The organism is Isoptericola sp. NPDC056134 (genome assembly GCF_042264825.1).
Classification (GTDB): Bacteria; Actinomycetota; Actinomycetes; order Actinomycetales; family Cellulomonadaceae; genus Isoptericola; species Isoptericola nanjingensis.
The window spans coordinates 167,479-280,652 of sequence record NZ_JBHJVM010000003.1 but is presented as its reverse complement, the minus strand read 5'-3'; the positions used below and the strand labels follow the sequence as shown (position 1 = coordinate 280,652).

At 73.3% G+C, this 113,174-nt stretch carries 99 protein-coding genes, 3 tRNA genes, 1 rRNA gene and 1 pseudogene; 74 read left to right on the top strand and 30 right to left on the bottom strand.

The genetic code is table 11. The annotated features are described in order from the left end of the window. From rrf to ACFCZN_RS05190, 5 genes are all read left to right on the top strand, one after another. A 5S ribosomal RNA gene (gene rrf / locus ACFCZN_RS05210) occupies window positions 1-93 on the top strand; the annotation flags it as partial. A 552-nt stretch (window positions 94-645) separates the two neighbouring features. Further along, a complete protein-coding gene (gene uraD / locus ACFCZN_RS05205) occupies window positions 646-1,149 on the top strand; it encodes a 2-oxo-4-hydroxy-4-carboxy-5-ureidoimidazoline decarboxylase (protein ID WP_429763805.1) in 504 nt (167 codons plus the stop codon). After that, the gene (uraH, locus tag ACFCZN_RS05200) at window positions 1,146-1,484 is read left to right on the top strand and encodes a hydroxyisourate hydrolase (protein WP_430556056.1); all 339 of its coding nucleotides are present in this window, start codon (window positions 1,146-1,148) and stop codon (window positions 1,482-1,484) included. The genes uraD and uraH overlap by 4 nt, the downstream gene beginning before the upstream one ends. Window positions 1,485-1,613: 129 nt before the next feature. Then, on the top strand, window positions 1,614-2,558 hold the full coding sequence (pucL, locus tag ACFCZN_RS05195) for a factor-independent urate hydroxylase (protein WP_430556055.1): 945 nt from the start codon (window positions 1,614-1,616) through the stop codon (window positions 2,556-2,558). Between the two features lie 55 nt (window positions 2,559-2,613). Then, complete coding sequence (locus ACFCZN_RS05190) at window positions 2,614-4,311, top strand: nucleobase:cation symporter-2 family protein (protein ID WP_430556054.1); 1,698 nt, start codon at window positions 2,614-2,616, stop codon at window positions 4,309-4,311. Window positions 4,312-4,391: 80 nt separating this feature from the next. On the opposite strand, the gene ACFCZN_RS05185 is transcribed toward ACFCZN_RS05190, so the two are convergent. Next, entirely contained in the window at window positions 4,392-5,144 is a 753-nt protein-coding gene (locus ACFCZN_RS05185; RefSeq protein WP_429763809.1) for an IclR family transcriptional regulator, read from the bottom strand. A 106-nt stretch (window positions 5,145-5,250) separates the two neighbouring features. Here ACFCZN_RS05185 and ACFCZN_RS05180 point away from each other — a divergent pair, with 106 nt between their 5' ends. From ACFCZN_RS05180 to ACFCZN_RS05120, 13 genes are all read left to right on the top strand, one after another. Further along, entirely contained in the window at window positions 5,251-6,729 is a 1,479-nt protein-coding gene (locus tag ACFCZN_RS05180; RefSeq protein WP_429763810.1) for an NAD-dependent malic enzyme, read from the top strand. Beyond that, window positions 6,726-7,982, top strand: a complete 1,257-nt coding sequence (locus ACFCZN_RS05175; RefSeq protein ID WP_430556053.1) for a DUF6986 family protein — start codon at window positions 6,726-6,728, stop codon at window positions 7,980-7,982. The genes ACFCZN_RS05180 and ACFCZN_RS05175 overlap by 4 nt, the downstream gene beginning before the upstream one ends. Window positions 7,983-8,186: 204 nt before the next feature. Then, the gene (locus ACFCZN_RS05170; protein WP_430556065.1) at window positions 8,187-8,990 is read left to right on the top strand and encodes a hydroxypyruvate isomerase family protein; all 804 of its coding nucleotides are present in this window, start codon (window positions 8,187-8,189) and stop codon (window positions 8,988-8,990) included. Window positions 8,991-9,000: 10 nt separating this feature from the next. Next, the gene (locus ACFCZN_RS05165; protein WP_430556064.1) at window positions 9,001-9,918 is read left to right on the top strand and encodes a 2-hydroxy-3-oxopropionate reductase; all 918 of its coding nucleotides are present in this window, start codon (window positions 9,001-9,003) and stop codon (window positions 9,916-9,918) included. A 45-nt stretch (window positions 9,919-9,963) separates the two neighbouring features. Continuing rightward, complete coding sequence (gene gcl / locus ACFCZN_RS05160) at window positions 9,964-11,751, top strand: glyoxylate carboligase (protein WP_430556052.1); 1,788 nt, start codon at window positions 9,964-9,966, stop codon at window positions 11,749-11,751. A 90-nt stretch (window positions 11,752-11,841) separates the two neighbouring features. Then, window positions 11,842-13,008 (top strand): glycerate kinase, encoded by a 1,167-nt coding sequence (locus ACFCZN_RS05155; RefSeq protein WP_430556051.1) that lies wholly within the window; start codon window positions 11,842-11,844, stop codon window positions 13,006-13,008. Then, window positions 13,005-14,336, top strand: coding sequence for an allantoinase AllB (allB, locus tag ACFCZN_RS05150; RefSeq protein WP_429763814.1), 1,332 nt, complete (start codon window positions 13,005-13,007; stop codon window positions 14,334-14,336). The genes ACFCZN_RS05155 and allB overlap by 4 nt, the downstream gene beginning before the upstream one ends. Before the next feature lie 65 nt (window positions 14,337-14,401). Next, window positions 14,402-14,878, top strand: a complete 477-nt coding sequence (bcp, locus tag ACFCZN_RS05145) for a thioredoxin-dependent thiol peroxidase (protein WP_430556050.1) — start codon at window positions 14,402-14,404, stop codon at window positions 14,876-14,878. Window positions 14,879-14,999: 121 nt separating this feature from the next. Then, the gene (gene aceB, locus ACFCZN_RS05140; RefSeq protein WP_430556049.1) at window positions 15,000-16,586 is read left to right on the top strand and encodes a malate synthase A; all 1,587 of its coding nucleotides are present in this window, start codon (window positions 15,000-15,002) and stop codon (window positions 16,584-16,586) included. A 159-nt stretch (window positions 16,587-16,745) separates the two neighbouring features. Next, window positions 16,746-17,042: an Asp-tRNA(Asn)/Glu-tRNA(Gln) amidotransferase subunit GatC gene (gatC, locus tag ACFCZN_RS05135; RefSeq protein ID WP_429731461.1), complete on the top strand. Its 297-nt coding sequence runs from the start codon at window positions 16,746-16,748 to the stop codon at window positions 17,040-17,042. Window position 17,043: 1 nt separating this feature from the next. After that, window positions 17,044-18,606, top strand: a complete 1,563-nt coding sequence (gene gatA, locus ACFCZN_RS05130; protein ID WP_430556048.1) for an Asp-tRNA(Asn)/Glu-tRNA(Gln) amidotransferase subunit GatA — start codon at window positions 17,044-17,046, stop codon at window positions 18,604-18,606. An 18-nt stretch (window positions 18,607-18,624) separates the two neighbouring features. After that, a complete protein-coding gene (gene gatB / locus ACFCZN_RS05125; protein ID WP_430556047.1) occupies window positions 18,625-20,130 on the top strand; it encodes an Asp-tRNA(Asn)/Glu-tRNA(Gln) amidotransferase subunit GatB in 1,506 nt (501 codons plus the stop codon). After that, complete coding sequence (locus ACFCZN_RS05120) at window positions 20,130-20,714, top strand: GNAT family N-acetyltransferase (protein ID WP_429763818.1); 585 nt, start codon at window positions 20,130-20,132, stop codon at window positions 20,712-20,714. Before gatB ends, ACFCZN_RS05120 begins: the two co-directional genes overlap by 1 nt. On the opposite strand, the pseudogene ACFCZN_RS05115 reads toward ACFCZN_RS05120, so the two are convergent. Next, window positions 20,699-21,436 (bottom strand): annotated as a pseudogene (locus ACFCZN_RS05115) (aspartate/glutamate racemase family protein); the annotation flags it as partial. The gene ACFCZN_RS05120 and the pseudogene ACFCZN_RS05115 sit on opposite strands and share 16 nt — an antisense overlap. Before the next feature lie 17 nt (window positions 21,437-21,453). Next, complete coding sequence (locus tag ACFCZN_RS05110; RefSeq protein WP_430556046.1) at window positions 21,454-22,998, bottom strand: NCS1 family nucleobase:cation symporter-1; 1,545 nt, start codon at window positions 22,996-22,998, stop codon at window positions 21,454-21,456. A 269-nt stretch (window positions 22,999-23,267) separates the two neighbouring features. On the opposite strand from ACFCZN_RS05110, the gene ACFCZN_RS05105 reads away from it, so the two are divergent. Further along, window positions 23,268-24,107 carry a bifunctional allantoicase/(S)-ureidoglycine aminohydrolase gene (locus ACFCZN_RS05105; protein ID WP_429763820.1) on the top strand — a complete coding sequence of 280 codons (840 nt, stop codon included), beginning with the start codon at window positions 23,268-23,270 and terminating at the stop codon, window positions 24,105-24,107. Window positions 24,108-24,122: 15 nt separating this feature from the next. Here ACFCZN_RS05105 and ACFCZN_RS05100 read toward each other — a convergent pair whose 3' ends face one another. Further along, window positions 24,123-25,499 (bottom strand): cryptochrome/photolyase family protein, encoded by a 1,377-nt coding sequence (locus ACFCZN_RS05100; protein WP_430556045.1) that lies wholly within the window; start codon window positions 25,497-25,499, stop codon window positions 24,123-24,125. Window positions 25,500-25,566: 67 nt separating this feature from the next. On the opposite strand from ACFCZN_RS05100, the gene ACFCZN_RS05095 reads away from it, so the two are divergent. Continuing rightward, window positions 25,567-27,087: a peptide MFS transporter gene (locus ACFCZN_RS05095; RefSeq protein ID WP_430556044.1), complete on the top strand. Its 1,521-nt coding sequence runs from the start codon at window positions 25,567-25,569 to the stop codon at window positions 27,085-27,087. Window positions 27,088-27,117: 30 nt separating this feature from the next. Here the strand turns inward: ACFCZN_RS05095 and ACFCZN_RS05090 are convergent, their stop codons facing one another. Beyond that, window positions 27,118-27,693: a DoxX family protein gene (locus ACFCZN_RS05090; RefSeq protein WP_429763823.1), complete on the bottom strand. Its 576-nt coding sequence runs from the start codon at window positions 27,691-27,693 to the stop codon at window positions 27,118-27,120. Window positions 27,694-27,938: 245 nt separating this feature from the next. On the opposite strand from ACFCZN_RS05090, the gene ilvD (ACFCZN_RS05085) reads away from it, so the two are divergent. From ilvD (ACFCZN_RS05085) to ilvC, 13 genes are all read left to right on the top strand, one after another. Beyond that, on the top strand, window positions 27,939-29,801 hold the full coding sequence (gene ilvD / locus ACFCZN_RS05085; RefSeq protein WP_429763824.1) for a dihydroxy-acid dehydratase: 1,863 nt from the start codon (window positions 27,939-27,941) through the stop codon (window positions 29,799-29,801). Between the two features lie 32 nt (window positions 29,802-29,833). Then, window positions 29,834-30,748 (top strand): tryptophan 2,3-dioxygenase, encoded by a 915-nt coding sequence (locus tag ACFCZN_RS05080; protein ID WP_429763825.1) that lies wholly within the window; start codon window positions 29,834-29,836, stop codon window positions 30,746-30,748. Beyond that, entirely contained in the window at window positions 30,745-31,758 is a 1,014-nt protein-coding gene (locus ACFCZN_RS05075; protein WP_430556043.1) for a hypothetical protein, read from the top strand. Before ACFCZN_RS05080 ends, ACFCZN_RS05075 begins: the two co-directional genes overlap by 4 nt. Beyond that, on the top strand, window positions 31,755-33,008 hold the full coding sequence (locus ACFCZN_RS05070) for a kynureninase (protein WP_430556042.1): 1,254 nt from the start codon (window positions 31,755-31,757) through the stop codon (window positions 33,006-33,008). The genes ACFCZN_RS05075 and ACFCZN_RS05070 overlap by 4 nt, the downstream gene beginning before the upstream one ends. Beyond that, window positions 33,005-33,847, top strand: coding sequence for a PaaX family transcriptional regulator (locus ACFCZN_RS05065; protein WP_429763828.1), 843 nt, complete (start codon window positions 33,005-33,007; stop codon window positions 33,845-33,847). The genes ACFCZN_RS05070 and ACFCZN_RS05065 overlap by 4 nt, the downstream gene beginning before the upstream one ends. After that, window positions 33,844-35,556 carry a dihydroxy-acid dehydratase gene (gene ilvD / locus ACFCZN_RS05060; RefSeq protein ID WP_429763829.1) on the top strand — a complete coding sequence of 571 codons (1,713 nt, stop codon included), beginning with the start codon at window positions 33,844-33,846 and terminating at the stop codon, window positions 35,554-35,556. The genes ACFCZN_RS05065 and ilvD (ACFCZN_RS05060) overlap by 4 nt, the downstream gene beginning before the upstream one ends. Before the next feature lie 60 nt (window positions 35,557-35,616). After that, on the top strand, window positions 35,617-35,931 hold the full coding sequence (locus ACFCZN_RS05055; protein ID WP_429763830.1) for a 4a-hydroxytetrahydrobiopterin dehydratase: 315 nt from the start codon (window positions 35,617-35,619) through the stop codon (window positions 35,929-35,931). A gap of 137 nt (window positions 35,932-36,068) precedes the next feature. After that, on the top strand, window positions 36,069-37,397 hold the full coding sequence (locus tag ACFCZN_RS05050) for a VOC family protein (protein ID WP_430556041.1): 1,329 nt from the start codon (window positions 36,069-36,071) through the stop codon (window positions 37,395-37,397). A 132-nt stretch (window positions 37,398-37,529) separates the two neighbouring features. Then, window positions 37,530-38,558, top strand: coding sequence for an ABC transporter ATP-binding protein (locus tag ACFCZN_RS05045; RefSeq protein WP_429763832.1), 1,029 nt, complete (start codon window positions 37,530-37,532; stop codon window positions 38,556-38,558). Next, window positions 38,555-39,643 (top strand): ABC transporter permease subunit, encoded by a 1,089-nt coding sequence (locus tag ACFCZN_RS05040; RefSeq protein ID WP_430556040.1) that lies wholly within the window; start codon window positions 38,555-38,557, stop codon window positions 39,641-39,643. The genes ACFCZN_RS05045 and ACFCZN_RS05040 overlap by 4 nt, the downstream gene beginning before the upstream one ends. Window positions 39,644-39,933: 290 nt before the next feature. Further along, the gene (locus ACFCZN_RS05035) at window positions 39,934-41,772 is read left to right on the top strand and encodes an acetolactate synthase large subunit (protein ID WP_429763834.1); all 1,839 of its coding nucleotides are present in this window, start codon (window positions 39,934-39,936) and stop codon (window positions 41,770-41,772) included. A gap of 5 nt (window positions 41,773-41,777) precedes the next feature. Further along, window positions 41,778-42,299, top strand: coding sequence for an acetolactate synthase small subunit (gene ilvN, locus ACFCZN_RS05030; protein WP_429763835.1), 522 nt, complete (start codon window positions 41,778-41,780; stop codon window positions 42,297-42,299). A gap of 86 nt (window positions 42,300-42,385) precedes the next feature. After that, entirely contained in the window at window positions 42,386-43,414 is a 1,029-nt protein-coding gene (ilvC, locus tag ACFCZN_RS05025) for a ketol-acid reductoisomerase (RefSeq protein WP_429763836.1), read from the top strand. Between the two features lie 152 nt (window positions 43,415-43,566). Here the strand turns inward: ilvC and ACFCZN_RS05020 are convergent, their stop codons facing one another. Beyond that, complete coding sequence (locus tag ACFCZN_RS05020) at window positions 43,567-44,001, bottom strand: NUDIX hydrolase (protein ID WP_430556039.1); 435 nt, start codon at window positions 43,999-44,001, stop codon at window positions 43,567-43,569. 27 nt (window positions 44,002-44,028) lie between these two features. Here ACFCZN_RS05020 and ACFCZN_RS05015 point away from each other — a divergent pair, with 27 nt between their 5' ends. From ACFCZN_RS05015 to ACFCZN_RS05000, 4 genes are all read left to right on the top strand, one after another. Next, entirely contained in the window at window positions 44,029-44,556 is a 528-nt protein-coding gene (locus tag ACFCZN_RS05015; RefSeq protein ID WP_429763838.1) for an ASCH domain-containing protein, read from the top strand. Window positions 44,557-44,657: 101 nt separating this feature from the next. Further along, window positions 44,658-45,701, top strand: a complete 1,044-nt coding sequence (locus ACFCZN_RS05010; RefSeq protein WP_429763839.1) for a 3-isopropylmalate dehydrogenase — start codon at window positions 44,658-44,660, stop codon at window positions 45,699-45,701. Between the two features lie 218 nt (window positions 45,702-45,919). After that, window positions 45,920-47,092 (top strand): branched-chain amino acid aminotransferase, encoded by a 1,173-nt coding sequence (locus ACFCZN_RS05005; RefSeq protein WP_430556038.1) that lies wholly within the window; start codon window positions 45,920-45,922, stop codon window positions 47,090-47,092. Between the two features lie 24 nt (window positions 47,093-47,116). Further along, a complete protein-coding gene (locus ACFCZN_RS05000; protein WP_430556037.1) occupies window positions 47,117-48,295 on the top strand; it encodes a winged helix DNA-binding domain-containing protein in 1,179 nt (392 codons plus the stop codon). Here ACFCZN_RS05000 and ACFCZN_RS04995 read toward each other — a convergent pair. Next, window positions 48,246-48,830 carry a hypothetical protein gene (locus ACFCZN_RS04995; protein WP_430556036.1) on the bottom strand — a complete coding sequence of 195 codons (585 nt, stop codon included), beginning with the start codon at window positions 48,828-48,830 and terminating at the stop codon, window positions 48,246-48,248. The two genes, ACFCZN_RS05000 and ACFCZN_RS04995, sit on opposite strands and share 50 nt — an antisense overlap. Window positions 48,831-49,107: 277 nt before the next feature. On the opposite strand from ACFCZN_RS04995, the gene cimA reads away from it, so the two are divergent. Beyond that, window positions 49,108-50,757 carry a citramalate synthase gene (gene cimA, locus ACFCZN_RS04990; protein ID WP_429763843.1) on the top strand — a complete coding sequence of 550 codons (1,650 nt, stop codon included), beginning with the start codon at window positions 49,108-49,110 and terminating at the stop codon, window positions 50,755-50,757. Between the two features lie 6 nt (window positions 50,758-50,763). On the opposite strand, the gene ACFCZN_RS04985 is transcribed toward cimA, so the two are convergent. After that, window positions 50,764-51,648 (bottom strand): MurR/RpiR family transcriptional regulator, encoded by an 885-nt coding sequence (locus ACFCZN_RS04985; protein ID WP_430556035.1) that lies wholly within the window; start codon window positions 51,646-51,648, stop codon window positions 50,764-50,766. After that, window positions 51,645-52,703 (bottom strand): BadF/BadG/BcrA/BcrD ATPase family protein, encoded by a 1,059-nt coding sequence (locus ACFCZN_RS04980; RefSeq protein ID WP_430556034.1) that lies wholly within the window; start codon window positions 52,701-52,703, stop codon window positions 51,645-51,647. Before ACFCZN_RS04980 ends, ACFCZN_RS04985 begins: the two co-directional genes overlap by 4 nt. Window positions 52,704-52,794: 91 nt before the next feature. Between ACFCZN_RS04980 and ACFCZN_RS04975 the strand changes: the two genes are divergently transcribed. The 7 genes from ACFCZN_RS04975 to ACFCZN_RS04945 all read left to right on the top strand — a co-directional run bounded on the left by ACFCZN_RS04975 (window position 52,795) and on the right by ACFCZN_RS04945 (window position 61,091). Further along, complete coding sequence (locus ACFCZN_RS04975) at window positions 52,795-53,871, top strand: lipoate--protein ligase family protein (protein ID WP_430556033.1); 1,077 nt, start codon at window positions 52,795-52,797, stop codon at window positions 53,869-53,871. Window positions 53,872-54,354: 483 nt separating this feature from the next. Continuing rightward, the gene (locus tag ACFCZN_RS04970; protein WP_430556063.1) at window positions 54,355-55,515 is read left to right on the top strand and encodes a sugar ABC transporter substrate-binding protein; all 1,161 of its coding nucleotides are present in this window, start codon (window positions 54,355-54,357) and stop codon (window positions 55,513-55,515) included. 3 nt (window positions 55,516-55,518) lie between these two features. Next, window positions 55,519-56,490: a carbohydrate ABC transporter permease gene (locus tag ACFCZN_RS04965; RefSeq protein ID WP_429763847.1), complete on the top strand. Its 972-nt coding sequence runs from the start codon at window positions 55,519-55,521 to the stop codon at window positions 56,488-56,490. Next, entirely contained in the window at window positions 56,487-57,314 is an 828-nt protein-coding gene (locus ACFCZN_RS04960; RefSeq protein WP_429763848.1) for a carbohydrate ABC transporter permease, read from the top strand. The genes ACFCZN_RS04965 and ACFCZN_RS04960 overlap by 4 nt, the downstream gene beginning before the upstream one ends. Beyond that, entirely contained in the window at window positions 57,311-58,855 is a 1,545-nt protein-coding gene (locus tag ACFCZN_RS04955) for a glycoside hydrolase family 3 N-terminal domain-containing protein (RefSeq protein WP_430556032.1), read from the top strand. The genes ACFCZN_RS04960 and ACFCZN_RS04955 overlap by 4 nt, the downstream gene beginning before the upstream one ends. Next, complete coding sequence (locus tag ACFCZN_RS04950; RefSeq protein WP_430556031.1) at window positions 58,852-60,120, top strand: anhydro-N-acetylmuramic acid kinase; 1,269 nt, start codon at window positions 58,852-58,854, stop codon at window positions 60,118-60,120. Before ACFCZN_RS04955 ends, ACFCZN_RS04950 begins: the two co-directional genes overlap by 4 nt. Further along, a complete protein-coding gene (locus tag ACFCZN_RS04945; RefSeq protein WP_430556030.1) occupies window positions 60,117-61,091 on the top strand; it encodes an N-acetylmuramic acid 6-phosphate etherase in 975 nt (324 codons plus the stop codon). The genes ACFCZN_RS04950 and ACFCZN_RS04945 overlap by 4 nt, the downstream gene beginning before the upstream one ends. 195 nt (window positions 61,092-61,286) lie before the next feature. Here ACFCZN_RS04945 and ACFCZN_RS04940 read toward each other — a convergent pair whose 3' ends face one another. Continuing rightward, window positions 61,287-62,060, bottom strand: coding sequence for a YggS family pyridoxal phosphate-dependent enzyme (locus ACFCZN_RS04940; protein ID WP_430556029.1), 774 nt, complete (start codon window positions 62,058-62,060; stop codon window positions 61,287-61,289). A gap of 121 nt (window positions 62,061-62,181) precedes the next feature. Here ACFCZN_RS04940 and ACFCZN_RS04935 point away from each other — a divergent pair, with 121 nt between their 5' ends. Further along, entirely contained in the window at window positions 62,182-62,580 is a 399-nt protein-coding gene (locus ACFCZN_RS04935) for a YccF domain-containing protein (protein WP_429763853.1), read from the top strand. Window positions 62,581-62,597: 17 nt separating this feature from the next. On the opposite strand, the gene ybaK is transcribed toward ACFCZN_RS04935, so the two are convergent. Continuing rightward, window positions 62,598-63,098, bottom strand: coding sequence for a Cys-tRNA(Pro) deacylase (ybaK, locus tag ACFCZN_RS04930; protein WP_429763854.1), 501 nt, complete (start codon window positions 63,096-63,098; stop codon window positions 62,598-62,600). Window positions 63,099-63,129: 31 nt separating this feature from the next. On the opposite strand from ybaK, the gene ACFCZN_RS04925 reads away from it, so the two are divergent. Continuing rightward, window positions 63,130-63,885, top strand: a complete 756-nt coding sequence (locus tag ACFCZN_RS04925) for a TSUP family transporter (RefSeq protein WP_430556028.1) — start codon at window positions 63,130-63,132, stop codon at window positions 63,883-63,885. A 12-nt stretch (window positions 63,886-63,897) separates the two neighbouring features. On the opposite strand, the gene ACFCZN_RS04920 is transcribed toward ACFCZN_RS04925, so the two are convergent. The 5 genes from ACFCZN_RS04920 to ACFCZN_RS04900 all read right to left on the bottom strand — a co-directional run bounded on the left by ACFCZN_RS04920 (window position 63,898) and on the right by ACFCZN_RS04900 (window position 69,939). After that, window positions 63,898-64,374, bottom strand: coding sequence for a hypothetical protein (locus tag ACFCZN_RS04920; RefSeq protein WP_430556027.1), 477 nt, complete (start codon window positions 64,372-64,374; stop codon window positions 63,898-63,900). An 88-nt stretch (window positions 64,375-64,462) separates the two neighbouring features. Continuing rightward, a complete protein-coding gene (locus ACFCZN_RS04915; protein WP_430556026.1) occupies window positions 64,463-67,198 on the bottom strand; it encodes a DEAD/DEAH box helicase in 2,736 nt (911 codons plus the stop codon). Between the two features lie 71 nt (window positions 67,199-67,269). Further along, the gene (locus tag ACFCZN_RS04910) at window positions 67,270-68,007 is read right to left on the bottom strand and encodes a lytic polysaccharide monooxygenase (protein WP_430556025.1); all 738 of its coding nucleotides are present in this window, start codon (window positions 68,005-68,007) and stop codon (window positions 67,270-67,272) included. A gap of 144 nt (window positions 68,008-68,151) precedes the next feature. Further along, on the bottom strand, window positions 68,152-68,898 hold the full coding sequence (locus ACFCZN_RS04905; protein ID WP_430556024.1) for a phosphotransferase: 747 nt from the start codon (window positions 68,896-68,898) through the stop codon (window positions 68,152-68,154). Between the two features lie 33 nt (window positions 68,899-68,931). Then, on the bottom strand, window positions 68,932-69,939 hold the full coding sequence (locus ACFCZN_RS04900; RefSeq protein WP_430556023.1) for a DMT family transporter: 1,008 nt from the start codon (window positions 69,937-69,939) through the stop codon (window positions 68,932-68,934). A gap of 60 nt (window positions 69,940-69,999) precedes the next feature. On the opposite strand from ACFCZN_RS04900, the gene ACFCZN_RS04895 reads away from it, so the two are divergent. Together ACFCZN_RS04895 and ACFCZN_RS04890 are read left to right on the top strand one after the other, a co-directional pair. After that, entirely contained in the window at window positions 70,000-70,512 is a 513-nt protein-coding gene (locus ACFCZN_RS04895) for a CGNR zinc finger domain-containing protein (RefSeq protein WP_430556022.1), read from the top strand. 131 nt (window positions 70,513-70,643) lie between these two features. Then, on the top strand, window positions 70,644-71,096 hold the full coding sequence (locus ACFCZN_RS04890; protein ID WP_429763862.1) for a peptidoglycan-binding domain-containing protein: 453 nt from the start codon (window positions 70,644-70,646) through the stop codon (window positions 71,094-71,096). On the opposite strand, the gene ACFCZN_RS04885 is transcribed toward ACFCZN_RS04890, so the two are convergent. Next, the gene (locus ACFCZN_RS04885) at window positions 71,074-72,027 is read right to left on the bottom strand and encodes a 3-methyladenine DNA glycosylase (RefSeq protein WP_430556021.1); all 954 of its coding nucleotides are present in this window, start codon (window positions 72,025-72,027) and stop codon (window positions 71,074-71,076) included. The two genes, ACFCZN_RS04890 and ACFCZN_RS04885, sit on opposite strands and share 23 nt — an antisense overlap. A gap of 55 nt (window positions 72,028-72,082) precedes the next feature. On the opposite strand from ACFCZN_RS04885, the gene ACFCZN_RS04880 reads away from it, so the two are divergent. Further along, window positions 72,083-72,937: a PhzF family phenazine biosynthesis protein gene (locus ACFCZN_RS04880; RefSeq protein ID WP_430556020.1), complete on the top strand. Its 855-nt coding sequence runs from the start codon at window positions 72,083-72,085 to the stop codon at window positions 72,935-72,937. Between the two features lie 19 nt (window positions 72,938-72,956). On the opposite strand, the gene ACFCZN_RS04875 is transcribed toward ACFCZN_RS04880, so the two are convergent. Further along, a complete protein-coding gene (locus tag ACFCZN_RS04875; RefSeq protein ID WP_430556019.1) occupies window positions 72,957-73,835 on the bottom strand; it encodes a fructosamine kinase family protein in 879 nt (292 codons plus the stop codon). Next, the gene (locus ACFCZN_RS04870; RefSeq protein WP_430556018.1) at window positions 73,832-75,055 is read right to left on the bottom strand and encodes a heparan-alpha-glucosaminide N-acetyltransferase domain-containing protein; all 1,224 of its coding nucleotides are present in this window, start codon (window positions 75,053-75,055) and stop codon (window positions 73,832-73,834) included. The genes ACFCZN_RS04875 and ACFCZN_RS04870 overlap by 4 nt, the downstream gene beginning before the upstream one ends. A 91-nt stretch (window positions 75,056-75,146) precedes the next feature. Here ACFCZN_RS04870 and ACFCZN_RS04865 point away from each other — a divergent pair, with 91 nt between their 5' ends. From ACFCZN_RS04865 to ACFCZN_RS04845, 5 genes are read left to right on the top strand one after another with little or no spacing between them, the layout of a single operon-like run. Next, entirely contained in the window at window positions 75,147-76,058 is a 912-nt protein-coding gene (locus tag ACFCZN_RS04865) for a class I SAM-dependent methyltransferase (RefSeq protein WP_430556017.1), read from the top strand. Window positions 76,059-76,105: 47 nt separating this feature from the next. Further along, on the top strand, window positions 76,106-76,888 hold the full coding sequence (locus ACFCZN_RS04860; RefSeq protein WP_429763868.1) for a fumarylacetoacetate hydrolase family protein: 783 nt from the start codon (window positions 76,106-76,108) through the stop codon (window positions 76,886-76,888). Continuing rightward, window positions 76,881-77,429 (top strand): NUDIX hydrolase, encoded by a 549-nt coding sequence (locus ACFCZN_RS04855; protein WP_430556016.1) that lies wholly within the window; start codon window positions 76,881-76,883, stop codon window positions 77,427-77,429. The genes ACFCZN_RS04860 and ACFCZN_RS04855 overlap by 8 nt, the downstream gene beginning before the upstream one ends. 46 nt (window positions 77,430-77,475) lie before the next feature. Beyond that, window positions 77,476-78,897, top strand: coding sequence for a glutamate--tRNA ligase (gene gltX / locus ACFCZN_RS04850; protein WP_430556015.1), 1,422 nt, complete (start codon window positions 77,476-77,478; stop codon window positions 78,895-78,897). Then, complete coding sequence (locus ACFCZN_RS04845; RefSeq protein WP_429763871.1) at window positions 78,894-79,628, top strand: HAD family hydrolase; 735 nt, start codon at window positions 78,894-78,896, stop codon at window positions 79,626-79,628. The genes gltX and ACFCZN_RS04845 overlap by 4 nt, the downstream gene beginning before the upstream one ends. Before the next feature lie 9 nt (window positions 79,629-79,637). Here the strand turns inward: ACFCZN_RS04845 and ACFCZN_RS04840 are convergent, their stop codons facing one another. Then, window positions 79,638-80,807 (bottom strand): YeiH family protein, encoded by a 1,170-nt coding sequence (locus ACFCZN_RS04840; RefSeq protein WP_430556014.1) that lies wholly within the window; start codon window positions 80,805-80,807, stop codon window positions 79,638-79,640. Between the two features lie 69 nt (window positions 80,808-80,876). On the opposite strand from ACFCZN_RS04840, the gene ACFCZN_RS04835 reads away from it, so the two are divergent. After that, window positions 80,877-81,785, top strand: a complete 909-nt coding sequence (locus ACFCZN_RS04835) for a LysR substrate-binding domain-containing protein (RefSeq protein WP_430556013.1) — start codon at window positions 80,877-80,879, stop codon at window positions 81,783-81,785. 7 nt (window positions 81,786-81,792) lie between these two features. Here the strand turns inward: ACFCZN_RS04835 and ACFCZN_RS04830 are convergent, their stop codons facing one another. After that, window positions 81,793-82,602 (bottom strand): class I SAM-dependent methyltransferase, encoded by an 810-nt coding sequence (locus ACFCZN_RS04830; protein WP_430556012.1) that lies wholly within the window; start codon window positions 82,600-82,602, stop codon window positions 81,793-81,795. 152 nt (window positions 82,603-82,754) lie between these two features. On the opposite strand from ACFCZN_RS04830, the gene ACFCZN_RS04825 reads away from it, so the two are divergent. From ACFCZN_RS04825 to ACFCZN_RS04815, 3 genes are all read left to right on the top strand, one after another. Next, window positions 82,755-82,826 (top strand) — tRNA-Gln (locus ACFCZN_RS04825). A gap of 78 nt (window positions 82,827-82,904) precedes the next feature. Next, window positions 82,905-82,977: transfer RNA gene (locus tag ACFCZN_RS04820), tRNA-Glu, on the top strand. A 64-nt stretch (window positions 82,978-83,041) separates the two neighbouring features. Next, window positions 83,042-83,114, top strand: a tRNA-Glu gene (locus ACFCZN_RS04815). Between the two features lie 79 nt (window positions 83,115-83,193). Here ACFCZN_RS04815 and ACFCZN_RS04810 read toward each other — a convergent pair. The 3 genes from ACFCZN_RS04810 to ACFCZN_RS04800 all read right to left on the bottom strand — a co-directional run bounded on the left by ACFCZN_RS04810 (window position 83,194) and on the right by ACFCZN_RS04800 (window position 85,077). Continuing rightward, on the bottom strand, window positions 83,194-84,003 hold the full coding sequence (locus tag ACFCZN_RS04810; RefSeq protein ID WP_429763875.1) for a PH domain-containing protein: 810 nt from the start codon (window positions 84,001-84,003) through the stop codon (window positions 83,194-83,196). Window positions 84,004-84,022: 19 nt separating this feature from the next. Then, window positions 84,023-84,190, bottom strand: coding sequence for a hypothetical protein (locus ACFCZN_RS04805; protein WP_176168850.1), 168 nt, complete (start codon window positions 84,188-84,190; stop codon window positions 84,023-84,025). 167 nt (window positions 84,191-84,357) lie between these two features. Continuing rightward, the gene (locus tag ACFCZN_RS04800) at window positions 84,358-85,077 is read right to left on the bottom strand and encodes an IclR family transcriptional regulator (RefSeq protein ID WP_079574616.1); all 720 of its coding nucleotides are present in this window, start codon (window positions 85,075-85,077) and stop codon (window positions 84,358-84,360) included. Window positions 85,078-85,267: 190 nt separating this feature from the next. Between ACFCZN_RS04800 and leuC the strand changes: the two genes are divergently transcribed. Both leuC and leuD read left to right on the top strand, forming a co-directional pair. Continuing rightward, entirely contained in the window at window positions 85,268-86,743 is a 1,476-nt protein-coding gene (gene leuC / locus ACFCZN_RS04795; protein WP_429763876.1) for a 3-isopropylmalate dehydratase large subunit, read from the top strand. Between the two features lie 26 nt (window positions 86,744-86,769). Then, window positions 86,770-87,408 (top strand): 3-isopropylmalate dehydratase small subunit, encoded by a 639-nt coding sequence (gene leuD / locus ACFCZN_RS04790; RefSeq protein WP_429763877.1) that lies wholly within the window; start codon window positions 86,770-86,772, stop codon window positions 87,406-87,408. Between the two features lie 37 nt (window positions 87,409-87,445). On the opposite strand, the gene ACFCZN_RS04785 is transcribed toward leuD, so the two are convergent. Then, entirely contained in the window at window positions 87,446-88,309 is an 864-nt protein-coding gene (locus ACFCZN_RS04785) for an LLM class flavin-dependent oxidoreductase (protein ID WP_429763878.1), read from the bottom strand. Between the two features lie 123 nt (window positions 88,310-88,432). Between ACFCZN_RS04785 and rnhA the strand changes: the two genes are divergently transcribed. The 4 genes from rnhA (at window position 88,433) to ACFCZN_RS04765 (ending at window position 91,875) form a co-directional block, all read left to right on the top strand. Beyond that, window positions 88,433-88,852: a ribonuclease HI gene (gene rnhA, locus ACFCZN_RS04780; RefSeq protein ID WP_430556062.1), complete on the top strand. Its 420-nt coding sequence runs from the start codon at window positions 88,433-88,435 to the stop codon at window positions 88,850-88,852. A gap of 52 nt (window positions 88,853-88,904) precedes the next feature. After that, the gene (gene lpdA / locus ACFCZN_RS04775; RefSeq protein WP_429763880.1) at window positions 88,905-90,308 is read left to right on the top strand and encodes a dihydrolipoyl dehydrogenase; all 1,404 of its coding nucleotides are present in this window, start codon (window positions 88,905-88,907) and stop codon (window positions 90,306-90,308) included. Between the two features lie 183 nt (window positions 90,309-90,491). Next, a complete protein-coding gene (locus tag ACFCZN_RS04770) occupies window positions 90,492-91,247 on the top strand; it encodes a hypothetical protein (protein WP_430556011.1) in 756 nt (251 codons plus the stop codon). A 220-nt stretch (window positions 91,248-91,467) separates the two neighbouring features. After that, window positions 91,468-91,875, top strand: coding sequence for a hypothetical protein (locus ACFCZN_RS04765; RefSeq protein ID WP_430556010.1), 408 nt, complete (start codon window positions 91,468-91,470; stop codon window positions 91,873-91,875). A 138-nt stretch (window positions 91,876-92,013) separates the two neighbouring features. Here ACFCZN_RS04765 and ACFCZN_RS04760 read toward each other — a convergent pair whose 3' ends face one another. Then, the gene (locus ACFCZN_RS04760) at window positions 92,014-93,696 is read right to left on the bottom strand and encodes a SpoIVB peptidase S55 domain-containing protein (protein WP_430556009.1); all 1,683 of its coding nucleotides are present in this window, start codon (window positions 93,694-93,696) and stop codon (window positions 92,014-92,016) included. A gap of 296 nt (window positions 93,697-93,992) precedes the next feature. On the opposite strand from ACFCZN_RS04760, the gene ACFCZN_RS04755 reads away from it, so the two are divergent. After that, window positions 93,993-94,469, top strand: coding sequence for a hypothetical protein (locus tag ACFCZN_RS04755; RefSeq protein WP_430556008.1), 477 nt, complete (start codon window positions 93,993-93,995; stop codon window positions 94,467-94,469). 38 nt (window positions 94,470-94,507) lie between these two features. On the opposite strand, the gene ACFCZN_RS04750 is transcribed toward ACFCZN_RS04755, so the two are convergent. From ACFCZN_RS04750 to ACFCZN_RS04740, 3 genes are all read right to left on the bottom strand, one after another. Next, entirely contained in the window at window positions 94,508-97,024 is a 2,517-nt protein-coding gene (locus tag ACFCZN_RS04750; RefSeq protein WP_430556007.1) for a DUF4268 domain-containing protein, read from the bottom strand. 150 nt (window positions 97,025-97,174) lie between these two features. Beyond that, window positions 97,175-97,618: a MarR family winged helix-turn-helix transcriptional regulator gene (locus tag ACFCZN_RS04745; RefSeq protein WP_430556006.1), complete on the bottom strand. Its 444-nt coding sequence runs from the start codon at window positions 97,616-97,618 to the stop codon at window positions 97,175-97,177. Beyond that, window positions 97,615-98,559: a serine aminopeptidase domain-containing protein gene (locus ACFCZN_RS04740; RefSeq protein ID WP_430556005.1), complete on the bottom strand. Its 945-nt coding sequence runs from the start codon at window positions 98,557-98,559 to the stop codon at window positions 97,615-97,617. Before ACFCZN_RS04740 ends, ACFCZN_RS04745 begins: the two co-directional genes overlap by 4 nt. A 184-nt stretch (window positions 98,560-98,743) precedes the next feature. On the opposite strand from ACFCZN_RS04740, the gene ACFCZN_RS04735 reads away from it, so the two are divergent. The 5 genes from ACFCZN_RS04735 to ACFCZN_RS04715 all read left to right on the top strand — a co-directional run bounded on the left by ACFCZN_RS04735 (window position 98,744) and on the right by ACFCZN_RS04715 (window position 105,257). Beyond that, on the top strand, window positions 98,744-99,808 hold the full coding sequence (locus ACFCZN_RS04735) for a LacI family DNA-binding transcriptional regulator (protein ID WP_430556004.1): 1,065 nt from the start codon (window positions 98,744-98,746) through the stop codon (window positions 99,806-99,808). Window positions 99,809-99,869: 61 nt separating this feature from the next. Next, window positions 99,870-101,204, top strand: coding sequence for an ABC transporter substrate-binding protein (locus tag ACFCZN_RS04730; protein ID WP_430556003.1), 1,335 nt, complete (start codon window positions 99,870-99,872; stop codon window positions 101,202-101,204). A 9-nt stretch (window positions 101,205-101,213) separates the two neighbouring features. After that, complete coding sequence (locus tag ACFCZN_RS04725) at window positions 101,214-102,167, top strand: carbohydrate ABC transporter permease (RefSeq protein ID WP_430556002.1); 954 nt, start codon at window positions 101,214-101,216, stop codon at window positions 102,165-102,167. Next, on the top strand, window positions 102,164-103,075 hold the full coding sequence (locus ACFCZN_RS04720; RefSeq protein ID WP_430556001.1) for a carbohydrate ABC transporter permease: 912 nt from the start codon (window positions 102,164-102,166) through the stop codon (window positions 103,073-103,075). The genes ACFCZN_RS04725 and ACFCZN_RS04720 overlap by 4 nt, the downstream gene beginning before the upstream one ends. 49 nt (window positions 103,076-103,124) lie before the next feature. Further along, window positions 103,125-105,257: a beta-galactosidase gene (locus ACFCZN_RS04715; RefSeq protein WP_430556000.1), complete on the top strand. Its 2,133-nt coding sequence runs from the start codon at window positions 103,125-103,127 to the stop codon at window positions 105,255-105,257. A 168-nt stretch (window positions 105,258-105,425) separates the two neighbouring features. Here ACFCZN_RS04715 and ACFCZN_RS04710 read toward each other — a convergent pair whose 3' ends face one another. Continuing rightward, the gene (locus ACFCZN_RS04710; protein WP_430555999.1) at window positions 105,426-108,035 is read right to left on the bottom strand and encodes a hypothetical protein; all 2,610 of its coding nucleotides are present in this window, start codon (window positions 108,033-108,035) and stop codon (window positions 105,426-105,428) included. Between the two features lie 253 nt (window positions 108,036-108,288). On the opposite strand from ACFCZN_RS04710, the gene ACFCZN_RS04705 reads away from it, so the two are divergent. The 3 genes from ACFCZN_RS04705 (at window position 108,289) to ACFCZN_RS04695 (ending at window position 113,016) form a co-directional block, all read left to right on the top strand. Continuing rightward, entirely contained in the window at window positions 108,289-109,311 is a 1,023-nt protein-coding gene (locus tag ACFCZN_RS04705) for a LacI family DNA-binding transcriptional regulator (protein ID WP_430555998.1), read from the top strand. Window positions 109,312-109,510: 199 nt separating this feature from the next. Next, on the top strand, window positions 109,511-111,625 hold the full coding sequence (locus ACFCZN_RS04700; RefSeq protein ID WP_430555997.1) for an alpha-galactosidase: 2,115 nt from the start codon (window positions 109,511-109,513) through the stop codon (window positions 111,623-111,625). A gap of 65 nt (window positions 111,626-111,690) precedes the next feature. After that, entirely contained in the window at window positions 111,691-113,016 is a 1,326-nt protein-coding gene (locus ACFCZN_RS04695; protein WP_430555996.1) for an ABC transporter substrate-binding protein, read from the top strand. Window positions 113,017-113,174 lie beyond the last annotated feature (158 nt).

The window sequence follows — 113,174 nt, the reverse complement described above, 5'->3', positions numbered from 1 at the left end:
ACGCCCGGTCCCATTCCGAACCCGGAAGCTTAGCCCTTCAGCGCCGATGGTACTGCCCTCGCGAGGGGGTGGGAGAGTAGGACGCCGCCGGACACCCATTCACGAAAGGCCCACCCCACACCGGGGTGGGCCTTTCGCATACCCGCAACACCCCACCACGCCGTCGTGCCCGCAGGCGTGCTCGGCGGCGAGCCGGCCCGTGGTCGCGCACACGGCATCCCGCGCCGTCCGGGGCGCGCGGCAGTGGCGGGCCCGACGACACGATGACGTGGCGTGCGCGCCGCGACACCGTCCCGTTCCGCTGCGCGCCGGCGCCCGCGTGCTCCGAGCTCCGGGGGAACTCCCGAGGTCGGCGCGCTGGACCTGCGGGCGGGCCGGCGCGCGCTGGCGGGAGGTTCCGCGTCCTCCGACCGGCGCGGAGACTCCTCTGCACTCTTCTCAGGGTCTTCACGAGCGTGTCCGGGCGGCCGTTTCAGGCTGCTGACCTGGGGTGATGATGTGCCGCAGCGAGCGTGCTCGGCTGGTGCCGTGCGGCAGGTCCCTACTGAGCGCGGACTCACTTGACATGGCACCGGGCCGAGAGCGAGACTTCACTGAACGGAAACCCACTTCCGGTGGGTGGAATCGTCCGAAGGGGGTCGCTCGATGACGAGTGCAGGTCTCGAGGCATTCAACGCGGCGGACATCGACGCCGCACGCGCCCGGGTGCTCTCGTGCGCGGCCGTGACCCGGTGGGCTGACGCGGTGGTCGCCGGCCGCCCGTACGCGGACACCGCGGCTGCACTCGCGGCGGCGCGCGTCGTGGCGGACCCGTGGAGCGAGGAGGAGATCGACTCCGCGCTCGCCCGTCATCCGCGCATCGGCGAGCGTGCCTCCGGGGAGGACGCGGACGCGGCGCACTCGCGCCGGGAGCAGGCCGGGCTCGGCGACCTGACCGGTTCGGTGGAGGAGCGCCTGCGCGCGGGCAACCGTGCCTACGAGGAGCGGTTCGGTCACGTCTTCCTCATCCGGGCCGCGGGCCGCACCGCCGACGAGATCCTCGCCGCGCTCGAGGAACGCCTGGGGAACGATCCCGCCACCGAGCGACGCATCGCCGGCCAGCAGCTGCGGGAGATCGCCGTGCTGCGCCTGGAAGGAGAGCTCTCATGACCTCGCACGTCACCACCCACGTGCTCGACGCGGTGTCCGGCCTGCCGGCCGCCGGTGTGGCCGTCTCCCTGTGGAGCGTCGGCGCGGACAGCGCCGCGCGGCTCGCGGACGCCACGACCGACGCCGACGGCCGGGTCAAGGACCTCGGCCCGAAGTCCCTCGAGCCCGGCACCTACCGCGTGACCTTCGCGACCGGCGACTACTTCGCCGCGCAGGAGGTCGCGACGTTCTACCCGTCGATCACCATCGACTTCACCGTCGAGGCCGGGCGCGACCACTACCACGTTCCCTGCCTGCTCAGCCCGTTCGCGTACTCGACGTACCGCGGGAGCTGACGGGCCGCCAGGCCCGCATCACCGGCCGCGGCAGAGACGCCGCGGCCTGCGTCATCGTCATCGGAGACGTATGGGGGCCGCCCTCGGGGCGGTCCCGCGACAACGCAACAACAGATGAAGGAGTCAGCAATGACCGCCACCGCCACCGACGCCCAGGCCGCCACGGGCACGATCGTGCTGGGCGACAACCAGTACGGCAAGGCCGAGGTACGCGTCATGAAGGTCGACCGTGACCAGGCGCGCCACCGGATCACCGAGCTCTCGGTGACCTCGCAGCTCCGCGGTGACTTCTCCGCCGCGCACATCGACGGCGACCAGGGCCGCGTGGTCCCCACGGACACGCAGAAGAACACGGTGTTCGCGCTCGCCAAGGACGGCATCCCCTCGCCGGAGGAGTTCGCCCTCCGCCTGGGTGAGCACTTCGTCTCGAGCTTCGACTGGATCGAGGGCGGCCGCTGGGAGGCCAAGGAGTACACCTGGGAGCACATCCCCTCGTCGCTCACCTCCCACGTGACCGACGGCGAGCACGACCACGCGTTCGTCAAGGGCGGCACCGAGACCCGCACGACCGTCGTCCAGCGCGAGGGCGACGAGGTCTTCGTCGTCTCCGGCCTCGAGGACCTCAAGGTGCTCAAGTCCACGGGCTCCGAGTTCCACGGCTTCCCGAAGGACCGCTACACCACCCTGCAGGAGACCACCGACCGCATCCTCGCGACGTCGGTGACCGCCCGCTGGCGCTACACGTCGCTGGACATCGACTTCAACGCCGTCTACGACGACGTGCGTCGCATCCTGCTCGAGACGTTCGCCGACGTGCACTCGCTCGCGCTGCAGCAGACCCTCTACCAGATGGGCAAGCGGGTGCTCGAGGCGCACCCGGAGATCGGCGAGATCAAGTTCTCGATGCCGAACCTGCACCACTTCGTCGTGGACTTCGAGCCCTTCGGCCTGGAGAACCCGAACGAGGTCTTCTACGTCGCCGACCGCCCGTACGGAAAGATCGAGGCGGAGGTGAAGCGGGAGGGCGCCGACCAGGAGCCGCGCGCGTGGGCCACCGTCACGGGGTTCTGCTGATCCAGGTTCCCCTGATCAGCGAGGCACCGTGCAGTCGGTTCGAAGGAGCATCGAGATGAGCACGACGACCATCGACGCGGCGGGCGTGACCGGCGTGCCGCAGGGCGGTCGACCGGAGGACGAGCGCTACCCGCTCGGCAAGACGTTCCTCTACGGCCTGCAGCACATCATGACGATGTACGGCGGCGTGATCGCGCCGCCGATCATCGTCGGGCAGGCGGCGGGCCTGACCGGGGCGGAGATCGGCGTCCTCGTGTCGGCCGCGCTGCTCGTCAGCGGTCTGGCCACCGCGCTCCAGACGCTCGGCATCCGCTTCTTCGGGTCGCAGCTCCCGCTCGTCCAGGGCATCTCGTTCGCCACCGTGTCCACCATGGTCGCGGTGGCGAGCGGGGACGGCGGGCTCCCCGCCGTCTTCGGCGCCATCATCGTGGCCGCCGTGATCGGCCTGGCGATCAGCCCGTTCTTCGCGCAGGTCGTGCGGTTCTTCCCGCCGGTCGTGACCGGCACGATCATCACGATCATCGGCATCTCGCTGCTGCCCACGGCGGCCGGCTGGATGATGGGCGGCGACGAGGAGGCGGCCGACTGGGGCTCGGTGCCCAACATCGCGCTGGCGCTCGGCACGCTGGTCGTGGTGCTCGCGCTCAGCCGCTTCCTGCAGGGCACGATCTCCCGCCTGTCCATCCTCTTCGGCATCATCCTCGGGACCGTGGCGGCGGTGCCGCTCGGGCTGGCGGACTTCTCGGGGGTCGGAGAGGGGTCGCCGTTCGCGCTGCCGACGCTGTTCGCCTTCGGCGCCCCGGTGTTCGAGATCGGCGCGATCATCTCGATGACGATCGTCATCCTCGTCATCATGACGGAGACGACCGCCGACATCATCGCCATCGGCGAGGTGCTCGACACCAAGGTCGACGCGAAGCGGGTGGGGGACGGCCTGCGGGCCGACATGGCCGCGACGCTCATCGCGCCGTTCCTCAACTCGTTCCCGGCCTCGGCGTTCGCGCAGAACGTCGGCCTGGTCGCGATCACCGGCATCCGTTCGCGGTTCGCCGTGGCGGCGGGCGGCGCCGTCCTGTTCGTCCTGGGGCTGTTCCCGGTGCTGGGACAGGTGGTCGCGGCGATCCCGTCGCCCGTGCTGGGCGGCGCCGGCATCGTCCTGTTCGGCTCGGTGGCCGTGTCCGGCATCCGCACGCTGTCGCGGGTCGAGTACGAGGGCAACCTCAACCTCACGCTCGTCGCGGTCGCGTTGGGCTTCGGCATCATCCCGATCGCCGTCCCGGACTTCTACGACCAGTTCCCGACCTGGGTGGGCATGATCTTCCACTCCGGGATCGCGGCCGCAGCCGTCGTCGCCGTCCTGCTCAACCTCGTGTTCAACGAGATCCGCTGGGGCCGGCGCAGCAAGGACCCGTCGGTGTTCACCGCAGGCTCCTCGGCGCGACTGGTCGTGACGGAGGAGCAGGAGCAGCGCCGGGCGGAGTACTTCGCGCGCCTGGACGCCGAGCGTCAGGAGGAGCGTCGCCGCGCCCGCCTCAACGCGGACGTGCGGGCGCGGGTGCGCCACGGCCACGGCCGCCGGTCGGGCTGCGTGTCGGCCATCGACCTGGACGCGGACGGCGTGCCGGACGTGCTCCAGATCCGCGAGGGCGCGCGCGACGCGGTCGCCGGTCGACGTCCCGGCGCTCACGCCGCGGCGGACGACACCCGTCCGCAGCTGGTGCACGCGGGCGCCGCCGAGCCGGGGGACGGGTGACCACGATGCGCGCCCCGGCACGACGCAGGGCGCGAGGCGGGATCCCCGCCTCGCGCCCCGCGTCGGGTCGCCGCGTGCCGTCAGGCCGCGGAGAGCAGCTCCTTCGAGATGGTGTCGGCCATCTCGTGCAGCAGGGGGAGCGCGGCCTCGCCGAACTCGTAGGTCACGCGGGCAGCGGGCCCGGAGACCGAGAGCGCGGTCGGGGTGGGAGCGCCCTTCACGGGGACGGCGAAGCACCGCACGCCGATCTCCTGCTCGCCGTCGTCGACGGCGTAGCCCTGCTCGCGGATCGTGCCGATCTCCTTGAGGAGGTCGTCGACGTCCGTGATGGACAGGTCGGTGGCGGGCGGCATCCCCACGCGACCGACGATGTCGCGGATCGTCTGGTCCGGCAGCTCGGCGAGCACCATCTTGCCGACGCCGGTGCAGTGCGTGTAGACGCGCCGTCCCACCTCGGTGAACATCCGCATCGAGTAGGACGACGAGGCCTGGGCGACGTACACCACCATGTCGCGGTCGATCATCGCGAGGTTGGCGCTCTCGCCGAGCTCGCGGGCGAGCCGCTCCAGGTGCGGGCGGGCGCTGGCGCCGAGCTGGCGGCCGGCGCTCTCGCCCAGCCGGATGAGGCGCGGTCCCAGGGTGTACCGGCGGTTCGGGAGCTGACGGGCGTAGCCGCGACCGACGAGAGTCCGCATGAGCCGGTGGATCGTCGGGAGCGGGAGGCCGGCAGCGGCCGCCAGCTCGCTGAGCGCGGCGTCGCCGCCGAGGTCGGTCATGATCTCGAGCAGGTCGATCGCCCGGTCCACCGACTGGACTCCGGTGCCGTTCGCCATGGGTCGTGTCCCCCTTTGAGCCTCACGAACCGGTCCCGGTTCTAGAAACCATCCTTCCACATCTCGAAACTTCATGTCATCAGCACCTCGAAAGGAAACCCAGGCCATGGCGATGCCCAGCCCCAGCTACACGATCACCCTCCGCGTCGAGGCCCCGGCCTCGCAGCGCGCGACGAGCGAGATCGTCCACGAGATCGCCACGGCCGGCGGATCGGTCATGGGCGTCGACATCGCCCAGTCGCACGCCGACACGATCGTCGTCGACGTCACCTGCGACACGGTCGACGCCGAGCACGGCGAGCGGATCGTCGCGGCGCTCGACGCCCTCGACGGCGTGCGCGTGCTGAAGATGTCCGACTCGACCTTCCTCATGCACCTCGGCGGCAAGATCTCCGTCACCCCCAAGGTGCCGCTCAAGACGCGCCGCGACCTCTCGCGCGCCTACACGCCGGGCGTCGCCCGCGTCTGCCTCGCGATCGCCGACCGCCCCGAGGACGCGCGCCGCCTCACCATCAAGCGCAACACCGTCGCGGTCGTCACCGACGGCACCGCCGTCCTCGGCCTCGGCGACATCGGCCCCGAGGCCGCCATGCCGGTCATGGAGGGCAAGGCGGCGCTGTTCAAGCAGTTCGCCGACGTCGACGCGTGGCCCATCGCCCTCGACACGACGGACACCGAGGAGATCATCCGCACCGTCAAGGCGATCGCCCCGGGCTTCGGCGGCGTGAACCTCGAGGACATCTCCGCGCCCCGCTGCTTCGAGATCGAGAAGCGCCTGCGCGAGGAGCTCGACATCCCCGTCTTCCACGACGACCAGCACGGCACCGCCATCGTGGTGCTCGCGGCGCTCATCAACGCGCTCAAGGTCGTGAACAAGAAGATCGAGGACGTCCGCATCGCGGTGTCCGGCGTCGGCGCCGCCGGCTCGGCCATCATCCGCCTCCTGCTCGCCCAGGGCGCGAGGGACATCGTCGGCTTCGACCGGCACGGGGCGCTCACGCCCGAGTCGGCCGGCGACGACGCGAACCGCGCCTGGATCGTCGAGAACACCAACCCGTCCGGGTTCACCGGAACCCTCAAGGAGGGGCTCGTCGGCGCCGACGTCTTCGTGGGCGTCTCGGCGGGCAACATCCTCACGGGCGCGGACGTCGCGGCGATGAACGACGACGCGATCGTGTTCGCCCTCGCGAACCCGACGCCCGAGGTCGACCCCATCGCCGCGGGCGAGACGGCCGCCGTCGTGGCGACCGGCCGCAGCGACTACCCGAACCAGATCAACAACGTGCTGGCGTTCCCCGGCCTGTTCCGCGGCCTGCTCGACGCGGGCGCCACGCAGATCACGGACGAGATGCTGCGCGTGGCGGCGGTCGCGATCTCGTCGGTGGTGAGCGAGGACGAGCTCAACTCGGCCTTCGTCATCCCGGGCGTGTTCGACAGCCGCGTCGCCGAGGCCGTCGCGGAGGCCGTCCGGGCCGAGGGCCTCAAGGAGGTCCCGGTGGCGGAGCACCGTGCCGGGGACGCCGAGCACCTGGCCCAGCACCTGGGCCGTGCGCTGCAGGCCGAGGGCGCGGCGGTGGCCCGATGAAGGCGTCCCTCGACCAGGCCGCGCTCGACGACGTCGAGCGGCGGCTCGCCGCGCACGACGCCCACCTCGAGCGCGCCTACCCGGGCGACGACGGCACGCGCCAGCCCGTGCACACCGTGTACGTGCCGGCGCACCGGTACGCGGCCGGGCTCGCGAGGGACTGGGGCGCACAGGCGCTCGCGGCCGTCGAGGCGCAGGGCACGGACGCGCTGCTGGACGCCGTCGACGTGCGGGACGACCTGCGCGAGGCGGTCGCGGCCCAGGTGGAGCGCAAGCTCGCCGCCGAGCCGATCGAGGACCTGCGCATCGACCTCGAGGACGGGTACGGCACCCACCCCGACGCCGACGAGGACGAGGTGACCGCCGCCGCGGCCGCCGCGCTGCGCGCCGAGCTGGACGCCGGGGGAGCGACGCCGTTCGTCGGCATCCGGTTCAAGTGCTTCGAGCGGCCCACCCGGGCGCGCGGCCTGCGCACGCTCGACGTGTTCGTCAGCACGCTCGCGGCGTCGGGCGACCTCCCCGACGGGCTCGTGCTGACCCTGCCGAAGGTGACCGGCGTCGTGCAGGTCGAGGCGATGGTCTCCGTCTGCGAGCGGCTGGAGGAGGCGAACGGCCTGCCGGCCGGGCGCCTGCGCTTCGAGGTGCAGGTGGAGACGCCGCAGTCGATCCTCGACTCCGAGGGCACGGCGACCGTGGCGCGGATGATCCACGCGGGGGCGGGGCGCGTGAGCGGCCTGCACTACGGCACGTACGACTACTCGGCGGCGCTCGGCATCGCCGCGGCGTACCAGTCGATGGAGCATCCGGCGGCGGACCTGGCCAAGGAGGTCATGCAGCTCGCGGCCGCCGGCACCGGCGTCCGCCTGTCCGACGGGTCGACGAACGTGCTGCCGGTCGGCGACGACGCGCAGGTGCGCGCCGCGTGGGCGAACCACGGGCGTCTCGTGCGGCGCTCGCTGGAGCGCGGCTTCTACCAGGGCTGGGACCTGCACCCGGTTCAGCTCCCGAGCCGGTTCGCGGCGACGTACGCGTTCTACCGCGAGGGCTTCGAGCCGGCGGCCGAGCGGCTGTCGAACTACGTGAACGAGGTGGAGGGTGCGGTGCTCGACGAGCCCGCCACCGCCAAGGCGCTCGCGTGGTACCTCAAGCGCGGCGTCGACTGCGGAGCCCTGGGCGTCGACGAGATCGTCGAGCGCACCGGCCTGCGGCCGGACGAGCTCACGGCGATCGTGACGCGCCCGCTCGGGGGCTGACGCCCGGGCATCGGCGCAGCGCACGGCCACGACGGCCCGGCAGGACGACGTCCCGCCGGGCCGTCGTCGTGTGCGCGGCGTCACGACCGCACTGCGGGAGGGCCCCGGGCAGGGGTTGACCGATCGCGCCGACCCGGCGTAGCGTTTTCACTACAAGGAACCAATCTTCCATCTGGCGAAAGCGAGTCAGCGATGACGGACCAGATCCCCTACACCGTGAACTGCTCGATCCTCCTCACGGACCTGCCGCTCCTGGAGCGTCCGGCGGCCGCGAAGGCGGCCGGCTTCGACGGCGTCGAGCTCTGGTGGCCCTTCGCCACGCCGACCCCCGACGCCGACGAGATCGACGCGTTCGTCGGGGCCCTGGCCGACGCCGGCGTGCAGCTCACCGGCCTCAACTTCGACGCCGGCAACATGCCGGGCGGCGACCGCGGCCTGATCTCGTGGCCCGAGCGCTCGGCCGACCTGCGCGCCAACCTCGACGCCGTCGCCCGCATCGGCGAGCGCACCGGCTGCCGCGCGTTCAACGCGCTGTACGGCAACCGCGTCGAGGGCGAGGACCCGGCCGCGCAGGACGCGCTCGGCGCCGAGAACCTCGCGCTCGCGGCGAAGGCCGTCGAGCGCGTCGGCGGCACCGTGCTGGTGGAGCCGGTCTCCGGCGCCCCCGCGTACCCGCTGAAGACCTCGGCCGACGCCGTCGCCGTCCTCGACCGCGTGCGCGACGAGCACGGCGCGACCAACCTTGGCCTGCTGTTCGACGTCTACCACCTGTCGGTCAACGGCTCGGACGTGGACCTCGACCTCAAGACCTACGGCCACCGCATCGCCCACGTCCAGATCGCCGACGCCCCGGGCCGCGGTGCCCCGGGCAGCGGGGACCTGCCGATCCAGCGCTGGATCGGCGACCTCCGCGCCGCCGGCTACGCCGGCCCCGTCGGCCTCGAGTACAAGACGGCCGACGCCGACCCGTTCGCCTGGCTGCCCCGCGCCGAGCGCTCCGCGCGCTGAGTGCCCCGCGCTGCAGCGACCCCTCGACCTCCCCGGAAGGACACGACCAATGAGCACCATCGCCTTCATCGGCCTCGGCATCATGGGCAGCCCGATGGCCGTCCACCTGCAGGACGCCGGGCACGCCGTCGTCGGCTTCAACCGCACGGCCGCCAAGGCCCAGCCCCTCGTCGAGGCGGGCGGCACCGCCGCCTCGTCCGTCGCAGAGGCCGTCAAGGCCGCGGACGTCGTGGCCGTCATGGTCCCGGACTCCCCGGACGTCGAGGGGGTCCTCACCGGCGACGACGGCGTCTTCGCGAACGCGCAGCCGGGCACGCTGATCGTCGACTTCTCGTCGATCCGCCCGGACGTCACCATCGCGCTGGCCGAGCAGGCGACGGCCGCCGGCTTCCGCTACCTCGACGCGCCGGTCTCCGGCGGCGAGGCGGGCGCGAAGAACGCCGCCCTGTCGATCATGGTCGGCGGCTCCGCCGAGGACTTCGCCGCAGCGTCCGACGTGTTCGACGCCGTCGGCAAGACGGTCGTGCACGTCGGCCCCTCGGGCTCCGGCCAGACCGTCAAGGCCGCGAACCAGCTCATCGTCGCCGGCAACATCGCGCTGCTCGCGGAGGCCGTCGTCTTCCTCGAGGCGTTCGGAGTCGACACGGAGGCGGCCGTCAAGGTCCTCGGCGGCGGCCTCGCCGGCTCCGCGGTGCTCGACCAGAAGGCCGAGAAGATGCTGGGCCGTGAGTTCGCCCCCGGTTTCCGCATCGACCTGCACCACAAGGACCTGGGCATCTTCACGACCGCCGCGCGCGAGCAGGGCGTCGTCGCCCCGGTCGGCGCCGTCGTCGCACAGCTCATGGCCGCGGCCCGCGCCGAGGGCGACGGGTCGCTCGACCACTCCGGCCTCTTCCAGGCGATCGCGCGCCTGTCCGGTCGCGACTGACCTCGCGCCCGCCCCGACATCCCCGAAGACTCGAAGGAGAGCACCATGCCCCGCATGCGCGCGGTCGACGCCGCGGTCGCCATCCTGGCGAAGGAGGGTGCCACCGAGGCCTTCGGCCTCCCCGGCGCCGCCATCAACCCGTTCTACGACGCCATGCGCCAGCACGGCGGCATCCACCACGTGCTCGCCCGGCACGTCGAGGGCGCGTCGCACATGGCCGACGGCTACTCGCGCGCCGAGCGCGGCAACATCGGCATCTGCATCGGCACGTCGGGCCCCGCGGGCACCGACATGATCACCGGCCTGTACGCCGCGTGGGCCGACTCGATCCCGATGCTGTGCATCACGGGCCAGGCCCCGGTGGCCAAGCTCGACAAGGAGGACTTCCAGGCCGTCGACATCGCGTCGATCGCCGCGCCGGTCACCAAGCTGGCGAAGACGGTCCTCGAGGCGTCGCAGGTGCCGGGCGTCTTCCAGCGCGCGTTCCAGCTGATGCGCTCGGGCCGTCCCGGCCCGGTCCTCATCGACCTGCCGATCGACGTGCAGATGACGGAGATCGAGTTCGACCCGGAGACCTACCAGCCGCTGGCTCCGGAGCGACCGGAGGCCACCCGCGAGCAGGTCGCCAGGGCGATCGACATGCTGCTGGCCGCGGAGCGCCCCCTGATCGTCGCCGGCGGCGGCATCATCAACGCCGGCGCGGAGGCCGAGCTCGTCGAGCTCGCGGAGACCCTCGGCGTGCCGGTGGTGCCGACCCTCATGGGCTGGGGCGCGATCCCCGACGACCACCCGCTGACCGCGGGCATGGTCGGCATCCAGACGTCGCACCGCTACGGCAACGCGACGTTCCTGGAGTCGGACTTCGTGATCGGCGTCGGCAACCGGTGGGCCAACCGCCACACCGGCGGCCTGAAGACGTACACCGAGGGCCGCACCTTCGTGCACGTCGACATCGAGCCCACGCAGATCGGCCGCGTGTTCGCGCCCGACTACGGCGTGGTCTCCGACGCGGGCGCCTTCCTGCGCACCGCGCTCGAGGTCGCCGCGGAGCGCAGGGCCGCCGGGCAGCTGAAGGACTACTCCGCGTGGGCCGCGTCCGCCCAGGAGCGCAAGGGGAAGCTGCAGCGCAAGACGCACTTCACCGAGATCCCGATCAAGCCGCAGCGCGTGTACGAGGAGATGAACAAGGCCTTCGGCCGCGACACGGTCTACGTCACCACGATCGGCCTCTCGCAGATCGCCGGCGCGCAGCTGCTGCACACGTACCACCCGCGGCACTGGATCAACGCCGGGCAGGCGGGCCCTCTGGGCTGGACCGGTCCGGCCGCGCTCGGCGTCTCGCGGGCGCTGCCCGAGGGCAACGTCGTCGCCCTCTCGGGCGACTACGACTTCCAGTTCATGCTGGAGGAGCTCGCCGTGGGCGCGCAGCACCACCTGCCCTACGTGCACGTCGTGGTGAACAACGCCTACCTGGGCCTGATCCGTCAGTCGCAGCGGGCGTTCGAGATGGACTACCACGTGTCCCTCGCCTTCGACAACATCAACATGTCGCACGGTGACGGGGAGCCCGAGGGCTACGGCGTGGACCACGTCAAGGTCGCCGAGGCGCTGGGCTGCAAGGCGATCCGCGTCAAGGACCCGGAGGACCTGGGCGCGGCGTTCGCCAAGGCGCAGGCCATGACCGCGGAGTTCCGCGTCCCCGTGGTGGTCGAGGTCATCCTCGAGCGCGTCACCAACATCGCGATGGGAGCGGAGCTCAACGGGGTGAACGAGTTCGAGGACCTGGCGATCTCGGCCGAGGACTCGCCCACGGCCATCGCGCTGCTCGACTGAGCGCGACAGGCTGAGCAGTACCCGACGACGGCGACGGGAGAGACGATGGCGAGGACGGGCAGGACCGACGGACGAGGGGGTGGAGCGGCAGTGACGACGACGGGACCGACGGCGGCGCGCGTGCTGCTCGCCCCGGACAAGTTCAAGGGCTCCCTGACCGCCGGCGAGGTGGCCGCCCACCTGGCGGCCGGCCTGCGGCGGGCGGTGCCCGGCGTCGTCGTCGACGAGCTCCCCGTGGCCGACGGCGGCGAGGGAACCCTGGAGGCCGCCCTCGCCGCCGGCTACACCGCGGTGGACCTGGTGGCGACCGGCCCCCTCGGGGAACCGGTCGCCACCCGGTACGCCCGCCGGGGCGCCACCGCCGTCGTCGAGATGGCGGCGGTCACCGGCCTCGCCCAGGTGACCCCGACGCCGGCCACCGCTCTCGCCGCGACCTCCCGGGGGCTCGGCGAGGTCATCGCGCACGCCCTCGACGCGGGGGCACGGGAGATCGTCGTCGGGGTGGGCGGCTCCGCCAGCACCGACGGCGGGGCGGGCATGCTCGCCGCGCTCGGCGCGCGCCTCGCGTCGGGGGCGGGGGACGTCGCCGACGGCGGCGGCCACCTGCACGAGCTGACCGACGTGGACCTCGCGGGGCTGCACCCCGCGCTCGCCGACACCGAGATCGTGCTCGCGAGCGACGTGGACAACCCGCTGCTCGGCGAGCAGGGCGCGGCCGCCGTGTACGGGCCGCAGAAGGGCGCCGACCCGGCGACGGTGGACCAGCTCGAGCTCGGCCTGGCGACCTGGGTCGACGTGCTGGCCACCGTCGGCGTCACGGGCGCCCGCGGCTACGCCGCCGAGCCCGGCGCGGGCGCGGCGGGCGGCGTGGGCTTCGCCTGCCTGCTGCTCGGCGCCGAGCGCCGCCCCGGTGTCGAGGAGGTGCTGGCCCTCACGGGCTTCGCGGACCGCCTCGCCGGCGTCGACCTGGTCGTCACGGGGGAGGGCAGCCTCGACGAGCAGTCCCTGCACGGCAAGACGCCGGTCGGCGTGGCCGCCGCCGCGGCCGTCGCCGGCGTCCCCACGGTCGCGGTGTGCGGCCGCACCACCCTGAGCCCCGCACGAGCGGCCGCCGCCGGCCTCACCGCCGTGCACGCCCTCGCCGACGTCGAGCCGGACGTCGCCCGCTGCATCGCCGAGGCGGGCCCGCTGCTCGAGACCCTCGCGGCGCGGCTCGTCGACCACCTGCCGTCCCTGAACACCCTGGAGATCGCATGACCCACGACCTCGTCGTCCGCGCCGCCCGCGCCGTCACCCCCGAGGGGGAGCGCGCCGTCGAGGTGGGCGTGACCGACGGCCGGATCGCCGCCGTCGTTCCGCTCGGCACCGGCCTGGCCGGTGCCGAGGTGCTGGAGCTCGCCGAGGACGAGGTGCTGCTGCCCGGCCTCGTCGACTCGCACGTGCACGTCAACGAGCCCGGCCGCACCGAGTGGGAGGGCTTCGCCACCGCCACGCGCGCCGCCGCGGCCGGCGGCGTCACGACGATCGTCGACATGCCGCTCAACTCGCTGCCCCCCACGACCTCGGTCGCGAACCTCGAGGTCAAGAAGCAGCGCGCGGTGGACCAGGCGTTCGTCGACGTCGGCTTCTGGGGCGGCGCCGTGCCGGGCAACACGGCGGACCTCAAGCCTCTGCACGATGCCGGCGTGTTCGGCTTCAAGTGCTTCCTCGCCGACTCCGGGGTGCCGGAGTTCGGCCACCTCGAGGACGCGGAGCTGCGCGCCGACCTCGCGGAGCTGACGTCGTTCGGCGCCCTGATGATCGTGCACGCGGAGGACCCGGGCACCCTCGAGGACGCCCCGCAGGAGCCGGGCCCCACCTACAAGAACTTCCTCGCCTCGCGGCCTGCCAAGGCCGAGTCGACGGCGATCGCCTCGCTCATCGACGCGGCCCGCGCCACCGGCGCGCGGGCGCACGTGCTGCACCTGTCCGACGCCGACTCGCTGCCGATGATCGCGGCCGCCCGTGCGGAGGGCCTGCGCCTCACCGTCGAGACCTGCCCGCACTACCTGTCCCTGGACGCCGACCACGTGCCCGACGGCGCGACGGCCTACAAGTGCTGCCCGCCGATCCGCGAGCACGACAACCAGGACCGCCTCTGGCAGGGCCTGCGCGACGGCCTGATCGACGTCGTCGTCACCGACCACTCGCCGGCCACCGCCGAGCTCAAGCAGCCAGCCTCGGGCGACTTCGCCGAGGCCTGGGGCGGCGTCGCGTCGCTGCAGCTCGGCCTCGCCGTCGTCTGGACCGAGGCGCGCCGCCGCGGGGTGCCGCTCGCGGAGGTCGTCGGCTGGATGTCCTCCGGCCCGGCCGCACTGGTCGGCCTGGAGCGCAAGGGCGGCATCGCCGTGGGCAAGGACGCGGACCTCGCGGTCTTCGCGCCCGAGGCGACGTTCGTCGTCGACCCGGCCCGCCTCCACCACAAGAACCCGGTCACGCCGTACGCCGGTCGTGACCTCACGGGAACGGTGCGGCGCACGCTGCTGCGCGGGCGTCCCGTGGGCGACGAGCCCACCGGCACCCTGCTGCGCCGCGGCGGGGCCTGAGCAGGGCCCGACGACGAGAACGCTGACGAGAACGACGACGAGAACGACCACGAAGGACGACTGACATGACGCGACTCCAACCGGGCGACACCGCTCCCGACTTCACCCTGCCCGACTCCGCAGGCACGCCGGTGTCCCTCGCGGACGTGCGCGCCGGGGCGGACAAGGGAGTGGTCGTGTACTTCTACCCGAAGGCGGGCACCCCCGGGTGCACCACCGAGGCCTGCGACTTCCGCGACAACCTCGCGTCGCTCGCGGGAGCCGGGTACGCCGTCGTCGGCGTCTCCGCCGACCCGGTGGAGGACATCCGCGCCTTCGTGGAGGCCGAGCACCTGACGTTCCCCCTGCTGAGCGACGCGGACCATGCCGTGGCCGACGCCTACGGCACGTGGGGCCCGAAGAAGATCGGCGACCGGACGTTCGACGGGGTGCACCGCTGCACCTTCGTCGTCGAGCCGGACGGGACCCTGCGGTCCGCCGAGTACGACGTCGAGGCCACCGGGCACGTGGCCGCGCTGCGCGCGCAGCTGGTGGGTGCCTGAGCACCCACGACCCGGTAGGGTCGGTCTGGCAGGTTTCCGCTAGGCGTAATACGAATTCCGCTGTGCAACGACCGCACGGCAGCAGCACACCCCCGTAGAACGAGAACAAGGAGGGACTGTCGTGGAGCTCCCCGACGGCCTGACCATCACCGCCGAGATCGGTGAGCGCGACACCGAGGTGCTCACCCCGGCCGCGCTCGACCTCATCGTGACCCTGCAGCGCGAGCTGGGCGCCCGCCGCCTCGAGCTGCTGGAGGCGCGGCAGCGTCGCCGCCAGGCGCTGGCCGACGGCGGCACCCTCGACTTCCTCCCGGAGACCGCGCACCTCCGCGCCGACGACTCCTGGAAGGTCGCCGAGCCCGCCCCCGGGCTCGTCGACCGCCGCGTGGAGATCACCGGCCCGACCGACCGCAAGATGACCGTCAACGCGCTCAACTCGGGCGCGAAGTGCTGGCTCGCGGACCAGGAGGACGCGAACACGCCGCAGTGGAGCAGCGTGGTGGGCGGCCAGCTCAACCTCCTCGACGCCATCGAGCGACGGATCGACTTCACCAACGAGGCCGGCAAGTCCTACGCGCTGAAGCCCGACGACGAGCTGGCCACGATCATCATGCGTCCCCGCGGGTGGCACATGAACGAGAAGCACGTCCTCGTCGACGGCCAGGAGACCTCCGGCTCCCTGGTCGACTTCGCGCTCTACGTCGCGACCGCGGGCCTGCGGCAGATCGCCAAGGGCCTCGGGCCGTACTTCTACCTGCCGAAGATGGAGTCGCACCTCGAGGCGCGGCTCTGGAACGACGCGTTCGTCCTCGCCCAGGACGCGCTGGGCATCCCGCGCGGCACCATCCGCGCGACCGTGCTCATCGAGACCATCCCGGCCGCGTTCGAGATGGAGGAGATCCTCTACGAGCTGCGCGAGCACTCCGCGGGCCTCAATGCCGGCCGCTGGGACTACCTGTTCTCCGTGGTGAAGAACTTCCGCACCCGCGGGTCGGAGTTCCTGCTGCCCGACCGCAACCAGATCACCATGACGGTGCCGTTCATGCGGGCCTACACCGAGCTGCTGGTCCGCACCTGCCACAAGCGCGGCGCGCACGCCATCGGCGGCATGGCGGCGTTCATCCCGAGCAAGGACGCCGCGGCCAACGAGCAGGCCTACGCCAAGGTGAGCGCCGACAAGGCGCGCGAGGCCGGCGACGGCTTCGACGGCTCCTGGGTGGCGCACCCCGGCATGGTCGCCACGTGCAAGGAGGCGTTCACCGCGGTGCTCGGCGACCGGCCGAACCAGATCGACCGTACGCGCGAGGACGTGCGCGTCACGGCCGCCGACCTGCTGTCGGTCGACAGGACGCCCGGCACCGTCACCGAGGCCGGCCTGCGCAACAACGTCTCCGTCGGCATCCAGTACCTCCAGGCCTGGCTGGGCGGCCTCGGCGCCGTCGCCATCTTCGGCCTCATGGAGGACGCCGCGACCGCGGAGATCTCCCGCTCCCAGGTGTGGCAGTGGCTGCACAACGACGTCGTCCTCGCCGACACCGGCGAGAAGGTGACGCGGGAGCTCGTCGACCGCATCGTCGAGGAGGAGGTGGCCAAGCTTCCGGGCGGCGCCGCCGCCTTCGACGAGGCGCGGACCACCTTCATGGAGGTCGCCGTGGCCGACGAGTACATCGACTTCCTCACGACGGCCGCCTACGAGCGGATGGACTGAGGAACCCGGCACCGCTCGGCTGCGACGGGGGCGCCGAGCACCGCCGGTGCGTGACGGCCGGGACCACGTCCTGTGTGGCGTGGTCCCGGCCGTTCGTGCGCCCGCACCGTCATGCGGGGACAACCTCCCCGACACGTGCCGCCCACTAGACTGGCGGCCATGTCCACCATCTCCCGAGACGAGGTCGCGCGCGTCGCCGCCCTGGCCCGGATCGACCTGCGCGACGACGAGGTCGACCGGCTCGCCGGCGAGCTCGACGTCATCGTCGACTCCATCGCCCGCGTGCGCGAGGTCGCGACACCCGACGTGCCGGCCACCAGCCACCCGCTGCCCCTGACGAACGTGTTCCGCGAGGACGTGCCCCAGCCGGCGCTGCCCGTGGCCGACGTGCTGGCCGCCGCGCCCGACGCGCAGGACGGGCGCTTCGCCGTCCCGCAGATCCTCGGGGAGGAGTGAGATGACGGACCTGACCCGCCTCAGCGCTGCGGAGCTCGCCGAGACCCTCACGCGCCGGGAGGCCTCCAGCGTCGAGGCCACGCGCGCCCACCTGGACCGCATCGCGGCCGTCGACGGCGACGTGCACGCGTTCCTGCACGTGAGCGAGGACGACGCGCTGGGCACGGCCGCCGACGTCGACGCGCGCCGCGCCGCCGGCGAGGAGCTGCACCCGCTGGCCGGCGTGCCGATCGCCGTCAAGGACGTCGTCGTGACGAAGGGCCTGCCGTCCACGGCGGGCTCGAAGATCCTCGAGGGCTGGATCCCGCCGTACGACGCGACCCTCGTCGAGAAGCTCCGCGCCGCGGGCCTGCCGATCCTCGGCAAGACGAACATGGACGAGTTCGCGATGGGCTCCTCCACCGAGCACTCCGCGTTCGGCAACACCCACAACCCGTGGGACCTCGACCGCATCCCCGGCGGCTCGGGCGGCGGCTCCGCCGCGGCCGTCGCCGCCTTCGAGGCGCCGCTCGCGATCGGCACGGACACCGGCGGCTCGATCCGCCAGCCGGGCGCCGTCACCGGCACCGTCGGCGTGAAGCCCACCTACGGCGGCGTCTCGCGCTACGGCCTCATCGCGATGGCCTCCTCGCTGGACCAGGCCGGCCCCGTGACGCGCACCGTGCTCGACTCGGCGCTGCTGCACGAGCTCATCGGCGGCCACGACCCGCGCGACTCGACGTCGATCCCCGAGCCGCTCCCGCCGCTGGTCGAGGCCGCGCGCCAGGGCGCGCTGGGCGACCTGTCGGGCCTCAAGGTCGGCGTCGTCACGCAGCTGCAGGGCGAGGGCTACCAGCCCGGCGTGCTCGCGCGGTTCCACGAGTCGCTCGAGCTGCTGACCAAGGCCGGGGCCGAGGTCGTCGAGGTCTCCTGCCCGAGCTTCGACTACGCGCTCGCCGCGTACTACCTGATCATGCCGGCGGAGGCGTCGAGCAACCTCGCGAAGTTCGACGGCATGCGCTTCGGCCTGCGCGTCGAGCCGACCGACGGCCCGGTGACGGCCGAGCGCGTCATGGCCGCGACCCGCGGCGCCGGCTTCGGCGACGAGGTCAAGCGCCGCGTCGTTCTCGGCACCTACGCCCTGTCGGCCGGGTACTACGACGCCTACTACGGCAGCGCGCAGAAGGTCCGCACGCTCATCCAGCGCGACTTCGCCGCCGCGTTCGCGCAGGCGGACGTGCTGGTCTCGCCCACGGCGCCCACCACGGCGTTCAAGCTGGGGGAGAAGCTGGACGACCCGCTCGCGATGTACCTCAACGACGTCGCGACCATCCCGGCCAACCTCGCCGGCGTGCCGGGCATCTCGGTGCCCAACGGCCTGTCCGACGACGGCCTGCCCGTCGGGTTCCAGATCCTCGCGCCGGCGAAGGCGGACGACCGCCTCTACCGCGTCGGTGCCGCGCTCGAGTCGGCCCTCGAGTCCACGTGGGGCGCCCCGCTGCTGTCCCGTGCCCCCGAGCTCTCGCCTCCCGGGTCTCCTCGCCTCGCTGCGGGGACCCGCGAGGACTCCGAGACGCTGGGCTGAGAACAGGAGAACACCACTGTGACCACCACGACCCCTGCTCTCGTCGCCTACGACGACGCCGTGCGCCGCTACGACCCGGTGATCGGCATCGAGGTGCACGTCGAGCTCGGCACCCGCACCAAGATGTTCTGCCCGGCCGAGCAGTCGTTCGGCGCCGAGCCGAACACGCAGACCACGCCGGTGTCGCTCGGGCTGCCGGGCGCGCTGCCCGTCGTCAACGGCACCGCCGTCGAGTACGCGATCCGCATCGGCCTGGCGCTCAACTGCCAGATCGCGGAGAGCTGCCGGTTCGCCCGGAAGAACTACTTCTACCCGGACGTGCCGAAGAACTTCCAGACGTCGCAGTACGACGAGCCGATCGCCTTCGAGGGCTGGCTCGACGTCGAGCTCGACGACGGCACGGTGCACCGCGTCGAGATCGAGCGCGCGCACATGGAGGAGGACGCCGGCAAGAACACGCACGTCGGCGGCTCCGCCGGCCGCATCCACGGCGCCGAGTACTCGCTGGTCGACTACAACCGCGCCGGCGTGCCGCTGGTGGAGATCGTCACCAAGCCGATCACCGGCGCGGGGGACCGGGCGCCCGAGGTGGCCCGCGCGTACGTGCAGGCCCTGCGCGACATCTTCCGCGTGCTCGACGTGTCCGAGGCGCGCATGGAGCGCGGCAACGTCCGCGCCGACGTCAACCTGTCGCTGCGCGCGACGCCCGAGTCGCCGCTCGGCACGCGCACGGAGACGAAGAACGTCAACTCGTTCCGCTCCGTGGAGCGCGCGGTGCGGTACGAGATCTCGCGCCAGGCCGCGCTCCTCGACGCGGGCGAGACCGTGATCCAGGAGACGCGCCACTTCCACGAGGAGGACGGCTCGACGTCGCCCGGCCGCGTGAAGTCGGACGCCGAGGACTACCGGTACTTCCCGGAGCCCGACCTCGTGCCCGTCGCGCCGTCGCGCGAGTGGGTCGAGGAGATCCGCGCGACGCTGCCCGAGCTGCCGCAGGCCCGGCGCCGCCGCCTGCACGACGAGTGGGGCTTCGCGGACGCCGAGATGCGCGACGTCGTCAACGCCGGCGCGCTCGACCTCATCGAGGCGACCGTCGCCGCCGGCGCCACGCCGGCCGCCGCGCGCAAGTGGTGGATGGGCGAGCTGGCACGCCGCGCCAAGCAGGACGAGGTCGAGCTCGCGGATCTCGCGATCACGCCCGCGCAGATCGGCGAGCTCCAGCGGCTCGTCGACTCCGGCCGCATCAACGACAAGATCGCCCGGCAGGTGCTCGACGGCGTGCTCGCCGGCGAGGGCGACCCGGAGGCGGTCGTCGTGGCCCGCGGCCTGGAGGTCGTCTCCGACGACGGGCCGCTCCTCGAGGCCATCGACGCGGCGCTCGCGGCGCAGCCCGACATCGTGGAGAAGGTCCGCGGCGGCAACCAGGGCCCGGTCGGCGCCATCATCGGCTCGGTCATGAAGGCCACCCGGGGCCAGGCGGACGCCAAGCGCGTGCGCGAGCTGGTGCTGGAGAGGATCGGCTGATGCGGTCGCCCGTCCTGCACGGGGAGCTCGTGCGCCTGCGCCCGGTCGAGGCGCGGGACGCCGAGCGGCTGTGGGCGTCGTTGCGCGACCCGGAGGGCGGGCGCCTCACGGGCATGGGCACGAACGCCGCGTCGTCCCGGGCCGAGGTGGACGCCTGGGCCGCGAGCGCGGCCGACCTGCCCGGCCGGTACGACTGGGCGATCACGTCGGCCGCCGTGCGGGACGGGGAGCTCGTCAGCGACGACCTGCTGGGCGAGATCTCCCTCGACCGGGTGGACCTCGAGCTGCGGTCGGCGAACCTGCGCCTGCGGATGATGCCGGACTACCGGGGCCGCGGGTACGGGCGCGAGGCGATCGGGGAGGTGCTCCGCTTCGCCTTCGACGGCGGCGCCGGCCCGGGGCTCCACCGCGTGAGCCTCGCGGTGATCAGCATCAACCCGCGGGCGCGGGCGCTGTACGACTCGCTCGGCTTCCGGGAGGAAGGGCGCCTGCGCGACGCCTTCCGCGACGGGCAGGGCTGGGCGGACGCCGTCGTCATGAGCATCCTCGAGGACGAGTTCCGCGCCGGGGCCGGCACGGACTGAGGCACGGCGAACGGCCACCCGACGACGGCCTTGGGCCGCGGCGGCGCGTAGGTGCGCACCTTCGAGGTGGACAGCCCGAGACGCACGAGGCCTTCGGCGACCGCCACCGCCGCGCGCACGCCGTCGACGACGGGCACGCCGGTGGCCGCCGCGACGCGCTCCTCGAGCTCCGCCATCCCGCCGCACCCGAGGCAGATCACCTCGGCCCGGTCCACCTCGACGGCGCGGCGGGCCTCCGCGACGATCGTGGCGACGGCCCGCTCGGGGTCGGCCTCGAGCTCCAGCACGCCGAGCCCGCTCGCGCGCACCGAGGCGCACCGCGCGTCGAGCCCCGCCAGGCGCAGCCGGTCCTCGATCAGCGGGACCGCGCGGTCGAGCGTCGTGACGACGGAGTACCGGTGCCCCAGGTACATCGCGGTCGACGCCGCCGCCTCGGTGATGTCGACGACCGGCACGTCGAGCAGCTCCTGCAGCCCCTCGCGCCCGTGCTCCCCGTACCCGGCCTGCACGACGGCGTCGAACGGCTCCGGGTAGGAGGTCACGGCGTCCATCACCGCGAGGGCGGCGAGATAGCTCTCGAAGTTGCCCTCGCAGGAGTCCGGGCCGAACCGCGGGGTGATCCCCACGATCTCGGTGCCGAGGGAGGCGACGGACCGCGCCGAGGCGGCGATCGCGTCCGTCATGGACGACGTGGTGTTGACGTTGGCGACGAGGATGCGCACGGGGTCTCCGGGTGGGGCTAGTGGGTGCTCGGCACGGCGAGGTGCTCGCCGTCCGCGTCGTGGAAGGTCTGCCGCCGGTCGGCGACGAGGAGGTACAGGACGGCCCCCAGACCCGCGCCGAGGAACCACGAGAACTCCGAGACGACGGCGAACGCGGGGACGAAGGCGAGAAACAGGGCCACGAGTGCGGTCGGCACCAGCGCGAGCACGGCCCGGCGGTTGAACCCGCGGGCGTAGTGGTAGCTGCCGTCGGGGTCCTCGCGGTACAGGTCGGGCACGTGCACACGGGCCCGGCGCAGCAGCCAGTAGTCGGCCATGATGATGCCGAACAGCGGGCCGAGCAGGGCGCCGAGGCCGCCGAGGAAGTACGTGATCACGGCGGGGGAGCCGTACAGGTTCCACGGCAGGATGACGAGGCCGAGCGCGCCGGACAGCAGGCCCGCGCGGCGGAAGTTCAGCCTCCGCGGGAAGAGGTTGGTCAGCGCGTAGATCGGCGCGACGAAGTTGGCCATGAGGTTCACCGCGACGGTGAGGACGAGCAGGGCGAGGCAGGCGAGGACGAGCAGCGGGGTGCTGGGGATCGCCCGCACCACGTCGGACGGGGACTCGATGATCGTGCCGTCGATGGCGAACTGGGCACCCGAGAGAACCACGACGATCGCGCCGAAGACGGCCATGTTGAGCGGGATGCCGAGGAAGTTGCCCCGCACGATGGACCGGCGCGAGACGGCGCCGCGCGTGAAGTCGCAGAAGTTCAGCACGAACGTGCCGTAGATGGCGACCCACATCGCCGCCCCTCCCACGACGGCGAGCCACATGTCCGCGCCGTGCTTGGTGTCCGGGGTGCTCCAGGCGATCGTGCCGTCGGCCTGGAGGAACATCCAGACGGCGAGGGCCGCCATCGTCACCAGGATGACGGGCCCGGCGAACGCCTCGTACCGGCGGATCATCTCCATCCCGTAGCTGACGATGAGCAGCTGCACGCCCCACAGGGCGAGGAAGGTGATCCAGCCCAGCGTCGACAGGCCGAGGACGGAGTTCCGGTCGAGGCCGGCGGCGGCGGGCACCAGCGCGACGACCAGGATCCGCAGCACCACGGAGGCGAGGAACGTCTGGATGCCGAACCAGGCGACCGCGACGGAGCCGCGGACGAGGGCGGGGATCTGGGCGCCGCGGATGCCGAACGCGATGCGGCTCATGACCGGGAACGGCACGCCGGTCTTCTCGCCCATGAAGCCCGACAGGGTGAGGAGGCCGAAGAGGAGGGCGCCGCCCAGCACGAGGGCGAGGAGGATCTGCCAGCCGCCGAGCCCGAGGGCGAAGAGCCCGATGGCGAAGGCGTAGTTCCCGAGGGAGTGCACGTCGTTGGCCCACAGCGTGAAGATCGAGTACGTCCGCCAGGTGCGGCCGGCGCGCTGCGTCGGGGCGAGGTCGTGGTTGTAGAGGCGGGGGCTGAGGCCGAGCGGCGGCGTCGTCGCCGTGGCGCGGGGGGAGGTCGCGACCGTCGTCGGTGCGGCCAGGGCCTGCGGCGTCGCTGCCGCGGCCCGGTCGAGGGTGCTCATGGAGTTCGTCCTCCAGGTGCCGTACGGGCGGATTTCGTCGAGCGAAAGCGCGCTTCCGTAGCACGTTGGTATACCAATTTGGGTGGAGCAGACCCGCTTGTCAAGCCCGTCGCGCGCGGCGACGGGTCGTCGGTCGCGGCGGGCGCGGGCAGGATGAGGCTGCCTCTTGACCGCCGGGAGGCGTCCGCACTAATCTCACATAGCAGAAACTGAATTCCGTCTCACGAAAGACAGGTGTTCAGTCGTCCATCACCACAAGGAGCGTGCCGATGACGCAGCCAGGTCCCCAGACCACCCGCTACTACACCCCGCAGGGCGGGCTGCCCGGGCAGGAAGAGCTGCTCACCGACCGGGCGATCGTCACGGAGGCGTACACCGTCATCCCGCGCGGCGTGCTGCGCGACATCGTCACCTCCAACCTGCCCGGCTGGGACAAGACCCGCCTGTGGGTGCTCGCGCGCCCCGTCGAGGGCTTCGCGACCACGTTCGCGCAGTACGTCGTCGAGGTCTCCCCGGGCGGCGGCACCGACCGTGGCGAGATCGAGGACACCGTCCAGTCGGTCGTCTTCGTCACCGAGGGCACGCTGACCCTCACGGTCGGCGGAGAGGAGCACACCCTCGAGCCCGGCGGCTACGCCTACCTCGCCGCCGGCGACCAGTGGTCGCTGCACAACCGCTCCGACGCCAAGGCCGCGTTCCAGTGGGTCCGCAAGGTCTACGAGCGCATCGACGGCTACGCGGCGAAGACCTTCGTCACCCGCGAGCAGGACATCGAGCCGCGCCCCATGCCGGACACCGACGGCGCCTGGGCCACGACGCGCTTCGTCGACCCCGACGACCTGGCGCACGACATGCACGTCAACATCGTGACGTTCCAGCCCGGCGGCTCCATCCCGTTCGCGGAGACCCACATCATGGAGCACGGCCTGTACGTGCTGGAGGGCAAGGCCGTCTACCGCCTCAACGGAGACTGGGTCGAGGTGCAGGAGGGCGACTTCATGTGGCTCCGCGCCTTCTGCCCGCAGGCCTGCTACGCCGGCGGCCCGAAGCCGTTCCGCTACCTGCTCTACAAGGACGTCAACCGGCAGGTGAAGCTCGACCGGCGCTGACCCGCCCGGTCCCGCTCAGCGGCGCGCGCGCTCGAAGTCGTCGAGCGCGACGCGCCGCTCGTGCGCGTGGTCGACGATCGGCGCGGGGTAGCCCTCCGGCGACGGGTCGAGGCGCCAGGGCTCCTGCACGCGCTTGCCCTCGACACCGCGCAGCTCGGGCACCCAGCGGCGCACGTAGTCGCCGTCCGGGTCGAACTTCTTGCCCTGCGTCACCGGGTTGAACACCCGGAAGTAGGGGGCGGCGTCGTGGCCGGTGCCGGCCACCCACTGCCAGTTGAGCTGGTTCTGCGCGACGTCGCCGTCGACCAGGTGCGCCATGAAGTGCGCGGCGCCCCGTTGCCAGCGCACGTGCAGGTCCTTGACGAGGAACGACGCCACCACCATCCGCACCCGGTTGTGCATCCATCCGGTGGCGAGCAGCTGGCGCATGCCGGCGTCGACGAGCGGGAACCCGGTGCGACCGGCGGCCCAGGCGTCGAACGCGTCCCGCTCCGCCGCTCCGGTCGCCCAGGCGTCGTCGGGCACGACGGCGCGCAGCGACCGGAGCCGGGCGTCCGGCCGGTGGTGCAGGACGTCGGCGTGGAACTCCCGCCACGCCAGCTCCGAGCGGTACGTGGCGACCGCCTCGGCCGGGAGGCCGGCGGCCTCCGCGGCCGCCAGGTCGGCCAGCATCGTCCGCGGGTGGATCTCGCCCCAGCGCAGGTGCGCCGACATCTCCGAGGTTCCCGCCAGGTCGGGGCGGTCGCGGCCCTCGGCGTAACCGGCCAGGCCCTCGCGGACGAACTCGTGCCAGCGACGCCGGGCCGCCGCCTCGCCCGCCCTCGGCAGGCGTGCGTCGCACGGTGGGGCCGCGGGGACGCCGTCGGACGGCAGCCGGGCCCACGGGACCTCGCGCGGCCGCGGCGCCGGGGCCCGCCAGCCGTGGGCGAGCCAGGCTCCGCGGAACGGGGTGAAGACCTGGTAGGGCGAGCCCTGCCCGGTGCGCAGCCGCCCGGGGGAGACGGCGTACGCCGAGCCCGTCCTGGTCAGGACGGCGCCCGCGTCGGCCAGGTTCTCCTCGACCGCGCTGTCGCGCCGGCGGCCGTACGGCTCGTGCCCGGCCGCGACGTGCACGCCGCGCGCGCCCACCGACCGCGCGACCTGGGGGACGACCTCGCGCGGGTCTCCGCGCCGCACCACGAGCCGGCCGTCGCACGCGTCGTCGAGCTTCGCCAGGGAGTCCGCCAGGTAGGCGAGGCGCGCCGCGCCGGCCCGCCGCCACAGCGCGTCGTCGAGCACGTAGAGGCCGACGACGTCCCCGCCCGCGTCGCGCGCCTCCTCGACCGCGGCGAGCAGCGCCGGGTTGTCGTGCAGCCGCAGGTCTCGCCGGAACCACATCACGCTCGCCGCCATGCCGTCACCGTACGTGGCTCCGGTGTTCCCGGTCGCCGTCGACTTCCGCCGGTGCGACAGTTTTTTCATGACCGATCAGGCAGCGGCGCCGTCGCACCCGGAGCACGAGGGCGACCGCGCGTTCTTCGGGCACCCGCGCGGCCTCATGACGCTGGCCGGCACGGAGCTGTGGGAGCGGTTCAGCTACTACGGGATGCGCGCCATCCTGCTGTACTACCTGACCGACACGGTGGCCAACGGCGGCCTCGGGATGGACGCCACCACCGGCGCGGCGTTCGTGTCGATCTACGGCACGTCGGTCTACCTGCTGTCGGTGGTCGGGGGCTGGCTCGCCGACCGGATGATCGGGGCGCGGCGCGCCGTGCTGTACGGCGGGATCGTCATCGCGGCCGGGCACGTGTCGCTCACGCTGCCCACCTACGGCTTCTCGATGCTGGGGATCGGCCTGGTCGCGTTCGGCACCGGCCTGCTCAAGCCGAACGTGTCGTCGATGGTGGGCGAGCTGTACTCGCGCGACGACGAGCGCCGGGACCCCGCCTTCTCGATCTTCTACATGGGGATCAACATCGGGTCGTTCTTCTCCCCGCTGATCGTGGGCGTCGTGGAGCAGGCGTGGGGCTACCACGCGGGCTTCGCGGTGGCCGCGATCGGGATGGCGTTCGCGCTCGTGTTCTTCGTCGGCGGCTACCGCTACCTCGGCGCCGCCGGGACGGACGTGCCGAACCCGATCACGCCCGAGGACCGCCCCGCCGTCGTGCGGCTGGGGCTCTACTTGGTCGGCGCCATCGTGGTGGCGGCCGCTCTGGCCGCCGTCGTCGCCGGGGGCTGGGCCGTCGAGACGTTCATCGACGCCGTGTCGTACCTCGCGCTCGTGACGCCGGTCGTGCTGCTCGTCGTGATGTACCGGTCGAAGCGCGTGACGGCGGCCGAGCGGCCGCGCGTCGTGGCGTACGTGCCGCTCTTCGTCGCGGCGATGCTGTTCTGGATGATCTTCGAGCAGGCGGCGACGACGCTCGCGGCCTTCGCCGCCGACCGGACCCAGCTGCAGCTGTTGGGCATCGACCTGTCGCCGGCGTTCTTCCAGTCGGTCAACCCGGCGTCGATCATCATCCTGGCGCCCGTGTTCGCGTGGATCTGGACGAAGACGGGGGACCGGCCGCCCACGGCGTACAAGTTCGTCATCGGCCTGACGCTCGCGGCCCTGTCGTTCCTGTTCCTGGCGGGGATGTCGGAGGTGTTCGCGGACGAGCTCGCGCCGCCGTGGGTGCTCATCGTGGTCTACGTGATCCAGACGCTCGGCGAGCTCTGCCTGTCGCCGGTGGGGATCGCGGCGACGACGCTGCTGGCGCCGCGCGCCTTCCGCGGCCAGGCGATGGCGCTGTGGTTCCTGTCGTCGGCCGCCGGCCAGGCGATCACGGCGCAGACGATCGAGGCGACCGAGGGGGCCTCCGACACCGCGTACTTCGGCGGGATCGGCCTCGTGGCGCTCGTGTTCGCGGGGATCCTGCTGCTGCTCGCCCCGTGGGTGACGCGGCACATCCGCCACGCCGACGAGCTGGAGCACACCCACAGCGCCGGCGCGGCCTGACCGTGCCGGCGCCGTGGGGTGCCGGGCGCGTCAGCGCAGCCAGCTCGCGCTGCCGGGGACCGGCGACGCCGCCCAGGCGCGGCCGAGGCCCCAGGTGTCGCCGGCGCGGGTCAGCGCGAGGGCGGCCAGCAGCGCCGTGAAGACGAGGTGCTGGTCGACCAGCGGGTTCTGCGAGCCCGCGGCGAAGGGCCAGGTCGACAGCCACAGCGTGAGCATGAGCAGCCCGCCCGCCACGGCGGCCGCGCGCAGCCCGATGCCGAGCAGGAGCGCGAGCCCCGTCCCGAGCATCCCGAGCATGAACAGCCAGTCGACGACGGGGCCGCTGAGCGCGGCGAACCCGCCGGCCAGCGGGCTCTCGATCGAGCTCAGGTAGCCCTCCGTCGGCGAGCTGCCCGCCACCCAGGCCCGCTCGTCCGGCGTGGCGTACCCGAGGCCGAAGGTCTTGTCGGCCACCGGCCAGAGGAAGACCACGGCCAGGAGGATGCGACACAGCGCGAGGGCGCGCCGGGCGCCGGGCCGGGTGACGACGTGCTCGGCGTCCTCCCCGCTCCGTGCGCGGTCGGTGACGGTCGTGCCGGTCGTGCTGCCTGCGGCGGTCGCGGTCATGAGTGAGCTCCCTGATCGTGGTGCGCTGCGTGGGGATGGTTCGTCCGGTTTGAACGGATAACGGTTGAACCGTGGACAACATGCACACGTCGCCCGGGGCACCGCAACCGATCCGTGACTTTCGGAACGTTTCACCCGACAAACCGACCAGTGGGCGGACGGATGCCCGCGATGCGGGACGGCGGGCGTAGCGTGCCCGTGCGCGCCGTCCGCGACGCGCCGCAGAACTCGTCGAAGGAGCTGACATGAGCCGTCCCCTGCGCTCTCGGACGTCCACCCACGGCCGCAACATGTCCGGTGCCCGCGCGCTCTGGCGCGCGACCGGCATGGGCTCGGAGGACTTCGGCAAGCCGATCGTCGCGATCGCGAACTCGTACACGCAGTTCGTGCCCGGCCACGTCCACCTCAAGGACATGGGCGACCTCGTCGCTTCGGCGATCCGCGAGGCGGGCGGCGTCTCCAAGGAGTTCAACACCATCGCGGTGGACGACGGCATCGCGATGGGCCACGCCGGGATGCTCTACTCGCTGCCGAGCCGCGACCTCATCGCCGACTCGGTCGAGTACATGGTCAACGCGCACTGCGCCGACGCCCTCGTGTGCATCTCCAACTGCGACAAGATCACGCCGGGCATGCTCAACGCGGCGCTGCGCCTCAACATCCCGGTGATCTTCGTGTCGGGCGGGCCGATGGAGGCCGGCAAGGCGGTCGTCGCCGACGGCGTCGCGAGGACGCCCCTGAACCTCATCAACGCGATCAACTACTCGGCCGACGACAACGTGTCCGACGCCGCGCTCGCCCAGGTCGAGGAGAACGCCTGCCCGACCTGCGGCTCCTGCTCCGGCATGTTCACCGCCAACTCGATGAACTGCCTCACGGAGGCGCTCGGGCTGTCGCTCCCGGGCAACGGCTCCACGCTGGCCACGCACGCCGCCCGCAAGGAGCTCTTCCTCGAGGCCGGCCGCACCATCGTCGACCTCGCGAAGCGCTACTACGAGGACGAGGACGACTCGGCCGCCCCGCGCTCGATCGCCACGAAGGCCGCGTTCTCGAACGCCATGGCGCTCGACGTCGCGATGGGCGGCTCCACCAACACGGTGCTGCACATCCTGGCCGCGGCCCAGGAGGGCGAGGTCGACTTCGACCTCACGGACATCGAGGCGATCAGCCGCCGCGTGCCGTGCCTGAGCAAGGTCGCGCCGAACCACCCGGACTTCCACATGGAGGACGTGCACCGCGCCGGCGGCATCCCCGCGCTGCTCGGTGAGCTGGACCGTGCGGGGCTGCTCGACCACGACGTCACGTCCGTGCACACGCCCACGCTGCGCGCGTGGCTGGACGACTGGGACGTGCGGGGCGGCAAGGCGACCGAGCGGGCGCAGGAGCTCTTCCACGCCGCCCCCGGCGGGGTCCGCACCACCCAGGCCTTCTCGACGTCCAACGTCTGGGAGAGCCTCGACACCGACGCCGCGAACGGCTGCATCCGCGACCTCGAGCACGCGTACACCGTGGAGGGCGGCCTGGCCGTGCTGCGCGGCAACCTCGCCGAGGACGGCGCGGTCTTCAAGACCGCGGGCGTCGACCCCGACGTCTTCCACTTCGTGGGGAAGGCCCTCGTCTGCGAGTCGCAGGACGACGCCGTCGAGAAGATCCTCACCAAGCAGGTCCAGCCGGGCCACGTCGTCGTGGTGCGCTACGAGGGGCCGTCCGGCGGCCCGGGCATGCAGGAGATGCTCTACCCGACGTCGTTCATCAAGGGCCGCGGCCTGGGCAAGGTCTGCGCCCTCATCACCGACGGCCGGTTCTCCGGCGGGTCGAGCGGCATCTCGGTGGGGCACGTCTCGCCCGAGGCCGCGGCGGGCGGCACGATCGGCCTGATCGAGGACGGCGACGAGATCGAGATCGACGTCGACACCCGCCTCATCCGGGTCAACGTGCCCGACGAGGTGCTCGCCGAGCGCCGGGCCAAGATGGAGGCGCGGGAGAACCCGTGGCAGCCGCTGAACCGCGACCGCTACGTCTCCCCGGCGCTGCAGGCGTACGCCGCGATGGCGACGTCGGCCGACCGCGGCGCCGTGCGCGACGTGTCGCTCATCGCGCGTCGCTGACGGGCGTCACGTTCGTGACATAGGCTCCGGGCATGGTCGACCAGCCCGGGCCCGCCGCCGCGCGCGCCGAGACGAACGAGCGCGAGCTCGAGCCGGAGATCGTCACCGACCTGCGGGAGCGGATGACGTACGGCTCGTACCTGCACCTGGACACGCTGCTCGCGGCGCAGGAGCCGATCAGCGCGCCGGCGCACCACGACGAGATGCTGTTCATCGTGCAGCACCAGACCACCGAGCTGTGGCTCAAGCTGGTGCTGCACGAGCTCGTCTCCGCGCGCGACCTGCTCGCGGCCGACGAGCTCGGCGCGGCGCTCAAGCGCATCGCCCGCGTCAAGCACGTGCAGCGCACGCTCACCGAGCAGTGGTCCGTGCTCGCGACGCTCACGCCCAGCGAGTACGCCCAGTTCCGCGGGTCCCTCGGCAACGCGTCAGGGTTCCAGTCCTGGCAGTACCGCGCCGTGGAGTTCCTGCTCGGCAACAAGAACGCGCGGATGCTCGCGGTGTTCGACGCCGAGCCCGCGGCGCGCGCGGAGCTCGCGCGGCTGCTCGCCGAGCCCAGCGTGTACGACGAGTTCCTGCGCTACCTCGCGCGGCACGGCCACGACGTGCCGCGGCGGGTGCTCGACCGCGACGTCACGACCGCCCACACGCTCGACGACGACCTCGTGGAGGTGTTCCGCCGCATCTACGCGGACCCGGAGTCGGACTGGTCGGCGTACGAGACGTGCGAGGAGCTCGTCGACCTCGAGGACAACTTCCAGCTCTGGCGCTTCCGCCACATGAAGACCGTGCTGCGCATCATCGGCACCAAGCGCGGCACCGGCGGTTCCAGCGGCGTCGGCTTCCTGCAGCGCGCGCTCGACCTCACCTTCTTCCCCGAGCTCTTCGCCGTGCGCACGGAGCTCGGCCCGCCCGCGGGCCCGAGTTCGACGACGGTCCGGTCATGACCGGTGCTCTGGTGGTGCCCCCGGGCGTCGCCCCGGTCGTCCTCCCCGCGGGCGTCCCGCCGGAGGTGCGGCGCCGGCTGGGGGAGTCCGGCACGCTGCTGCCGCCGTTCACCGACACGCACGTGCACCTCGGCCTCGTGGACCCCGCGCCGCTGCGGGACCGCGGCGTCGCGGCGGTGCACGACCTGGGCGGGACCCCGGCCGACGTCGCGGCCCTGGCCGACGACCCGGCCCTTCCGCGCGTCGCGTACGCGGGCGCGTTCCTCACCGCGCCCGGCGGGTACCCGAGCGACCGGCCGTGGGCCCCCGCGGCCTGGGTCGAGGAGGTCGCCGACCCGACGTCCGCCGTCGCCGCCGTGGACCGTCAGGTCGCGGCCGGGGCGTCGTTCGTCAAGGTCGCCCTGCACGCCGACGCCGGGCCGACGCCCGACGACGCCACGCTCGCCGCCGTCGTGGCGCGGGCCCACGCGCGGGGCCGCGCCGTCGTCGCGCACGCCGAGGGCGCCGGCCAGGGGGCCCGCGCGGTCGCGGCCGGGGTCGACCGCCTGGCGCACGCCCCGTTCAGCGAGCGCCTCGACGACGACCTGCTCGTGGCCATGGCCGCGCGGGGCACGACGTGGCTCAGCACGCTCGACATCCACGGCTGGGGCGACCCGACGCCCGAGCTCGAGGTCGCGCTCGACAACGTGCGCCGCTTCGCCGCGGCGGGCGGGCGCGTCCGGTACGGCACCGACCTCGGCAACGGCCCCCTTCCGGTGGGGCTCAATGCCAGGGAGCTGGCGGCGCTCGCGGCCGCCGGCCTCGGACGGCGGTCGCTGCTGGTCGCGCTCGTCGGCGACGAGCCGCCCGCCGGCCTCGTGTCGTTCGTGCCGGGCCCCGCGCCCGCGCCGGCCGACCCCGGCGCCGTCCACGCCGCCTGGCTCGCCCGCGCCACGGTGCTCGCCGTGAGCGACCTCAGCGACCCCGACTTCGTCCCGCCGACCGCGACTCCCTCCGGAGGACCCGCATGACCACCGACGCCCCCACCCGCCGCGACCGCGCCGCCGCGCTGGACGCCGCCGACCCGCTGGCCCGGTTCCGGTCGGCGTTCGTCGGCTCGGACGAGGTGACGGCCTACCTGGACGGCAACTCGCTGGGCCGGCCCACGCGGGCGTCGGCGGAGCGCCTGGCCCGCTTCGCGACCGACGCCTGGGGCGCCCGGCTGATCCGCGGCTGGGACGAGGAGTGGTACGAGCTGCCGCTGCGCCTCGGCGACCGGGTCGGCGAGGTCGCGCTGGGCGCGGCGCCGGGGCAGACGTTCGTCGGGGACTCCACGACCGTCATCCTCTACAAGCTGGTGCGGGCGGCCCTGTCCTCCCCGCGGGTGGCCGGGCGCGACGAGATCGTCCTCGACTCGGGCAACTTCCCGACCGACCGCTTCGTGCTCGAGGGCGTGGCGCGCGAGCACGGCGCCACGCTGCGCTGGATCTCGCCGGACCACGACGGCGGGGTCACGCCCGCGCAGGTGTCCGCGCTCCTGTCCGAACGGACGGCGCTCGTCGTGCTGAGCCACGTCGCGTACCGCTCCGGGTACGTGAGCGACGCCGCGGAGATCACGCGGCGCGCGCACGACGCCGGCGCCCTGGCGCTCTGGGACCTGTGCCACTCCGCGGGTGCGGTACCCGTCGAGCTCGACGCGTGGGGTGCGGACCTCGCCGCCGGCTGCACCTACAAGTACCTCAACGGGGGACCCGGGTCGCCCGCGTTCGGCTACGTGCGGGCCGACCTCCAGGGCGAGCTCGTCCAGCCGATCCAGGGGTGGATGGGCAGCGACCGGCCGTTCGAGATGGGGCCCGCCTACGCGCCGCACGCCGGGGTGCGACGGTTCCTCTCCGGCACGCCGGCGATCGTCGGGATGCTCGCGATGCAGGACATGCTCGACCTGGTCGGCGAGGCAGGCCTCGGCGCCGTCCGCGCGAAGTCCGTGGCGCTCACGAGGTTCGCGCTCGAGCTGGTCGACGACCTCCTGGTACCGCTCGGCGTGCGCGTCGCCTCCCCGCGGGACGACGAGCGGCGGGGGAGCCACGTCACCGTCGACCACGACGCGTTCGCCGACACCCTGCCCCTGCTGTGGGAGCGCGGCGTGATCCCCGACTTCCGCCGCCCGAACGGCCTGCGCCTGGGCCTCTCGCCGCTGTCGACGTCGTTCGACGAGGTGCGCGTGGGCGTCGAGGCGGTGCGGGACGCGCTGGTCGAGGTCACGGGGCGCGACGCCGCGTGATCCTCGACGACCTCGACGCCCGCCCCGGGAGCGCGACGTCGCTGCTGCGGACGGTCGTCGGCCTGTACGCCCGCGGCCTCGGCGGCCGGATGGCGGCGGGCGACCTCGTCACGCTGCTCGGCGCGGCCGGCGTCGCGTCGGGGGCCGCGCGCTCGGCCGTGTCGCGGGCCAAGGGCAAGGGCCTGCTCGAAGCCGAGGAGGTCGACGGCCGGGCCGGGTACCGGCTCGCGGCGGGCGCGGCCGCGATGCTCGAGCGCGGCGACCGGCGGATCTTCGGCTACCGGCAGCAGGGCGACGACGACCCCTGGTGCCTGGTGTCGTTCTCCATCCCCGAGGAACGCCGCGACGCCCGTCACCAGCTGCGGCGGCACCTGGCCGGCATCGGCTGCGGCACGGTCGCGACCGGCCTGTGGATCTGCCCCGGCCACCTCACCGACGAGGTCGAGGGGGTCCTCGACGGGCTGGGGCTGCGCGACGCCGCGACCGTGTTCGTCGCGGGGACGCCGCGCGTCGCCGGGTCCCTCGCGGACGCCGCCGCCCGCTGGTGGGACCTCGACGGCCTCGCCGCGAGGCACCGTGGCTTCCTCGCGGCGCACCCGGACCCGGACGAGGGCGAGGAGACAGCCGTCCACGCGCCGGGCGAGGCGTTCGCCCGCTGGGTGCGCGCCGTCGACGACTGGCGCCCGCTGCCGTACGCCGACCCCGGGCTGCCGACCGCCGTCCTGCCCCCGGACTGGCCCGGGACGGCGGGCGTCGCGCGGTTCGCCGCCCTGCGCGCCGCGTTCGCCGGCGCGGCCGCCGCGCACGTGCGCGCCGTCGTCCCTACGCTCGGGGCATGAGCGCCGACGCCCCAGCCACCCCGGACCTCAAGCCCCGCTCCCGCCAGGTCACCGACGGCCTGGAGGCCACGGCCGCACGCGGCATGCTGCGCGCCGTCGGCCTGGGCGACGACGACTTCGCCAAGCCGCAGATCGGCGTCGCGAGCTCGTGGAACGAGATCACGCCGTGCAACCTGTCGCTCGACCGGCTGTCGCAGGCGGTGAAGCACGGCGTGCACGCGGGCGGCGGCTACCCGCTCGAGTTCGGCACCATCTCCGTCTCCGACGGCATCTCCATGGGGCACGAGGGGATGCACTTCTCGCTCGTCTCCCGCGACGTCATCGCCGACTCCGTGGAGACGGTCATGCAGGCGGAGCGGCTCGACGGCTCCGTGCTGCTCGCCGGGTGCGACAAGTCGCTCCCCGGGATGCTCATGGCCGCCGCGCGCCTCGACCTCGCGAGCGTGTTCCTCTACGCCGGGTCGATCATGCCCGGCTGGGTGAAGCTGTCCGACGGCACCGAGAAGGACGTCACGATCATCGACGCGTTCGAGGCCGTCGGGGCCTGCGCGCGGGGGCTGATGAGCGAGGAGGACGTCGGCCGCATCGAGCGCGCGATCTGCCCGGGCGAGGGCGCGTGCGGCGGCATGTACACCGCGAACACGATGGCGTCGGCGGCCGAGGCGCTGGGCATGTCGCTGCCCGGGTCGGCCGCGCCGCCGTCCGCCGACCGCCGGCGCGACGCCTTCGCGCAGGCGTCGGGCGAGGCCGTCGTCGAGCTGCTGCGGCGCGGGATCACCGCACGCCAGATCCTCACCAAGGAGGCCTTCGAGAACGCGATCTCCGTGGTGATGGCGTTCGGCGGCTCCACCAACGCGGTGCTGCACCTGCTCGCCATCGCGCACGAGGCCGAGGTGGAGCTCACCCTCGACGACTTCTCCCGTGTCGCCGACCGCGTGCCGCACCTCGGCGACCTCAAGCCGTTCGGCCGGTACGTGATGAACGACGTCGACCGCATCGGCGGCGTCCCCGTGGTGATGAAGGCGCTGCTCGACGCCGGGCTGCTGCACGGAGACCAGCTCACCGTCACCGGGCGGACGGTCGCCGAGAACCTCGCGGACATCGCCCCGCCCGACCCGGACGGCAAGATCCTGCGGGCCCTCGACCGGCCCATCCACCCCACGGGCGGCATCACGATCCTGCACGGCTCGCTGGCCCCCGAGGGCGCGGTGGTGAAGTCGGCGGGCTTCGACTCCGACGTCTTCGAGGGCACCGCCCGTGTCTTCGAGCGCGAGCGCGGCGCCCTGGACGCGCTGGAGGACGGCACGATCACCGCGGGGGACGTCGTCGTCATCCGCTACGAGGGCCCCAAGGGCGGGCCGGGGATGCGCGAGATGCTCGCCATCACCGGCGCGATCAAGGGTGCCGGCCTGGGCAAGGACGTCCTGCTCATCACCGACGGGCGGTTTTCCGGCGGGACGACCGGGCTGTGCGTCGGGCACATCGCGCCCGAGGCCGTCGACGCCGGGCCCATCGCGTTCGTGCGCGACGGCGACCGCATCCGCCTCGACGTCGCGAGCAAGACGCTCGACCTGCTGGTCGACGACGCAGAGCTCGCCGCCCGCCGGACGGCGGACTGGACCCCCGTGCCGCACGGCTACACGCGCGGCGTGCTCGCCAAGTACACGAAGCTGGTGCAGTCCGCGTCCAAGGGCGCCGTGCTGGGCTGAGCGCCCTTGCCCGCCGGCTGACACCGCGCGAACGGTGCCCGGTCGGGCCATGCTGGGCGCATGACCGACTCGATCACCCCGCGACAGTTCGCCCACTCCGACGGCGTCGGCGACTGGCACGCGGACGAGGGCTCCGCCTGGGCCGTGTTCCGCACCGGGTCCTTCGCGGCCGGGGCGCGGTTCGTGGACGCGATCGCCGAGATCGCGGACGCGGTGAACCACCACCCCGACGTGGACCTGCGGTACGGCACCGTCCTGGTCCGCACCTCGTCCCACGACGCCGGCGGCCTGACGACGCGCGACGTGGACCTGGCCCGGCGGATCAGCGACGCCGCCGCCGAGCTGGAGCTGCCGGTCGAGACGTCGCGGAGCTGACGCCCTCGGTCAACGCAGCCGTCACCGCAGCCTCCCGACGACGACCCTCCGGCCTCGCCCCGCCACCGCGCGAGACGCGCGGCGGCGGGGCAGGGTGGACCGGGCAGGTGGCGGGACACCGACGGACGGGGGAGGCCATGGCCGACGAGATCACAGCGGCCGGGTTCGAGGCCGCGTCGGGCACCGGTGACTGGCGCGCCCTCGCCCGGGGCGCGAGCGCCCTCTTCCGCACGCGCGCCGCCGGCGAGGGCGCCGTCCTCCTCGAGCGTGTCCGCGTGCTCGCGGACGCGGCGAACCACCACCCGGACGTCGACCTCCGGCCCGGCGGCGTCGTCGTGCGCGTGCAGTCGCACGACGTCGACGGCCTGAGCGAGCGCGACGTCGCCCTGGCACGGGAGGTCTCCGCCGCGGCGGCGGACCTCGGGCTCGACGCCGACCCCGCGGCCCTGCAGGACGTGGAGCTGACCGTCGACGCCGCCGATCGCGAGCAGATCATGCCCTTCTGGGGCGTCGTCCTCGGGCACTCCCGCTCGGGCGGGGATCTGCTGGACCCCCACCGGCGGTGGCCGGGCGTCTGGTTCCAAGCGATGGATGAGCCACGCCCCCTGCGGGGCCGCCTGCACCTCGACGTCTTCGTGCCCGACGACGTGCGGCAGGCACGCGTCGACGCGGCGCTCGCGGCCGGCGGGCGCGTCACGACCGAGGAGTTCGTGCCGCAGTGGTGGACGCTCGCGGACGCCGAGGGGAACGAGGCGGACGTCATCGCCTGGGAGGGGTTCGAGGAGGACCTGGCCGACGGCCTGCTCACGCCCGAGGAGTTCCGGGCGGCGGGCGGCGTGGAGGACTGGCGGGTGCTCCAGGGTGCCAGCGCGTACTACGCGACGGGCGGCTTCGACGCGGGCGTCGAGCTGGTCGCCCGGGCGGCCCGCGCGGCGGACGAGGCCGGCGTGCCGCTGTTCGCCGACCTGCGGTACTCCGGCGTCACCTTGCGGGTCGGGCCGCCCGAGGACGGCTGGATCGGCCCCGCCCGGCTCGGGGTGGCGCAGCGGGCGCAGGCCGCCGCGCGCGACCTCGGGCTGCGCGCCGAGCCCGCCGTCCTGCGCGACGTCCAGCTCACGTTCGACGCGCTCGACGTCGACGCGGTGCGCCGGTTCTGGGCCGCGGCGCTCGGGTACCTCGAGCGGGGGGCGACGGACCTGTACGACCCGCTGCTGCGCGGCCCTTCGGTGTTCCTGCAGCAGATGGCCGAACCGCGCGTGCAGCGCAACCGCATCCACGTGGACGTGTTCGTCCCTGCCGACGTCGCCGACGCCCGGGTCGCGGCGGCGGTCGCCGCCGGCGGCACGGTCGTGCGCGACGCGGAGGCGCCGTTCTGGCGGACGGTCGCCGATCCCGAGGGCAACGAGGTGGACATCGCCGTGATCCCGGGGCGTGCGGAACGCTGGGCGGGCGAGCCGGACGCGTGAGCCGTCGCGGCCGGGTCAAACTCGGGTAGCGGGGTCCTTTCGCCCACGTCAAGGCTGCTCTATCCTCCCTGGCAGCGCCGTCGTCCGACGGGCGCGACCGACGGGCCGCGCCGCGGCCACGAGGAGGTGGCGGTGGCCGTGCTGGACGGTTCCCGAGGTGGTGGCGAGCTCGCGATCGAGACGCGAGGGCTCCGCAAGACGTACCGGAGCGCGCGAGGGAGATCGGTCGGGGTCGAAGGTCTCGACCTGCAGGTGCCCGTGGGCGGGGTCCACGGCTTCCTGGGGCCCAACGGGTCGGGGAAGACGACGACGATCCGCATGCTCCTGGGCCTGGTCCGGCCCGACCGCGGGACCGCGACGATCTTCGGGCACGAGGTGCCGAAGCGGCTGCCCGAGGTGGTGGGCCGGGTCGGCGCCATCGTCGAGAGCCCCAAGTTCTTCCCCGCGTTCAGCGCGCGCCGCAACCTGCGCCTGCTCGCGGACGCGATCGGCGCGCCCGCGGGCCGGGTGGACGCCGTCATCGACGAGGTCGGGCTCACCGGGCGGGCCAAGGACAGGTACAAGGGCTACTCGCTCGGCATGAAGCAGCGGCTCGCCATCGCGGCGACCCTGCTCAAGGACCCCGACCTGCTCATCTTCGACGAGCCGACGAACGGCCTCGACCCCGCGGGCATCCGCGAGATCCGGCAGACCATGCGCGGCCTCGCCGACCAGGGCAAGACGGTGCTGGTGTCCAGCCACATCCTGGCCGAGGTCGAGCAGATCGCCGACACGGTCTCGATCGTGGCCCGCGGCCGCCTCGTCGCCGCGGGGCGGGTGGCCGACCTCATCGGTGCCGGCTCCGCGACCGGGTCGGTCCGGCTGCGCGTCGCGCCGACCGACCTGACCATCGCGACCAGCGTGCTCGAGACCGGCGGGCTGCTCGTGCGGCGCGAGCACGACGCGCTCCTCGTCGACGGCGCCGCCGACCCCGCCGCGGTGAACCGCGCCCTCGGCGAGCGTGGCGTGTGGGTGCGCGAGCTCACGCCGCTCCAGGCCGACCTCGAGTCGGTGTTCCTCGGCCTCACCGCGGGGGAGGTCCCCGGTGGTGGCGGACGCGGTCCGGTGCCGGCGGCGGCGAGCACCGGGGCCGGCACCGGGACGACGGAGGTGGACGCATGAGCCGCCTCCTGCGGGTCGAGCTGCGCCGGCTGTGGGCGCGTCAGGTGACGCGCTGGGCGTGCGTCGGAGTTCTCGTGCTGGTCGCCCTGAGCGGTGCGGCGACGTATCTGTCGGCGCCGCCGCCGAGCGACCGGGAGGTCGCGGACGCGCAGGAGATGTTCGCCGCCGACCAGGAGCAGTGGGAGAAGGACGGGGAGCAGCAGGTCGCCGACTGCGAGGCCGGGGCCGAGGACGAGGGTGCCACCCCGGAGGAATGGGGTTGCGACCAGATGGCCCCCCGCCTGGACTGGTACCTGCCGCCGACGCAGACGTTCGTCCCCGACCCGGCTCAGAACGAGATGCTCTACGGGGAGCCGGAGGTCAACGCGCAGGACGCCGCGACCCGGGCCGCCGTGGCGGACATCCAGGCCTCGGTGTGGAGCGGGTGGTCGGGCCTGGCGTCGCTCGACGACCTCGCGGTCCTTCTGCTCCTCGTCGCGCTGGTGGTCGGGGTGAGCTTCGTGACCGCCGAGATGAACAGCGGGTCGCTGGGGATGTGGCTCACGTTCGAGCCGCGCCGGCAGCGGGTGTACTGGTCGAAGGCGGTGGCCGCCGCGGTCGGCACCGTCCCGCTGGTGCTGGTCGGGTTCGCGCTCCTGGTCGGTGCCTCGTACGCGGTGTACGCCTCGTACGGCACGCTCGGGGAGGTCACCGGCGCCGTCTGGCTCGAGGTCGCCGCGTTCACCGGGCGCCTCGTCGCAGCCGGGGCGGTGCTCGCCGCGCTCGGCGTGGCGCTGGGCACGCTGTTCAAGCACGCGGCCGCCGCCGTCGGCCTGGTCGGCGTGGTCGCCTGGGTCTGCGTGGCCTTCGCCTACTCGTTCGGCGACGTGCAGCGCTGGCTACCGACGACGGCGCTCTCGGCCTGGCTGCAGGGCGGGGTCGTGTTCCAGACGGAGCGGTGCACGCCGAGCGCCGACGGCGTGTTCGAGTGCGTCCCGGTGGACCACGTCGTGACCACCGCGCAGGGCGGGCTGACCGTGGCGGCGCTCGCCGTCGTCGTCACTCTGCTCGCGGTGCTCGTGTTCCGGCGACGCGACGTGAGCTGACCGACGCCGTCGCGGCGCAGGCCGTGAGCCCGGTGACCCCCATGCTGTCCGCATGATGGGACACCGGGCTCACGACGTGACATCGAGGAGACGCGGGCGTAACGTTCGATCCGTGCAGACGATCCTCGTAGTACTTCTTCCCGGGCGCGCCGACTAGGCCCACGCACCAGGCTTTCGTCAGCGCGCTCACCCCTCGTCAGTCCCGTCATCCCGGGACCGGGGGGTTTTTCATTGCAGCGACACCCCTCGCCAGACCCTTCGCCCGCAAGACCGACCGGCAGGAGAGACCGATGGTCCAGCCGAACCCGACCCCCGCCCAGGTGGCCGCCCGCACCGCGTCCCGCAGTGCCGACGGTGCCACCGGCCGAACCGTGTCCGGTGAGGAGGTCACCGGCGCCGAGTCGATCGTCCGCTCGCTCGAGTCGGTCGGCGTCGAGAACGTCTTCGGCATCCCGGGCGGAGCGATCCTTCCGCTCTACGACCCGCTCATGGACTCGAAGCAGATCCGCCACGTCCTGGTGCGGCACGAGCAGGGCGGCGGGCACGCGGCCCAGGGCTACGCCCACGCCACCGGCAAGGTCGGCGTGACGATGGCGACGTCGGGGCCCGGTGCCACCAACCTCGTGACGCCGTTGGCCGACGCGCACATGGACTCCGTCCCGCTGGTCGCGATCACCGGCCAGGTGGCGCAGTCGCTCATCGGCACCGACGGGTTCCAGGAGGCGGACATCGTCGGCATCACGATGCCGATCACCAAGCACTCCTACCTGGTCACGGACCCGGCGGAGATCCCGCGCACCATCGCCGAGGCGTTCCACATCGCGTCGACGGGCCGGCCCGGCCCGGTGCTGGTCGACATCGCGAAGTCCGCGATGCAGGCCACCACCGAGTTCTCCTGGCCGCAGGACCTCGCGCTGCCCGGGTACCACCCGGTGACCAAGCCGCACGCCAAGCAGATCCGCGAGGCCGCGAAGCTGCTGGCCACCGCCCGCCGCCCGGTGCTGTACGTGGGCGGCGGTGTCATCCGTTCCGGCGCGTCGGAGGCGCTGCGCCGGCTGGTCGACACCTCGGGCGCGGCCGTCGTCACGACGCTCACCGCCCGCGGCGCCGTCCCGGACAGCCACCCGCAGCACCTGGGCATGCCCGGCATGCACGGCACCGTCCCGGCCGTGGCCGCGCTGCAGAAGGCGGACCTCGTGGTGGCCCTCGGCGCCCGATTCGACGACCGCGTCACCGGCCGGCTGTCGAGCTTCGCCCCGGGCGCCGCCGTCGTGCACGCCGACATCGACCCCGCGGAGATCGGCAAGAACCGCCCCGTGGACGTGCCGATCGTCGGCGACCTGCGCGAGGTCATCGCCGACCTGGTGCCGGCCCTCGAGGCCGAGCACGCCAAGGGGGGCAAGCCCGACCTGGCGGCCTGGTGGCACCAGCTCGACACCTGGCGCGAGACGTACCCGCTGGGCTACTCGCCCACGGACGACGGCCACCTGTCCCCGCAGCACGTGATCTCCCGCCTGGGCGAGCTGGCCGGCCCGGACGCGATCTACGCCGCGGGCGTGGGGCAGCACCAGATGTGGGCGGCGCAGTTCATCCGCTACGAGCGCCCCCGCACCTGGCTGAACTCCGCGGGCCTCGGCACCATGGGCTTCGCGGTCCCCGCCGCGATGGGCGCCAAGGTCGGCGAGCCCGACCGCGAGGTGTGGGCCATCGACGGCGACGGCTGCTTCCAGATGACCAACCAGGAGCTCGCGACCTGCGCGATCAACGACATCCCCATCAAGGTGGCGCTGATCAACAACAGCTCGCTCGGCATGGTGCGGCAGTGGCAGACGCTCTTCTACGACGAGCGCTACTCCAACACCGACCTGCACACCGGCCACGGCACCCGCCGCATCCCGGACTTCGTGAAGCTCGCGGACGCGTACGGGTGCGAGGGCATCCGCGTGGAGCGTGAGGACGAGGTCGACGCCGCGATCAAGCGGGCGCAGGAGATCGACGACCGCCCCGTGGTCATCGACTTCCAGGTCTCGCGCGACGCCATGGTGTGGCCGATGGTCGCCGCCGGCGTGCCGAACGACGACATCCAGTACGCGCGCGGCATCTCGCCGGCGTGGGACCGAGAGGACTGAGACCCATGTCGCGTCACACCCTGTCCGTGCTGGTCGAGAACAAGCCCGGCGTCCTCACCCGCGTCACCGCGCTGTTCGCGCGCCGCGCGTTCAACATCCACTCCCTGGCCGTCGGGCCCACGGAGCACGAGGAGATCTCGCGCATCACCGTGGTGGTCGACGTCGAGGAGCACCCGCTCGAGCACGTGACGAAGCAGCTCAACAAGCTGATCAACGTCATCAAGATCGTCGAGCTCGACCCCGAGTCGTCCGTGCAGCGCGAGCTCCTGCTCGTCAAGGTGCGGGCCGACCAGGCCACCCGCGCGGGGGTGCTCGAGGTCGTCGACCTCTTCCGCGCCCACGTCGTGGACGTCGTCCCCGACACGGTCGTCATCGAGGCGACCGGCACCGCCGCCAAGCTGTCCGCGCTGCTCGGCGCGCTCGAGCCGTACGGCGTCCGCGAGATCGTGAAGTCCGGCACGCTCGCCGTGGGCCGCGGCTCGCGGTCCATCACCGACCGAGCGCTGGAGCGCGTGCGCACGGCCTGACGCCGTTCGCGTACCGTCATCCCCGCGGGTGACCACATACCGACCTGTAGTGACGAACGCAGTACCGAGAACCGAGGAGCATCACCGTGGCTGAGCTGTTCTACGACGACGACGCCGACCTGTCCATCATCCAGCAGCGCAAGGTCGCGGTCATCGGCTACGGGAGCCAGGGCCACGCGCACGCGCTGAACCTGCGCGACTCGGGCGTCGACGTCCGCGTCGGCCTGCGCGAGGGCTCCGGCTCCGCGAAGAAGGCCGAGGACGAGGGCCTGCGCGTGCTCACCGTCGCCGACGCCGTCAAGGAGGCGGACGTCGTCGTCATCCTCGCGCCGGACCAGGTGCAGCGGCACGTGTACCGCGACGAGATCGCCCCGAACCTCAACGAGGGCGCGGCGCTCGTCTTCGGGCACGGCTTCAACATCCGCTTCGGCTACATCAAGCCCGAGGCCGGCCACGACGTGCTCATGGTCGCCCCCAAGGGCCCGGGTCACCTCGTGCGCCGCGAGTACGTCGACGGCCGCGGCGTGCCGGTGATCGTCGCCGTCGAGCAGGACGCGTCGGGCTCCGCCTGGGAGCTGGCCCTGTCCTACGCGAAGGGCATCGGCGGCCTGCGCGCCGGCGGCATCAAGACCACCTTCACCGAGGAGACCGAGACCGACCTGTTCGGCGAGCAGGCCGTGCTGTGCGGCGGTGCCTCGCAGCTGGTCCAGTACGGCTTCGAGACGCTGACCGAGGCGGGCTACCAGCCCGAGGTCGCGTACTTCGAGGTGCTGCACGAGCTGAAGCTGATCGTCGACCTCATGGTCGAGGGTGGCATCGCCAAGCAGCGCTGGTCGGTCTCCGACACGGCCGAGTACGGCGACTACGTCTCCGGCCCGCGCGTCATCGACCCGCGCGTCAAGGAGAACATGAAGGCCGTCCTCGCGGACATCCAGAACGGCGCCTTCGCCGAGCGCTTCATCGCGGACCAGGACGCGGGCGCGCCCGAGTTCACCGCGCTGCGCGAGAAGGGCGAGGCGCACCCGATCGAGACCACCGGGCGTGAGCTCCGGAAGATGTTCTCGTGGATCAAGCCCGCTGACTCCGACTACACGGAGGGCAGCGCCGCTCGCTGACCCACACCGTCAGCAGCGACGCGCGCGGCCGTCGTCCCCCACCCGGGGGCGGCGGCCGCACGTGCGTCCGGGCCCAGGCGAGGTAGTCCGGGGCGTGCCGAGGTAGTACGAACCGCGCCGAGGTAGTACGAGGAACGGCGAGGTAGTACCGGTCAGTCGAGCAGCCCCGCCCACCCCCGGACGACGTCGACGAGCCCCACGCGGTCGAGCGCGTCCACGTCGGACAACCGGTGCCACGCGACGGCGTCGGTGGTGCCGTCGGACTCCCTGGTGAGCTCGCCGCCGACGACGTGCGCGCGATAGACGATGCGGATGCCTTGTAGCGCCACCGTGTGGTCGGTGCCGTCCACGACGACGCGGTCCTCGGGCGGGATCACGATGCTGTCGACGCCGAGCAGGCCGTCGAGCGCGACGTCGTACCCGGTCTCCTCTCGCAGCTCGCGGACGGCTGCATCCTCCGGGTGCTCGCCGGGGTCGATGCCGCCCCCGGGCATGGTCCAGCCCGCTCCGACGTCGCTGGACCAGTGGGGGAGGAGGATGCGGTCGCCCTCGACGACCAGGGCGTAGGCGGCGACGCGGGTGTCCATGCTGGCCATCCTGGCAGGATGGACCCCATGAGCGACGACGCGAACCCTGGGCTGGATCCCGAGCAGGCCGACAGCATCACGCAGTTCTGGGACGTCGCGCGCCCGAGCGCCGGCCGCACGAGCCACGGGGGAGCCGTGGGGGAGCGCTCCGAGAACGTGGTGCCGCCGCCCGCGTGGTCGTTCGGCGACTCGGCGGAGCTGGCCGACGAGCTGCTCGGACTGGTGCTCGACGGCGTGAAGACAGGCACCGCCGCCGCGGTCTGGGAGTACGAGGCCGCCGACGAGCCGCTGCCGCGCAAGGGCGACCTGTCGATCGTGCTCGACGGCGCCGGTGCGCCCCGCCTCCTCATCAGGACGACAGAGGTCGAGACGGTCCCGTTCGACGAGGTGACCGCCGAGCACGCCGCCGCCGAGGGCGAGGGCGATCGCACCCTGGCGGACTGGCGCGACGGGCACGAGCGCTACTGGCGCCGCACGCTCCCGCAGATCGGTCGGGAGTTCGACCCGACCATGCCCGTGGTCTGCGAGCGGTTCAAGGTGCTCTACCGCGCCTGACGCGGGCACCGCGGACCCATGACCAGGGAGGTCACGGCCGGATGTGTCCAGTAAATGAGATTCGTGTCCGCATCATGATTCGACGGGCTTAGGCTCGGCCCATGACGCGGAGCATCGACCTGGCAGTGGTGGCCGGCGACGGCATCGGCACGGAAGTCGTGGAGCAGGGCCTGGCGGTCCTCGAGGCGGCCGTGGCCGGCTCGGACGTGAAGATCTCCACCACCGAGTTCGACCTGGGCGCGCGCCGCTGGCACGCGACCGGCGAGACGCTCACGGACGCCGACCTCGAAGCCATCAAGCAGCACGACGCGATCCTGCTGGGCGCCATCGGCGACCCGAGCGTGCCGTCGGGCGTGCTCGAGCGCGGCCTGCTGCTCAAGCTCCGCTTCTCGCTGGACCACTACGTGAACCTGCGCCCCGGCAAGCTGTACCCCGGGGTCACCAGCCCGCTGGCCAACCCCGGCGACGTCGACTTCGTCGTCGTGCGCGAGGGCACCGAGGGTCCGTACGTGGGCAACGGCGGAGCGCTGCGTGTCGGCACCCCCCACGAGATCGCGACCGAGGTGTCGGTCAACACCGCGTTCGGCGTGGAGCGCGTCGTGCGCGACGCCTTCGCCCGTGCTCAGGCACGCCCGCGCAAGCACCTCACGCTGGTGCACAAGCACAACGTGCTGGTGCACGCCGGCCACCTGTGGCGCCGTACCGTCGAGGCCGTCAACGCCGACTTCCCCGACGTCACCACGGACTACCTGCACGTGGACGCCGCCACGATCTTCCTCACGACGAACCCGTCGCGGTTCGACGTGATCGTCACCGACAACCTGTTCGGCGACATCCTCACGGACCAGGCCGCCGCCATCACCGGCGGTATCGGCCTCGCCGCGTCGGCGAACATCAACCCCGACCGCACCGCGCCGTCCATGTTCGAGCCGGTGCACGGCTCGGCCCCGGACATCGCGGGCCAGGGCAAGGCCGACCCGACCGCCACGGTCCTGTCGGTCTCGCTGCTGCTCGACCACCTCGGCCTCGCCGAGGAGAGCAAGCGCGTGGAGGCGGCCGTCGCGGCCGACCTCGTCGAGCGCGGCGACCGAGTACGCACGACGGCCGAGGTCGGGCGCGACCTCGCCGCACGCGTCAACGGCTGACGACAGCCCCACCGTCGTCATCCGGACGGCGCGGCGCCACCCGCGCCGCGCCGTCGGACGTGTCGTCCGAGCCACCGCCCGCCCCGGCCGTCATCCCCTGTCGACCACCCGACATCCACTTCTGTCCGGGTGGCCGCTGTGGTCGGAGCGACGCCGGTGCCCACGAGGTGCACGGTCGTGGAAAACTACAGGGGTCACCCGGTGAAAGGCCCCCGATCATGACCACTTCCAGCACCTCTCCGTCCGCCGCGAGCGCTACGCCGAGCACCGGCGGGTCGGGCATCCTCCCGGCCGAGCTCGAGGACCTCGTCGCCCTGTTCGACGTGCGAGCCACGGACTCACCCACCCCGGACGCCGAGCGCGAGGCCGCGCTGCGGTCCCCGAAGTTCGGCACCGTGTTCACGGACCACATGGCGCGCGTCAGCTGGCGCCAGGGCGACGGGTGGCTCGACCGTCGTGTCGAGAAGTACGGGCCGCTGCAGATCGACCCCGCGACCGCCGTCCTGCACTACGCGCAGGAGATCTTCGAGGGGATGAAGGCGTACCGGCACGCGGACGGCTCCGTCTGGACGTTCCGCCCCGACGCCAACGCGGCCCGGTTCGCGCGCTCGGCGCACCGCATGGCGCTGCCTGCGTTGTCGGTGGACGACTTCATCGGCTCGATCGCGGCGCTGGTGCGCACCGACATCGACTGGGTGCCGTCCGGTGAGGACTTCAGCCTCTACCTGCGGCCCTTCACGTTCGCGTCGGAGGCGTTCCTCGGGGTGCGTCCCACGAACGAGGCCGAGTACCTGGTCATCGCCTCGCCCGTCGGCCCGTACTTCGCGGGCGGCGTGAAGCCGGTGTCGATCTGGATCGACGAGCACTACCACCGCTCCGGCCCCGGCGGGACGGGCGACGCGAAGTACGGCGGCAACTACGCGGCGAGCCTCCTGCCGCAGCGGCTCGCCGGGGAGAAGGGCTTCGACCAGGTCTGCTACCTCGACGCCGTGACGAACACGTCGCTCGAGGAGCTGGGCGGCATGAACGTCTTCGTCGTCATGGCCGACGGCTCGGTGCACACGCCGGAGCTCACCGGCACCTTCCTCGAGGGCGTCACGCGCTCGTCCATCCTGCAGCTCGCCGCCGACCGCGGGCACCAGGCCGTGGAGCGGCGCATCCCGCTCGCCGAGGTCGTCACCGGCCTCCGGGACGGCACCGTGCGGGAGATCTTCGCCTGCGGCACGGCGGCGGTCATCACCCCCGTCGGCCGCCTCGCGGGCGACGAGTTCGACCTGCAGGTCTCGGGCGGCGAGCCCGGCGAGCTCACCATGGCGATCCGCGAGGAGCTCACCGACATCCAGTACGGTCGGGTCGCGGACCGGCACGGCTGGATGCGCCGGCTCGCCTGATCAGACAGGGAGGTCCCCCGCGCGATGCCCACCACCCCGATCACGGCGGACGCGCTCAACCGGACCACGCTCGCGCGCCAGCAGCTGCTCACCCGCTCCGACGACGACGTCCCCGCCGTCGTCGGGCGGGTGGGCGGCCTGCAGGCGCAGCACGCCGACATGCCGTACATCGCCCTGTGGGCGCGACGCTCCGGGCAGACGATCGGGGTGCTCGAGGAGGCCCTGACCGACGGCGAGGTCGTGAAGGCGACCGTCATGCGGTCCACGCTGCACGTGGTGCCCAGCGCGGACTGGCCGCTGCTCGACGCCGTCTCCGCGGAGCAGCGGCTGGCGGCGTGGCGTGCGAGCGCCCGGCGGGCGGGCGTCGACCTCGTGGGCCTCAACGCCGCCGTGCGCGCGTACTGCGCCGAGCCCCGCACGCTGGACGAGGTGGAGGCGTTCGCCGCCGACCAGTACCCCGGGGTCGACGCCGTCGCGGCGATCCCGGGCGGCGTGAGCCGCGCGTGGTGGCGGCTCGCGAGCGCGGGCGGCGGCCTCGTGCACGTGCCGCCGAGCGGGCTGTGGGGCTCCCACGTCGCGGCGCGCTACCAGGACGGCGCGCGCTGGCTCGCCGACCGCGTGCCGCACCCGCTGCCCGAGACCGCCCCGGACGAGGCGCGGGCCCGCGTCGTCGCGAAGTACCTGCGGGCCTTCGGGCCGGCGTCCGCCCGCGACGTCGCCCGAGGCGTCGGCATCCGCGGCGTCGGGGCGCTGAAGCGTGCGCTCGCGCTCCTGGAGCTGCGGACGTACGCCGCGCCCGACGGCCGCGAGCTGGTCGACCTGGCCGACGCCGAGATCGTGCCCGGGGACGTGCCCGCGCCGGTGCGGCTCCTGCCGCGCTGGGACCAGCTGCTCGTGGCGCTGGACGAGCGGTCACGGATCGTCGACGCCGAGCACGCGGGGCTCGTCTACCGGCGCAACGCGGACGTGCTCCCCACCCTCTGGGTGGACGGCCGCGTGGCCGGCACGTGGACCCTGGACGTCGACGCCCGCCGTGCCACCGTGCACGTCGAGCCCTTCACCGGCGACGCCTGGGCGCACCACCGGACCGAGGTGGAGGCGGAGGCCGCCGCGCTGCTCGATCTTGCCGCGGCCGACGCCCCCGAGCGCGAGGTCACCTGGGCGGCTGAGGCCGCACGAGAGTCCGGCCGAGCACGCCGTTGAGCATCGCCGAGACGGCGACGCCCACGACGATCCACACGAGGGCGGTCACGAGCGCCGAGGCCGCGTCGCCGGGGCCCGTGAACGCGAGGGCGGCGAGGATCACGGTGACCAGCGCGACCAGCCAGCCGAAGAACATCCGCGGCCGCGGCACGACGCGCACGAGCGCCTGGAGCACCACGGCCGCGAGCAGGGCGAACAGGGCACCGGTCAGCGCCCACGCCAGCCCGGGGGCGCCGGGCACCAGGCGGGACGGGCCGAGCAGCCCGACGTCGAACGCGCTGTCGAAGACCACCGACGCCGCGAGCCCCAGGACGGCGCAGACCACGACGGTCACGGCGGCGCCGGACCAGAAGCGGCCGCGGTCCAGCTCGAGCAGCCCGCGGGACGTCGGCGCCGGCGCGTCCCAGGCGTCCGCGGGCTCCGCCGTGGGCACCACGGACGGGGGCGGCGTGACGCCGCCTGGGGTCATGCCGGGCGTCCACGCCGTCGGGTCGCCCGGGTTCGTCGGGCCGCCTGGGGGCCGCGTGTCGGTCATCGGTTCTGCCTCCTGCCCTCGGTGACGGTGCCAGCCGACCACACCCCGGGTGCGGTCGCACGGGCGGGACGTCCCGTGCCACGCCGTGGACGGCCTGTCCGGCCTGCGCGCGGGTGTGGCACCATGTGGCCCATGACACGCCTCGCGCACCAGCGTCGCTCGCTCATCATTCGGTAGCGCGTCCGGCACACCCGCCGGACGCGCAGACCTTCCGTACCCCGGGGGGTCTTTTTTGTTGACCAGAACGCCCAGAGCTTCTCGACGTGGGGAGTCCCGCATGACCGCCACCCCGTTCCACGTGTACGACACCACCCTGCGCGACGGCGCGCAGCAGGAGGGCATGAACCTCTCCGTGGCGGACAAGCTGGCCATCGCGCCGCTGCTGGACGAGCTGGGGGTCGGCTTCATCGAGGGCGGTTGGCCGGGCGCCGTGCCCAAGGACACCGAGTTCTTCCGCCGGGCGGCGAAGGAGCTGGAGCTGAGGAACGCCGTGCTCGCGGCGTTCGGCGCCACCCGCAAGGCGGGCACCCGCGCGTGGGACGACCCGCAGGTGCGGGCCCTGCTCGACTCCGAGGCGCCGGTGGTGACGCTGGTGGCGAAGTCGGACGTGCGGCACGTGGAGCGGGCGCTGCGCACCACTCCCGACGAGGGCCTCGCGATGATCGCGGACACGGTGGCGTTCCTCGTGGGAGAGGGCCGCCGCGTCGTGGTGGACGCCGAGCACTTCTTCGACGGCTACCGGTTCGACCCGGTGTGGTCCCGGGCGGCGGCGGAGGCGGCGTTCGAGGCGGGCGCCGAGGTGGTCACGCTGTGCGACACGAACGGCGGCATGCTGCCGCACTGGGTGACCGACGTCGTGACCGAGGTGCGGGAGTCCCTGGGCCTGCCGCACGGGCGTGACGCCGTCGCGGGGGACCGGCTGCTCGGCATGCACGCCCACAACGACTCGGGCTGCGCCGTCGCGAACACGCTCGCGGCGGTGGCCGCCGGCGCGTGGCACGTGCAGGGCACGGTCAACGGCTACGGCGAGCGCACGGGCAACGTGGACCTCGTCACCGTCGTCGCGAACCTCGAGCTCAAGCACGGCCTGCGCACCCTCGCCGGGGAGGGGCTCGAGGACGCGACCCGCATCGCGCACGCGGTCGCCGAGATCACCAACATCTCCCCGTACGCCCGCCAGCCCTACGTGGGGGCGAGCGCCTTCGCCCACAAGGCGGGCCTGCACGCGAGCGCGATCAAGGTCGACCCCGACCTGTACCAGCACATCGACCCCACCGCCGTCGGCAACGACATGCGCATGCTCGTGTCCGACATGGCCGGGCGTGCGTCGATCGAGCTCAAGGGCCGCGAGCTGGGCTACGACCTCAGCGGCCAGGCCGAGCTGCTCACCCGCGTCACGACGAGGGTCAAGGACGCCGAGGCGCAGGGCTACACGTTCGACGCCGCCGACGCGTCGTTCGAGCTGCTGCTGCGGGAGGAGCTCACCGGCACCCGGCAGACGTACTTCCGCGTCGAGAGCTGGCGGACCATCGTCGAGACCGTCGCCGGCGGGCCCGGGCACGACGCGTCGAGCCGGGAGGCCGACGCGGTCGCCGAGGCGACGGTGAAGCTGCACGCGGGCGGCGAGCGCGTGGTCGCGACCGGCGAGGGCAACGGCCCCGTGAACGCGCTCGACCAGGCGCTGCGCAGCGCGCTGACGCGCGTGTACCCGCAGATGGAGAAGTTCGAGCTCATCGACTTCAAGGTGCGCATCCTCGACGCGCAGCAGGGCACCGACGCCACGACGCGCGTGCTGGTCGAGACCACGGACGGGCAGCACTCCTGGTCGACGGTGGGCGTGGGCCCGAACGTCATCGAGGCCGCGTGGGAGTCGCTCATCGACGCGTACGTCTACGGCCTCGTGCACGGGGGCGTGGAACCGCGCTGAGCGTGGCTACCGCGGCGGGCGGCCGTTCGTCAGGCGGTGCGGCCGGACGGCCTCGTACGTCGCCTTGAGGGCGGCCGTGGTCCGGTCGTAGCGGCGCTGCGCCACGCGCACGAAGAGGAAGTCGACGACGGCGAGCTGGGCGATGCGGCTCGACATGGCGCCCGAACGGAACTGGGTCTCGCGCGCCGTCGTCGCGAGGACGACGTCGGCGAGCTCCGCCAGGGGTGAGGCCGGGAAGTTCGTGACGGCCACGGTGGTGGCGCCCGCGTCGCGTGCCAGCGTGAGCGCCTGCACGGTCTCCACGGTGGTGCCCGTGTGCGAGACAGCGACGGCCACGCAGCCGTCGCCCAGGAGCGCCGCGGACTGGAGCTGGCCGTGCAGGTCCACGGGCGCGAAGCAGGCGATGCCGATGCGGGTGAGCTTCTGGCCGAGGTCCTGCGCCGTGAGGCCGCTCGACCCGGCGCCGTAGACGTCCACGCGGGGCGCGGAGGCCACGGCTTCGACGGCGTGCTCCAGGGCGTCGAGGTCGAGCATGCGCGCCGTCTCCTCGATCGTCCGCGCCTCGTGGAAGGCGATCTTGGAGACGACGTCGGTGGCGGTGTCGGTCCGGTTGATCTCGCCCTCGGCGATGCCGGAGCGCTCCAGCTCGACGGCGCGCCGGCTCGTGGCCTGCGCGAGGTCGATGCGGAACTCGGGGTAGCCGGCGTAGCCGACGGCGCGGCAGAACCGGACGACCGTCGCTTGCGAGGTCCCCGCGCGGGCGGCGAGCTCGGTGATGGTGGCGCCGACGACGCCGGGCGGGTCGTCGAGCACGACCGCGGCGATCCGCGCCTCCGCGGGGCGCAGCGTGGGCAGCGCCTGGCGGAGCCGGACGAGGACGTCACCGTTCATGCGCGGATCTCCTTCCCGGCGGACGCCGGAGACGGGTGGGTGGGTTCCCGGACCGTGAGCCAGGTGTCGTGCGGTTCCACGAGCTCGCCGTCGCGGGGGTCGACGAGGGACCGGGCGAGGCGCAGCGCGCCGTCGAGGGGGCTCCCGTCGGCGGGGACGAGCCGCACGTCGGGACGCAGGGCGGACAGGCGGGCCCTGAGCGGCGTGGTGACGGGGGCGCCGATCTGCAGGACGCCGCCCGTGACCGCCGCGAGCGGCGGGATCCCGGGGCGGAGCGCGGCGGCGAGGCTCTCCGCGAGGTGGGTCCCGGCGTCGTGCAGGATGCCGCTCGCGACGAGGTCGCCCGCGGCGGCGGCGTCGGCGACGGCCGGCGTGAAGGACGCGAGGACGTGCGCGCGGTCGGGGCGCCCGTACAGCGCGGCGGGCCAGCCGTCGACCGGGCCGAAGCGCTCGAGCGCGGCGGCGAGCAGCGTGGGGGAGGCGGGCCCCGGGCGCCCGTCGTGGGTGGCGACGGCGGCCCGCAGGCCGTACGCGCCGATCCACGACCCGGAGCCGAGGTCGCCGAGCAGGTGGCCCCAGCCGTCCGCGCGGTGCCACCGGCGCCGCAGGTCGGTGGCGAGGACGATCGCGCCCGTGCCGACCGCGGCGACGGCGCCGGGCCGGCCGCCGAGGGCGCCGAGGTGCGCGGCGAGCGCGTCCGCGGCGACCGCCGTGGCCGGGGCGCCCGCGGCCTGCAGCACCTCGTGCAGGGCGCCGGGGTCGGGGACGAGCGACGGGAGGCCGGTGACCGACACGGCGGCCGCGGCGACGCGCAGTCCCGGCTGCCGCACGGCGAGGGTGTCCACCAGCTCGGCGACGACGTCGGCCGCGTCGCTCCCGGAGGCGGTGATGCGGACCGGGCGGCCGGTGAGCGTGATCGGGGTGCCGCCGGGGCCAGCGGTACCGTCGGTGCCGTCGGTGCCGCGCGCGGGCACGGCGACGAGGCGGGCGCCGCTGCCGCCGACGTCCACGGCGACGACGTGCTCGGGCACGAGGGAGACGTCCGGGCCGGTCACGGGACCCAGTGTGGCAGCGATTTTCTCAGGTTGGGCACCTCACAAAAAGAATCTCACCCACGATGCGTCCCGGCCCCGCTACCGTGGAGACGTGCATGGTGAGTACAAGGTTCCCGGTGGCAAGCTCGTGACGGTCGACCTCGACGTGCGGGACGGGTTGCTCGCCGACGTCAGGCTCAGCGGCGACTTCTTCCTCGAGCCGGACGACGCCCTCGAGGTCATCGACTCCGCACTCGTCGGGCTGCCGCGCGAGACGTCGACGAGCGAGCTCGCGCGCGCCGTCGACGACGGGCTGCGCATCGCCGAGCAGGACGGCCGCGTGACCGGCAGCGTGACGATGGTGGGCTTCGACGCCTGGGCCGTCGCGGTCGCGGTCCGCCGCGCGCTGGGGCTGGCCACGACGTGGGACGACCACACCTTCGAGGTGCTGCGCCCCGGCCCCCTGCCCCCCGCGACGCTCGCCGCCCTGGACCAGGTGCTCACCGAGGAGCTGGCCGAGGGGCGCCGAGGGCCCACGCTGCGGTTCTGGGACTGGAACGAGCGCGCCGTCTTCATCGGGTCGTTCCAGTCGCTGCGGAACGAGGTGGACCCGGCGGGCGTGCGCGAGCACGACGTCACAGTGGTGCGCCGTATCTCCGGCGGCGGCGCCATGTTCATGGAGGCCGGCAACTGCGTGACGTTCTCGCTGGTCGTGCCGGCGTCGCTCGTCGACGGCCTGTCGTTCGAGCAGTCGTACGCGTTCCTCGACTCGTGGGTGCTGGGCGCGCTGCACGACGTCGGCGTCGAGGCGTACTTCTCCGGCATGAACGACGTCGCGTCGCCCGCGGGCAAGCTCGCGGGCTCGGCGCAGAAGCGCCTGGCCGGCGGCGCCGTGCTGCACCACATGACGATGGCGTACGACATCGACAACGCCAAGATGCTCGAGGTGCTGCGCATCGGCCGCGAGAAGCTCTCCGACAAGGGCACCACCAGCGCCAACAAGCGGGTGGACCCGCTGCGCTCGCAGACCGGCATGTCGCGCGACGAGATCGTCGACGCGTTCGAGGCACACTTCAAGGCCCACCACCGGACCGTGGACTCCGCGCTGCGTCCCGACGAGCTGGACCGCGCCGAGGAGCTGGTCCGGACGAAGTTCGCCGACCCGGCCTGGATCAACCGCGTGCCCTGAGCGACCCCGCGCGCAGCCCGCGCGCCGCCCCCGCATCGACCGCGACGCGCCGAGAGGTCACCGTCCTGTCACGCATTGGTGCGGGGGCTTTCGTTATCCCCGCCCGGTCAGTTATCTTCCTCGTGGAGCGATGTCCCGGAACTTCCTTTCAAGCCGGGGCGGCGCTCGCGATCACCACGGCGATCAGCATGACAAGCGAGACGACGACGTCACGCCGGACGACGAGGACGTCGGCAGGACATGACCGCGAGAACGGCGCGCGACCGCGACAACGGCGGCGCCGCGCACCACGGAGGGCGGCCCAGCGGCCGCCGGGGGAGGACGACGATGCGTCGATACGTGTGGACCCGCAGGAACGTGGGGGCCGTGGCCACCGCGGCGCTGGTGGCGCTCGGCGTCGCCGCGTGCGGCAGCGGCGGCTCCGGGGACGGCGGCGGCGACGGGACGGTCGACGGCGAGGGCAAGACCCTCGACGTCTGGATCATGCAGGGCACGAACCCCAGCGCCGACGCCTTCTTCGACGAGGTCGGCACCGCGTTCACGGAGGAGACGGGCGCGGAGCTGAACGTCGAGTTCGTCGAGTGGGCGGACGCCCACGACCGGTTCGTCACGTCGATCGCGGGCCAGACCACGCCCGACGTCGCGGAGACCGGCACCACCTGGACGCCGGAGTTCGCCGACGCCGGCGCGCTCGCGCCGCTCGACGACTACGTGGCGGAGGCCGGCCTGGGCGACGACCTGGTGGACGGTCTCGTCGAGGCCGGCACCTACGACGGGCAGCTGTACGGCATGCCCTGGTACGCCGGCGTCCGCTCGCTCGTGTACAACACGGAGATCTTCGAGGAGGCCGGCGTCGAGCCGCCCACGACCTGGGCGGAGATCGAGTCGGCGGCCAAGGCCATCAAGGAGAAGTTCCCGAAGAAGACCGCGATCGCGGTGCCGGGCGACGCCGAGTTCACGGTGTACCCGTGGGTGTGGGGCGCCGGAGGCGAGGTCGCGACGCTCGACGGCGACACCTGGACGTCCGGGCTCGACAGCCCCGAGGCGCAGGAGGGCCTGAGCTTCTGGACCGGGCTCGCCGCGGACGGCTACTCGTCGGCGGGCGCCACCACCTGGCGCGAGACCGACGTGCTCGACGCGTTCGCGCAGGGCGACGTGGGCATGGCGATCATGGGCTCCTGGACGCCGGGCGCCATCGTCGAGGCGAACAAGGACATGGACGGCAAGTTCGCCGCCGTCCCGATCCCGGGCAAGGACGGCGGGATGTCGCCGTCGGTCCTCGGCGGCTCGCACCTGTCCGTGTTCGAGACGGCGGAGGACAAGGACCTGGCGTTCGCGTTCGTGGAGCTCATGACGACCGGTGAGTTCGCCACGAAGTGGGGCGAGCAGGCCGGCTACTTCCCGGGGCAGAAGTCGCTCCTGGACGAGACGTTGAAGAGCACCGACCCGCTCGTGGCCCCGTTCGCGCAGCAGTTCGTCGAGGGTGGCGCGTCCGTGCCGGTCTCGCCGAACTTCGGGGCCGTGCAGGCCAAGCTCACGACGAGCACGATGATGCAGTCGATCCTCTCCGGGAGCGAGGACGTGCCGACCGCCAGCACGAAGGCGGCCGACGAGATGACGTCGCTGCTCAACGGTGGCAGCTGACGCATGACGAGCACCCTCCCCGTCGCGGTCCCCGCCGGGCCCGGGCAGCAGCCCGGGCCCGGCGGGCGCCGCCCGCTCGGCAAGTCGCTCCTGGCGCGGGTGCGGCCGTGGATGCTGCTGACGCCCGCGCTGCTCGTGCTGGCGGTGCTGCTCCTGTGGCCGCTGGTGCGGGTCGGGCTGTTCTCCCTCCAGGACTACGGGCTGCGGGAGATCGTCTCCGGCGAGCCGAACTGGATCGGCCTCGCCAACTACGTCGAGGTGTTCACGTCCGAGCAGCTGTGGGCCGTGGTGCTGCCCAACACGGTGGTCTTCGCCGTGCTGTCGGTGTCGTTCACGGTGGTCTTCGGCACCGCCGTGGCCGTGCTGCTCGCGTCGCTCGGCCGCGTCTGGCGCACCATCGTGTCCAGCGCGATCATGGCGGCCTGGGCGATGCCCGCCGTCACCGGCACGTACGTCTGGGTCTGGATCTTCGACGCCGACCGCGGCGTGTTCAACCACGTGCTGCAGGCGCTCGGGCTGCAGGACGCACCCGTCAACTGGTTCACCGACCGCTGGTCGTTCTACGCGATCGTGCTGCTCAACGTGGTGCACCACGGCTTCCCGTTCGTCGCGATCACCGTGCTCGCGGGCCTGCTCGGCGTCCCGAAGGAGCTGCTCGAGGCCGCGGAGATCGACGGCGCCGGGCCGTGGCGCCGGTTCTTCTCGGTGATCGTGCCGCAGCTGAAGCAGATCTTCGCCGTCGTGATCATCCTGTCGACCATCTGGGACTTCAAGGTCTTCGCGCAGGTTTACCTCATGCCCGGCGGCGCCGGCAGCAACCGCGAGGTGCTCAACCTGGGCGTCTGGTCGTACACCGAGTCGTTCGGGCAGAACCGGTACGGCTTCGGCGCCGCGATCGCGGTGCTGCTGACCCTGCTGCTGCTCGCCATCACCGTCGTGTACGTCCGCACGATCCTGAAGGAGGAGGAGCTGTGAGCCGGCCGACGACCGCGACGCGGGTGGGCAAGGGGGTCGCCGTCGCGCTGCTCCTGGTGTTCACCCTCTTCCCGGCCTACTGGATGCTCGTCAGCGCGCTCGACGGCAAGGCGGGGCGCGGGTCGTCCTTCGTGCCCGCCGACCCGACGCTGGAGCACTTCGAGTTCGTGCTCACGGACGGCGGCTTCGACGTCTTCCTGCGCAACTCGCTGCTCGTGGCGCTCGGGACGGTGCTCGTCTCGTCGCTGCTCGCCCTGCTGGCGTCGGTGGCGGTGGCGCGCTTCCGCTTCACGCTCCGCACGCAGGTGCTCATGCTCGTGCTGATCGTGCAGATGGTCCCGCTCGAGGCGCTCGTCATCCCGCTGTTCGTCCAGGTGCGCAACCTGGACCTGCTCGGCACGCTGACCGGCCTGGTCGTGGTGTACGTGGCGCTCGCGCTGCCCTTCGGCATCTGGATGCTGCGCGGCTTCGTCGCCGCCGTGCCGGTGGAGCTGGAGGAGGCCGCCTACCTCGACGGCGCCACCTGGGGCCGCATGTTCCGGTCCATCCTGCTGCCGCTCGTCGCGCCCGGCCTCGTGGCCACGAGCATCTTCAGCTTCATCACGGCGTGGAACGAGTTCGTCTTCGCGATGACGCTGCTCGGCGGCGAGACGCAGAACTACACGGTGGCCATCGGGCTGCGCTCGTTCTTCGGGCAGCACTCGAACGACTGGGGCGCGATCATGGCGGCCTCGACGATCATCACCGTGCCCGTGATGATCTTCTTCATCGTCGTCCAGCGCCGGCTCGCGTCCGGGCTGACGTCCGGGGCGGTGAAGGGGTGAACGACGTCCGGCGGGCCGTGCACGGGGTGCTGCTGCCCGGCTTCACCGGGACGACGCCCCCTGCCTGGCTGCTCGACGCCGCGCGCGACGGGCTGGCCGGGGTGGTGCTGTTCGCGCACAACACGCCCGACGTGGCGACGACGGCCGCGCTCACGACACGCCTGCACGACGCCGAGCCCGCCCTGCTCGTCGCGACCGACGAGGAGGGCGGCGACGTGTCACGGCTCGAGGCCGCGACCGGGTCGTCGCTGCCCGGCGCCGCGGCGCTCGGAGCGGTGGACGACGTGCGGCTCACCGGGGCCGCGGGCGAGGCGCTGGGCAGGCTGCTCGCGGCTGCGGGCGTCGACCTCGACCTCGCGCCCGTGCTCGACGTCGACACGCCCGGCAACCCGGTCATCGGGGTGCGGGCGTTCGGCACCGACCCGGAGGCGGTCGCGCGGCACGGCGTCGCGTTCGCCCGGGGCCTGCAGCGCGGCGGCGTCGGCACGTGCGCCAAGCACTTCCCGGGGCACGGTTCCACGACCGTCGACTCGCACCTCGCGCTGCCCGTCGTGGAGGCCGACGCCCGGACCCTGCGCGGCCGCGACCTCGTGCCGTTCGCGGCGGCGTTCGCGGGCGGCCCCGGCGACGAGGGTCCCGCGGCCGACGCCCTCATGACGGCGCACGTCGTCGTGCCCGCGCTCGGGCCCGCGCCGGCGTCCCTCGAGCCCGCCGTCGCGGCGCTCGCCCGCGAGCTCGGCCACGAGGGGCCGATCGTCACCGACGCCCTCGACATGCGCGCCGTGTCCGACGGCGCCGACGTCGGCGAGGCCGCGGTGCGCGCGGTCGAGGGCGGCGCGGACCTGCTGTGCCTGGGGACGACGACCGGGCGGGACGACGAGGCGCTGTTCCGCTCCGCCGCCGACGCCCTCGTGGCCGCGGTCGGCGCCGGGCGGGTGAGCCTGGACCGGCTCGCCGCGTCCCGGCGACGCACCGCCGCCCTGGTGCGCCGGCTGCGCGCCCGGCGGGTCGCCGCCATGCCGGCCCCGGCCGAGGAGGCGCTCACCGCGCTCGCGGCCGTGGGGGCCGAGGCGGCGCGCCGGGCCGTGCGCGTCGTCGGTCCGTCGCCGGCGCTCGCGGGAGCGCCCGACGTCGTCGACCTGCGGCTGCGGCTCGACCACGCGGCCGGGCGCACCGCGCAGCACGTGCAGCGCGCCGTCGCCGCCCGCTGGCCGGGCGCCGTCGTGCACGCCGCCCCGGACGACGACGCCGTCGACGCGCTGCAGCGAGCCGGGGCCGGGCGGCCGCTGGTCGTCGTGACCCGCGAACCCGTCCCCGGCGGCGACGAGCACGAGCGCCTGGCGCGGCTGCAGCGGGCGCGCCCGGACCTCGTCGTCGTGCACACAGGCGCGCCGGCCGCGGGGGAGCGGTGGCTCGCCGAGCTCCCGGGCGGGCTGCCCGCGACCGTCCTGGCCTGCGGCACCGGCCGGGCCAACGCCGAGGCCGCCGTGGCACTCCTCGCCGGGGAGCTCGCCCCCGAACCCCCGGAGGTGGCGCGATGATCGTCATCGGCATCTCGTCCGGCACCAGCGTCGACGCGATCGACGCCGCGGCCGCCGACCTCGACCTGCGCCCCGACGGCACGCTCTCCCTGCGCCCGCTGGGGCACGCCGAGTACGCCTGGCCCGACCACCTGCGGCGGCGCATCCTCGCGGCCCTGCCGCCGGCCACCGCGGACCTGGGCGAGGTGTGCCAGCTCGACACGCTCGTCGGGCAGGAGCTGGGCGCCGCCGCCCGGCGCGCCGTCGACGACCTCGCGGGGGGCGACGCGGACCTCGTGGCGTCGCACGGGCAGACCCTGCACCACTGGGTGGTGGCGGGTCGTGCCCGCGGCACGCTGCAGCTCGGCAACCCGGCCTGGATCGCGGAGCGCACCCGACGACCGGTGGTCAGCGACTTCCGGGTCGCCGACGTCGCCGCCGGCGGGCAGGGCGCGCCGCTCGTGAGCGTGCTGGACGCGCTGTGGCTCGGGCACGACGGGCCTACCGGCACGAGATATTCCGCGGCGCTCAACGTGGGCGGCATCGCCAACGTCACCGTCGTCGGCGCGCACGACGAGCCGGTGCTCGGCTGGGACACCGGGCCCGGCAACTGCCTGCTGGACGCCGCGGTGCAGAGGCTCACCGGGCAGCCGTTCGACCGCGACGGGGAGCTCGCTGCCAGCGGCGTCGTGGACCACGAGGCGCTGGACGCGCTGCTGGACGAGCCGTACTACGCGCTGCCCGTGCCGCGGTCCACCGGCCGGGAGCTCTACGACGGCGAGTACGTGACGACGCGGCTCGGCGCCGCGGGGGTGCGAGCGGACCGGCTCAGCACCCCCGACCTGGTCGCCACGCTCACGGAGCTCACCGCGACCACCGTGGCGCGGTCGCTCGCCGACCACGCGCCGGGCGGGGGCGTCGAGCGGGTCGTGATCTCCGGCGGCGGGGCCCGCAACCCTGTGCTCCGCGACCGCCTGCGGGCGCTGCTCCCGGCCGGCACCGCCCTCGAGACCGCGGACGACCTCGGGCTGCCGGCGGACGGCAAGGAGGCGTACCTCTTCGCTCTGCTCGGCTTCCTCGGCGTGCACGGGGTGCCCGGCACCGCGCCCGGCCCGCACCGGCGGCAGGCCACCGGGGCCCGCCGGCCGGTAGTCCTGGGGTCGCTCACGCCCCCCACGCCGCTGCCCGTGGAGGCGGTCCGCACCCCGGTGCGGCGCCTCGCGCTCACCACGGCACCGAGCCTCCCGACCACTGCGCGCGACCTGACGAGAGGAAGCACCCGATGAGCGGAGCGACCGTGCCCGACCCCTCCGTGCCTCCGGACGCCGGCCCCCCGGACGACGTGCTCGACGTCGCGCGGCTCGTCTCGCCGACGGAGGAGCGCAACCCGCGCACCACCGACATCGACCTGCTCCCGCCGGCCGACGTGGTCCGCCTCATCCTCGACGAGGACGCCGGTGTCGCCAGCGTGGTGCGCGCGGAGCGGTTCCGGGTCACGCAGGCGGTGGAGCTCGCGGTCGAGGCGATCCGCGCCGGCGGGCGCGTGCACTACGCGGGTGCGGGCACGTCCGGCCGCCTCGGCGTGCTGGACGCCGTCGAGCTGCTGCCGACCTACGGCGTCGGCCCCGAGTGGTTCGACGCGCACCTCGCCGGCGGTCCCGACGCGATGACCGTCCCGGTCGAGGGCGCGGAGGACGACGCCGACGCCGGCCGGCGCGACCTGGACCACGTCGGCCCGCACGACCTCGTCGTCGGGCTCGCGGCCAGCGGCCGCACCCCGTACGTGGGCGGGGCGCTCGACCTGGCCCGCGAGCGCGGGGCGCGCACCGCGCTCGTCAGCGCCAACCCGGCCGCGCCGCTGGCCGACCGGGCGGACGTCGCGATCCTGCTCGACACGGGGCCCGAGGCCGTGACCGGCTCGACCCGGATGAAGGCCGCCACCGCGCAGAAGATCGTGCTCAACACGTTCTCGACCGCCACGATGATCCAGCTCGGCAAGACGTACTCGAACCTCATGGTCGACGTCCGCGCGTCCAACGCCAAGCTCCGCGCCCGGCTCGTGCGCCTGCTGAGCCAGGCGACCGGCCTCGCGCCGGAGGCCTGCGCGCCTGTGCTCGCCGACGCCGGCGGGGAGGTGCAGGTCGCGCTGGTCATGCTGCTGGCGGGGGTGGACGCCGCGGCGGCGCGCGGCGCGCTCGCCGGGGAAGACGGCGTCCGCGGAGCCCTCGGGCGTCTCGGCGCCGCCCCGCCGAGGTAGTACCGGAACCCGCGAGGTAGTACCGGAACCCGCGAGGTAGTACCCGAACCCGCGAGGTAGTACGAATTCTCGTGAGGTAGTCCCTGAGTGCGCGAGGTAGTCCAGGCAATATGGACAAGTCGTGCATTCTCGGTACTACCTCGGCCCGGTTCGTACTACCTCGGCGGTAGCTGTACTACCTCGGCGCGATGGGTACTACCTCGCGGGGGTGGGGCGGGCGCCGAAGACGGCGGTGCCGACGCGGACGACGGTCGCGCCCTCGGCGACGGCGAGCTCGAGGTCGCCGGTCATGCCCATGGAGAGCTCGCGGGCGTCGCCCGTCCCCGGAGCCCCGCTGGCGAGCACGGCGTCGCGGACCGCGCGCAGCCGGGCGAAGCCGGCACGCACGAGCGCCTCGTCGCGACGCTCCCCCAGGCGGGCGCCGATCGTCATGAACCCCGTCAGGCGCAGCCCCGGCAGGGCCGCGACGTCGAGCGCGAGCGCCGCCGCGTCGTCGGGCGCGACGCCGGACTTGCTCTCCTCGCCGGAGACGTTGACCTGCACGAGCACGTCCAGGGCGCGGCCGTCGCGCTCACAGCGCACCGACAGGGCGCGCGCGAGGGCGAGGGAGTCCACGGAGTCGACGGCGGCGGCGGCGCCGAGCACCTGGTTGACCTTGTTCTTCTGCAGGTGACCGATGAGGTGCGCCTCGACGCGTCCCGCGGCGACGAGGTCCGCCAGGGCCGGCGCCTTCGCGACCAGCTCCTGGACCCGGTTCTCGCCGACCAGCACCGGCCGGTCGTCGCCCTCCGCGGCGGCGAGGTCCAGCGCGGCCCGCACCCCCGCAAGCACGGTCGCGGCGTCCTGCGTCTTGGTGGCCAGCAGCACGCGGACCTCGCGCGGGTCGCGCCCCGCCGCGCGGGTGGCGGCCGCGACGCGGTCGTGGACGGCGGCCAGGCGTGCGGGGATCCCGGGACACTCGGTGGGCATGGTGGCCAGTCTACGAACGCCGTCGGCGGTCGTGGGACGCGACGCGGGTCGCGCCGGACCAGGGTCGCGTCAGGGGGTTCCCGGGTGGTGCCGCGCTCGCGCGGCGGGCGAGGATGGTCGGGTGAAAGCCCTGCTCAACATCATCTGGCTCGTCTTCGGCGGCTTCTGGCTCGCGCTCGGCTACGCCGCGGCGGGCATCCTGTGCTGCATCACGATCGTCGCGATCCCGTGGGGCATCGCGTCGTTCCGCATCGCGGGCTACGCGCTGTGGCCGTTCGGCCGCACGGTCGTCGACAAGCCGGGCGCCGGCGGCTGGTCGGTGCTGGGCAACATCATCTGGATCGTCTTCGCCGGCATCTGGCTCACCATCGGGCACATCACGACGGCGGTCGCCCAGGCGATCACGATCATCGGCATCCCGCTGGCGATCGCGAACCTCAAGATGATCCCGGTCTCGCTGCTGCCGCTCGGCAAGGACATCGTGCCCAGCGACGCCCGGTACCCGACGTACCAGCACTGACCCGTCGGCGACCGGCCTCACGGGCGGCCGATCGGCGCCGCCGTCCCGCCCGTGAGGCGCAGCAGGTCGTCGGGGGCGAGCGACACGTCCAGCCCGCGCCGTCCGCCGGACACGTAGACGACGTCGAAGCCCGTCGCGGACTCGTCGAGCACGGTCGCGTGCCGCTGCTTCTGCCCGATCGGCGAGATGCCGCCCACCACGTAACCGGTGGCGCGCTGCGCCGCCGCCGGGTCCGCCATCGCGGCCCGCTTGCCGCCGACGGCGCGGGCCAGCGCCTTGAGGTCGAGGCTGCCGTCCACCGGCACGATGCCGACCACGAGCCGTCCGTCGACGTCCGCCAGGAGCGTCTTGAAGACCTGCGCGGGGTCGGCGCCGAGCGCCTCGGCCGCCTCCAGGCCGTAGCTCAGGTCCGACGCCGGGTCGTGGTCGTAGGTGTGCAGCCCGTAGGCGACGCCGGCCCGGTCCAGCGCGACGACGGCCGGCGTCCCGTGCGAGGCGTGCGGCTTCTTCTTCGACACGCCGCCGATTGTGCCTGAGTAGGGTGGTGCGGTGCTCCTCCTTCTCGTCCTCGCGATCCTGGGGGGAGGGGCACTCCAACGGGTCACCGGCATGGGCTTCGGGCTCGTCGCCGGCCCGTTCATCGTGCTCCTGGTGGGCCCGCTCGAGGGCGTGCTGTTCGTGAACCTGGCCGGCGCGATCGCGTCCGCGCTCATCCTGGGACGCGTCGCGCGGGACGTGGACTGGCGACGCTACGCCTGGCTCGCCGTCACGTCGGTGGTCGTCATGGTCCCCGCCGCCCTGCTGCTGCGCGACGCGAGCCGCGCGGCGCTCGAGGTCGCCGTCGGGGCCCTCGTCGTCGTCGCGATGACGCTGGCCGTCGTCACGACCCGCCTGCGCCGCGGCGGCCGCCACCCCGTCCGGCCCGAGGCGCGCGCCCCGCTGGTCGTGACCGGCGTCGCGAGCGGGGTCGGGAGCGTGGCCGCGGGCATCGGCGGCCCGCCCGTGGCGATCTACTCCGTGCTCAGCGGCTGGGACCCGCGCGGCTTCGCGGCGACGGCGCAGCCGTTCTTCGCGACCAACGCGCTCGCCGCGCTGGTCGCCAAGCTCACGCTCACCGACGCGTCCTTCCCGCCCTTCTCCGCCTGGCAGTGGCTCGTCGTCCTGGCCGCGATCGTGGCGGGGCTCGTCGTCGGCGACTGGCTCACCCCGCGCGTCCCCGCGGTCGCGGTCCGGCGCGGGCTGATCGTGCTCGCGTACGTCGGGGGCGTCGCGACCCTCGCCCAGGGGCTCGCGCACCTCGGCTGAGGCGGGGTGGGCTCAGACCGGCCGGTCGCCCTCGTCACGACGCGGGACGTCGGCGGACCCGTCCGCCGGGCCGTCCGCGCGGTGCTCGGGAGCGTGCCGCCCAGGCGTACCCGGTGCGTCCCCTCGGTCGGGGTCCAGCTCGTCCGCGCGGCGCAGGCGCTCGTCGACGTCGGCGCGATGCTCGTCGAGGCTCGCGTCGCGGCGCCGGGCCTCCTCCTGCAGCCGGGCCGCCTCGGCGGCCTTCTGGTCGGCCTCGGCCTGGGACATCCGGGCCTCGGCGTCGAGCTTCGCGGACGCCGCCTCGCGCTCCTGCACCGTGATCCGGTCGTGCTCCGCCTGCCGGCGCAGCTCTGTGGCCTCGTCGCGCCGTTCCTCGCGCCGGCGCTCCTCGGCGGCCCGCGACCGGCGGGCGAGGGCCACGGCGACGAGCACGAGCAGCAGCACGACGACGACGGCGACGACGATCCAGACGATGGTCGTGGTGTCCATGGCGGACTCCTGACGTCGGGGGCGCCGGGGGCGGCACCCTGGATCGATCACACGACCGACCCCGGATGCTTGCAACCCCCGCGGACGCTCAGATCCGGCCGACGTCCACCACGGTGAGCGCGACGGCCCCGGCCTCGTCGCTGGCCGCCAGGTCGACGACGGCGGTGACCGCCCAGTCGTGGTCGCCGTCGGCGTCGTCGAGCACCTGCCGCACCCACCACGTGCCGGCGGGCACCTCGGCCACCTCGACGCCGTCGCGGGTGGTCGTGGTCGCGCCGCCGGGCAGCTCGGCGCCCGGCTCGAGGATGGTCAGCAGCCCGGCCGCGCGGGCGGCGGGGCCGATGCCGACGGCGTCGTCGCCCTGCGCCTCGAACAGGGGGTCGAGCGCGGCGGCCCAGGCGTCGCCGTCCCAGCCGTGCGCGCCGTCGAGCGCCCCGAGCCCGTCGTAGTCCTCGCGGGCAGCGAGCTCGACGCGGCGGAAGGTCGCGTTGCGGACGAGGCGGCGGAACGCGCGCGGGTTGCCGGTGACGGGCCGCGCGGGCGCCTCCGCGCCCGCCTCGGCGAGCTCGCCCTCGACGACGAGGTCGGCGTCGTCGTCGACCGGGTTCTGCAGCCGCTCCCACTCGTCCAGCAGCGAGGAGTCGACGCCGCGCACCAGCTCGCCGAGCCACTCGACGACCTCCTGCACCTCCTCGGTGCGGTGCTCCTCCGGCACCACCTGGCGCAGCGCGCGGTAGGCGTCGGCGAGATAGCGCAGCACGACGCCCTCGGTGCGCTCCAGCCCGTACACGCTGACCAGCTCGGCGAACGTCATGGCCTGCTCGAGCATGTCGCGCACCACGGACTTGGGCGCGAGCTCGGCGTCGGCCACCCACGGGTTCGACCGCTTGTACGTGGCGAACGCGGGCTCGAGCAGGTCCGCGAGCGGCCGCGGCCACGTGACGTCCTCGAGCGCCTCCATGCGCTCCTCGTACTCCATGCCCTCGGCCTTCATCGCCGCGACGGCCTCGCCCTTCGCCTTGGACTGCTGGGCGTAGAGGATCTGGCGCGGGTCGTCGAGGGTCGCCTCGATGACGGAGACGACGTCGAGCACGTGCGTCGGGCTCTCGGTGTCCAGGAGGTCCATGGCCGCGAGCGCGAACGGCGACAGCGGTGCGTTGAGCGCGAAGTCGCGCGGCAGGTCGACGACGAGCCGCACGCTGGGCCGGTACCCGGCCGGGCGCGACGGGTCGGGCACGCGGATCTTCTCCACCACGCCCGCGACGCGCAGCGACCGGTAGATGCGGAACGTCTGGCGCACGTGCTTCGCCTGCTGCGCCTCGGTGTCGTGGTTGGCGGTGAGCAGGTGGCGCATGGCCTCGACGGGGTCGCCGTCCGAGCCCGCGGAGTCCCGCGCCAGCACGTTGAGCACCATGGCGTGGTTGACGTGGAACTGGCTGGTCAGGGGCTCGGGGTCGGCGTCGCGCAGCCGCTCGAACGTGGAGTCCGTCCAGTTCACGGCGCCGGCGGGCGCCTTCTTGCGCACCACCTTCTTGAGCTTCTTCGGGTCGTCGCCGGCCTTGGCGAGCAGCTTGCGGTTCTCGATGACGTGCTCGGGCGCCATGACGAGCACCTCGCCCACGGTGTCGAAGCCCGCGCGACCGGCGCGGCCGGAGATCTGGTGGAACTCGCGTGCGGTGAGGTGGCGCATGCGCTCGCCGTCGTACTTCACGAGCGACGTCAGGAGGACGGTGCGGATCGGCACGTTGATGCCCACGCCGAGGGTGTCGGTGCCGCAGACCACCTTGAGCAGGCCGCGCTGCGTGAGCCGCTCCACGAGGCGGCGGTACTTCGGCAGCATCCCGGCGTGGTGCACGCCGATGCCCGCGCGCAGGAACTTGCTCAGCGTCTTGCCGAAGCCCGTGCCGAACCGGAACGCGCCGATCTCGGCCGCGATCGCGGCCTTCTCGTCCTTGGAGGCGACGCTCGTGGAGAGGAGCGCCTGGGCGCGCTCGACGGCGTCCTTCTGCGTGAAGTGCACGACGTAGACGGGGGCGCGGTGCGTCGTGACGAGCTCTGCGATGACGTCGGTCAGCGGCTCGACGACGTAGGAGAACGTCAGCGGCACCGGGCGCTCGGCACCCGCGACCTCCGCGACGGGGCGGCCGCTGCGCTCCTCGAGGTCCTCGCGCAGCCGGGTGGTGTCGCCGAGGGTGGCGGACATCAGCAGGAACTGCGTGCGCGGCAGCTCCAGCAGCGGCACCTGCCACGCCCAGCCGCGCTGCCGGTCGCCGTAGAAGTGGAACTCGTCCATGACGACCTGGGCGATGGCGTCGTCGTCGGCCGTGCCGTCCGCGCCGACGCCGTCGTCGTCGGCCCGGCGCCGCAGGGCGAGGTTGGCGAGGATCTCCGCGGTGCAGCAGATGATCGGGGCGTCGGCGTTGACCGCGGAGTCGCCGGTCATCATGCCGACGTTGCGCGACCCGAACGCGGCGACGAGGTCGAAGAACTTCTCGCTCACCAGCGCCTTGAGCGGCGCGGTGTAGAACGTGCGCCCGCCGCGGCCCGACCGGCGGTTCGCGAGCGCCGCGAACTGCGCGCCCATCGCGACCATCGACTTGCCCGACCCCGTGGGCGTGGCCAGCACCACGTGCGAGCCCGTCATGAGCTCGAGCAGCGCCTCCTCCTGGTGCGGGTACAGCGGCCGGCCCGTGCCGGTGGCCCACTCGCCGAACCCCTCGAAGAGGACGTCGGGGTCCGGCGCGCCGCCCGTCGGGGCGGGCAGGTACGGCAGCAGCGTGCCGGCGGGGCGGGGGGCGGCGTCGGGGGAGCTGGGGGAAGTCATGGTGCGGACATTCTCCCAGGCCCGCCGAGCCGTCGTCCCCGGCCGCGCCGGCACGCTGTCGTCGGGCGGGGTCAGCAGGCGCCGAGGTCGGTCCAGACCGCCCACTGGCCGGCGGAGGAGGACGGGGTGTCGCCCTGTGTCCACCACTTGGCCTGGTACGCGCGGCCCTCGTAGGACACCTTCGTGCCACCCGTGTAGGCGGACGACGGGTTCCAGGCCGCGTCCTCGCAGTCGCCCGGCTCGACCGGCGGGTCGGTCGGGTCCACCGGCGGGTCGGTCGGCTCGACCGTCCCGCCCTCGCCGACGGTCACGTCGACGCAGGCGTAGAACGCGTTGACGGTGTCGGCCACGTTCCAGCGGGCGAGGATGGTGTGGTCGCCCTGAGGCAGGTTCTCGAGCGTGTGGCTCACGACGGCGTCGGGATTGGCGCCCTTGTCGTCGAACGTACGGTGCAGGGTGCCGTCGACGAAGTACTCCCACGTCGAGGTGGCGTGCTGCGCGGTGAGCTTCCACTTCATCGTGACGCTGTTGCCGATCTTCGTGCGGGGCCAGGGCTTCGACTCGTCGTCGAGGATGGCGAAGCCGCTGCCGCCGGAGCACTGCGTGGAGCCCTTGGGGGCCTCGACGCTCTGCGGCTCGTACTTGATGCTGCCGCAGTCGAAGGGCAGGGAACCGCCGGCGCACAGGTCCTGGCGGCTCGGCGGGTTGGTCACCCAGCCGTGGGCGGACGCGGCGGGCGCGGCGGCGAGCGGAGCCAGGAGCGCGGCGAGCCCGACGGCCGCGGTGACGAGAGTGGGACGAAGACGCATCGTTGCTCTTCTCCTGTGTTCGTGAGGAAACTGGACAAATTCGACGCTACGACGTCGGTCCGGACCGCACATCAGGGGAACCGCGTCATCTGAACGTGATCTGCCCGGCCGGTCGTACGGGGTTACCCGTAGGACGGACCGGCGTCAGCCGAGGTCCCACAGGTGTCGGTAGAAGGCGATGCGCCCGGCGTCGGGCGCGATGCCGTAGCCCTCGAAGAAGGCGGGCTCGTGACCGTCGCCGTAGTTCCACTCCAGGCTGTAGCTGGCCACCGCGAGGTCGGCCCAGCGGTCCGCGACGCCGAGCGCGTCGAGATCGACGTGGGCGGTCCAGCGACCGCCGTCGTCCAGGAGGGTGTTGGGGGCGCACGGGTCCCCGTGGCACACGACCAGCCGGTCGACGGCGGGCACGTCGCCGACCCGGGCGCGGGCGTCGGGGGACAGGCGCGCCGTCCGGTCGGCGACGCCCCACGAGAAGGGGCAGTCGTCGACCGGGAGCGCGTCGTGCAGCGCCCGCAGACCGGCGCCGATCGCGCGCGCCGCCGTGTCCGGGTGCGCGAGCCAGCGCGGGTCGACCGCCGACCGGCCCGGGATGCCCGCGGTCAGCAGCCAGGCGCCCGCGCCGTCGGCGCCGCGGTCGAGCACCCGCGGCACGGGGGTGAAGCGGCCCGCCCAGGCGAGGCGCTCGGCCTCGGCGTCGAGGTCCAGCTCGGGCGTGCCGGCGGGGACCCACTTGACGTAGCGCTCGGCGCCCGAGGCCCCCGTCAGCCGGAACGTGAGGCCGCCGAGCTCGTTGCGCCACACGGGCACGACGTCGTCGTCGCCGGCGAGCAGGCGCACCCGCTCGGGCACGACGACGGGCTCGGACGGGGCGGCGGCGAGGGCGCGGGACATGCCCAGATCGTCACATCTCCGCGCCGCGACGGGCTACGGCATTCCCGTCGGCTCGATCGTCGGGCGCGGCGCGGCCGCCGGTTCGATCGCGGGTGGCGTGCGACGGGTCGCGGCCTCGCCCTGCTGCACGACGACGACCCCGGCCAGCACCAGCAGCCCGCCGACGAGCTGCACGGGGCGCGGCAGCTCGCCCAGGAACACCCACGCGAAGAACACGGCGCTGACCACCTCGAGCAGCCCGACGAACGACGCCGGCCGCGCGCCGAGGCGCCGCCCCGCGCCGACGCCGGTGACGTAGGCGACGCCGGCCGTCACCACCCCCAGCGCGGCGAGCACCGCCCACGCGGGCACGACGGCGTCGGCGAGGGCGACCGGGTCTGCCGACGCGGTGAGCGGCATGACGCCGACGGCGCCGAGCAGGCCGAGGAGGACGGCGCCGACCACGAGCCCGCCCGCCGCGAGGCTCAGGGGCGGCAGCCCGGTGTCGGTGCGGGCATTGAGCAGGAAGTAGGCGGAGACGCCCACCATGGCCCCGAGCGCCCAGGCCACGCCGACGGGGTCGAGCCGGGCGCCGGCGAGGTCGAGCACCAGGACGAGGCCCGCGGCGGCGACCGCGATGCCGGCGAGCGTCGTCCGTCCGGGCCGCTGCCCGTGCCGCAGCCACAGCCACGCGACGACGGCGGCGGGGGAGGAGTACTCGATGAGCAGCGCGGGGCCCACCTGCATGTGCTGCACGGCGGCGAAGTAGCAGAACTGCGTGGCGGCGACGCCGAGCGCGCCGTAGGCGAGCAGCAGCCGCAGGTTGCGGCGCACGGGGGACCAGTCGCCGCGCAGGGCGACGACGCCGAACGGCAGGACGACGACCGCCCCGACCGCGACGCGCACCAGGACGACGGCGCCCGGGCTCCACCCGGTGGCGAAGAGGCCGGCGGCGAGCGGGCCCGAGAGGCTGAACGTGATGGCGGAGACGACCGCGAGGGAGAGGCCCGCGCCGAGGCCGGTGCGCGCCGTCGCGCCGGTGTCATGCGTCATTCTTGCCATGGCTCATGACGCTACGACCGGGTGGAGTAACGTGTCAATATGCCGTTCGCTCATGACACCGTGGCTGAGCTCCGGTCGGCCGTCGCCCTCGTGAACTCCGGCGAGCCGCCCGAGACGCTCGGGACCACGGCCGACCTCGACGCCTTCTTCCGCGAGCACGAGTACACCGGTCGTCACGACGGCACCGCGGAGGAGCTCGACCAGGTGCGCGCGCTGCGCCCCCGCCTGCGCGCCCTCCTCCTCGCCGAGCGCGACGAGGCCGCCGGGCTGGTCAACGAGCTGCTCACGGGCGTGCCTGTCCATCCGCGCCTGGTACGGCACTCCGGGGAGGACTGGCACGTGCACGCGACCGCCGACGACGCCCCGCTCGCCACCCGGATCGTCGTCGAGACCGCCATGGCGATGATCGACCTCATCCGCGACGACGAGCTCTCCCGCCTCGCCGTGTGCGCCGACGCCGACTGCCAGGGGCTGGTGCTGGACCTGTCGCGCAACCGCTCGCGGCGCTACTGCTCCACCGCGTGCACCAACCGCAACGCGCAGGCCGCGCTGCGGGCGCGTCGCTCCGGCTGACGGCCCGGGCACGCCGTCGACGTCTCCGGCCGACGTATCTGGAGGTGAGCGCCGCGCTCCCTCCCCCGCGAGGGCGCCGGGCTTTCCCGGGGCGACGACCCGCCCGGCCCGGCCCCACGAAGGAGGCGGCGATGTCCGTCACGACGAGCAAGGCCCTCGACCCCTGGCCGGTCGTCCGTCCCGGTGACCGGTTCCACCCCGTCGGCGCGCTGCAGCACCTGCTCAACGAGCACGGCCACGACCTCGAGGTGGACGAGACGTTCGGCCCGCTCACCGAGGCCGCCGTCCGCACCACCCAGCGCGACTTCGGCCTCGAGGTCGACGGCGTCGTCGGGCCCAGGACCTGGGGCGCGATCGTCGTCACCGTGCGACTCGGGAGCCGTGGCCACGCCGTCCGCGGGGCGCAGTCCGAGCTCGACGTCCGCGCGGAGCTCGACCTCGCGGTCGACGGGGTCTTCGGGCCGAAGACGGAGAGCGCGGTGCGCGGGTTCCAGCGCGCGCTGTCGGCGTTCGGCGTCCTGGTCGACGGCGTCGTCGGGCCCGTGACCTGGCGTGCGCTGGTCAGCGGGATGGTGTCCGACTGACACCCGCCAGGAGCGCGTCGCAGACGTCGACCAGGCGGGCGCGCAGCTCCTGGCCGCGCGCGGCGAACCCGCGCTGGCGGCGCACGTACTCCGCCTTGCCCTCCGCCGTCTCGATCGGCACGGCATCGACGCCGTACGACGAGACGTCGTAGGGGGCGGCGGCCATGTCGGTGTACCGGATGTCGCGGGCGAGCTCGAAGGCGTCCAGCAGCAGGTCGCCGGGTGCCGCGGGCCCGAGCTTGAGCGCCCACTTGTAGAGGTCCATCCCGGCGTGCAGGCACCCCGGCTGCTCCATGGCCGGCTGGCGCTCGCGGGTGGGGCGCAGCTGGTTGCGCTCCGAGGCCTCGGGCGTGAAGAACCGGTAGGCGTCGAAGTGCGAGCAGCCGATGCGGTGCGACTCGACGACGGCGTCCGTGCCGTCGTGGCCCAGCCGCAGCGGCAGCGGGTGGCGGTGGTCGCGACCCGCGGTGCGGTCGCGGTAGACCATCGCCCACTCGTGCAGGCCGAAGCAGCCGAACGTCCCGGGCCGCCCGGCGGTGGCCGACACGAGCGCGCGGACGTAGCGGACGGTGTCGCCGCGGTCGGCGACGAAGGCGTCGACGTCGAGCGTCGCCCCCGTGCCGCACGCACCGCTCTCCTCGCCCGGGAGCGCCGTCTCGCGGTACCAGCGCCACCCGGCGTGCTCGGCCGCGTCCGCGAGGACCACGCCCGGGCCCGGGTGCCACCGGCGCAGGTGGCTCACGCGCGTGGGGTAGTAGGTGAACAGGAAGTCCTCGATCGCGTGCTCCGCGCCGCGGTCGCGGGCCTCGCGCCACACCGCAGTCAGCGCGTCCGCGCGGGCGGCGTGCGCGGCGGCCCGCGGCTCCCAGGCGTCGCGCGGCACGACGGCGTCGGCGGGGCCCGCCGGGTCGTCGAGGATGGTTGCGCGCATCCCACCAGGGTACGAGCGCGGCGAACACGCCCCCGCCCGGACTAGCGTGTGAGTCGTGCCGCACACCTACGAGTTCCGCCAGGTCGACGTCTTCGCCACGGGCCCCCTCACCGGCAACCCGGTGGCCGTGGTGCACGACGCCGACGACCTCGACGACGCGCAGATGGCCGCCTTCGCGCGGTGGACCAACCTGTCCGAGACCACGTTCCTGCTGCGCCCCACCACGCCCGACGCCGACTACCGGCTGCGGATCTGGACGCCCGGCGGCGAGCTGCCGTTCGCCGGCCACCCCACGCTCGGCACCGCGCACGCGTGGCTCGAGGCCGGCGGGGTGCCCCGCTCCGCGGAGCAGGTGGTCCAGGAGTGCGGCGTCGGGCTCGTCACCGTCCGGCGCGACACCGACGCCAGCGGCGACCGGCTCGCGTTCGCCGCGCCGCCCCTGCGGCGCTCCGGCCCGGTGGCGCCGGAGGACCTCGCGCAGCTCGCGCGCGGCCTGCGCGTGAGCGTGGCGGACATCGAGGACGCGGCGTGGGTCGACAACGGCCCCGGCTGGGTCGCGGCCCGCCTGCGCGACGCCGCGGCAGTGCTCGCCGTCGAGCCGGACCTCGCCGCGTTCGGCGGCCTGAAGATCGGCGTCGTCGGCACCTACGCGCCGGGGGAGTCGGACGCCGCCGTCGAGGTGCGCGCCTTCGTCCCCGACATCGGCGTCGCGGAGGACCCGGTCACCGGCAGCCTCAACGCCGGGCTGGGGCAGTGGCTGGCGGGCGGCCTGCTGCCCGCGTCGTACGTCGCCTCGCAGGGCACCGCCCTCGGTCGCCGCGGGCGCGTGCTCGTGCGCCGCGACGCCGCCGGCGAGGTGTGGGTCGGGGGCGCGGCCGTCACGACGATCGCGGGCACCGTGACGCTCTGAGGTCGGAGCGGCCGGCGCGTCAGACCCGGCGGAACGGGGCGAGCGTGGCCCGCACCTGCTCGGCGGCGCCCCAGTCGTCGTCGAACTGCGCGACGACGGCGAGGTGCTGGCGCAGCTGCAGGATCGGCATGCGGTCGCGCCACGCGCGATCGAGGCCGGTGAGCTCGGCGTAGAGATCGAAGAACCCGCGGGACTCGGGCGGCGGCGCCGTCGTCCAGAGGTGGGCCAGGTCGACCTCGGCCCACGTGTAGGACACGGCGGGGTCGATCAGCGCGGGCCGCCCGTCGGCGGTCGCGAGGACGTTCTGCGCCCACAGGTCGCCGTGCGTCAGGCACGCGGGGCGGTCCGGGAGCAGCTCGGGGAGCCGGGCGCACAGGTGCTCCAGGGCCGTCCGGTCCGCGGGACCCAGGGCGGCGTCGACCCGCGGCTCGCCCAGCCACCGCAGCAGGCGGCTCCGCGCGAAGAAGGCGAACCCGTCGTCCTCCCAGGTGTTGTCCTGCCGGCGGCGGCCCAGCCAGTTGTCCCGGTGCCAGCCGAAGCGGTCGTGGGTCGTGGCGTGCAGCTCGGCGAGCGTGTGCGCGAGCCGCTCCCAGAACGCTTCGTCCCGGGGGCGTGGGTACAGCACCTCGAGGACGAGCAGGCCCGGGTCGGCGAGGATCACCGCCGGCGTGACGACGCCGCCGAGCTCCCGCAGCGCCGTCAGGCCCTCGGCCTCGGCGGCGAAGGCGTCGTCGGACGGGGCCTCCTCGAACCCCTTGACGAACACCGCGGTGCCGTCGGCACGCCGCGCCAGGGCGGCGGTCGCGGCGAGCCCGCCGGTCGCGGGGCACAGGTGCTCCACGTCGGAGATCCCCGACGCGTGGAGGCGGGTCAGCAGCACCGTCATCGGGTCGGTCACGAGCGACTCCCTCTCTGGGCCTTCTCGGGCGGCTCCTGCGGCGGGGCGGCCAGCGCAGCGCGGTCGGCGACCGCGCCCACCGCCCGCTCCAGCGGCCCTCGTCCGAGCAGGAACCGCCACGCCGTCGCCGCGGCGAGGGTGACCAGCACCATCACGAGCAGCGGGCCGTTGGTGGTGGACCCCAGCAGGTCCCAGTGCCAGATGGCGACGATCTGCAGCGAGTACACGGTCAGCGCCATCGACCCGACCGCGGCGAGCGGGGCCAGCACCCACCGCCCGACCCGCCCGACGTACAGGCACAGGCCCACGACCGCCGCCGCGAACCCGCCCGACGCGAGCACCTCGATCGTCGTGTCGTCGTGCGGGCCGTCGAGGAAGAGCCCCGCGACGCCGGGCCACGGGTCGCCCCAGGCGAACGGCGCGCCGTCGACGGACTGCCGCGCCATGACCTGGGAGGTCAGCACGACCTCCTCCCCGCCGGCGGCGCCCACCACCGCGCCGGAGAGGAACGAGAGCGCGCCCCACGCGGCCAGCCCGCCCAGCAGGAGCCCGCGGCGCAGCCGCGGCGAGCGCAGGTCGCAGCGTCCGATCGCCATGCCCGCGAGCACGTACGCCATCCAGACGATCGCCGGGTAGTGGCCGGTGAGCACGAAGTCCGTGACGGCGCCGGAACCGTCGTGCGGCAGCCGCAGACCGGCCCGCAGCAACGCCTCCGGCCCCCAGTACGCGAGCAGCGGCCCCACCAGGGCGACCACCGCGGCGAGCGCGAGGAGGCGCGGGGGCCGCCAGCGCAGGAACGGCAGCGCGAGCGCGAAGTAGCAGGCGTAGAAGCCCAGGATGAGGGCGACGCGCGTGCCGAGGAGGTCGAGCAGCGCGACGACCACCAGCAGCAGCGCGGCGCGCACGAGCAGGCGGAGGCGGGCCCGTCGCAGCGGGTCGCCGTCGAGAAGGTGTGGCCCCCCGGTGACGATCGCGACGGAGACGCCCGCCACCAGCGCGAACAGGATCGAGGAGTGGCCGTGGGAGAGGTCGAGCAGCCACCAGGCGGGTCCGGCGTCGGGCGTCGTCACGCCCACGTGGGCGGTGAACATGCCCAGGACGGCGATCCCGCGGGCGACGTCGACGCCCGGGACGCGCCCCGGGCCGCCGGCGAGACGGCGCGTGCCGGCGCGCAGCCCGGCACGAAGACGGGAGGTCGGCGCGCCGGTGGCCGCGGTCATGGCGTGATGATGCCACCGGCGGGTGGTGCGCGTCGTCCCGGTGCGTGAGAACGCCACGGCCTGCAGGCCGCGCGGTCACTACGGTGGGAGCATGAGTGACCTCAGCGCGGAGCCCGCACCCCAGGGCGACCCCGAACCCGCCGGTGCCGACCTCAACGACGCGATCGAGGCACCCAGCACCCACCACACGGTGCCCAGCAAGGAGTCCGAGTCGTACACGCACGGGCACCACGAGTCCGTGCTGCGCTCGCACCGCAGCCGCACGGCCCAGAACTCGGCCGGCTTCCTGGTGCCGCACCTGCGCGACGACATGTCCCTGCTCGACGTCGGCTGCGGCCCTGGCACGGTGACCACCGACTTCGCCCGGATCCTCGCCGGCGGCGAGGTCGTGGGCGTCGACGCCAGCCCCAAGGTGCTCGAGGCGGCGCGCGAGCACGCCGCGGCCCTCGGGTACGGCAACGTCCGCTTCCAGCAGGCGAACGCCTACGAGCTGCCGTTCGAGGACGACTCCTTCGACGTCGTGTACGCGCACCAGCTGCTGCAGCACCTGTCCGACCCGGTCGCCGCGCTGCGCGAGATGAAGCGCGTCGCGAAGCCGGGCGGGATGGTCGCGGTGCGCGACGCCGACTACGCGGGCATGGCCTGGTACCCCGAGACCCCGGGCCTGACGGAGTGGAACGAGCTGTACCACGAGGTCACGCACGCCTACGGGTTCGAGCCGGACGCCGGCCGCCGCCTCATGTCGTGGGTGCAGGAGGCGGGGCTGGACGGCATCGTGCCCTCCGCGTCGTCGTGGTGCTACGCCACCCCGACCGACCGGCAGTGGTGGGGCGAGCTGTGGGCCGAGCGCTGCGTGGAGTCCAACTTCGCGGTGCAGGCCAAGGAGTCGGGCCTGGCCGACGACGTCGCGCTCGAGCAGATCGCGCAGGACTGGCAGGCGTGGGCGCAGGCGCCCGACGGCTGGTTCGCCATCCTGCACGGCGAGGTGCTCGCCCGCGCCTGACGGTGCGGCTGACGGTGCCGCGCACGCGCCCCGCGTAACCTGGGCGCGTGCGCATCGCGAGATTCACCACCGGAGACGACCCCCGCTTCGCCCTCGTCCAGCAGGAGGGCGACAAGACGTTCCTCGCCGTCCTCGGCGGCGACCCGCTCTACATGCCGGCGATGCCGACGGGGGAGCGGATCGAGCTGGGCGACGGCGTCCGGCTGCTCGCCCCGGTGATCCCGCGCTCCAAGGTGGTCGCCGTCGGCAAGAACTACGCCGACCACGCCAAGGAGATGGGCGGCGAGGTGCCGGCCACGCCGCTGCTGTTCTTCAAGCCCAACACCGCCGTCGTCGGGCCCGACGACCCGGTGGTGCTGCCCGAGTTCACGCGCGAGGTCAGCTACGAGGCCGAGCTCGCCGTCGTCATCTCCAAGGTGTGCAAGGACGTCGAGCCGGAGAACGTGCGCTCCTACGTGCTCGGCTACACCGTCGCCAACGACGTCACCGCCCGCGACGCGCAGCGCACCGACGGCCAGTGGGCGCGAGCCAAGGGCTTCGACACCTCCTGCCCGCTCGGCCCGTGGATCGACACGGACCTGAACCCCGAGGACGTCGCCGTGCGGTCCCGCGTCAACGGCGAGCTCAAGCAGGACGGCCGTACCGCGGACATGGTCTTCGACGTGCCGTTCCTCGTGTCGTACATCAGCAAGGCGATGACCCTGCTGCCCGGGGACGTCATCCTCACCGGCACGCCGGCGGGGGTGGGCCGCATCGACCACGGCGACCGCGTGGAGTGCGAGGTCGAGGGCATCGGCGTCCTCGCCAACCCCGTGTTCCGGCGTGACTGAGACGCCGCTGCGCGACGACGCACGGTCGGTGCTGCGGCGGATGCCCGCCGCCGACGCCGGGCAGTCCGCGCTGCGCGACCGGTTCGTCGCGCACCTCGACGCGCACCCCGACGGCGTGCTGCGCGCGTGCCGCCCGGACCACGTCACCGCGTCCACGGTGGTGCTGTCGGGCGACGCCTCGCGCGTGCTGCTGACCCTGCACGCGAAGGCGGGCCGCTGGTTCCAGCTCGGCGGGCACGCCGAGCCCGACGACGCCACGCTGGCCGCGGCTGCCCGCCGCGAGGCCGTCGAGGAGTCCGGGGTGGAGGTCGACCTCGACCCGGTGCCCGTGCACCTCGACGAGCACGCCGTGCCGTTCTGCGGGCCGGGCGGCGACGCGCACCACCTGGACGTGCGCTTCGTCGCCGTCGCGCCCGACGGCGCACGGCACGCCGTGAGCGACGAGTCGCTGGACGTGCGGTGGTGGCCCGTCGACGACCTGCCGAACCCGGACCTCGCCGAGCCGGTGGCGCTCGCTGTCGCACGGGTACGGGGCGCCTGACACCGACCGTCCGACGGCCCGCGGCGGGACAACTACGCTGGACCCCGTGATCCCCGCTGCCGGCTCCTCCGACGTCCGTGTCCGCTTCGCCCCGTCCCCGACGGGCATGTTCCACGTGGGCGGTGCCCGCTCCGCCCTGTTCAACTGGGCGGTCGCCAAGCAGCAGGGCGGCACGTTCGTGCTGCGGGTCGAGGACACCGACGCCGCGCGCAACAAGCCCGAGTGGGTGGACGGCATCCTGAACGCTCTCGCGGCGCTCGGCATGCACGCCGAGGACCCGACGTTCGAGGGACCGTACTTCCAGTCGCAGAACGTCGAGAAGCACCGCGAGGCGTCGGCCCGCCTGTACGAGGCCGGCCGCGCGTACTACTGCGACTGCTCCCGCGACGACGTCGCCGCCCGCACCGGCAACGCGCACTCCGGCTACGACGGCTTCTGCCGCGACCGCGGCCTCACCTACGAGCCGGGCCGGGCGCTGCGCTTCCGCACCCCCGACGACCGCGAGACCCAGGTCGTCGACCTCATCCGCGGCAACCCGACGTTCCCGAACTCCGCGATGGAGGACTTCGTCGTCGCGCGCGGGGACGGCTCGCCCGTCTTCCTGCTCGCGAACGTCGTGGACGACCTCGACGAGGGCATCACCCACGTCATCCGCGGCGAGGAGCACCTGCCGAACACGCCCAAGCAGCAGCTGCTGTGGGAGGCGCTCGGCGCGCAGCCGCCGACGTGGGCGCACCTGCCGGTGATCGTGAACGAGAAGCGCCAGAAGCTCTCCAAGCGCCGGGACAAGGTCGCGCTCGAGGACTACCTCGCCGAGGGCTACCTGCCCGACGCGATGGTCAACTACCTCATGCTGCTCGGCTGGGCGCCCGGCAACGACGAGGAGATCCTCCCGTTCGACGAGCTGGTCGAGCGGTTCCGCATCGAGGACGTCAACAGCGCCTCGGCGTTCTTCGACGTCAAGAAGCTGCTGTCGTTCAACGGCGAGTACATCCGGAAGATGTCGGTCGAGGACTTCGTCGCCGCCGTCGACCCGTGGCTGCACGCCCCCAAGGCGCCCTGGACCGAGGAGCAGTACGACGCCGCCGCGTTCGGACGCGTCGCTCCGCTCGCCCAGTCGCGCGTCGCCCTGCTGGCGGACATCACCGACAACGTGGACTTCCTCTTCCTCGACGAGCCGGTCGACGACGAGCGCTCGTGGGCCAAGGCGATGAAGGACGGCGCCGCCGAGCTGCTCGCCGACGCCCGCGCGGCGCTCGCGGACCTCGCGACGTGGGAGGCGGAGCCGCTCAAGGACCTCGTCACGGCGGTGGGAGAGAAGCACGGGCTCAAGCTCGGCAAGGCGCAGGCGCCGGTGCGCGTCGCCGTCACGGGCCGCACGATCGGCCTGCCGCTGTTCGAGTCGCTCGAGGTGCTCGGCCGCGAACGGACCCTCGCCCGCGTCGACGCCGCGCTGGCGAAGCTGTGAGGGTCGACGGCGTCCTGCTCGACGTCGACGACACGCTCGTCGACACCAAGGGCGGGTTCGCCCAGGCTCTCACCGCGGTCGCCGTCGAGTACCTGCCGCACGTGCCGGCGGACCGCTACCCCGAGCTGCTGGCGCACTGGCGCACCGACCCGGGCGGCTACTACAAGCGCTTCACGCGCGGCGAGACCGACGCCCTCACCCAGCGCCGGCTGCGCGCCGACCTCCTGCACCGCACCTTCGGCGGCGAGCCGGTCACGGAGGACTCCTTCGCCGACTGGGACGCCCTGTTCTGGGGCACGTTCGAGCGGTCGTGGGCGCCGTTCGACGACTCCGCGGCCGCCCTCGACGCACTGCGTGCCGCCGGCGTGCGGATCGGCGTCGTGACGAACGCGTACACGGAGCTCCAGGAGCGCAAGCTGCGCGCCGCCGGCCTCGAGGGCGTCCCCGTGCTCGTGGGCGTGGACACGCTCGGCTACGGCAAGCCGCACCCCGACGTCTTCGTCGAGGGCGCCCGCCGCCTCGGCACCGACGTCGCGCGCACCGCGTACGTCGGCGACGAGCCCACGACGGACGCCCGCGCCGCTCGCGACGCCGGCCTCGTCGGCGTCTGGCTGGACCGGCCCGGTGCCCGCCGCGACGACGAGCACCACGTGGACGCCGACGCCCTGCGCGCCGACGGCATCGTCGTGCTGCCCGGGCTCGCCGGGCTGCCCGCCGCCCTCGGCCTCTGACCAGCTCGCTCAGAGGGCGAGCAGCAGGACGGCGGCGAGCGCGATCCCCGTGACGACGACGGTGCCCAGGGCGCCGAGCAGCAGCGGACGGCGGGCGGTGCGCGCCAGGCGCGGGACGTCGACGCCGGTGCCGAGGGCGAACATCGCGGCGACGAACAGGACCGTCGTGAGCTGCTGGGCGGTGTCGGTGACGACGTCGGGCAGCAGTCCCGTGCTGCGGACCAGCACCGCGACGAGGAAGCCCAGCACGAAGCCGGGGACGAGCGGGGCGCGTCGGCCGCGGGCCGTCGTGCCGCCCTCGGGGGACTCGGGCACGAGGTCGTCCCCGGGCGCGGCGGTGAGCGCCGCGCGCCGCGAGAGCAGCGCGCCGGCGCCGGCGACCAGGGGCGCGAGCAGCACCACGCGGGCCAGCTTGGTGACGGTCGCGGTGGCCAGCGCGGCGGCCGAGACGGTGCCCGCGGCGGCGACCACCTGGGCCACCTCCTGGACGCTCGCGCCGATCCAGAGCCCCGCCTGGTGGTCGTCGAGCCCGATCGCCCCGGCGAGGGCGGGCAGGACGAAGATCGCGACCGTCCCGTAGACGGTGACGAGGGCGAGCGCGGCGGCCACGTCGTCCCGCAGCCGGGCGGGCGCAGATCCCGCGCGCGGGTCGCGCTCGAGCACGCTCGTCATCGCGGAGACCGCCGCGGCGCCGCAGATCGAGAACCCGGTGGCGACGAGCAGCGCGGTGGCGCGGGGCACCCGCAGCAGCCGGCCGAGGCCGAGGATCGCCGCGAACGTCCCCGTCACGGTGATCACCACGACGGCGATCCCGCGCCAGCCGAGCGCGAGGACGTCGGGGATCGAGAGCTGCAGGCCGAGCAGCACCACGCCGGCGCGCAGCACCGTGCGCGCCGTCCAGTCGGTGCCCGGCCCGACCTGCTCCGCGAACCTCGCGGTGCGGGCGCCCCGCGGCACGAAACGCCCCAGCGCGGAGCCGAGCACGGCGCCGGCCACGAGGGCCAGGACCAGGGGCGACAGCGCACCGTTCGTCAGCGGGGCGATGAGCCGGCTGACGCCGAGCAGGACCACGGTCGCCACGGCGGCCAGCGCGAGGCCCGGACCGAGACGGGAGGCGCCGCGGGAGGTCCGGTACGTGGTCTGGTCCACGGTCGGGGCCGAGGGCTGAGCTGGAGGCACGTGACCAGGCTCGCGACCCGCGCGACGACCCGGAAGCGCCAGGTGCCGATCGATCCATAGACTGACGCTATGGCAGAACGTCCCCCGCTGGCCGCACTCGAACTGCTGGTCGCCCTCGATGCCCACGGCTCGATCTCCGCCGCGGCCCGGGCGGCCGGCGTCTCCCAGCCCACCGCGTCCGCTGGCCTGCACCGGCTCGAGCGCCGTCTCGGCCTCGAGCTGCTGTCCCGCGGGCCGCGCGGCACGGCGCTCACCGCCGTCGGGCGCCAGGTGGCGGAGGCGGCGCGCGGCGTCGTGGACGCCACGGACCGCTTCGAGGCCGCGGCCGCCGCGCTGCGCTCCGCGCCCGTCCCCGGGTTGCGCGTGGCCGCGAGCCTCACGATCGCCGAGTACCTGGCGCCGCGCTGGCTCGCGGCGTTCGGGCGGGACGAGCGCGAGCGGACCGGAGCGGCGCCCGACGTCGAGCTCGTCGTGCGCAACTCCCGCGAGGTCATGGAGCTCGTGCTCGACGGCGCGGCCGAGCTCGGGTTCGTGGAGAGCCCGACCGTGCGACGCGGGCTGCGCTCGCGCACGGTGGCCCACGACGAGCTGGTGGCCGTCGTCGCCCCCGCGCACCCGTGGGCGCGACGACGGTCCGTCAGCCCCGCGGGCCTCGCCGCGGGGCACCTCGTGCTGCGCGAGGTCGGCTCGGGCACCCGCGACGTGCTGGAGGACGCGCTCGGCCAGGCGGGCGTCCGCCTGCCGTCCCACGTCACCGCGCTGGGCTCCACGGCGGCCGTGAAGTCCGCCGTGCGGCACGGGGACGGTGTGACGGTCCTGTCCGCGCTGACCGTGGCGGACGACGTGGCGGCAGGCCACCTGGTGACCGTCCCGATCGCCCAGCTCGACCTCTCGCGCCGCTTGCGCGTGGTGTGGCGCGACGGCGCGTCGCTGTCCGCGCCGGCGCGGAGGCTCGCCGCCGTCGCCGGCGCGCGCTGACGGACGCTCAGCGCCGCCGGGCGCGGTACGCGTGGGTGACGTACGGCAGCTCGATCTCGGCGCGACCGGCGAGGTCGGGGTGCGTGTCCTCCAGGGCGTCGACCTCGGCCAGGCGCGCCTCGCGCTCGGCCTCCGGGAGCCTCAGCAGATAGCTGCGCGTCCCCGCGAGCGCGCGCAGCGCGCCGGCCGGGAGGCGGTCGACCCAGCGGAACGTGCCGGCCTCGACGGCTGTGAACCGGTCGCCGAGCTCCGTCAGGGCGTCGTGACCGGCCGCGGGCTCGAGGCGGTCGCCTCGGTGCAGGATCTCGCCGAACCGCGCGACCCAGTCGACCTCGGCGTCGCGGTCGTTCCAGACGACGCCGAGCGTGCCGCCCGGCCGCAGGACGCGGGCGATCTCCGTCGCCGCGGCGTCGGCGTCGAACCAGTGCCACGCCTGGGCGACCAGGACGGCGTCGACGGACGCGTCCGGGAGGGGGAGGTGCTCGGCGGCGCCCTGGCGGGTGGCGACGCCCGGCAGGCGCGCGGAGAGCTCGGCGAGCATGGGCAGCGACGGGTCGACGGCGACGACGTCCGTGCCCGCCCCGGCGAGGTCGACGACGACCTCGGTGAGCTTGCCCGTCCCGGCGGCGAGGTCGAGGACCCGCCGCGCGCCCGCGGGGAGCATCCACCCGACGGCGTCCCGCGGGTACGTGGGCCTGACCTGGGCGTACACGTCGGCGTCCCGGTCGAACGAGGCCGCGCGGTCGGCGTGGTCGTGCGGGTCGTGCCCGGCGGAGGCGGGCGCGGGCGAGGGCGGCGGGGGAGTCGAGGAGGCCATGCGGGGAGCCTGCCACGGCCGTCGTCCGAGCGTGACGTACGGCACCTCGCGCGCGTTTTGGCCGACGGCCACCTGTCCGGTAATGTTTTCCGACGTTGGGCCTGACGCCGGCGCTCCGATCATGTCGGATTTGCCCGGAAGGCTCGATCCATTGGGGTATGGTGTAATTGGCAGCACGAGAGATTCTGATTCTCTTAGTCTAGGTTCGAGTCCTGGTACCCCAGCGCAGTGCTCTTCGCCCGCCTGGTGCGGTGTGTAGAGTTCTCACCGGCACGAAGGTCCTCGAGACCGTCGAGTCATAGGCCCCCATCGTCTAGCGGCCTAGGACGCCGCCCTCTCACGGCGGTAACGCGGGTTCAAATCCCGCTGGGGGTACGCAGGTCGTCCGTCTCGACGGGCGGTCGCACGGTTCAGGTCTCGACACCCGAACCAGCTCCAGGCCCCCATCGTCTAGCGGCCTAGGACGCCGCCCTCTCACGGCGGTAACGCGGGTTCAAATCCCGCTGGGGGTACACAGCAGGCATCTCACAGGCAAGGCCCGGTCCACGCGGACCGGGCCTTCGTCGTTCCACGGCTCCTGACGGAACCGGCTCAGAGGAACGGGTCGGGCACGATCGCGCCGTCGCTGCGCGGGTGGTCGTAACTCGCACCGGTGGGCTTCCAGGTCACGGGGTGCGCCCCGGCGCTGGGCTGCGCCTCGGGCGGGCGGGGCGCCGGGTTCGACGGCTGCACGGCGATCGGCTGCGTGGTGGGGCGGGGGCCCTCCGACGCCTCGCGGCCGGGCACGACGGTCGGTGCGCCGGGGGTCCCGCCGGGGGCACCGTCCGGCGGCCGCGTGGGCCCGCCGCCCAGATCGTCGTCGTCGTCCAGGCGCGGGCCGCCCGGCGTGAAGAGGGTGTCGCACAGGGTGCGGTAGGTGGAGTCCGGGCGCGGGACGAACCTGATCGTGCGCAGGGCCTGGTCCTGGCCGGCGGACTCCATGTCGAAGCGGCCGTAGCCGAGGACCTGGCCCGTGGGGCTGCGCGAGTACCCCATGTCGGTGACCTTCTTCATCGGCATCATCGCGACCTTGTGCACGACGAGCCCGTACAGCAGCAGGAGCCGCTTGTCGGTCGCGACGAACCACTCGTAGCGCCACTCGAGCCACTTCCAGGCGAGGCGACCGGCGACGACGAACCACACCACCCACAGCCACCCCACCGTGGAGCGCACGTCGACCGGCGTCGACATGACGATGGTGCCGATCAGCAGGAACGCGGCGGCCGTCGTCGCGATCGGCTCGAGGAGCAGCGCCCAGTGGTGGCGCGTCGCGACGATCACCCGCTCGTTCGGGAGCACGTACCGACGCAGGTGCGCGTGCGCGCGCACCCGGTCGCGCTCGCGCCTCTCGTCGGTGATCACGGGGTTCTCCGGGCCGTCGTCAGTCGGTCAGGTTCGCGAAGAACTGCCCGAAGCTGGAGAACGCGTTGGTGATGAAGTCCCAGATCGCCGTGACGATGTTCGCCGCACGGTCAGGGCTGCTCACGATCGCGTAGATCAGGAAGATCACGACGATCCAGATCAGCAGTGTCTTGGCCTTCGCGGGCATCAGGTCCTCACGCCTCTCGGGTCGCAGGGCAGGGCTGCCCCGTCAGCCAGGAGCGTACTGACCTGGGCGGGGGCCCGACAGCACCGGGGCCGGCGCGCCGCGTGGAGTGGCGGCGGGCCGGGCCCGGCGGTCGGCCCCGAGAGGGGCGGTGGTCAGGGAGGACGTCGTCACTCGCCGGCGCGGCGCAGCACCTCGGTCAGGCGGTTGGCGGCGGAGACGACGGCGGCGGAGTGCAGGCGTCCCGGCTGGCGGGTGAGGCGCTCGACCGGCCCGGAGACGGACACGGACGCCACGACCCGGCCGGAGGGCCCGCGCACCGGCGCCGAGACGGACGCGACGCCGAGCTCACGCTCGGAGACCGACTGCGCCCACCCGCGGCGTCGGACGCCGGAGAGGATCGTCGCGGTGAACACGGCCTCGCGCAGGCCGCGGTGCAGGCGGTCCGGCTCCTCCCAGGCCAGGAGGATCTGCGCCGCGGAGCCCGCGTGCATCGTGAGGGTGGCGCCGACGGGGATCGAGTCGCGCAGCCCGACCGGCCGCTCGGCGGCGGCCACGCAGACGCGATGGTCGCCCTGGCGGCGGTAGAGCTGTGCGCTCTCGCCCGTGTGGTCGCGCAGTGCCGTGAGCACGGGGTTGGCCGCGGCGAGCAGCCGGTCCTCGCCGGCCGCCGTCGCGAGCTCGTTGAGGCGCGGTCCGAGCACGAACCGGCCCTGCATGTCGCGGCCCACGAGACGGTGGTGCTCGAGGGCGACGGCGAGGCGATGCGCCGTGGGGCGGGCGAGCCCGGTCGAGGAGACCAGCTGCGCCAGAGTGGCAGGACCAGCCTCCAGAGCGCCCAGCACGGACGCGGCCTTGTCGAGTACGCCGACTCCGCTAGTATCGTCCATAGGACGATATTGACGTCTCAGTCACTGAGATTGCAAGTCGGGGACCGCATCTCACGGGACGGAACCGTCTCACGAGCCGGGCCCTCCGGGGTCCGAACGACGGTATCGCCCGGCGAGGCAGCCGACGAGATCGACCGAGACACAGCACACGCACGACGGCCGCGGGGACGCGGCGGACGAGGAGCACATGATGGCCGGCACGCTGGCAGAGAAGGTCTGGGAGGCGCACCTGGTGCGTCGTGGCAGCGACGGGGCGCCCGACCTCCTCTACATCGACCTGCACCTCGTGCACGAGGTGACGAGCCCGCAGGCGTTCGAGGGGCTGCGGCTCGCCGGGCGCCCCGTCCGCCGTCCCGATCTCACGATCGCGACCGAGGACCACAACACCCCGACGCTCGACATCGACCTGCCGATCGCGGACCTCACCAGCCGCACGCAGATCGACACGCTGCGCAACAACGCCAGGGAGTTCGGCGTCCGCATCCACTCCCTGGGCGACGCCGACCAGGGCATCGTCCACCAGGTGGGCCCGCAGCTCGGCCTGACCATGCCGGGCCTGACCGTCGTCTGCGGCGACTCGCACACCTCGACGCACGGCGCGTTCGGCGCTCTGGCCTTCGGCATCGGCACCTCCGAGGTCGAGCACGTGCTCGCCACGCAGACCCTGCCCCTCGCCCCGTTCAAGACGATGGCGATCACGGTGAACGGCGAGCTGCCCCCCGGCGCCACCAGCAAGGACATCATCCTGGCGATCATCGCCAAGATCGGCACCGGCGGCGGGCAGGGCTACGTGCTCGAGTACCGCGGCGAGGCCATCCGCAAGCTCTCGATGGAGGCGCGGATGACCATCTGCAACATGTCCATCGAGGCCGGCGCCCGCGCGGGCATGATCGCGCCCGACCAGACGACGTTCGACTACCTCCAGGGGCGCCCGCACGCGCCCGAGGGCGAGGACTGGGACGCCGCCGTCGAGTACTGGACGACGCTGCGCAGCGACGACGACGCCGAGTTCGACGCCGAGGTCGTGCTGGAGGCGGCCGACCTCGAGCCGTTCGTCACGTGGGGCACCAACCCTGGCCAGGGGCTGCCGCTGTCGGCGTCCGTGCCGGTGCCGGCGGAGATCGCCGACGCCAACGAGCGCGTCACCGCCGAGCGCGCGCTGGAGTACATGGGCCTGGAGGGCGGCACGCCGCTGCGCGACGTCAAGGTCGACACGGTCTTCATCGGCTCCTGCACCAACGGCCGCATCGAGGACTTGCGCTCCGTGGCGAAGGTGCTCCAGGGCCGGCAGAAGGCGGACGACGTGCGCGTGCTCGTCGTGCCCGCGTCCGCCCGCGTGCGCCTGCAGGCCGAGGCCGAGGGCCTGGACGTCATCTTCAAGGAGTTCGGCGCCGAGTGGCGCAACGCCGGCTGCTCCATGTGCCTCGGCATGAACCCCGACCAGCTCGCGCCGGGCGAGCGCGCGGCGTCCACCTCGAACCGCAACTTCGAGGGCCGCCAGGGCAAGGGCGGGCGCACGCACCTCGTGTCGCCGCTGGTCGCGGCCGCGACCGCCGTCCGCGGCACGCTGTCGTCGGTCGCCGACCTCGAGTTCGAGGGCGACGTCGACCTCACGACGTTCGACGGCACCCCGCTGGCGCCGCTGTCCGCCCCGTCCTTCGTCTGACCCCCACCCCGTAGCAGGAGATCGTCATGGAGAAGTTCACCACCCACACGGGCGTCGGGGTGCCGCTGCGCCGCACCAACGTCGACACCGACCAGATCATCCCCGCCGTCTACCTCAAGCGGGTCACCCGCACGGGCTTCGAGGACGCGCTGTTCGCGGCCTGGCGCGGCGACCCCACCTTCGTGCTCAACCAGGACGCGTACAAGGCCGGCTCCGTGCTGGTCGCGGGCGCCGACTTCGGCACGGGCTCCTCGCGCGAGCACGCCGTGTGGGCGCTCAAGGACTACGGCTTCCGCGTCGTGCTCGCGCCCCGGTTCGCGGACATCTTCCGCGGCAACTCGGGCAAGCAGGGCCTCGTGGCCGGCATCGTCGCGCAGGAGGACATCGAGATCCTCTGGAAGATCCTCGAGACCAAGCCCGGCACCGAGGTGACCGTGGACCTCGAGGCGCGCACCGCGCACGCCGACGACGTCACCGTGCCCTTCCAGATCGACGACTACACGCGCTGGCGCCTCATGGAGGGCCTCGACGACATCGGCCTCACGCTGCAGCACGAGGACGACATCGCGGCCTTCGAGGCGGGGCGCGCGGCCTGGCGGCCGAAGACGCTGCCGGCCAAGCACCTGCCGAGCGTCCCGATCGAGCCGGCGCGCCCGGTCGGCTGACCCGCTCGACCACGTCCGCGCCGGGGCCCGTCCATCCTCAGAGGGTGGGCGGGCCCTGGCGCACCCGCTCGAGCAGGCGTTCGGGCGTCGCCTCCGCCGGGTCCCACCAGGAGTCGACGAACCAGGTCGCCCCGGCCTCCGCGAACGCGCGAGCCTGGTCGCGGGCCTCGGCCGCGTCGGACGGGAGGAGGCCGGACGCGACGACGTCGAACGGTCCGGCGTCGGGCGCGCGCTGCTCGGCGATCCACGCGGTGAGCTCGCGGACGGCGTCCGGCCCGGCCTCCGCCTCCTCCGGCGTCGCGCCCCGAGCCTGCACGACGATCCCGTCCCAGCGCAGTGTGCGGTGCAGGTTCTTCAGGGGCGGGTTCGTGGCGTCCCAGACGCCGACCGGCCACACGGGGATGCGGCCGCGCACCGGGGGAGCGGCGAACCGGAACGGCCCGGTGCGCACCTGCGCGCCGTCGGCCTCGAACGTCTCGCCGGACCACGACGTGCGCAGCCACTCGAGCGTCTCGTCGAGCGCCTGCGCCCGGTCGCGCAGGGCGGTCACCTGCCCCGGGACGGACGTGAACCCGCGGTCGTCGAGCACGCCGACGCCGGCCGGGAGCACGAGCCGCCCGCCCGACAGGTGGTCGACCGTCAGCGCGCGCTGCGCCAGCTCCCACGCCCGGTGCCGTGGCACCGCGAAGACCATGGCGCCGAGCGTGATGCGCTCCGTCACGGCCGCGGCGCCGGCGAGGACCGCGAACGGGTCCCAGGCCGTCAGGGCGTCGCCACCCCAGTCGCCCATGCTCATCCCGTCCCAGCTGAAGAAGCCGTCCCAGCCGTGCTCCTCGCACTCGCGGGCGAGGGCGACGTTCTGCTGCGGGGTGCCGAAGCTGCCGACGAAACCGAACCTCATGTGCGTCTCCTTCGTCGTCCTGGGGTCTGCGTCGACGCTACGCGCGGCGTCCGACACGGCCGTGGCACACGGGGAACGTAGGGTGTCCGGGTGCCTGACGAGAACGAGAAGCCCCTGGTCGAGATGTGGACCGACGGTGCCTGCAAGGGCAACCCCGGCATCGGCGGCTGGGGTGCGCTGCTGAAGGCAGGGGAGCACACCAAGGAGCTCTACGGCGGCGAGACCGTCACGACCAACAACCGCATGGAGCTCACCGCCGTCGTCGAGGCGCTGCGCGCGCTCAAGCGGCCCAGCACCGTGGTGATCCACGTCGACTCCTCGTACGTGATGAACGGCATGAAGTCCTGGATCGCCGGCTGGAAGCGCAACGGCTGGACGACGGCGGCCAAGAAGCCCGTGAAGAACGTGGACCTGTGGCAGGCGCTCGACGCCGAGGTGACCAAGCACGACGTGCGCTGGGTGTGGGTCAAGGGGCACGCCGGCGACCCGGGGAACGAGCGCGCCGACGCGCTCGCGAACCTGGGCGTGGACTCCGTCCGCTAGGTGCGACGGACGTCACGCCGCAGGGGGTGGCGCGCGCTAATAGGCTGGACCCATGGCTTCCCACTACGACGTCGTCCTCCTCGGGGCTGGCCCCGGCGGCTATGTCGCCGCGATCCGTGCGGCCCAGCTCGGCAAGTCCGTCGCCATCATCGAGGAGAAGTACTGGGGTGGTGTCTGCCTCAACGTGGGCTGCATCCCCTCCAAGGCGCTGCTGCGCAACGCGGAGCTCGCCCACATCTTCAACCACCAGGCCGACTTCTTCGGCATGTCCGGTGACGTGACGTTCGACTTCGGCAAGGCGTTCGACCGGTCCCGCGAGGTCGCGGACGGCCGCACCAAGGGCGTCCACTTCCTGATGAAGAAGAACAAGATCACCGAGCTCGACGGCCGCGGCACGTTCCGCGACGCGAACACCATCGAGGTCGCGCTGAACAAGGGCGGCACCGAGACGGTGACGTTCGACAACGCGATCATCGCCACCGGCTCGCAGGTCAAGCTGCTCCCCGGCGTCGAGCTGTCCGAGAACGTCGTGACCTACGAGAAGCAGATCATGACGCGCGAGCTGCCGGAGTCGATCGCCATCGTCGGCGCCGGCGCCATCGGCATGGAGTTCGCCTACGTCCTCAAGAACTACGGCGTGGACGTCACGATCATCGAGTTCCTCGACCGTGCCCTGCCGAACGAGGACGCGGACGTCTCCAAGGAGATCGCCAAGCAGTACAAGAAGCTCGGCATCAAGCTCCTCACCTCCACCGCCGTCCAGACGATCAAGGACAACGGCTCGTCCGTCACCGTCTCCTACAAGGGCGTCAAGGACGACAAGCCCGGCGAGATCGTCGTCGACAAGGTCCTGTCCGCCGTCGGCTTCGCGCCGAACGTCGAGGGCTTCGGCCTCGAGAACACCGGCGTCCAGCTCACCGAGCGCGGCGCCATCGCGATCGACGACCACATGCGCACCAACGTGCCGCACATCTTCGCCATCGGCGACGTCACCGCCAAGCTCATGCTGGCGCACGTCGCGGAGGCGCAGGGCGTCGTCGCCGCCGAGACCATCGGCGGGGCCGAGACCCAGACCCTCGGCGACTACCGCATGATGCCGCGCGCCACGTTCTGCTCCCCGCAGGTCGCGTCGTTCGGCCTCACCGAGCAGCAGGCCAAGGACGAGGGCTACGACGTCAAGGTCGCGTCCTTCCCGTTCATGGCCAACGGCAAGGCCCACGGCCTCGGCGACCCCACCGGCTTCGTCAAGATCGTCGCCGACGCCAAGTACAACGAGCTGCTCGGCGCCCACATGATCGGCCCGGACGTCTCCGAGCTGCTGCCCGAGCTCACCCTCGCGCAGAAGTGGGACCTCACCGCCGACGAGGTCGCGCGCAACGTGCACACGCACCCGACGCTGTCCGAGGCGATCCAGGAGTCCATCCACGGCATCGTGGGGCACATGATCAACTTCTGACGGTCCGTCGTCCTACGACGGTCCGTCACACGAGGCCCGAACCCGCGGAGTCCCGCGGGTTCGGGCCTTCCTTTATCCGGCAGGTGCCCAGGGTGATCTTCGGCCTCGGGGGTCGCGGCCTGCACGTCGACGGACGAGCCTGGGCGGCAGGCGCAGGACCCGACCGAGAAGAAGGAGCCCCCCATGGACGTGCCGCATTTCGTTGCCGACCGGATCCGCGCAGCGGTTCCCGAAGGTGCGAACGTGGTGGCAGGTTCGACGCCGGTCGTCGCGTTCGGCGACGTGTCGACGGCGAGAGTCGCGACAGTCGGTCTGAACCCGAGCAGGATCGAGTTCGAGGTCAAGGGTGTCTGGCTCCACGGCGACCAACGCCGCCTAGCGACGCACCGTTCGCTCGGGGTCGAAACACTGGAGGATGCTTCCGATGATGCTGTCGCCCAGGTCTTGGCGGACTGCTATGCCTACTTCGACACGTCTCGGAACCCCTACTGGCGGTGGTTCCGGCCGCTCGACAAGCTGCTCCAGCACTCTCTCGGTGCGACGTACGAGGGGCGCACCGCGTGCCACCTCGACCTGGTGCAGTGGGCGACCGACCCTGTCTGGGGGAAGCTCAGCGCACCTGTCCGCAAGGAACTGATCGGGCAGGACCGGGACTTCCTCCGCCAACAGCTCGCAAGCGAGAGCATCGGTCTGGTCCTGGCGAACGGCGGGAGAGTCATCGACGAGCTTCGCCGCAGCGGCGTCGACATGGAGGCAAGCGGAGTCGCGGCTGACTCGAAGGGTCGGACCACCCAGATCCAGGCGGGGCACGTCGACGAGGCCGTCTACGTGGGATGGCGGGTGAACCTGCAGAGCTCACCAGGTGTGTCCCTCGAGCTTCGCGACGCTATCGCAGCACGTGTGAGGGACTTGGCAGCGCAGAGCGGGTTCACGCTGTAGTCGACTTCCACGGTGCGCCTCGGGGAGACGCGAAGCGAAGCGAAGCGACGTCGTGGTGGTCATCGTGGACGACGGCGCCAGCAGGAACACGCAAGAACTTGCCGCCTCGCGACATGATGTCGACGACGGACCAACCCCGGGAGGAGTGATGGCGCCATCGGCCAGTGACGGGAAGCCGGCACAGGATCGCCCGCGTCGTCTACGGCCGCCGCTCTGGGCGGTGGTGGCGGCCCTCGGCATCGTCGCGCTCGCCGTCGTCGCCGCCGTCGTGAGACCTGGCGTCACCGCCCCGCCACCCCAGGCGTGCCCGGCGATCGGCTACTCCAGCGTGCTCACGGTGACGCTCGAGGGAGACACGACCGAGGTGGCGGTGCTCCAGGTGCGCGACGGCGACCAATGGCAGCCGCCGTACCCGCCGGACGCGCAGGTGCCCGCGATCCCGACGTCGCACGACGGCGACACGTGGACCTTCACGCTCTTCTCCGCTCCGCGCTCGGTCCAGCTCCGCGTGCTGGACGACGACGGCGACCTGCTCGCGAGGACGGAGGTCGACGTCGGCTGGGTGCGCGTGGGCGGGACGGCCGAGTGCGGCGGGCCGACGGAGGCCGAGGTCGCCTGGGTGCTCTGACGGCCGTGGAGCGCCGGCGACACCCCCTGCCGACCGGGGCGAGTCATCGGACGCGGGCGCCACGACGGGCCACGGCGCGGTCGAGCGCCGTAGCCCGTCGTCCCGGGCGTCGGGCTGCCGACGCCGGTGGGCGCGTCGTCAGGAGGTGACGCGGACCTGCAGCTCCCTCTGGCCGTTCACGACGCGGGTCATGACGTCGGACGTCCGGGTCCGCTCGTACGCGGTCCTGCCGCTGCCGATGACGAGGCTCAGCTCCAGCTCGTCGTTGCGCAGGTTGCCCGCCAGCAGCTTCTGGACCGAGTCGAACGACGTCGGGCCGTAGAACTCCTCCTGGAACGAGTTGCCGCCGACGACGGTGACCACACCGCTCTTGCCCTTGAGGCTCTTCGGGATCGTGAAGTCCTGGCGGAAAACCGTTCGCGTGGCGCCGTCGGTGCCGAGCAGCCGGGTCCGCAGCGCGAGGGTGTGGCCGGCGCGGACCTTCGCGGTCTTGCCGGTCACGTCGATCCAACGGCCGCCCGTGAGCTGCTGGATCGACGTCACGCGGAAGCGCTCCCGGAAGTTGCTGACCCTGACCTCGTTCGTCACCCCGGTGAGCTTGACGTTCGAGACGGACGAGAGCGTGCCCACCACGGTCGGGAGGTCGAAGGCGCCCGCGGAGCCGACGTCCTCGGCCGACTGATACTTGTCGGCGTAGCGCAGCCGGAAGGGGCTCCCGCTGCGGGTGCCGGTGATCGTCCAGGCCTGCGTCTCGGTGCCGCCGGCGACCCCGTCCACCACGCGGTCGTGGTTCGCCATGCCGGCGAGGAGGGTGACGTCCGCGAGGGCGGTCGGGTCCAGCACCTGCGTGGTGCCGGTGCGCGTCTTGCTGCCGTGGGCCACCGTCGACCGGACCGGGGTGGCGGTGGGCGAGGCGCCGAAGGTGCCGGCGATCCCGGCGAGGCGGTCGTCGGTGACGGTCCCGCCGACGTCGCCGAGGTTCGCCACCTTGAACGGCACGCCCAGCGGGTCCTCCTGGACGTAGACCGCGTCGGCGGCCGCCAGACCCAGGCGCGTCGTGCCGGTGAAGTTCAGCGGGTGACCGAAGGCGACCACCCGGTTGCCGCAGACCGAGGTCGCGGTGCCGATGCCGGCGAAGGTGATGTCGCCGTGCGACAGGACCGCGGCCACGTTGCCGCCGGCGACCACGGTGTCGATGCCGGCGGCCGCCGTGCCGCTGGACCGGCCGATGCGGTAGGAGTCCGGGGTCACGAGCTCGCTGCCGCCGGCGGCCTTGACCGCCGTGCGGGCGCGGGCCAGGTCGATCCCGCCGACGCCCATCGGCATCGGCAGCTGACGCAGGCCCTGGGCGGCCTCGGAACGTGTCACGTCGGTCTCGGCCGCGATCCGCGTCGCCAGGCGGGAGCTCACCGCCACCTCGGGCGCAGCCTTCGCGGCACCGAGGTAGCCCTGCATGTCCTCGAACGGCGTGATGCCCGCCACGGGAGAGCTCCCGGCGGCGAGCCCGTAGGCGACCGCGCCGATCAGCCGCCCGTCCTGTGCGTACACCGGCGACCCCGACATGCCCTGCCAGATGCCGCCCGCCGCGTCGATCGCCGGCGACTCGAGCTTGGCGACGATCATGTCCAGGTCCGGGGCGATGCCGTCCGACAGCACGCCGAGCACCTCGCCGGTGAACGGCTGCGGCGTGGTGCCCTTGCTCACCGTCAGCCCGGTGACCGGCGCCCCGCTCACGACGTCGGCAACCGGGAACGGCGCCGCGCAGTCGGGGGTGGGCGCCGCCGTCGCCGAAGGGCCGACCGCCACCAGCCCGGCCAGCACCAGCGCGCCGGCCGCGCCGGACGCCGTCAGACCGGCCGCACGGCGACCGGCCCCGGATCCGGGCAGCCGTCGCCGGCTGCGAGTCGCAGGGTGTCCTTCGATGGGGGGAATGGGCGCCGTCGCCCGGCCGTCCCCTGCGGCAATCTTCGACATTCCGACAGCATCGTCGACCGCTGGTCCCGGCGTTCCGGTGAACACGGGTGAAATCGCGGCGCTCGCGCCCTTCGCGGAGCGTGCAGGAGCGCCTCGCCTCGCGACATGATGTCGACGAGGGACAGCGTCAGGAGGGGGCAGCAGTGCCGACGACGAGTGAGACGCCGCAGCCGCCGGAGCGTACGCGCCGCCTGCGCCTGCCGCTCGGTGTGACGGCAGCAGCGCTCGGCATCGTCGCGCTCACCGTCGTCGCCGCCGTCGTGCGGCCTGGCATGACCGACCCGCCGCCACAGGCGTGCCCGGCGATCGGCTACTCCAGCGTGCTCGAGGTGACCCTCGAGGGAGACACCTCCGAGGTGGCGATCCTGCAGGTGCGCGACGGCGACCAGTGGCAGCCGCCCTATCCGCCGGACGCGGAGGTGCCCGCGATCCCGACGTCGCACGACGGAGACGCATGGACCTTCACGCTCTTCTCCTCGCCGCGCTCGGTCATGCTCGGTGCGCTGGACGACGACGGCGACGTGGTCGCGCGGACGGAGATCGACGTCGGCTGGGAGCGTGTGGGCGGGACCGCCGAGTGCGGGGGACCGATGGAGGCACGCGCAGACTGGACGATGTGACCGCTAGGGAAGAGGTGCGGCCCTCGTCAGTCGGGGCGTCACAGGTACTGAGGAAAGACAGCCGCGAACTTCTCGGCCATCGTGACGAGCCACTGAGCGAGCTGTGGAGCCTGATCGGGGTCGCGGAAGTCCCCTTCGCCCCGCGCGATGATCTTGCTCGCCTTCTTCGCCGGCAGTTCTAGCCACTCGAGTGGCGAACCCACCGCGCCCTCGATCTCGCCCCTGCGGGCGTACAGAGCGGCGAAGAGCTTCTTGTCGTGCACGATGTACAGCTCGCAGTCAGCAGTCGGGGCCCGCGAGCTCACCGTCAGACTGATGTGCGCGCGTCCTGACCCGATGCTCACGTCCATCCAATAGCGCGGTGGCGCCTTGGGCCAGGACTGCACGAGGGTGCTGTTGGCCTCGCCGAGGTCGCGGACGAGCGTGAAGAAGCGCTGCTGCTGCGCGCTCAGGTCGCTGTTCGCGGCAGCACCGACCGCCTGGTTATTGGCCCGCCAGCCGCCCTGGTCGATGTCGAGCCCGACGAGTGCCGCCAGCTCCGTGGCAGCGATGAACTGGTCTGCGGAGGCCCGACCCGCGTCATCGAAGGTCACGCCCTCGGATTTGAGGTACTCGATGGGGTCGTCCTTCCGCTCCGGCTCATACCAGCGGAAGCCAGGCGAGATGGTTCCCCCGGCCTGGAGGACTCGCCATGCGTTGGCCATCGGATGCGCACTGATGATGGCAGCGACGGGCTGAGGGTAGGTCCCCGCAACGATGGCGACCTCGCCGTAGGTGGTCCACCTGCCTGCCGGGATCTCCGCGACGATCGACGCAACCGTCGCCCTCGTGGTGGACGGTTCGGCTTCCGCAGCACCGACGACGGTCTCGTCCGGCCCGGGCCAGAGTTCGATGATCTTCTCCGCAAGAGCCGCACTGCGCGCCAGGATCTCCTTCTGGCCCCACGTGCTGTGGGCCGCAACCTCCCGGTTCAGCCGCAGGCCACTCTCGGCGAGCATCTGTCGCTTGGCCTCGAAGCCCTTGTTGCTGAGTTCGCTGTTGTAGCCGCTGAGGGTCAGATTGCCTAACGTGTGAACGATGCGTTCGTGCTCGTAGGTGATGTCGGAATCACCGGGGAGCCCCGCCGCGAAATCGTCCCGGACGGCCTCGGTGAGCGTCTGGGGCAGGACATGTTCGATCGTGAGCCTGGTCGGATCGATTGGTTCCTTGGAGCCGTACGACTCCTCGATCCACTGGAGGATGAGCTTCTTTTGTGCTGCCCGTCCCTGCCAGTAGAACGGGACCGTGCCGGCTGCCTCTCGAACCTGCCGGTCCGTGGCGTAGTACTTGCGTCCCCGGGAGAGGTAGTCACGAAGAGCAGCGTCGACCGGTTGGTCGCCCGAGATCGCACCGACCGCCTGCAGGAGGGTGCGGTTGAGACTGGCCGTCGCCCGCCCGATGACGATGCGGCGTACGAAGTATGACTCGAGGTAGGTCAGGGCGAGGGCCACCTGCTCTGCGGTCGCTGCCCCCGTAGCGCGCCGGTCGAGGAGTCGCATCACGACCGGGTACGCCGTCGTCGAACCCCAGGACTTGATCCTGTGAAGACGCCGGCGAATCTCGGCGTCCTCCTCACGGGAGGGATCCAGGATGGTCGCCAGCACCTCGCCGAGCTTGGCGATACGGACGACCTCGTCTTCGATCTCCTGGGCCGTCCTCAGCTTTTCGAGCCGCTTCTGCTGGCCGACGTACGTGTCGGACTGCTTGGCACGTTCGTCGGTCTGGACTAGGTCCAGCCAGAAGAGGAGCTCCAGGTTGTCGGCGCTGAGCCTCTTCTCCAGCGGCAGCCACACATTCTCGTAGACGAGGTCTGCCTTCTCGCCGAGCCGCATGAACAGGTAGTTCTTGAGGAGGTCGGACTGGTTGAGCTGCAGGCCGGTGTTGTTCAGCGACTCGAAGATGCGATGCGCGTTGTCACCGGGCTCTGCCGTGACGGCAACGACGGCAAGGCCGCGCACGACCGCGTTCTCGATCTCTTCGAGGTCGTGGGGATCCTCTGGGTCATCGGCTGCCGCGATCTTGGCTCGGAAGTGGTTGTACGCCTCGCCCACGGCGTCGCCTCCACCGGCCTCCGGCGCAGCGTGCACGACGGCGAGATAGGAGGGGCGGTCAGCTTGTGTCGGAAGGACCTTTGACGGCTTGCCCTTGTCGTACACGTTGACGAGGTATTGGGCGTGCACGCCCTCCGCGCGCTCCGGGTCACCTGTCTCGACCAGATGGTCGCGCAGTGCCGCGAGAAGCAGAGTGAGCGTCGTCAACCGTTGCTGACCGTCGACGACCAGGAGCTTGGCGACGCCGACGACGGAGAAGTCTGGGCTCGCGGCGAGGACCAGCGATCCGATGAAGTGCGTTGCGGCAGGATCGGAGCGACGCGCCTGAGCCAGCTCGACGATGTCGTTCCAGAGCTGGTCGAGCTGCTTCTTCCCCCAGGAATAGGTGCGCTGGTACAGGGGCACCTGGTACTGCTTCTTGCCTTCCAGCACCCCTGCGAAGTTCGTCTCCGTCGCCTTGACCACGCATGCCTCCGCGTTCGCAACAAGCCAGCCTTGGCGTGCACCGTATCGCTCGATCACATGTCACGTCCGTGCCGAGAAGGATCGGTGGCATCTGGCGGACCCGTTTGGACTCCGCCTCCGTCCGAACGATCCCGAGGATTTGTCGAGCGGCTAGGGAAGGGTACGCGTCACGTGCTCGAGCCAGCGTGCGACGGTGGCCAGCTCGTCAGGGGTGAAGCCGTCGGTGAGGCGGTCGTTCAGCTCGGCGAGCGCGGCGCGGACGTCGTCGAGGGCCGCGGTGCCGGTGGGCGTGAGGTCGAGGCGGACGGTGCGCCGGTCGTCGGGGTCGGGGCGACGGCGCACGAGGTCGGCGCGCTCCATGCGGGCGAGCAGGCCGCTGGCGCCGGCGGGGGAGGCCTGCAGGGCGGCGGTCACCTCGCCGATCGTCGCGCCGGGGTGGTCGGCGAGGTGCAGCAGCACGCCCGCGGCGGGGGCGCCGAACCCCTGGCCGCCGTTCCCGGCGGTGTGCGCGGCGCCGCGTCGCGCGATCCAGCGCCGCATCTGGCGTTCCGCCGCGGTGGTGAGGAACACCAGCCGCGGCGAGCGGCGCGTCATCGTCGCGGCTTCCTGGCGCGGAAGCGGACGTTCCCGTCCTCCTGCGCCGGGGCGCCCTCGGCGCGGGCGTCGAGCCAGGCAAGGAGCTCGGGCCACAGCGTGTCGCGCAGGCCGCGGCGGAAGAAGCCCATGTGCCCGATCGTGTCCACGCCGCCGTCGGCGGGGCTCCACGTGCGTCGCTCGACGCGGGCGGTCGTCAGGCGGTCGGCGATCGCGTCGATCTGCGCGGGCGTGGCCCACGGGTCGTCGGTGAAGCCGAGGGCGAGGACGTCGCCGGTGACGCGCGCGGCGTCCGCGGCGGCGGTCATGGTCGGGTCGTCGAAGAAGTAGTTAGGCAGGGTCGACCAGCGGCTCCACTCGAGCATCGCGGCGGCGGGCATGTCCTCCCCGAGGCCCATGCGGCGGCCGGGGACGTAGCCCAGCACCCGGGCCGTCGCGGGGCCGAGCGCCCGCAGGATCAGCCGGACGCGCGCCCGCTCGGCGCGGTCGGGGATGGTAGACGTCGCGGCGACGTGCGACGCGACCGTGACGAACCCGGCCAGGCCCCGCGAGCCGTTCCCCAGCGCGAGCGCGTGGCCGCCGATGCTGTGCCCGATCGCCAGCTGCGGCACGTCGCCGAACCGCGGGCGCGCCCACGCGGCGACCGCGGGGACGTCGTCGGACATCCAGTCCCGCATGCGCAGGCCGCGATGCTCGCGCGGGCTGCCGGAACGGCCCGTCCCGCGGTAGTCGTACGTGACGGCCACGTACCCGCTGGCGGCGAGGAACTCCGCGAACCCCGTGTACAGGCGCTCCGGGACCGCCGTCGCCGGGTGGATGACGACGACGCCGCGCGGCGGCTCGTCGGCGGGCTTGCGCACCGTGCCGACGACCCACCCGCCCGCCGGGATCTGGATCCGCAGCTCGTCCGAGTCCACCGGCGCCGGGGTGTCACTTCGCATGCGAAGTACCCTAGCGGCCCTCGTCGCGGGACAGGTATCCGGCCGAGCGTGCGCCTGAGAGGGGCTCGGTCCGCCGGTCGGAGGCATTTCGGCTCGACCTCTTGACTACGTAGTCAGTCGGTGTCAGGCTCCTTCACCATCGGCGTTGACTACGTAGTCAGATCGTCCGGCGAAGGAGCCTGAAATGACCGAGAGAGCACGGCGCGGCGCGAACCGCCCTCCGGCGATGGTCGACGTCGCGCGGCACGCGGAGGTCTCCCAGAAAACCGTGTCACGTGTGGTGAACGGCGAGCCCAACGTCTCGGCGACGGTGCGGGAGCGCGTGCTCGCCGCGATCGACGAGCTGGGCTTCCGCCCCAACAGCGCTGCACGTGCGCTGGTCACCGCCCGCTCCCGCGTCATCGGCTTCGTGTCCACGGGCAGCGCCCTGCACGGCCCGAGCCAGATGGCGGTCGGCGTCGAGCAGGCGGCACGCGAGGCCGGCTACTCGGTGGCCGTCGTGCACACCCGCTCCGGCGACCCGGCGGACGTGGGTGACGCCCTCGACGAGCTGGCGGCCCGCGGCGTCGACGGGATCGTCGTCTCCGAGCCGGCCGACAGCCTGCGCCCGCTCGGTCACGCGCCGACCGGGGTGCCGGTGCTGGCGCTCGAGCACCGCCCGGACGAGACGGACGAGTGGCTGCTCGTGGGCGCGGACGTGCGCGCCGGGGCGCGGGCCGCCGTCGAGCACCTGCTCGAGCTGGGCCACCGGACGGTCTGGCACGTCGCCGGGCCCGAGGGGTGGGGGACCACCCGGGACCGGCGGCTCGGGTGGGCGGATGCTCTCGCTACCGCCGGACGGCCGCTCCCGGAGCTGCTGCGCGGCGACTGGAGCCCCGCCTCGGGGTTCGAGGCGGGGCTGGTCCTCGCGGCCGAGCCTGACCTCACGGCCGTCTTCGTCGCCAACGACGACATGGCCGTCGGCGTCGTCCGCGCCCTCGAGACCGCCGGCCTGACCGTCCCGCACGACGTGAGCGTGGTCGGGTTCGACGACGTCGCCACCGCCGCCTACCAGCACGTCCCGCTCACCACGGTGCGGCAGGACTTCGCCGAGATCTCCCGCCAGGGGATGCGGCTGCTGTTCGCCGCGATCGAGGGGCGGCCGGTGACCGAACGACGGGCCGCCGTCCCGCTCCGCCTCATGGTCCGCGAGTCGACCGCGCCCCCGCGCGACGGCGCAGCCGCACGACGGGAGGTCGACCCGGCCTGACGACCCGAGCCCGTCACGAGCGGGCCCCACGACACGGCAGCCTCAACGAGGAGGACTCCCCATGACCATCTCCCGGCGCGACCTGCTCCGCAGCGCGCTCGTGCTCGGCTCCGCCGCGGCCCTCGGCCCGACGGTCGCCGGGTGCGCGACCCGCTCCGCCGCCGCCCCTCCCATGACGTCCGGCGACGTCGACCTCCTGTTCTGGACGCACGACCAGGGCTACATCGACTTCTTCTCCGGTGCGGTCGAGCTCGCCGACCGCGCGACGTCGTACCGCTACTCGCTCCAGCCGCTGCAGATCGCGGCGGACGACCTCGTCACCAAGCTCATCGCGCAGGCGGTCGCCGGCCGCGGGATGCCCGACGTCGCGGGCCTGGAGATCGGCAACTTCGCGCGGCTGCTGCGCGGCGACCTCGCCCCCGAGCTCCTGGAGCCGCTGGACGGCGCCGTCGCCGATGTGCGCGACGACCTCATCGAGGCGCGCCTCGCGCCGTTCTCCCGCGACGGTCACCTCTACGCCCTCGACTCCGACGTGCCGATGGTCGTCTACTACCGCCGCGACGACGTGTTCACCGAGCTCGGCATCCCCACGGAGTTCGAGTCGTGGGAGGAGCTCGCGCGGATCGGCGCGAAGGTCCACGACAAGACGGGGCAGTCGCTCGGCACGGTCGTGACCGGGACCGACCTCGGCCAGGTCGTGCAGCAGTTCTGGATCCCGCTGCTCCAGCGCGGCGGCGGGTTGTTCGACGCCGACGGCGAGCTGAGCATCGAGACCCCGGAGGCGGAGGAGGTCCTGACGTTCCTCGTCGACGGGGTGCAGTCGGGCTTCCTGTCGACCGTCTCGGACGTCTACGGGCCGGCCATGCAGGCGGCGCTCAAGCAGGGCCGGATCCTCGGGATCGCGATGCCCAGCTGGTACGAGGCCTACGGCCTTAAGCCCAACGTCCCCGAGCAGGCGGGCGCGTGGCGGATCGGCGCGCTGCCGCCCTTCGCGGGCGGCGGCGGGCGCACCAGCGTGGGCGGCGGCACCGGCTTCGCCGCAGTCACCGGGTCGCCGCGCACGGCGGCCTCCGCGGACTTCGTCGCCGCGGCGTACCTCGACCCCGACCAGCAGGTCCGCCGCTTCAAGGACCTCGGCTACCTGCCCACCCGCCGGTCGGCCTACCAGGATCAGCGTCTCCTCACGCTCGAGGACGACTACCTGGGCGGGCAGCGCGCGTTCGAGGTCTTCGCCGACCTCGTCGACGAGGCGCCGGCCGTCTACCTCAGCCCCGACATCCAGATCCTCAACACCGTCCTCGCCGGAGCCCTCGTCGACGCCTACCGCGGCCGCAGCACGCCGTCGCAGGCGCTGACGCAGGCCGCCGAGACGTTCCGCAGCCAGGCCGACCGATAGGGGACACCGATGTCGTCTCTCGCCTCCGCAGCACCGACCGCCGTCGTCCGAAGGACCGCGCCCTCGGGCGCCGCCGCGCGGCGCACCCTGCCCTCCGCCGCGACCCAGCGCGCGCCGTACCTGTTCATCGCGCCCTTCTACCTGCTGTACGTGCTGTTCATGATCGTGCCGATCGTGGCCGCGCTGTTCCTCAGCCTGACCTCCTGGGTCGGGCTCGGGACGCCGGACTTCGTGGGGCTGCGCAACTACGGGAACCTGCTCGGCGACTCGAGCTTCTGGACCGCGGCCGGCAACTCGGGCCTCTACGTGCTGGTCGCCGTCGTCCTCGTGGTCCCGTGCTCGCTGCTCATCGCCCAGGCGCTCAACGCCCGGGGGCTGCGGGCCCGCGACCTGTTCCGGGTCACCTACTTCGTGCCGATGGTGGTCTCGCCCATCGTCGTCGCGCTGATCTTCTCGATGCTGCTGGACACCGAGTACGGCCTGGTGAACAGCTTCCTGCACGCGGCCTTCGGGCTGCCCGGCGTGGACTGGCTCACCGACCCGAGCTGGGCCAGGGCCTCGGTGAGCTTCGTGCTCCTGTGGCGCTGGGTCGGCTACCTCACGATCTTCTTCCTCGCGGGGCTGCAGGCCGTGCCGCGCGAGCTGTACGAGGCGGCGGAGCTCGACGGCGCCGGCCCGGTGCGTTCCTTCACCACCGTGACGCTCCCGGCGATCAAGCCCGTCACCGCGTTCGTCGTCGTGACGTCGTTCATCAGCGCGGCCCAGCTCTTCGACGAGCCGTACCTGCTGACCGGCGGCGGCCCGGGGGAGTCGACCCTCTCGCTCGCGATGTTCGTCTACCGCGCCGCCTTCGAGCGCCAGCAGTTCGGGTACGCCGCGGCCGCCGGCGTCCTCCTCTTCGTCCTCGTGTTCGCCGTCAGCCAGCTGCTCAACCGGGCGCTGCAGATCGGGAGGGCCGCATGACCGCCGCCACCGTCACCAGCCCTGCCCGCCCGGCCACCTCCGTCGGTGTGCCCCCGCCGCGGCGACGCAGGCCGCGCGGCACCAGCCGCCTCACCCCGCGCCGCGTCGCGCTCTACGCGTTGCTCGTCGTGCTGCTCGCGGTGTTCGTGCTGCCGCTGCTGTTCGCGCTCTCCGGGTCCTTCAAGCCGCGGGCCGACATCTTCGGCGAGCCGCTGCGGCTGATCCCCTCGTCCGTGACGCTCGAGAACTACACGAACCTGCTGAGCAGCCAGCCGTTCTGGAGCTGGTTCGGCATGAGCGTGGGCGTCGCCACGGTGGCCACCGTCGTCTCGGTGTTCGTGTGCGCCCTGGCGGGGTTCGGCTTCGCCAAGTACCGCTTCCGCGGCAAGCAGGCGCTGTTCTCCGTGATGTTCAGCTCGCTCGCCGTGCCGTTCGCCGTCATCCTCGTGCCGCTGTTCGTGCTGCTCGTCAAGACCGGGCTCGGCACGCCCTGGTTCGCGCTGGTCGTGCCCTGGGTGGCGCCGGCCTTCGGCATCTTCATGATGCAGCAGTACATCGTGCAGTCCGTGCCCGACGAGATCCTCGAGGCTGCCCGGATCGACGGCTGCTCGGAGTTCCGCACCTTCCTCAGCGTGGTGCTGCCGCTGCTGCGGCCGTCGCTCGGGGCGCTCGCCGTCTGGAGCTTCCTGCAGTCGTACAACAGCTTCCTGTGGCCGCTGGTCATCGTCTCCGACGTCAACCACTACACGCTGCCGCTCGGGCTGAACATCCTGTTCTCGTCCGAGAACCGCGCGATCGACCTCGTGCTGCCGGGCGCCGTCCTCGCGTCGGTGCCGATGATCATCGTCTTCCTCCTGCTGCGCAAGCAGCTCCTGGAGGGCCTGTCCGCCGGGGCGGTCAAGGGCTGAGGCCCCCGCTCCCACCGTTCCACCCGCACACCCCGACCCGAAGGACACCATGACCGACTACCTGCCCCCGAAGGTCCTCTTCGGCGCCGCCTACTACCTCGAGTACCAGCGCACCCCCCGGCTGGAGGAGGACCTCGACCTCATGGTCGAGGCGGGCTTCTCCGTGATCCGCGTGGGTGAGTCCGTGTGGTCCACCTGGGAGCCGGAGGACGGCCGGTTCGACGTCGACTGGCTGGAGCCGGTGCTCGACGGCGCGCACGAGCGCGGCATCTCCGTCATTCTCGGCACCCCCACCTACGCCGTGCCGATGTGGCTCGCCCGCAAGTACCCGGAGATCGCGGGCGAGCGGTCCACCGGCGACCGGATCGGCTGGGGCGCGCGCCAGGAGGCCGACTTCACGCACCCGGCGTTCCGGTTCCACGCCGAGCGCGTGGTGCGCCGCGTCGTCGAGCGGTACGCCGACCACCCCGCCGTCATCGGCTTCCAGGTGGACAACGAGCCCGGCAACGAGCTGTTCCACAACCACGGCGTCTTCCAGCGGTTCGTCGACGAGCTGCGCCGCGAGTACGGGAGCGTCGAGCGGCTCAACGAGGAGTGGGGGCTGACCTACTGGTCGCACCGGCTGTCCACGTGGGCCGACCTGTGGACTCCCGACAACAACGCGCAGCCCCAGTACGACCTCGCCTGGCGCCGCTTCCAGGCCCGCCTCACCACGGAGCTCATCGGCTGGCAGGCCGACGTCGTGCGGGAGTACGCGCGGCCCGACCAGTTCGTTACCACCTGCATGGCCTACGCCCGGCCGGCGCTGGAGGACGACGCCCTGGCGCAGGTGATCGACGTGACGGCGGGCAACCCGTACTACCGGATGCAGCACCACCTCGCGCTGCCCGACCAGGCGCACGCCCGCACCGACCAGGAGTGGTTCACCACCGGCGCCTGGTCGGTGTACCGCTCGGCGGACCGCATGTGGTCCTCGCGGCAGGCGCCGTTCCTGGTGACCGAGACGGACGCGGCGTCGATCTGGGGGTCGAGCCTCAACGAGACCGCGTACGACGGCCAGTGGCGCCAGGCCGCCTGGGCGCTGGTCTCCCGCGGCGCGTGTGCCATCGAGTACTGGCACTGGCACACCCTCCCGTACGGCACCGAGACGTACTGGGGCGGCGTCCTGCCGCACAGCAACACGCCCGGCCGGGTGTACCACCAGATCGCCGCGCTCGGCGAGGACCTGCAGCGCGCCGGGGACGACGTCGTCGGGCTCGTGCCCGAGGCCGACCTCGGCATCCTCTACGCCAACGACTCCAAGTGGGCGCTCGCGTTCCAGCCCCCGTTCGGCGGCACCCGGCCCGACCGCGGCTCCTACGAGCGCATCGTCGACGCCTGGTACCGGGCCGCCTTCGACGCCCGGCGGCAGGCCCGCGTGATCCACCCGCGGCACCTGTTCTCCCGCACCCCGGCCGACGTCGTCGCGGAGCTGCCGGTGCTCGTCGTGCCCGGCTTCTACGTGGCCTCCGACGAGCAGCTCGACTGGCTGCGGGACTACGCCGCGGCCGGCGGCCACCTCGTGCTCGGCATCCGCTCCGGGTGCGCCGACACGGAGGCCCGCGCCCGCGAGGACCGCCAGCCGGCGCGGCTCGCCGCCGCGGCGGGCGTCTCCTACGACGAGTTCTCCACCGTGGACGCGCTGCCCGTGCGCAGCACGGTGCTCGACCTGCCCGCCGGCGCCACCGCCACGCGCTGGGTCGACGGTCTGGTGGCCTCCGACGGCGCGGAGGTGCTGGCCTCGTACGAGCACCCGCACTTCGGCCGCTGGCCCGCGGCGACCACCCGCGCCCACGACGGCGGGAGGATCACCGTCGTGGGCACCCACCCGGACCCGGAGCTCGGCGAGGCGCTCGTGCGCTGGGCCGTGCCCGAGGGGGCGGCGGACGCGTGGGTGGCGTCGACCGATCGGCCCGAGTCGGTGACCGTCACCGGCGGTCTCGACCCGGACGGCGTGCGGGGTCCCGTGCGCTTCGTGCACCACTGGGCGTGGGGCACGGCGACCGTCGCCCTGCCCGTCGACGTCGAGGACCTGCTCGCCGAGCGCGGGGCCGGCGGCAAGCGGCCCGTGCTCGCCGCCGGCACGGAGATCACCCTCGGCGACTGGGACGTGCGCGTGCTGCGTGAGGTAACTGGCGCGTAGCTCGCGCGGAGGAGTCGCTCCCGTTCTCGGGGTCCGGCGCGCCACGCCGTTCCCGCGGTGCGACGGGGGACTCCTCGGCGCGGTGGCGCTGACCACGCGGCCCGGTCACGACGGATGCCCGCCCCGAGCTCGGCTCGGGGCGGGCATCCTCACGGCGTGCCAGCGACGTCAGGGACGGCCCGTCACCCGCTGGGTGGACGGCTCGCCGGCGACGAGCGGCGCGATGGTGATCGCGTCGATGTTCGGCGCGAACGCGTCGGGGTTGCCGAACCGGAGCGGCCGGTCCGCCGTCGCGAGGGTCACCGGGACGGTGCGCTCCCAGAAGCTGTCCCACGAGAACGTGTAGCGGAAGTGGGTGGCCCCGGCGACGGCGCCGCCCTCGGTGACCTGCAGCTCCCGGTCGACGACCTGCGGGTTGTAGTCGTGCTTCCCGGACAGCTCGGCGTTGGCGTACCGCACGGTGACGTCGTAGTCGCCGGCCTCGTCGAAGCCGGCGGCGCGGGCGATCTCGAGGTAGTTCGCCTCGCCGTCGCCGAGCCACTCGACCACCTTGCCGCCCGAGGCGTTGGAGCCCGACGCCGCGGACTTCGTGGCGACGACGGCGGTGCCGTGGAGCGCGGCGTCCTCGGCCTGGACGGTGACGGCCGCGTCGTCGGGCGCGCGCGTGGTCGTCACGGAGCCGACGAACGACCCGGCGTCGGAGGCGAGCTCGAGCTCGTTGATGCCCTCGGCGAGGTGGATGCGCGCCGTGGAGGTCCAGGCGCCGGGACCGCGGACGGCGAACGACGTGGCCGCGCGCCCGTTGACCGTCAGGGTGAGGTCGGACGCCCGCGTGGTGGTGTGCCGCACGGTGACGTCGTAGTAGCCCGACTCCATCGCGGTGGCGTAGACCTCCGCGCGCTGCCCGTCGCCCTGGACGCGGGCGAAGCCGCGGGCGTTGCCGCGGTCCCAGTCCAGGCGGGCCCCGCCGGCCAGGCGCATGGTGCTCGCCGGGTAGGCGGTGGGCTCGCCGTCGCTGACGTCGGTCAGGACGAGCTTGTCGAGCGTGATGTCGGCGTTCGGCAGGAGGGTGGTGCCGTCCTCGCTGGCTCGCAGCGAGAGGACGTGCTCGCCGGCGGTGAGCTCGACCTGCACCTCGGTGCTGCCGCGGTACTGCCACTTCTGGGCGCTGGTGAGCGCGAGGTCGGCGGTGTACTGGACCGGCTGGTCGAGCGCTCCGTCGACGAAGAGGGCGTGCCGCCCCGGGACGCCGGGCGTCGCACCGATGACCTGCAGGCGGTAGGTGCCGTCGCGGGGCACGGTCACGGTCCAGTCGGCGCGGGACGTCGCCTTGTTGAACGAGCCGACGTCGCGGCCGCCGGAGGCCAGGAACTTCCAGCCACCGCCGCCCTGGGGGTCCTGCTCGTAGACCTGGGCGTCGGTGAGCGCGGTGTCCTCCGCCTCGACGCTCGTCGTCCAGACCTCGGGCGCCGCGTCGGCGCCCCGCGCCGGCGTCACGACGACCTGGTACGCGGCGTACCGGTCGTAGGGGTCGAGGTCGAGCTCCAGCCCGCCGTCGCGCACCTGGGCACCGTCGATCCTCTGAACCACGCGCGGGGTGTTCGCCAGCCCCTGCGCCCCGGACAGCGTGACCTCCCGGACCTCGACGTCGACCTTCTGGCCGAAGGTGCGGCGGTCCAGGCCGGACAGGTCGAGGCGGACGTCCTCGTCGGTGCCGCCCAGCAGGACGGTCGCGCGGCGGTCGTCCTCGTCGATCGCGCCGATGCCCTGGACGGTGTCGACGGTGTCGGGGTGCGGCGGGTCGACCTGGACGGTCTGGCTGCCCTCGAGGTCGCCGTACCACTTGAACATCCACCAGCCGGCGTTGGCGCCGCCGGCGCGGGCGGTGTTGTCGGACAGGTTCCCCGCGTAGTTCCAGTAGGCGGTCTGGGCGTCGACCTTCTCGTCCTCGAACATCGACAGCCACTGCACGAGCTGCCCGGGCACGCCCATGTCGCGCAGCATCCCGTACTCGGTGATGTTCACGTGGATCGGGTCGATGCCGAGGTCCTGCTCCAGCTGCCGGTAGTCGCGCATGTGGGATCGGAAGGTGGCGAGGTTGTCGATGCCGAGCTCGTGCCAGATGAACACGTCCGGCAGGACGCCGTGGGCCTTCGCGTACGTGAGGTAGTCGGCCGACCGCTCGGGCTGCCAGCGGGTGTCCCCGGGGCCGCCGATACGGGCGTGGCCCAGCCCGTGCCGGTCGTAGACCTCCTGGATCTTTTCGTACGTGGCCTGCCAGTCCGCGAGGAACTGGTCCTTCTGCGCCGCCCAGTCCGGGTACCAGTTGCCGCCGTCGGGCTCGTTGAAGGGGATGAACAGGTACTTCTCGGGGTGGTCGGACTGGGTGGCGACGGCCTCCGTGACGAACTCGACGATCTCGAGGTAGTCCCACACGCCGTTCGGCTCGTCGACGTACGTGCCGGTGGCCTGGTCGTAGGTGCGGGCGTCGCCGGGGCGCTTGCCGCCGTTGTACGACCAGTCGGGGTAGTAGTCCTGGATGTAGATCGCCAGCCCCTGGCCGTGCTTGGCGAAGAACCCGTCCTCGATCGTCAGCGCGTCGCCGCTGGGGTGCTGGGTGCCGTACGGCGCCTTCTGGGACGAGTTGGTGATGTGGGCGCCGTCGATGAGCGCCTGTGTGGGCACGCCGTCGTCGCCGAAGCCGTACAGCGTCCCGGTGGCGCCGCCGCGGAAGCTGCCGGTGGTCTGCGCGAAGTCGACGGACAGGACGTCGGGCACGGGTCGTTCTCCTTCGTCGGTGGCGGACGCTGCCCATCCTGCCTGGGCGGAGAGGCCGAGTGCGGCGGCCGCTGCGACGGCGACGGCGCCTCGCCGGACGCCGAACTGATGCACGCTTTCACGTGGCTGGGGCACGATCCACTCCTTCGTAGGTCTGATAGCGCCTGGACGGTCGATGTCGGGCGCCGTGAGCCATGAAAGCGTGAATCACGTTCGACCACAAGAGCGGGCCGCGGTCGCGTAACCTTGCGGCGTGAGCCAGGTCCCGAGGGTGAAGCCGCCCGTCATCGCCGACGTCGCCCGCGTGGCGGGTGTGTCGGTGCCCACCGTCTCGCGCGTGCTCAACGGGACGGTGCCCGTCAGCGCGGAGCGGCGGGAGCGGGTCATGGCGGCCGTCAAGAAGCTGGGCTTCCGCCCCAACGGGGCCGCCCGGTCCCTGGCGAGCCAGGCCGGCTCGATGATCGCCGTCTTCGCGGGCAACACCACGCGTTACGGGTACGCGGCCACCATCCAGGGCATCGAGGAGGCTGCGCGCCAGGCCGGCTACATGGTCGTCATCTCCGTGGTGGAGACGGCCGACGGCGCCACGGTCGAGCGGGCCATCGACCACGCCCTCGGCCAACCCCTGGCGGGCGCCGTCGTGCTGGAGTTCGACCCGCCCGGCGTCGCCGCCCTCGCGCAGATGCCGTCCTGGTTGCCCGCCGTCGCCGCCGCCTCCGGCGGCTCGTCGGACGAGGCGATCTCGCACGCCTACATGGACGACCGGCACGCAGCCATCCAGGCCACGCGCTACCTCCTCGACCTGGGGCATCGCACCGTCCACCACGTGGCGATCCCGTCCATGGGGGTCGAGAGCGCGCGCATGGTCGGGTGGCGCGAGGCGCTGCGCGACGCCGGGATCGAGCCGCCGCCGGTGATCCACGCGGGCTGGGACCCGCTGGCCGGCTACGACGCCGGCGTGCGCCTCGCCCGGGACGACGACGCCACCGCGGTGCTGGCGGGCAACGACGAGCTCGCCATCGGGGTGATGAAGGGGCTGGTGGACTCCGGCCGTTCGATCCCCGGGGACGTCAGTGTCATCGGCTTCGACGACCACCCCCTGAGCCAGCTGTGGGTGCCGCCGCTCACCACCGTCCGGCAGGACTTCGTGGGGCTGGGCCACCAGGTGTTCGGCCTCCTCGTCGGCCGGATGGAGGCGGGCGAGCCGCGACCGTCGGTGCGCATGGTGCCCGACCTCGTCGTGCGGCAGTCGACCGGGCGGCCCGCGTCGCGCTAGGCGCACGACCGCGGGTGCCGCGACCTGGGGGAACGGCGGAGGGGACGGCCTGCGCGCGCCGCCGTGCCGCCGTCGCGTCCTGAAATCGACGATCAGATCTCACCCACTATGACGCCGTCGCGGCTTGCATTCTCAGATGATCGACGCTTTCATAGCGTCATCGACGACGCGCCATGGTGGCGAAGGAAGCGAGGCAGCGATGCCGGATCGGGCCGACGAGGGCCAGGAGCTGATGACGTGGGGTGACGGCGCCCTGCGGCTGGTCGTGCGCCGCCCCCAGGACGGCCCGGTCGCCGTGTCCCTGGTCCCTGCGGGAGCACGGCCCGGCCCGCAGGCGCAGCCGCTGGTCGAGGTCCTCGCCGTCGGGCACGGGCACCGTTCCGCCAACCTGCGGAACACGGCCACCGAGATCGGCGCCCGGCTGCGGTACGCGGGCCACGAGGTGACGGGCGAGCCGGGCTGGGAGCGCCTCGAGGTCGTGCAGCGGGACCACGCCGGCGGCCTGGAGGTGCACTCGTTCCTGCGCGCCCGCGTGGGGGGTTCGTCCGTGCAGTCCTGGACGACGGTGCGGAACACCGGACCGGCGACGGTCCAGCTGCAGGCCGTGTCGTCGCTCATGCTCGCCGACCCGTGCGGCCCCGACGCGCTGGACGACGTCGAGTCGATCGAGGGCGACAGCGAGTGGCTGGGGGAGTGGCGCTGGTCGTCCCGACCCGTGCGGGGCCAGACCGGCCTGCCCGCGCTCGGCCTGACCTCGCACCAGCGCCAGGACTCCCGCGGTGCGCGTGCGGTCGTCAGCCACGGCACCTGGTCGTCGGGGGAGCACCCGCCGGCGGGGGCGCTCACCACGGCGACGGCGAGCCTCGCGTGGCAGGTCGAGCACCCCGGGCCCTGGCGGACGGAGCTCGGCGTCCGGCTCGCCGCGGACGACCGCGAGGTGCTGGTGCTCGGCCTGCTCGGACCGACCGACGCCGACCACGCCTGGCTGCGCAGCCTGCGGCCCGGCGAGGAGTTCACCTCGGTGCCCGTGTCGGTCGCCTGGGCCGACGGCGACTGGCAGGCCGCGGTCGGCGAGCTGACCCGCCACCGCCGGGCGGACCGCCGTCCCGCCCGCGCCGCCGGCGCCGTCGTCTTCAACGACTACATGAACACGCTCATGGGCGACCCCACCACCGACAAGCTCCTGCCGCTGATCGCGGCGGCGGGCGAGGCCGGTGCCGACTACTTCTGCGTCGACGCCGGCTGGTACGACGACGGCGGCGACTGGTGGGACTCCGTGGGGGAGTGGCAGCCGTCGCACGTGCGCTTCCCCGACGGCGGCCTCGACCGGGTCCTCGACGCGATCCGGGCCGCCGGCATGGTGCCCGGGCTGTGGCTCGAGCCCGAGGTGATCGGCGTCCGCAGCCCGCTCGCGGCGCAGCTCCCCGAGGACGCGTTCCTGCAGCGGAACGGCACGCGCATCGTCGAGCACGGCCGCTACCTGCTGGACCTGCGCGACGAGCAGGCGCGCAAGCACCTCGACGACGTCGTCGACCGCCTGGTCGACGAGCACGGCGTGGGCTACTTCAAGCTCGACTACAACGTCACGCCGGGCCCCGGCACCGACCGGGACGCCGACAGCGTCGGCGACGGCCTGCTGCGCCACACCCGCGCGTACCTGACCTGGCTCGACGGCGTGCTCGCACGGCACCCCGGCCTGGTCGTCGAGAACTGCGCCTCCGGGGCGATGCGCGCCGACAACGGGCTGCTGTCCCGGCTCGAGCTCCAGTCGACCACCGACCAGCAGGAGCCCCTGCGCTATCCGCCCGTCGCGGCCGGCGCGCTCATGGCCGTGCTGCCGGAGCAGGCGGGCAACTGGGCCTACCCGCAGCCGTCGATGTCGGACGCGGAGATCGTGTTCACGATGGTGACCGGCCTGTCGGGCCGCCTCTACCTGTCCGGGAAGCTCGACGGGATGAGCGCCCGCCAGCGCGCCCTCGTGGCCGAGGGTGTGCGCGCCTCGCGGGCCTGGGACGACGCCGCGCGCGACGCGGTGCCGGTGTGGCCGCTCGGCCTCCCGGACTGGGAGTCGCCCTGGGTGGCCGTCGGCCGGACCACCGCGACCGAGACCCTGCTCGCCGTCTGGTGGCGCGGCGGGGACGAGCACGAGATCTCCGTCCCGGTGCCGCCCGGCACCGTCGAGGCGGCCTACCCCGCCGACGGCTCGGTGTCCGGGCTCGAGGCGGACACCGAGGACGGGTACCTGAGGCTGCGCGCAGCCTCGGGGGAGCCCGGCGCACGAGTACTGAAGATCCGCCATCAGGACGCGCGGTAGCACCACCGTCGTCCAGCCAGGTCCCGGCGTCATCGCTGACGACGGGCGAGTTCCGAGGAGCTGATATGAGGAAGTATCTGACCGGCGCGGCAGCCGCCGCGGCCGTGGCGGCACTGGCACTGACCGGCTGCAGCGACCCCACCGCGGGCGGTGGCGCCGACGCGGGCGAGACCCAGGCCGCCGACTGGCCCGAGCAGACCGCCGACCTGACCGGCACCACCCTGACGATCTGGGCCGCCCAGAACTCGAACACGGTGCCCGAGGCGGTCACGGCCGCGTTCGAGGAGGCCACCGGCGCGAAGGTCGAGATCGTCACGATCCCCGACCCGTACGAGCAGGGCATCCAGACCAAGGTCGCCACCGGCGACAAGCCGGACCTCGCCTTCTGGCAGCCGACGGCGTCGATGCTCACCGCGATCAACGCCCCCACCAACCTGCAGCCGCTCGACGACGCCCCGTGGCTCGACTCCTACAGCCCCGAGGTCAAGGACATCACCGGCACCCTCGACGACACCCGGTACGCCGCGCTCATCACGAGCCCGGCGGTCCAGGGCGTCTACTACAACAAGAAGGTCTTCGCCGAGCACGGCATCAAGGACACCCCGAAGAGCTGGGATGAGTTCGTCGAGCTCGGCCGCACGCTGAAGGGCGAGGGCGAGACCCCGTTCTTCGAGATGGCCGGCGACCGGTGGGCGACCCAGTGGTGGGTGCAGGTGCAGCTCGCCGACGCCGCGGCCGACGGCCTGTGGGACCGCGTCAACACCGGCGAGGAGAAGTTCACCGACCCGACGATCCTCGGCGCCATCGAGACCTACCAGGGCCTCATCGACGACGGCCTGTTCAACGACGACATCAAGACCGCGACGCTGGAGGACCAGGCCGACGCGCTGCTCGCCGGCGACGCCGCCATGGCGGTGCAGGTCAACTCGTTCTTCGGCCAGCTGCAGGCCAAGGCCGACACCGCGGAGCTCGACGACACGATCGGGTTCTTCCCGATCTCGCCCAGCGGCAACGTCGCCACCGTGATCCCCGACCAGTCCAACGCGCTCGTGGCGTTCAAGACCGGGGATGCGAAGCGCGAGGCCGCGGCGCGTCAGCTGCTGTCGTTCTGGCTCGGCGACGGGTACGCGGACTTCGTCGCCGACCGGGAGACCGTCTCCCTGCAGCCCGACGTGCCCACGCCCGACGGCGTGCCGCAGGCGCTGCAGGACGTCCACGCCTCGCTCGCCGACTCCGTCGGGTCGATGCAGTCGCTGGCCGTGGCCAACCCTGACCTGTACATCTACCTGGCTGACATGATCCAGGGGTCCACGACGCCGGAGCAGGTCGCCCAGCAGACCCAGGACCAGTTCGCCCAGCTCGCCCGAGCCCAGGGCGTCGAGGGCTTCTGAGCCTCGTTCTTTGAGCCTCGCTCTCTGAGCCGAGCCGAGCCGCGCCGGGGGGGGGGGGGGGGGGGAAGCCCCCCCCCCCCCGCCAAAGAGCCCCCCCCCCCCCCCCCACCCCCCCCCCCCCCCCCCCCCCCCCCCCCCCCCCCCCCCCCCCCCTCCCC

Bases quoted from the DNA above. Each gene is read 5' to 3' on its own strand.
- ACFCZN_RS04920 (WP_430556027.1), bottom strand. From the start codon at position 64,374: ATGGACACCACGACCATCGTCTGGATCGTCGTCGCCGTCGTCGTCGTG.
- ACFCZN_RS05185 (WP_429763809.1), bottom strand. From the start codon at position 5,144: ATGGCGAACGGCACCGGAGTCCAGTCGGTGGACCGGGCGATCGACCTG.
- ACFCZN_RS05070 (WP_430556042.1), top strand. From the start codon at position 31,755: ATGACCACCGACGCCCCCACCCGCCGCGACCGCGCCGCCGCGCTGGAC.
- uraD (WP_429763805.1), top strand. From the start codon at position 646: ATGACGAGTGCAGGTCTCGAGGCATTCAACGCGGCGGACATCGACGCC.
- cimA (WP_429763843.1), top strand. From the start codon at position 49,108: ATGACCGCCACCCCGTTCCACGTGTACGACACCACCCTGCGCGACGGC.
- ACFCZN_RS04950 (WP_430556031.1), top strand. From the start codon at position 58,852: ATGATCGTCATCGGCATCTCGTCCGGCACCAGCGTCGACGCGATCGAC.
- ACFCZN_RS04835 (WP_430556013.1), top strand. From the start codon at position 80,877: ATGGCAGAACGTCCCCCGCTGGCCGCACTCGAACTGCTGGTCGCCCTC.
- ACFCZN_RS05100 (WP_430556045.1), bottom strand. From the start codon at position 25,499: ATGGCGGCGAGCGTGATGTGGTTCCGGCGAGACCTGCGGCTGCACGAC.
- ACFCZN_RS04740 (WP_430556005.1), bottom strand. From the start codon at position 98,559: ATGCGAAGTGACACCCCGGCGCCGGTGGACTCGGACGAGCTGCGGATC.
- ACFCZN_RS04940 (WP_430556029.1), bottom strand. From the start codon at position 62,060: ATGCCCACCGAGTGTCCCGGGATCCCCGCACGCCTGGCCGCCGTCCAC.
- ACFCZN_RS05005 (WP_430556038.1), top strand. From the start codon at position 45,920: ATGACCACTTCCAGCACCTCTCCGTCCGCCGCGAGCGCTACGCCGAGC.
- ACFCZN_RS05015 (WP_429763838.1), top strand. From the start codon at position 44,029: ATGAGCGACGACGCGAACCCTGGGCTGGATCCCGAGCAGGCCGACAGC.
- ACFCZN_RS04965 (WP_429763847.1), top strand. From the start codon at position 55,519: ATGACGAGCACCCTCCCCGTCGCGGTCCCCGCCGGGCCCGGGCAGCAG.
- gatC (WP_429731461.1), top strand. From the start codon at position 16,746: ATGTCCACCATCTCCCGAGACGAGGTCGCGCGCGTCGCCGCCCTGGCC.
- ACFCZN_RS04805 (WP_176168850.1), bottom strand. From the start codon at position 84,190: ATGCCCGCGAAGGCCAAGACACTGCTGATCTGGATCGTCGTGATCTTC.
- ilvN (WP_429763835.1), top strand. From the start codon at position 41,778: ATGTCGCGTCACACCCTGTCCGTGCTGGTCGAGAACAAGCCCGGCGTC.
- ACFCZN_RS04700 (WP_430555997.1), top strand. From the start codon at position 109,511: ATGCCGGATCGGGCCGACGAGGGCCAGGAGCTGATGACGTGGGGTGAC.
- ACFCZN_RS04800 (WP_079574616.1), bottom strand. From the start codon at position 85,077: ATGGACGATACTAGCGGAGTCGGCGTACTCGACAAGGCCGCGTCCGTG.
- ACFCZN_RS04770 (WP_430556011.1), top strand. From the start codon at position 90,492: ATGGACGTGCCGCATTTCGTTGCCGACCGGATCCGCGCAGCGGTTCCC.
- ACFCZN_RS05020 (WP_430556039.1), bottom strand. From the start codon at position 44,001: ATGGACACCCGCGTCGCCGCCTACGCCCTGGTCGTCGAGGGCGACCGC.
- ACFCZN_RS05010 (WP_429763839.1), top strand. From the start codon at position 44,658: ATGACGCGGAGCATCGACCTGGCAGTGGTGGCCGGCGACGGCATCGGC.
- ACFCZN_RS05105 (WP_429763820.1), top strand. From the start codon at position 23,268: ATGACGCAGCCAGGTCCCCAGACCACCCGCTACTACACCCCGCAGGGC.
- ACFCZN_RS05075 (WP_430556043.1), top strand. From the start codon at position 30,745: ATGACCGGTGCTCTGGTGGTGCCCCCGGGCGTCGCCCCGGTCGTCCTC.
- ACFCZN_RS05180 (WP_429763810.1), top strand. From the start codon at position 5,251: ATGGCGATGCCCAGCCCCAGCTACACGATCACCCTCCGCGTCGAGGCC.
- pucL (WP_430556055.1), top strand. From the start codon at position 1,614: ATGACCGCCACCGCCACCGACGCCCAGGCCGCCACGGGCACGATCGTG.
- ACFCZN_RS05040 (WP_430556040.1), top strand. From the start codon at position 38,555: ATGAGCCGCCTCCTGCGGGTCGAGCTGCGCCGGCTGTGGGCGCGTCAG.
- ACFCZN_RS04715 (WP_430556000.1), top strand. From the start codon at position 103,125: ATGACCGACTACCTGCCCCCGAAGGTCCTCTTCGGCGCCGCCTACTAC.
- ACFCZN_RS04910 (WP_430556025.1), bottom strand. From the start codon at position 68,007: ATGCGTCTTCGTCCCACTCTCGTCACCGCGGCCGTCGGGCTCGCCGCG.
- ACFCZN_RS05120 (WP_429763818.1), top strand. From the start codon at position 20,130: ATGCGGTCGCCCGTCCTGCACGGGGAGCTCGTGCGCCTGCGCCCGGTC.
- ACFCZN_RS04865 (WP_430556017.1), top strand. From the start codon at position 75,147: ATGAGTGACCTCAGCGCGGAGCCCGCACCCCAGGGCGACCCCGAACCC.
- ACFCZN_RS04745 (WP_430556006.1), bottom strand. From the start codon at position 97,618: ATGACGCGCCGCTCGCCGCGGCTGGTGTTCCTCACCACCGCGGCGGAA.
- gcl (WP_430556052.1), top strand. From the start codon at position 9,964: ATGCCCCGCATGCGCGCGGTCGACGCCGCGGTCGCCATCCTGGCGAAG.
- ACFCZN_RS04885 (WP_430556021.1), bottom strand. From the start codon at position 72,027: ATGCGCGCAACCATCCTCGACGACCCGGCGGGCCCCGCCGACGCCGTC.
- ACFCZN_RS04720 (WP_430556001.1), top strand. From the start codon at position 102,164: ATGACCGCCGCCACCGTCACCAGCCCTGCCCGCCCGGCCACCTCCGTC.
- ilvD (WP_429763829.1), top strand. From the start codon at position 33,844: ATGAGCGCCGACGCCCCAGCCACCCCGGACCTCAAGCCCCGCTCCCGC.
- ACFCZN_RS04985 (WP_430556035.1), bottom strand. From the start codon at position 51,648: ATGAACGGTGACGTCCTCGTCCGGCTCCGCCAGGCGCTGCCCACGCTG.
- ACFCZN_RS04900 (WP_430556023.1), bottom strand. From the start codon at position 69,939: ATGGCAAGAATGACGCATGACACCGGCGCGACGGCGCGCACCGGCCTC.
- allB (WP_429763814.1), top strand. From the start codon at position 13,005: ATGACCCACGACCTCGTCGTCCGCGCCGCCCGCGCCGTCACCCCCGAG.
- ACFCZN_RS04730 (WP_430556003.1), top strand. From the start codon at position 99,870: ATGACCATCTCCCGGCGCGACCTGCTCCGCAGCGCGCTCGTGCTCGGC.
- ACFCZN_RS04870 (WP_430556018.1), bottom strand. From the start codon at position 75,055: ATGACCGCGGCCACCGGCGCGCCGACCTCCCGTCTTCGTGCCGGGCTG.
- ACFCZN_RS05035 (WP_429763834.1), top strand. From the start codon at position 39,934: ATGGTCCAGCCGAACCCGACCCCCGCCCAGGTGGCCGCCCGCACCGCG.
- ACFCZN_RS04905 (WP_430556024.1), bottom strand. From the start codon at position 68,898: ATGTCCCGCGCCCTCGCCGCCGCCCCGTCCGAGCCCGTCGTCGTGCCC.
- ACFCZN_RS05095 (WP_430556044.1), top strand. From the start codon at position 25,567: ATGACCGATCAGGCAGCGGCGCCGTCGCACCCGGAGCACGAGGGCGAC.
- lpdA (WP_429763880.1), top strand. From the start codon at position 88,905: ATGGCTTCCCACTACGACGTCGTCCTCCTCGGGGCTGGCCCCGGCGGC.
- ACFCZN_RS05110 (WP_430556046.1), bottom strand. From the start codon at position 22,998: ATGAGCACCCTCGACCGGGCCGCGGCAGCGACGCCGCAGGCCCTGGCC.
- ACFCZN_RS04890 (WP_429763862.1), top strand. From the start codon at position 70,644: ATGTCCGTCACGACGAGCAAGGCCCTCGACCCCTGGCCGGTCGTCCGT.
- ACFCZN_RS05000 (WP_430556037.1), top strand. From the start codon at position 47,117: ATGCCCACCACCCCGATCACGGCGGACGCGCTCAACCGGACCACGCTC.
- ACFCZN_RS04735 (WP_430556004.1), top strand. From the start codon at position 98,744: ATGACCGAGAGAGCACGGCGCGGCGCGAACCGCCCTCCGGCGATGGTC.
- ACFCZN_RS04785 (WP_429763878.1), bottom strand. From the start codon at position 88,309: ATGAGGTTCGGTTTCGTCGGCAGCTTCGGCACCCCGCAGCAGAACGTC.
- ACFCZN_RS04995 (WP_430556036.1), bottom strand. From the start codon at position 48,830: ATGACCGACACGCGGCCCCCAGGCGGCCCGACGAACCCGGGCGACCCG.
- ACFCZN_RS04970 (WP_430556063.1), top strand. From the start codon at position 54,355: ATGCAGGGCACGAACCCCAGCGCCGACGCCTTCTTCGACGAGGTCGGC.
- ACFCZN_RS04945 (WP_430556030.1), top strand. From the start codon at position 60,117: ATGAGCGGAGCGACCGTGCCCGACCCCTCCGTGCCTCCGGACGCCGGC.
- ilvD (WP_429763824.1), top strand. From the start codon at position 27,939: ATGAGCCGTCCCCTGCGCTCTCGGACGTCCACCCACGGCCGCAACATG.
- ACFCZN_RS05090 (WP_429763823.1), bottom strand. From the start codon at position 27,693: ATGACCGCGACCGCCGCAGGCAGCACGACCGGCACGACCGTCACCGAC.
- ACFCZN_RS05190 (WP_430556054.1), top strand. From the start codon at position 2,614: ATGAGCACGACGACCATCGACGCGGCGGGCGTGACCGGCGTGCCGCAG.
- ACFCZN_RS04830 (WP_430556012.1), bottom strand. From the start codon at position 82,602: ATGGCCTCCTCGACTCCCCCGCCGCCCTCGCCCGCGCCCGCCTCCGCC.
- bcp (WP_430556050.1), top strand. From the start codon at position 14,402: ATGACGCGACTCCAACCGGGCGACACCGCTCCCGACTTCACCCTGCCC.
- ACFCZN_RS04695 (WP_430555996.1), top strand. From the start codon at position 111,691: ATGAGGAAGTATCTGACCGGCGCGGCAGCCGCCGCGGCCGTGGCGGCA.
- uraH (WP_430556056.1), top strand. From the start codon at position 1,146: ATGACCTCGCACGTCACCACCCACGTGCTCGACGCGGTGTCCGGCCTG.
- leuC (WP_429763876.1), top strand. From the start codon at position 85,268: ATGGCCGGCACGCTGGCAGAGAAGGTCTGGGAGGCGCACCTGGTGCGT.
- ACFCZN_RS05175 (WP_430556053.1), top strand. From the start codon at position 6,726: ATGAAGGCGTCCCTCGACCAGGCCGCGCTCGACGACGTCGAGCGGCGG.
- ACFCZN_RS05055 (WP_429763830.1), top strand. From the start codon at position 35,617: ATGACCGACTCGATCACCCCGCGACAGTTCGCCCACTCCGACGGCGTC.
- ACFCZN_RS04725 (WP_430556002.1), top strand. From the start codon at position 101,214: ATGTCGTCTCTCGCCTCCGCAGCACCGACCGCCGTCGTCCGAAGGACC.
- ACFCZN_RS04915 (WP_430556026.1), bottom strand. From the start codon at position 67,198: ATGACTTCCCCCAGCTCCCCCGACGCCGCCCCCCGCCCCGCCGGCACG.
- ACFCZN_RS05050 (WP_430556041.1), top strand. From the start codon at position 36,069: ATGGCCGACGAGATCACAGCGGCCGGGTTCGAGGCCGCGTCGGGCACC.
- gatA (WP_430556048.1), top strand. From the start codon at position 17,044: ATGACGGACCTGACCCGCCTCAGCGCTGCGGAGCTCGCCGAGACCCTC.
- leuD (WP_429763877.1), top strand. From the start codon at position 86,770: ATGGAGAAGTTCACCACCCACACGGGCGTCGGGGTGCCGCTGCGCCGC.
- ACFCZN_RS05080 (WP_429763825.1), top strand. From the start codon at position 29,834: ATGGTCGACCAGCCCGGGCCCGCCGCCGCGCGCGCCGAGACGAACGAG.
- rnhA (WP_430556062.1), top strand. From the start codon at position 88,433: ATGTGGACCGACGGTGCCTGCAAGGGCAACCCCGGCATCGGCGGCTGG.